Source organism: Arthrobacter sp. zg-Y40 (genome assembly GCF_020731535.1).
GTDB lineage: Bacteria > Actinomycetota > Actinomycetes > Actinomycetales > Micrococcaceae > Arthrobacter_B.
Genome location: NZ_JAJFZS010000014.1, coordinates 114,637 through 225,668, shown reverse-complemented (window position 1 = coordinate 225,668; position 111,032 = coordinate 114,637). Strand labels below are relative to the sequence as shown.

General features: G+C 66.4%; 112 protein-coding genes (2 of these 112 only partly in view). 45 read left to right on the top strand and 67 right to left on the bottom strand.

Going from position 1 to position 111,032, the window contains the following annotated elements; genetic code table 11:
* On the bottom strand, positions 1-1,210 hold the 5' portion of the coding sequence (locus LJ754_RS14990) for an AfsR/SARP family transcriptional regulator (RefSeq protein ID WP_227927184.1). Its footprint begins 680 nt before the window's first position; 1,210 of the gene's 1,890 nt are visible here — the first part of the coding sequence; its start codon is at positions 1,208-1,210; the stop codon falls past the left edge of the window.
* Between the two features lie 121 nt (positions 1,211-1,331).
* On the opposite strand from LJ754_RS14990, the gene LJ754_RS14985 reads away from it, so the two are divergent.
* Entirely contained in the window at positions 1,332-2,123 is a 792-nt protein-coding gene (locus LJ754_RS14985) for an SDR family NAD(P)-dependent oxidoreductase (protein ID WP_227927183.1), read from the top strand.
* A gap of 52 nt (positions 2,124-2,175) precedes the next feature.
* Here LJ754_RS14985 and LJ754_RS14980 read toward each other — a convergent pair whose 3' ends face one another.
* The 4 genes from LJ754_RS14980 to LJ754_RS14965 form a co-directional block, all read right to left on the bottom strand.
* Positions 2,176-2,634, bottom strand: a complete 459-nt coding sequence (locus LJ754_RS14980; RefSeq protein ID WP_227913026.1) for a MarR family winged helix-turn-helix transcriptional regulator — start codon at positions 2,632-2,634, stop codon at positions 2,176-2,178.
* Between the two features lie 138 nt (positions 2,635-2,772).
* Positions 2,773-3,846 (bottom strand): alkene reductase, encoded by a 1,074-nt coding sequence (locus LJ754_RS14975; protein ID WP_227927182.1) that lies wholly within the window; start codon positions 3,844-3,846, stop codon positions 2,773-2,775.
* A gap of 104 nt (positions 3,847-3,950) precedes the next feature.
* Positions 3,951-4,691: an SDR family NAD(P)-dependent oxidoreductase gene (locus tag LJ754_RS14970; RefSeq protein WP_227927181.1), complete on the bottom strand. Its 741-nt coding sequence runs from the start codon at positions 4,689-4,691 to the stop codon at positions 3,951-3,953.
* Positions 4,692-4,840: 149 nt separating this feature from the next.
* Positions 4,841-5,863, bottom strand: a complete 1,023-nt coding sequence (locus LJ754_RS14965) for a CE1758 family FMN-dependent luciferase-like monooxygenase (protein WP_227913029.1) — start codon at positions 5,861-5,863, stop codon at positions 4,841-4,843.
* A gap of 207 nt (positions 5,864-6,070) precedes the next feature.
* On the opposite strand from LJ754_RS14965, the gene LJ754_RS14960 reads away from it, so the two are divergent.
* Entirely contained in the window at positions 6,071-6,685 is a 615-nt protein-coding gene (locus LJ754_RS14960; protein WP_227927180.1) for an FMN reductase, read from the top strand.
* A gap of 78 nt (positions 6,686-6,763) precedes the next feature.
* Here the strand turns inward: LJ754_RS14960 and LJ754_RS17065 are convergent, their stop codons facing one another.
* From LJ754_RS17065 to LJ754_RS14945, 3 genes are read right to left on the bottom strand one after another with little or no spacing between them, the layout of a single operon-like run.
* On the bottom strand, positions 6,764-6,919 hold the full coding sequence (locus LJ754_RS17065; RefSeq protein WP_442860338.1) for a class I SAM-dependent methyltransferase: 156 nt from the start codon (positions 6,917-6,919) through the stop codon (positions 6,764-6,766).
* Entirely contained in the window at positions 6,876-7,520 is a 645-nt protein-coding gene (locus tag LJ754_RS14950) for a YdeI/OmpD-associated family protein (RefSeq protein ID WP_227927178.1), read from the bottom strand. Before LJ754_RS14950 ends, LJ754_RS17065 begins: the two co-directional genes overlap by 44 nt.
* Positions 7,513-8,484 carry a helix-turn-helix transcriptional regulator gene (locus LJ754_RS14945; RefSeq protein WP_227927177.1) on the bottom strand — a complete coding sequence of 324 codons (972 nt, stop codon included), beginning with the start codon at positions 8,482-8,484 and terminating at the stop codon, positions 7,513-7,515. Before LJ754_RS14945 ends, LJ754_RS14950 begins: the two co-directional genes overlap by 8 nt.
* A 108-nt stretch (positions 8,485-8,592) precedes the next feature.
* Between LJ754_RS14945 and LJ754_RS14940 the strand changes: the two genes are divergently transcribed.
* The 4 genes from LJ754_RS14940 to LJ754_RS14925 all read left to right on the top strand — a co-directional run bounded on the left by LJ754_RS14940 (position 8,593) and on the right by LJ754_RS14925 (position 10,853).
* A complete protein-coding gene (locus tag LJ754_RS14940; RefSeq protein WP_227927176.1) occupies positions 8,593-9,060 on the top strand; it encodes a VOC family protein in 468 nt (155 codons plus the stop codon).
* Between the two features lie 57 nt (positions 9,061-9,117).
* Positions 9,118-9,954, top strand: a complete 837-nt coding sequence (locus LJ754_RS14935; protein ID WP_227927175.1) for a PhzF family phenazine biosynthesis protein — start codon at positions 9,118-9,120, stop codon at positions 9,952-9,954.
* Positions 9,955-10,047: 93 nt separating this feature from the next.
* Positions 10,048-10,389 carry a PadR family transcriptional regulator gene (locus LJ754_RS14930; RefSeq protein WP_227927174.1) on the top strand — a complete coding sequence of 114 codons (342 nt, stop codon included), beginning with the start codon at positions 10,048-10,050 and terminating at the stop codon, positions 10,387-10,389.
* Positions 10,386-10,853 carry a hypothetical protein gene (locus LJ754_RS14925; RefSeq protein ID WP_227927173.1) on the top strand — a complete coding sequence of 156 codons (468 nt, stop codon included), beginning with the start codon at positions 10,386-10,388 and terminating at the stop codon, positions 10,851-10,853. Before LJ754_RS14930 ends, LJ754_RS14925 begins: the two co-directional genes overlap by 4 nt.
* Before the next feature lie 11 nt (positions 10,854-10,864).
* On the opposite strand, the gene LJ754_RS14920 is transcribed toward LJ754_RS14925, so the two are convergent.
* The 4 genes from LJ754_RS14920 to LJ754_RS14905 form a co-directional block, all read right to left on the bottom strand.
* Positions 10,865-11,653: a hypothetical protein gene (locus LJ754_RS14920; RefSeq protein ID WP_227927172.1), complete on the bottom strand. Its 789-nt coding sequence runs from the start codon at positions 11,651-11,653 to the stop codon at positions 10,865-10,867.
* A 181-nt stretch (positions 11,654-11,834) separates the two neighbouring features.
* A complete protein-coding gene (locus tag LJ754_RS14915) occupies positions 11,835-12,407 on the bottom strand; it encodes a Clp protease N-terminal domain-containing protein (RefSeq protein WP_227927171.1) in 573 nt (190 codons plus the stop codon).
* A 4-nt stretch (positions 12,408-12,411) separates the two neighbouring features.
* Positions 12,412-12,627, bottom strand: coding sequence for a helix-turn-helix domain-containing protein (locus tag LJ754_RS14910; protein ID WP_227913337.1), 216 nt, complete (start codon positions 12,625-12,627; stop codon positions 12,412-12,414).
* Positions 12,628-12,833: 206 nt separating this feature from the next.
* On the bottom strand, positions 12,834-13,046 hold the full coding sequence (locus LJ754_RS14905) for a hypothetical protein (RefSeq protein ID WP_227927170.1): 213 nt from the start codon (positions 13,044-13,046) through the stop codon (positions 12,834-12,836).
* A 10-nt stretch (positions 13,047-13,056) separates the two neighbouring features.
* Between LJ754_RS14905 and LJ754_RS14900 the strand changes: the two genes are divergently transcribed.
* Positions 13,057-14,139, top strand: coding sequence for a sensor histidine kinase (locus LJ754_RS14900; protein WP_227927169.1), 1,083 nt, complete (start codon positions 13,057-13,059; stop codon positions 14,137-14,139).
* 3 nt (positions 14,140-14,142) lie between these two features.
* Here the strand turns inward: LJ754_RS14900 and LJ754_RS14895 are convergent, their stop codons facing one another.
* From LJ754_RS14895 to LJ754_RS14880, 4 genes are all read right to left on the bottom strand, one after another.
* Positions 14,143-15,615 carry an amino acid permease gene (locus LJ754_RS14895; RefSeq protein WP_227927168.1) on the bottom strand — a complete coding sequence of 491 codons (1,473 nt, stop codon included), beginning with the start codon at positions 15,613-15,615 and terminating at the stop codon, positions 14,143-14,145.
* Between the two features lie 204 nt (positions 15,616-15,819).
* Positions 15,820-16,389 carry a TetR/AcrR family transcriptional regulator gene (locus tag LJ754_RS14890; protein ID WP_227927167.1) on the bottom strand — a complete coding sequence of 190 codons (570 nt, stop codon included), beginning with the start codon at positions 16,387-16,389 and terminating at the stop codon, positions 15,820-15,822.
* On the bottom strand, positions 16,382-17,227 hold the full coding sequence (locus tag LJ754_RS14885; protein ID WP_227927166.1) for an alpha/beta fold hydrolase: 846 nt from the start codon (positions 17,225-17,227) through the stop codon (positions 16,382-16,384). Before LJ754_RS14885 ends, LJ754_RS14890 begins: the two co-directional genes overlap by 8 nt.
* 105 nt (positions 17,228-17,332) lie before the next feature.
* Positions 17,333-18,391, bottom strand: coding sequence for a hypothetical protein (locus tag LJ754_RS14880; protein ID WP_227927165.1), 1,059 nt, complete (start codon positions 18,389-18,391; stop codon positions 17,333-17,335).
* A gap of 64 nt (positions 18,392-18,455) precedes the next feature.
* Here LJ754_RS14880 and LJ754_RS14875 point away from each other — a divergent pair, with 64 nt between their 5' ends.
* On the top strand, positions 18,456-19,040 hold the full coding sequence (locus LJ754_RS14875; RefSeq protein ID WP_227927164.1) for a TetR/AcrR family transcriptional regulator: 585 nt from the start codon (positions 18,456-18,458) through the stop codon (positions 19,038-19,040).
* 13 nt (positions 19,041-19,053) lie between these two features.
* On the opposite strand, the gene LJ754_RS14870 is transcribed toward LJ754_RS14875, so the two are convergent.
* Entirely contained in the window at positions 19,054-19,746 is a 693-nt protein-coding gene (locus LJ754_RS14870) for an SDR family NAD(P)-dependent oxidoreductase (RefSeq protein ID WP_227927163.1), read from the bottom strand.
* A gap of 101 nt (positions 19,747-19,847) precedes the next feature.
* Between LJ754_RS14870 and LJ754_RS14865 the strand changes: the two genes are divergently transcribed.
* On the top strand, positions 19,848-20,714 hold the full coding sequence (locus LJ754_RS14865) for a helix-turn-helix domain-containing protein (protein ID WP_227927162.1): 867 nt from the start codon (positions 19,848-19,850) through the stop codon (positions 20,712-20,714).
* A gap of 31 nt (positions 20,715-20,745) precedes the next feature.
* On the opposite strand, the gene LJ754_RS14860 is transcribed toward LJ754_RS14865, so the two are convergent.
* From LJ754_RS14860 to LJ754_RS14850, 4 genes are all read right to left on the bottom strand, one after another.
* Positions 20,746-21,819, bottom strand: coding sequence for a DNA polymerase IV (locus tag LJ754_RS14860; protein ID WP_442860337.1), 1,074 nt, complete (start codon positions 21,817-21,819; stop codon positions 20,746-20,748).
* A gap of 70 nt (positions 21,820-21,889) precedes the next feature.
* Complete coding sequence (locus LJ754_RS14855; protein WP_227927161.1) at positions 21,890-22,618, bottom strand: GAF and ANTAR domain-containing protein; 729 nt, start codon at positions 22,616-22,618, stop codon at positions 21,890-21,892.
* 77 nt (positions 22,619-22,695) lie between these two features.
* Positions 22,696-22,824 carry a hypothetical protein gene (locus LJ754_RS16875; protein ID WP_269439735.1) on the bottom strand — a complete coding sequence of 43 codons (129 nt, stop codon included), beginning with the start codon at positions 22,822-22,824 and terminating at the stop codon, positions 22,696-22,698.
* Between the two features lie 131 nt (positions 22,825-22,955).
* A complete protein-coding gene (locus LJ754_RS14850) occupies positions 22,956-23,972 on the bottom strand; it encodes an NADPH:quinone reductase (RefSeq protein WP_227927160.1) in 1,017 nt (338 codons plus the stop codon).
* A gap of 133 nt (positions 23,973-24,105) precedes the next feature.
* On the opposite strand from LJ754_RS14850, the gene LJ754_RS14845 reads away from it, so the two are divergent.
* Entirely contained in the window at positions 24,106-24,654 is a 549-nt protein-coding gene (locus LJ754_RS14845) for a hypothetical protein (RefSeq protein ID WP_227927159.1), read from the top strand.
* Positions 24,655-24,737: 83 nt separating this feature from the next.
* Positions 24,738-25,343, top strand: coding sequence for a class I SAM-dependent methyltransferase (locus LJ754_RS14840; protein ID WP_227927158.1), 606 nt, complete (start codon positions 24,738-24,740; stop codon positions 25,341-25,343).
* Positions 25,344-25,364: 21 nt separating this feature from the next.
* Here the strand turns inward: LJ754_RS14840 and LJ754_RS14835 are convergent, their stop codons facing one another.
* Together LJ754_RS14835 and LJ754_RS14830 are read right to left on the bottom strand one after the other, a co-directional pair.
* A complete protein-coding gene (locus LJ754_RS14835; protein ID WP_227913055.1) occupies positions 25,365-25,601 on the bottom strand; it encodes a YbjQ family protein in 237 nt (78 codons plus the stop codon).
* Between the two features lie 542 nt (positions 25,602-26,143).
* Entirely contained in the window at positions 26,144-27,073 is a 930-nt protein-coding gene (locus LJ754_RS14830; protein WP_227927157.1) for an RHS repeat-associated core domain-containing protein, read from the bottom strand.
* Positions 27,074-27,280: 207 nt separating this feature from the next.
* On the opposite strand from LJ754_RS14830, the gene LJ754_RS17060 reads away from it, so the two are divergent.
* Together LJ754_RS17060 and LJ754_RS14820 are read left to right on the top strand one after the other, a co-directional pair.
* Positions 27,281-27,508: an Lsr2 family DNA-binding protein gene (locus tag LJ754_RS17060; protein ID WP_442860336.1), complete on the top strand. Its 228-nt coding sequence runs from the start codon at positions 27,281-27,283 to the stop codon at positions 27,506-27,508.
* Between the two features lie 175 nt (positions 27,509-27,683).
* Positions 27,684-28,412 (top strand): DUF2511 domain-containing protein, encoded by a 729-nt coding sequence (locus tag LJ754_RS14820; protein WP_227913057.1) that lies wholly within the window; start codon positions 27,684-27,686, stop codon positions 28,410-28,412.
* A gap of 1,221 nt (positions 28,413-29,633) precedes the next feature.
* Here LJ754_RS14820 and LJ754_RS14815 read toward each other — a convergent pair.
* Positions 29,634-30,455, bottom strand: coding sequence for a DUF1883 domain-containing protein (locus LJ754_RS14815; protein ID WP_227913058.1), 822 nt, complete (start codon positions 30,453-30,455; stop codon positions 29,634-29,636).
* A 143-nt stretch (positions 30,456-30,598) separates the two neighbouring features.
* On the opposite strand from LJ754_RS14815, the gene LJ754_RS14810 reads away from it, so the two are divergent.
* Positions 30,599-31,309, top strand: a complete 711-nt coding sequence (locus LJ754_RS14810; protein ID WP_227913059.1) for a DUF3800 domain-containing protein — start codon at positions 30,599-30,601, stop codon at positions 31,307-31,309.
* A gap of 469 nt (positions 31,310-31,778) precedes the next feature.
* Here LJ754_RS14810 and LJ754_RS14805 read toward each other — a convergent pair whose 3' ends face one another.
* A complete protein-coding gene (locus LJ754_RS14805; RefSeq protein WP_227927156.1) occupies positions 31,779-32,120 on the bottom strand; it encodes a helix-turn-helix transcriptional regulator in 342 nt (113 codons plus the stop codon).
* Between the two features lie 427 nt (positions 32,121-32,547).
* Between LJ754_RS14805 and LJ754_RS14800 the strand changes: the two genes are divergently transcribed.
* A complete protein-coding gene (locus tag LJ754_RS14800) occupies positions 32,548-34,053 on the top strand; it encodes an MFS transporter (RefSeq protein ID WP_227927155.1) in 1,506 nt (501 codons plus the stop codon).
* A gap of 61 nt (positions 34,054-34,114) precedes the next feature.
* Here the strand turns inward: LJ754_RS14800 and hxlA are convergent, their stop codons facing one another.
* Genes hxlA through LJ754_RS14780 form a run of 4 tightly spaced genes read right to left on the bottom strand, consistent with a single transcriptional unit; the run spans position 34,115 to position 37,551 of the window.
* Entirely contained in the window at positions 34,115-34,738 is a 624-nt protein-coding gene (hxlA, locus tag LJ754_RS14795; RefSeq protein WP_227927154.1) for a 3-hexulose-6-phosphate synthase, read from the bottom strand.
* Positions 34,739-34,783: 45 nt separating this feature from the next.
* On the bottom strand, positions 34,784-35,359 hold the full coding sequence (gene hxlB / locus LJ754_RS14790) for a 6-phospho-3-hexuloisomerase (RefSeq protein WP_227927153.1): 576 nt from the start codon (positions 35,357-35,359) through the stop codon (positions 34,784-34,786).
* Between the two features lie 5 nt (positions 35,360-35,364).
* Positions 35,365-36,030, bottom strand: coding sequence for an SDR family NAD(P)-dependent oxidoreductase (locus LJ754_RS14785; protein ID WP_227913064.1), 666 nt, complete (start codon positions 36,028-36,030; stop codon positions 35,365-35,367).
* 36 nt (positions 36,031-36,066) lie between these two features.
* A complete protein-coding gene (locus tag LJ754_RS14780) occupies positions 36,067-37,551 on the bottom strand; it encodes an MFS transporter (protein ID WP_227927152.1) in 1,485 nt (494 codons plus the stop codon).
* Positions 37,552-37,606: 55 nt separating this feature from the next.
* Between LJ754_RS14780 and LJ754_RS14775 the strand changes: the two genes are divergently transcribed.
* Complete coding sequence (locus tag LJ754_RS14775; protein WP_227927151.1) at positions 37,607-38,191, top strand: TetR family transcriptional regulator; 585 nt, start codon at positions 37,607-37,609, stop codon at positions 38,189-38,191.
* 15 nt (positions 38,192-38,206) lie between these two features.
* Here LJ754_RS14775 and LJ754_RS14770 read toward each other — a convergent pair whose 3' ends face one another.
* The 11 genes from LJ754_RS14770 to LJ754_RS14720 all read right to left on the bottom strand — a co-directional run bounded on the left by LJ754_RS14770 (position 38,207) and on the right by LJ754_RS14720 (position 50,212).
* A complete protein-coding gene (locus tag LJ754_RS14770; RefSeq protein WP_227927150.1) occupies positions 38,207-38,482 on the bottom strand; it encodes a hypothetical protein in 276 nt (91 codons plus the stop codon).
* Positions 38,483-38,567: 85 nt separating this feature from the next.
* Positions 38,568-40,685 carry an NAD(P)/FAD-dependent oxidoreductase gene (locus LJ754_RS14765; RefSeq protein ID WP_227913068.1) on the bottom strand — a complete coding sequence of 706 codons (2,118 nt, stop codon included), beginning with the start codon at positions 40,683-40,685 and terminating at the stop codon, positions 38,568-38,570.
* Between the two features lie 65 nt (positions 40,686-40,750).
* Complete coding sequence (tatA, locus tag LJ754_RS14760; protein WP_227913069.1) at positions 40,751-40,969, bottom strand: Sec-independent protein translocase subunit TatA; 219 nt, start codon at positions 40,967-40,969, stop codon at positions 40,751-40,753.
* Complete coding sequence (locus tag LJ754_RS14755; RefSeq protein ID WP_227927149.1) at positions 40,966-41,955, bottom strand: alpha/beta hydrolase; 990 nt, start codon at positions 41,953-41,955, stop codon at positions 40,966-40,968. Before LJ754_RS14755 ends, tatA begins: the two co-directional genes overlap by 4 nt.
* Entirely contained in the window at positions 41,952-42,629 is a 678-nt protein-coding gene (locus tag LJ754_RS14750) for an N-acetylmannosamine-6-phosphate 2-epimerase (protein WP_227913071.1), read from the bottom strand. The genes LJ754_RS14755 and LJ754_RS14750 overlap by 4 nt, the downstream gene beginning before the upstream one ends.
* The gene (locus LJ754_RS14745) at positions 42,622-43,578 is read right to left on the bottom strand and encodes an ROK family protein (RefSeq protein WP_227927148.1); all 957 of its coding nucleotides are present in this window, start codon (positions 43,576-43,578) and stop codon (positions 42,622-42,624) included. Before LJ754_RS14745 ends, LJ754_RS14750 begins: the two co-directional genes overlap by 8 nt.
* Positions 43,579-43,583: 5 nt before the next feature.
* On the bottom strand, positions 43,584-44,516 hold the full coding sequence (locus tag LJ754_RS14740; protein ID WP_227927147.1) for a dihydrodipicolinate synthase family protein: 933 nt from the start codon (positions 44,514-44,516) through the stop codon (positions 43,584-43,586).
* A 55-nt stretch (positions 44,517-44,571) separates the two neighbouring features.
* The gene (locus LJ754_RS14735; RefSeq protein ID WP_227913074.1) at positions 44,572-45,390 is read right to left on the bottom strand and encodes an ATP-binding cassette domain-containing protein; all 819 of its coding nucleotides are present in this window, start codon (positions 45,388-45,390) and stop codon (positions 44,572-44,574) included.
* The gene (locus tag LJ754_RS14730) at positions 45,387-47,564 is read right to left on the bottom strand and encodes a dipeptide/oligopeptide/nickel ABC transporter permease/ATP-binding protein (RefSeq protein WP_227927146.1); all 2,178 of its coding nucleotides are present in this window, start codon (positions 47,562-47,564) and stop codon (positions 45,387-45,389) included. The genes LJ754_RS14735 and LJ754_RS14730 overlap by 4 nt, the downstream gene beginning before the upstream one ends.
* A gap of 3 nt (positions 47,565-47,567) precedes the next feature.
* Positions 47,568-48,527 carry an ABC transporter permease gene (locus tag LJ754_RS14725; RefSeq protein WP_227913076.1) on the bottom strand — a complete coding sequence of 320 codons (960 nt, stop codon included), beginning with the start codon at positions 48,525-48,527 and terminating at the stop codon, positions 47,568-47,570.
* A 71-nt stretch (positions 48,528-48,598) separates the two neighbouring features.
* Positions 48,599-50,212: an ABC transporter substrate-binding protein gene (locus tag LJ754_RS14720; protein WP_227927145.1), complete on the bottom strand. Its 1,614-nt coding sequence runs from the start codon at positions 50,210-50,212 to the stop codon at positions 48,599-48,601.
* Between the two features lie 211 nt (positions 50,213-50,423).
* Between LJ754_RS14720 and LJ754_RS14715 the strand changes: the two genes are divergently transcribed.
* Together LJ754_RS14715 and LJ754_RS14710 are read left to right on the top strand one after the other, a co-directional pair.
* Positions 50,424-51,161 carry a FadR/GntR family transcriptional regulator gene (locus tag LJ754_RS14715; protein WP_227927144.1) on the top strand — a complete coding sequence of 246 codons (738 nt, stop codon included), beginning with the start codon at positions 50,424-50,426 and terminating at the stop codon, positions 51,159-51,161.
* Positions 51,158-51,889 carry a glucosamine-6-phosphate deaminase gene (locus LJ754_RS14710; protein WP_227927143.1) on the top strand — a complete coding sequence of 244 codons (732 nt, stop codon included), beginning with the start codon at positions 51,158-51,160 and terminating at the stop codon, positions 51,887-51,889. Before LJ754_RS14715 ends, LJ754_RS14710 begins: the two co-directional genes overlap by 4 nt.
* A gap of 165 nt (positions 51,890-52,054) precedes the next feature.
* On the opposite strand, the gene LJ754_RS14705 is transcribed toward LJ754_RS14710, so the two are convergent.
* A complete protein-coding gene (locus LJ754_RS14705; protein ID WP_227927142.1) occupies positions 52,055-53,086 on the bottom strand; it encodes an isopenicillin N synthase family dioxygenase in 1,032 nt (343 codons plus the stop codon).
* A gap of 150 nt (positions 53,087-53,236) precedes the next feature.
* On the opposite strand from LJ754_RS14705, the gene LJ754_RS14700 reads away from it, so the two are divergent.
* Positions 53,237-53,737 carry a glutathione peroxidase gene (locus LJ754_RS14700; protein WP_283997817.1) on the top strand — a complete coding sequence of 167 codons (501 nt, stop codon included), beginning with the start codon at positions 53,237-53,239 and terminating at the stop codon, positions 53,735-53,737.
* Positions 53,738-53,762: 25 nt separating this feature from the next.
* Here LJ754_RS14700 and LJ754_RS14695 read toward each other — a convergent pair whose 3' ends face one another.
* Positions 53,763-54,662, bottom strand: a complete 900-nt coding sequence (locus tag LJ754_RS14695; protein ID WP_227927141.1) for a hypothetical protein — start codon at positions 54,660-54,662, stop codon at positions 53,763-53,765.
* 135 nt (positions 54,663-54,797) lie between these two features.
* Between LJ754_RS14695 and LJ754_RS14690 the strand changes: the two genes are divergently transcribed.
* The 3 genes from LJ754_RS14690 (at position 54,798) to LJ754_RS14680 (ending at position 56,586) form a co-directional block, all read left to right on the top strand.
* Positions 54,798-55,097 carry a type II toxin-antitoxin system VapB family antitoxin gene (locus LJ754_RS14690; protein WP_227904874.1) on the top strand — a complete coding sequence of 100 codons (300 nt, stop codon included), beginning with the start codon at positions 54,798-54,800 and terminating at the stop codon, positions 55,095-55,097.
* Positions 55,090-55,782, top strand: coding sequence for a LytR C-terminal domain-containing protein (locus tag LJ754_RS14685; protein ID WP_227927140.1), 693 nt, complete (start codon positions 55,090-55,092; stop codon positions 55,780-55,782). Before LJ754_RS14690 ends, LJ754_RS14685 begins: the two co-directional genes overlap by 8 nt.
* A gap of 87 nt (positions 55,783-55,869) precedes the next feature.
* A complete protein-coding gene (locus LJ754_RS14680; protein ID WP_227927139.1) occupies positions 55,870-56,586 on the top strand; it encodes a 4'-phosphopantetheinyl transferase superfamily protein in 717 nt (238 codons plus the stop codon).
* Here LJ754_RS14680 and LJ754_RS14675 read toward each other — a convergent pair.
* A complete protein-coding gene (locus tag LJ754_RS14675; protein ID WP_227927138.1) occupies positions 56,583-57,758 on the bottom strand; it encodes a heparan-alpha-glucosaminide N-acetyltransferase domain-containing protein in 1,176 nt (391 codons plus the stop codon). The two genes, LJ754_RS14680 and LJ754_RS14675, sit on opposite strands and share 4 nt — an antisense overlap.
* Positions 57,759-58,061: 303 nt before the next feature.
* Between LJ754_RS14675 and LJ754_RS14670 the strand changes: the two genes are divergently transcribed.
* From LJ754_RS14670 to LJ754_RS14645, 6 genes are all read left to right on the top strand, one after another.
* Positions 58,062-62,249 (top strand): Pls/PosA family non-ribosomal peptide synthetase, encoded by a 4,188-nt coding sequence (locus LJ754_RS14670; protein ID WP_227927245.1) that lies wholly within the window; start codon positions 58,062-58,064, stop codon positions 62,247-62,249.
* Positions 62,246-63,226 carry a 4-hydroxy-tetrahydrodipicolinate synthase gene (gene dapA, locus LJ754_RS14665; RefSeq protein ID WP_227927137.1) on the top strand — a complete coding sequence of 327 codons (981 nt, stop codon included), beginning with the start codon at positions 62,246-62,248 and terminating at the stop codon, positions 63,224-63,226. Before LJ754_RS14670 ends, dapA begins: the two co-directional genes overlap by 4 nt.
* 26 nt (positions 63,227-63,252) lie before the next feature.
* Positions 63,253-64,710 (top strand): heparan-alpha-glucosaminide N-acetyltransferase domain-containing protein, encoded by a 1,458-nt coding sequence (locus LJ754_RS14660; protein ID WP_227927136.1) that lies wholly within the window; start codon positions 63,253-63,255, stop codon positions 64,708-64,710.
* Entirely contained in the window at positions 64,710-65,780 is a 1,071-nt protein-coding gene (locus tag LJ754_RS14655; RefSeq protein WP_227927135.1) for a hypothetical protein, read from the top strand. Before LJ754_RS14660 ends, LJ754_RS14655 begins: the two co-directional genes overlap by 1 nt.
* A 76-nt stretch (positions 65,781-65,856) precedes the next feature.
* The gene (locus tag LJ754_RS14650) at positions 65,857-66,036 is read left to right on the top strand and encodes a hypothetical protein (protein WP_227913088.1); all 180 of its coding nucleotides are present in this window, start codon (positions 65,857-65,859) and stop codon (positions 66,034-66,036) included.
* A gap of 119 nt (positions 66,037-66,155) precedes the next feature.
* Positions 66,156-67,553: a M1 family metallopeptidase gene (locus tag LJ754_RS14645; RefSeq protein ID WP_227927134.1), complete on the top strand. Its 1,398-nt coding sequence runs from the start codon at positions 66,156-66,158 to the stop codon at positions 67,551-67,553.
* Here LJ754_RS14645 and LJ754_RS14640 read toward each other — a convergent pair.
* The 3 genes from LJ754_RS14640 to aceA all read right to left on the bottom strand — a co-directional run bounded on the left by LJ754_RS14640 (position 67,550) and on the right by aceA (position 71,358).
* Positions 67,550-68,203 carry a DsbA family oxidoreductase gene (locus LJ754_RS14640; RefSeq protein WP_227927133.1) on the bottom strand — a complete coding sequence of 218 codons (654 nt, stop codon included), beginning with the start codon at positions 68,201-68,203 and terminating at the stop codon, positions 67,550-67,552. The genes LJ754_RS14645 and LJ754_RS14640 overlap by 4 nt on opposite strands.
* 126 nt (positions 68,204-68,329) lie before the next feature.
* A complete protein-coding gene (gene aceB, locus LJ754_RS14635) occupies positions 68,330-69,961 on the bottom strand; it encodes a malate synthase A (protein ID WP_227913091.1) in 1,632 nt (543 codons plus the stop codon).
* A 98-nt stretch (positions 69,962-70,059) separates the two neighbouring features.
* On the bottom strand, positions 70,060-71,358 hold the full coding sequence (gene aceA / locus LJ754_RS14630; RefSeq protein ID WP_227927132.1) for an isocitrate lyase: 1,299 nt from the start codon (positions 71,356-71,358) through the stop codon (positions 70,060-70,062).
* A 147-nt stretch (positions 71,359-71,505) separates the two neighbouring features.
* Here aceA and LJ754_RS14625 point away from each other — a divergent pair, with 147 nt between their 5' ends.
* Together LJ754_RS14625 and LJ754_RS14620 are read left to right on the top strand one after the other, a co-directional pair.
* The gene (locus LJ754_RS14625; RefSeq protein ID WP_331461531.1) at positions 71,506-73,023 is read left to right on the top strand and encodes a helix-turn-helix domain-containing protein; all 1,518 of its coding nucleotides are present in this window, start codon (positions 71,506-71,508) and stop codon (positions 73,021-73,023) included.
* A gap of 31 nt (positions 73,024-73,054) precedes the next feature.
* The gene (locus tag LJ754_RS14620) at positions 73,055-73,939 is read left to right on the top strand and encodes an Fpg/Nei family DNA glycosylase (protein WP_227927130.1); all 885 of its coding nucleotides are present in this window, start codon (positions 73,055-73,057) and stop codon (positions 73,937-73,939) included.
* A gap of 230 nt (positions 73,940-74,169) precedes the next feature.
* Here the strand turns inward: LJ754_RS14620 and LJ754_RS14615 are convergent, their stop codons facing one another.
* Entirely contained in the window at positions 74,170-77,997 is a 3,828-nt protein-coding gene (locus LJ754_RS14615; protein ID WP_227927129.1) for a S8 family peptidase, read from the bottom strand.
* A gap of 332 nt (positions 77,998-78,329) precedes the next feature.
* A complete protein-coding gene (locus tag LJ754_RS14610) occupies positions 78,330-78,452 on the bottom strand; it encodes a ribosomal protein bL36 (RefSeq protein WP_227927128.1) in 123 nt (40 codons plus the stop codon).
* Between the two features lie 343 nt (positions 78,453-78,795).
* Between LJ754_RS14610 and LJ754_RS14605 the strand changes: the two genes are divergently transcribed.
* The gene (locus LJ754_RS14605; protein ID WP_331461530.1) at positions 78,796-79,233 is read left to right on the top strand and encodes a carboxymuconolactone decarboxylase family protein; all 438 of its coding nucleotides are present in this window, start codon (positions 78,796-78,798) and stop codon (positions 79,231-79,233) included.
* A gap of 125 nt (positions 79,234-79,358) precedes the next feature.
* On the opposite strand, the gene thiD is transcribed toward LJ754_RS14605, so the two are convergent.
* Both thiD and LJ754_RS14595 read right to left on the bottom strand, forming a co-directional pair.
* Positions 79,359-80,204: a bifunctional hydroxymethylpyrimidine kinase/phosphomethylpyrimidine kinase gene (gene thiD / locus LJ754_RS14600; RefSeq protein ID WP_227927126.1), complete on the bottom strand. Its 846-nt coding sequence runs from the start codon at positions 80,202-80,204 to the stop codon at positions 79,359-79,361.
* A 131-nt stretch (positions 80,205-80,335) separates the two neighbouring features.
* The gene (locus tag LJ754_RS14595; RefSeq protein WP_227927125.1) at positions 80,336-80,989 is read right to left on the bottom strand and encodes a TetR/AcrR family transcriptional regulator; all 654 of its coding nucleotides are present in this window, start codon (positions 80,987-80,989) and stop codon (positions 80,336-80,338) included.
* 270 nt (positions 80,990-81,259) lie between these two features.
* On the opposite strand from LJ754_RS14595, the gene LJ754_RS14590 reads away from it, so the two are divergent.
* Together LJ754_RS14590 and LJ754_RS14585 are read left to right on the top strand one after the other, a co-directional pair.
* Complete coding sequence (locus LJ754_RS14590) at positions 81,260-81,997, top strand: queuosine precursor transporter (RefSeq protein WP_227927124.1); 738 nt, start codon at positions 81,260-81,262, stop codon at positions 81,995-81,997.
* Positions 81,998-82,080: 83 nt separating this feature from the next.
* Positions 82,081-82,287, top strand: a complete 207-nt coding sequence (locus LJ754_RS14585) for a hypothetical protein (protein ID WP_227927123.1) — start codon at positions 82,081-82,083, stop codon at positions 82,285-82,287.
* 29 nt (positions 82,288-82,316) lie between these two features.
* Here the strand turns inward: LJ754_RS14585 and tgt are convergent, their stop codons facing one another.
* Complete coding sequence (tgt, locus tag LJ754_RS14580) at positions 82,317-83,588, bottom strand: tRNA guanosine(34) transglycosylase Tgt (protein ID WP_227927122.1); 1,272 nt, start codon at positions 83,586-83,588, stop codon at positions 82,317-82,319.
* Positions 83,589-83,822: 234 nt separating this feature from the next.
* Here tgt and LJ754_RS14575 point away from each other — a divergent pair, with 234 nt between their 5' ends.
* Positions 83,823-84,848: an FUSC family protein gene (locus LJ754_RS14575; RefSeq protein WP_227927121.1), complete on the top strand. Its 1,026-nt coding sequence runs from the start codon at positions 83,823-83,825 to the stop codon at positions 84,846-84,848.
* Here the strand turns inward: LJ754_RS14575 and LJ754_RS14570 are convergent.
* Together LJ754_RS14570 and LJ754_RS14565 are read right to left on the bottom strand one after the other, a co-directional pair.
* Positions 84,829-85,695, bottom strand: a complete 867-nt coding sequence (locus LJ754_RS14570) for a DUF6707 family protein (RefSeq protein ID WP_227913102.1) — start codon at positions 85,693-85,695, stop codon at positions 84,829-84,831. The two genes, LJ754_RS14575 and LJ754_RS14570, sit on opposite strands and share 20 nt — an antisense overlap.
* 84 nt (positions 85,696-85,779) lie before the next feature.
* The gene (locus tag LJ754_RS14565; RefSeq protein ID WP_227913103.1) at positions 85,780-86,319 is read right to left on the bottom strand and encodes an NUDIX hydrolase family protein; all 540 of its coding nucleotides are present in this window, start codon (positions 86,317-86,319) and stop codon (positions 85,780-85,782) included.
* A gap of 127 nt (positions 86,320-86,446) precedes the next feature.
* Here LJ754_RS14565 and LJ754_RS14560 point away from each other — a divergent pair, with 127 nt between their 5' ends.
* Entirely contained in the window at positions 86,447-87,073 is a 627-nt protein-coding gene (locus tag LJ754_RS14560) for a YdeI/OmpD-associated family protein (RefSeq protein WP_227927120.1), read from the top strand.
* Positions 87,074-87,140: 67 nt separating this feature from the next.
* Entirely contained in the window at positions 87,141-88,013 is an 873-nt protein-coding gene (locus tag LJ754_RS14555; RefSeq protein ID WP_227927119.1) for a class II glutamine amidotransferase, read from the top strand.
* Between the two features lie 34 nt (positions 88,014-88,047).
* Here LJ754_RS14555 and LJ754_RS14550 read toward each other — a convergent pair whose 3' ends face one another.
* Complete coding sequence (locus tag LJ754_RS14550; protein ID WP_227927118.1) at positions 88,048-89,175, bottom strand: glycoside hydrolase family 76 protein; 1,128 nt, start codon at positions 89,173-89,175, stop codon at positions 88,048-88,050.
* Positions 89,176-89,310: 135 nt separating this feature from the next.
* Between LJ754_RS14550 and LJ754_RS14545 the strand changes: the two genes are divergently transcribed.
* The 4 genes from LJ754_RS14545 to LJ754_RS14530 all read left to right on the top strand — a co-directional run bounded on the left by LJ754_RS14545 (position 89,311) and on the right by LJ754_RS14530 (position 92,369).
* Positions 89,311-90,084 (top strand): SDR family NAD(P)-dependent oxidoreductase, encoded by a 774-nt coding sequence (locus LJ754_RS14545; protein ID WP_227913107.1) that lies wholly within the window; start codon positions 89,311-89,313, stop codon positions 90,082-90,084.
* 5 nt (positions 90,085-90,089) lie between these two features.
* Positions 90,090-91,301, top strand: a complete 1,212-nt coding sequence (locus LJ754_RS14540; protein WP_227927117.1) for an acyl-CoA dehydrogenase family protein — start codon at positions 90,090-90,092, stop codon at positions 91,299-91,301.
* Positions 91,302-91,535: 234 nt separating this feature from the next.
* A complete protein-coding gene (locus tag LJ754_RS14535; protein WP_227913109.1) occupies positions 91,536-91,988 on the top strand; it encodes a hypothetical protein in 453 nt (150 codons plus the stop codon).
* Positions 91,989-92,063: 75 nt separating this feature from the next.
* The gene (locus LJ754_RS14530; RefSeq protein ID WP_227927116.1) at positions 92,064-92,369 is read left to right on the top strand and encodes a hypothetical protein; all 306 of its coding nucleotides are present in this window, start codon (positions 92,064-92,066) and stop codon (positions 92,367-92,369) included.
* A 44-nt stretch (positions 92,370-92,413) separates the two neighbouring features.
* Here the strand turns inward: LJ754_RS14530 and LJ754_RS14525 are convergent, their stop codons facing one another.
* Complete coding sequence (locus LJ754_RS14525; RefSeq protein WP_227927244.1) at positions 92,414-93,316, bottom strand: RluA family pseudouridine synthase; 903 nt, start codon at positions 93,314-93,316, stop codon at positions 92,414-92,416.
* A gap of 79 nt (positions 93,317-93,395) precedes the next feature.
* Here LJ754_RS14525 and LJ754_RS14520 point away from each other — a divergent pair, with 79 nt between their 5' ends.
* Positions 93,396-94,937, top strand: coding sequence for a SulP family inorganic anion transporter (locus LJ754_RS14520; RefSeq protein WP_227927115.1), 1,542 nt, complete (start codon positions 93,396-93,398; stop codon positions 94,935-94,937).
* A 41-nt stretch (positions 94,938-94,978) separates the two neighbouring features.
* On the opposite strand, the gene LJ754_RS14515 is transcribed toward LJ754_RS14520, so the two are convergent.
* From LJ754_RS14515 to LJ754_RS14500, 4 genes are all read right to left on the bottom strand, one after another.
* On the bottom strand, positions 94,979-95,896 hold the full coding sequence (locus LJ754_RS14515; protein ID WP_227927114.1) for a serine/threonine-protein kinase: 918 nt from the start codon (positions 95,894-95,896) through the stop codon (positions 94,979-94,981).
* 116 nt (positions 95,897-96,012) lie between these two features.
* On the bottom strand, positions 96,013-96,561 hold the full coding sequence (locus LJ754_RS14510; protein WP_227927113.1) for a MarR family winged helix-turn-helix transcriptional regulator: 549 nt from the start codon (positions 96,559-96,561) through the stop codon (positions 96,013-96,015).
* Positions 96,562-96,718: 157 nt separating this feature from the next.
* The gene (locus LJ754_RS14505; protein ID WP_227927112.1) at positions 96,719-97,111 is read right to left on the bottom strand and encodes a GNAT family N-acetyltransferase; all 393 of its coding nucleotides are present in this window, start codon (positions 97,109-97,111) and stop codon (positions 96,719-96,721) included.
* Positions 97,112-97,115: 4 nt separating this feature from the next.
* Positions 97,116-97,712, bottom strand: a complete 597-nt coding sequence (locus LJ754_RS14500; RefSeq protein ID WP_227913115.1) for a LysE/ArgO family amino acid transporter — start codon at positions 97,710-97,712, stop codon at positions 97,116-97,118.
* A 69-nt stretch (positions 97,713-97,781) separates the two neighbouring features.
* On the opposite strand from LJ754_RS14500, the gene LJ754_RS14495 reads away from it, so the two are divergent.
* Positions 97,782-98,648, top strand: coding sequence for a LysR family transcriptional regulator ArgP (locus LJ754_RS14495; RefSeq protein ID WP_227927111.1), 867 nt, complete (start codon positions 97,782-97,784; stop codon positions 98,646-98,648).
* A gap of 5 nt (positions 98,649-98,653) precedes the next feature.
* Here the strand turns inward: LJ754_RS14495 and LJ754_RS14490 are convergent, their stop codons facing one another.
* From LJ754_RS14490 to LJ754_RS16870, 4 genes are all read right to left on the bottom strand, one after another.
* Complete coding sequence (locus LJ754_RS14490) at positions 98,654-99,451, bottom strand: Fpg/Nei family DNA glycosylase (protein ID WP_227927110.1); 798 nt, start codon at positions 99,449-99,451, stop codon at positions 98,654-98,656.
* Between the two features lie 35 nt (positions 99,452-99,486).
* On the bottom strand, positions 99,487-104,391 hold the full coding sequence (locus LJ754_RS14485) for an ATP-dependent helicase (RefSeq protein ID WP_227927109.1): 4,905 nt from the start codon (positions 104,389-104,391) through the stop codon (positions 99,487-99,489).
* 68 nt (positions 104,392-104,459) lie between these two features.
* Entirely contained in the window at positions 104,460-105,125 is a 666-nt protein-coding gene (locus LJ754_RS14480) for a DUF4232 domain-containing protein (protein ID WP_227927108.1), read from the bottom strand.
* Between the two features lie 112 nt (positions 105,126-105,237).
* On the bottom strand, positions 105,238-105,810 hold the full coding sequence (locus LJ754_RS16870; protein ID WP_269439733.1) for a TetR family transcriptional regulator: 573 nt from the start codon (positions 105,808-105,810) through the stop codon (positions 105,238-105,240).
* A 46-nt stretch (positions 105,811-105,856) separates the two neighbouring features.
* Here LJ754_RS16870 and LJ754_RS14465 point away from each other — a divergent pair, with 46 nt between their 5' ends.
* Complete coding sequence (locus tag LJ754_RS14465; RefSeq protein ID WP_227927107.1) at positions 105,857-106,918, top strand: NAD(P)-dependent alcohol dehydrogenase; 1,062 nt, start codon at positions 105,857-105,859, stop codon at positions 106,916-106,918.
* Between the two features lie 63 nt (positions 106,919-106,981).
* Here the strand turns inward: LJ754_RS14465 and LJ754_RS14460 are convergent, their stop codons facing one another.
* From LJ754_RS14460 to LJ754_RS14450, 3 genes are all read right to left on the bottom strand, one after another.
* Entirely contained in the window at positions 106,982-107,725 is a 744-nt protein-coding gene (locus tag LJ754_RS14460; protein ID WP_227927106.1) for a YcnI family copper-binding membrane protein, read from the bottom strand.
* Positions 107,726-107,791: 66 nt separating this feature from the next.
* The gene (locus LJ754_RS14455) at positions 107,792-108,418 is read right to left on the bottom strand and encodes a hypothetical protein (protein WP_227927105.1); all 627 of its coding nucleotides are present in this window, start codon (positions 108,416-108,418) and stop codon (positions 107,792-107,794) included.
* A 122-nt stretch (positions 108,419-108,540) separates the two neighbouring features.
* Positions 108,541-108,996 (bottom strand): 23S rRNA (pseudouridine(1915)-N(3))-methyltransferase RlmH, encoded by a 456-nt coding sequence (locus LJ754_RS14450; protein WP_227913123.1) that lies wholly within the window; start codon positions 108,994-108,996, stop codon positions 108,541-108,543.
* A gap of 156 nt (positions 108,997-109,152) precedes the next feature.
* Here LJ754_RS14450 and LJ754_RS14445 point away from each other — a divergent pair, with 156 nt between their 5' ends.
* On the top strand, positions 109,153-110,019 hold the full coding sequence (locus tag LJ754_RS14445) for a patatin-like phospholipase family protein (protein ID WP_227927104.1): 867 nt from the start codon (positions 109,153-109,155) through the stop codon (positions 110,017-110,019).
* Between the two features lie 27 nt (positions 110,020-110,046).
* On the opposite strand, the gene LJ754_RS14440 is transcribed toward LJ754_RS14445, so the two are convergent.
* On the bottom strand, positions 110,047-110,361 hold the full coding sequence (locus LJ754_RS14440) for a hypothetical protein (RefSeq protein ID WP_227927103.1): 315 nt from the start codon (positions 110,359-110,361) through the stop codon (positions 110,047-110,049).
* Between the two features lie 211 nt (positions 110,362-110,572).
* On the opposite strand from LJ754_RS14440, the gene LJ754_RS14435 reads away from it, so the two are divergent.
* Positions 110,573-111,032 carry the 5' portion of a manganese catalase family protein gene (locus LJ754_RS14435; protein WP_227927102.1) on the top strand. The gene runs 422 nt beyond the window's last position, so the window shows 460 of its 882 coding nt (coding positions 1-460); its start codon is at positions 110,573-110,575; its stop codon lies beyond the right edge, outside the window.

Here is a 111,032-nt window from a genome sequence, read left to right as displayed (position 1 = left end):
GATCGTTCAGCTGCCGGGCGATCTGTTCCGCTTCAACGGCCTCCGCCAGCCGGTCCGCCGTGCCGCGGGATTCCATCGCAATGGTGGCCAGCAGCCGCGCCCGCACCCGGGCAGAGGCCCCGGAGGGCAGGATCCGCAGCGTCCGCAACGCGGCGTCGACGACGGCGGCCGACTGTGCGGGATCGTCAGAACGGGTCCAGCTCCCGGGCACCTCAAAGCCGCCGATCACGCGCGCCGCCAGCTCCGGATCGCCGAACTGCTCGGCGGCGGCAATGGCCGCCAGCCGCTGCTCCGCCGCCAACCGGACAGATCCGGACACCGCCAGCACCGGCAATAGGCCGGCCACACTCTCCAGCTGTGCACGTGTGCCGGTTCCCGAAGCGGCGGCGGCGGTCCGCGCCAGGAGCGAGCCGCCGTCGTCGTGCCCCGCGTCCGATACCGCGCCGGATGCCGGATCCAGTGCCGGATCCTGGCGCAGGATGCGCTGCTCCAGCTCGGCCAGCCGGTGCCCGGGGTCCAGGCCCAAATCCTGCCGCAGCGTCGCGCGGGCCCGGGCCAGCAGGGCGAGGGCGTCGCCCTGCCGTGCCGTGCGGTAGAGCGCCAGCGCGAGCAGCCGCCAGCCCTCTTCGCGCCACGGATGCTCGCCGATATGCGCATCCAGCAGGGCAAGGACCTCCTGCGGCCGGTCGAGCTGCAGCCGGGCGTCCGCCAGCTGCTCCACCGTAGTTGCCCGCAATTCCGCGATCCGCGCCCGCTCGGCCATTGCCCACGGACGGGTGCCGAACTCTTCGAAGGCGGTGCCGCGCCACTGCCCCAGCGCCGCGGCCAACACTCGTTCGCGTGCTGCCGGCTCCAGTCCTGCCGCGGCCTCCGCATCCTGTTCAACCCGCCAGAGGTCGACGTCGTCCGCCCCCAGCCGCAGCGAATACCCGCCGCCAACGGTCAGCAGGACCGTCGGGGGAGTGCGGGGCAGGCGGTCCGGCTCCAGGATCCGGCGCAGCTCGCCGATGAAGGTGCGGACGGCCCCCACGGCGCCGGACGGGGCGTCCTCCCACAACTCATCGACCAGCCGCTGGGTGGAAACGGTGCGGCCGCGGGCGGCGGCCAGGATGCCGAGCAGTTCGCGGTGCCGTGACTTGGACAGGCGCAACGGGGTGCCCGCGAGCTCGGCGCCGATGGGGCCAAGAACGCGGATCCACAGCTTACTCACCAGCTGATTCTAGTCGGCAGGGCCGCGCTGATTGGGCGCTGATCGGGGCGGGGGAGTGTGGTTGCAACGCCCGCGCTACGCCACGCACCGACACCACGCACCACACAAAGGAGCACCACCCATGGACCTGCAGCTCACCGGAAAAACCGCGTTCATCAGCGGTTCCACCGAAGGGATCGGCTACGCCGCCGCCAGGACGCTGGCCCGCGAAGGTGTGGCTGTGACGCTCAACGGCCGCAACGCCGACCGGCTGACCGCCGCGGTTCAAACCCTGCGCCGCGAGGTGCCGGGAGCCGCGGTGGACGGTGTGGCCGCAGACTTCGCCGTGCGCGACGACGTCGAGCGGCTCTGCACGGAACTGTCCGACGTCGACATCCTCATCAACAATGTCGGCCTCTTCGAACTGAAATCGTTTACGGAGATCACGGCCGACGAATGGCGCCGGTATTTCGAGGTCAACACCCTGAGCGGGGCGCAGCTCGCCCGCCGGCTCATGCCGGCCATGCTGGCCCGCGGCTGGGGCCGGGTGGTCTTCATCAGCAGCGAATCCGGCGTCAACGTGCCGGCCGACATGATCCACTACGGCGCGTCCAAAGCCGCCATGCTCGCCCTGGGCAACGGGCTGGCGAAACTCACCAAAGGCACCGGCGTGACTGTGAACTCGGTCCTGGGCGGGCCCACGTATTCCGACGGCGTGGCCCGCACCGTTCAGGCCCTGGCCGCCTCGACCGGGCAGTCCGAGGAGGCCATGAAGCAGGCGATCATCGGGACGAACTCGACCTCGCTGCTGGAGCGCTTTATCGAGCCCGAAGAGATTGCCGCGATGGTGGCGTTCCTGGCCAGCCCGGTCGCCTCCGCAACAAACGGCGCCGCGGTGCGCGTGGACGGGGGACTGCTGACCACGGTGGTCTAGTGCGTGCGGCGCGGGTTTCTCCGCTACTCACGAATTAGTGGCAGCCGGATGCCTACTCAAGATTGGGGAGGATCTTGGCAACGAGTGACACAAGCTGGTTCTTCTCGTCTGCCGACAATCCCTCCACCGTCCGGCGCTCCAACTCGGCCCAGATCTCCAGGACGGGTTCCTTAAGAGCCCGTCCGGCGTCAGTGAGGAAAACCAATGTCACCCTGCCGTCCGCGTGGGATTTCTCCCGCCGCACCAGCCCGGCATTCTCCAGGCGCCGGACCGACTTGGCGATCGTGGAATGGTCGAACCGCTGGGTCTGGCCAAGGGCCTTCTGCGATTGACCGTCCTCATCCCACAACTGCATGAGAATTAGCTCCTGGCTGGGGAAGAGCCCGACTGCAGCCAACTTGGAAGCGGCCAGCGCGCGGTGGGACCGCGCGACGCTGAAGATGGCCCAGCTCGCGGGGAAATCGATCGCCGTCGAGAGCTCCGTCTCCGCAGTTCGTTGTGAAGCTTTCATGTCTCACTCTCTGGTGGGTGGTCTCGAGAGAAACAGCTTCACGCCGCATCTCGTGCGCGGCCCGAGCGCATCCACTGTACCAGTGGCACGCTTGGAGATCCCGGACCGGGCCGACCCGGTCCGGGACCTCCATAGTCGTTACCGGACAGTGGCAGTGTCCAAGGTTGGGTAGTCCGTGTATCCCGCTGCGCCTCCGCCGTAGAAGGTCGTCCGGTCTCCTTCGTTGAAGTCCGCTCCGGTTCGGAGACGTTCCACAACGTCCGGGTTCGCCAGCGCCCATGATCCAATCGGGGCAATGTCGGCCAAACCAGCTTCAACGTCCTTGGCCAGGTCGGCACGTGCTCGTCCGGGCCGCAGCACTAGGAGTGCGTTGGGCCAGATCCTCCGGATGTCCCGGAGCAGCTCTTCGTCTCCGGAGTGCATCAGGTGAACATAGGCGAGGTTGAGCGGAGCAAGCTCCCTGACGAGGTGCCGGTAAAGATCCGCGCTTCCCGGCCCTTCATTCAGCCCTCCGATCTTTGCAGCGGGAGAGATGCGGATGCCGGTTCGTTCCGCCCCGATTTCCTCCACCACTGCTGTGGCCACTTCAAGGGCGAACCGGGCCCGGTTCTCGACAGAGCCCCCGTACTCATCGGTCCGCTCGTTGGCGTTGGGCGCGAAGAACTGGTGGAGCAGGTAACCATTTGCGGCATGGATTTCGACGCCGTCGGCTCCCGCGCGGATTGCCGCTGCAGCGGCGGTTCGGAAGTCCTGCACCGTTGACTGGATCTCGGCAACGGTGAGTGCCCGAGGGGTGGGGGCGTCCTGCATTCCCTTGGCAGTGAACATCGCAAGGCCGGGTGCGATCGCTGAGGGAGCCACGGGGGTGCGGTGGTGCGGAGTGTTGTCCGGGTGGGACATGCGGCCCACATGCATCAGCTGCATGAAGACCGCCCCTCCTGCGCTGTGAACTGCGTCGGTCACGGGCTGCCAGCCCGCTACATGCGCGTCGGTGTAGATGCCGGGGGTATTGATGTACCCCTGCCCGTCATCCGAGGGCTGCACACCTTCGGTGATAATCAGGCCGAGCGAGGCACGCTGGGCGTAGTACTCGGCCGTCAGCTCCCCGGGGGTTCCATCGGCCTGAGCACGGCTCCGGGTCATTGGAGCCATGGCGAGACGGTGGTTGAGGTGGACGTTACCTACGGTGATGGGGTCCCAAAGAGTGGTCATGATTTTTCCTGTTCTTGTTTTGGGTGTTGCATTTTTCTGCTGGTCGCCGCGGTGGCCACGGGGGTTGCCCAGGGGGCCGCCGGGATGGCGAGGGGGACTGGAGGTCAGTACATGTATGCACCGCCGTCCACGTTGAGGGTCTGCCCGGTAATGAAGGCCGAGTCCTCCGAGGCGAGGAAGAAAGTTGGCCCGACGAGATCCTCGGGGGTCTCGTCGCGCTTGAGCGCACGGGCATCGCGCTGTGCCTGGAGGATCGATTCGGGGAAGCTGTCGCGGACGGCCTTCGTGACGGTCAGCCCCGGGGTAATGACGTTGACGGTGATGCCGTAACCGCCGATTTCCCGAGCCAGGGACCGGGAAAACCCGACAACCCCCGCCTTGGCAGCGACATAGTGGGCTTGTCCCGCTGTGCCGTCAAACACCGATCCGGAGCCGTAATTGATAATCCGCCCCGAACCCTGCTCTTTCATCAGGGGAAGGAGCGCCTGAGTGACCAGGAAGGTTCCGGTGAGGTTGACGTCGATGATTCTTCGCCATTGAGCGGCGCTCATGTCCTCCACCCGAGCGAAAGGGAAGAATCCGGCGGCATTGATCAGTACATCGACGCGTCCCGTGCTCGTGCGGGTGAACTCGGCCAGACGGGCAACGTCCTCGTCGGTGGAAATGTCGCCCGCAATAGTGAACAGTCTTGCGTCGGCATCCCACCGCTCACGCCAAGCCGCCAGGACGTCCTCACTGGCGTCAGCGGCGATGACGGCATCGCCGTTGGCGAGGAACCGTTCAACGAGGACGGATCCGACTCCACCGGCAGCGCCGGTGATAACTACTACTCGATTAGAGTTCATGATTTCTCCTATAAGTTGCCGACCACATTTTGAGTGGTCGATTTGGGTTGGTTACTCCGAATGCATGCCCTGCCGCCGGGGTGCCGGCTCAGCGCCGGCGTCGGCCGCCTCCGATTACTCAGCGCAGCCGTTCGTTCAGAGGGGAATAGTCAGGCCGACGCGACGGCCAGCTCTTTCCGGAGGACAGGAACGACGTATTCCCCCAGCATGTCGATCTGCTCCAGGGTCGTCTTCAAGGGAACCCCTCCGACTTCGAGGGCGAACAGGATGCGCTGCACGTCACCTGTGTAGCTCCGGAAAGACAGGGTCTTCTCAATGACTTGCTGCGGGCTTCCAACGATAGTGGGGGTCTGCGACATGTAGTCGGACAGTGCCGAGCCGCCCGGGAACATCGGCGCATTGTCAAAGTACGGCTGGAACTCACGGACTGCGTCCTGGGAGTTCTTGCGGATAAACGCGTGCGCACCGATGCCGACTATCGCCTGGTCTGCCGTGCCGTGTCCGTAGTGTTCAAACCGGCCGCGGTACAGGTCAATCATGCGTGCCGTGTGCTGGGGAGGGCCGAAAATATGGTTCGCGAAGTACCCATCACCGTAGTAGGCGGCCTGCTCGGCGATTTCCGGGCTGCGCACCGAGCCGTGCCAAACAAAGGGGGCTTTGCCGTCCAGGGGCCGAGGTGTGGATTGGAAGTTCTGCAGCGGTGTGCGGAACTTTCCCGCCCATGTGACACGCTCCTCGTCCCACAGGCGGCGCAGCAGTGCATAGTTCTCAACCGCTAGATCGATGCCGTGGCGGGGTTCCTTCCCGAACCAGCCGTAGACGGGGGCGCTGTTGCCGCGCCCGAGCATCAGGTCAAGACGGCCGTCGGACAGGTGCTGGAGCATCGCATAGTCTTCGGCAATTCTTACGGGGTCGTTCGTTGTGATCAGGGTCGTCGACGTCGACAGACGTAGGGTGCTTGTCCTGGCCGCGATGAAACCGAGGAGGGTCGTGGGTGAGGATGCGATGTATGGAGGGATGTGGTGCTCGCCGGTGGCAAACACGTCAAGCCCTGCCTGTTCGGCCCGAAGCGCCAGTTCAACGGTTCCTTTGATCCGTTCCTGTTCAGTAGGTGCCCGGCCCGTTGCCGGGTCAGCACTGCGGTCGCCGACGCTGAAAATGCCTATCTGCATGATCTCTCCCCTCGAAGTAGCTTCATCCCTTTCGCGGCCATGGTCACGGTGGGTGGAGCAGTATGAATTTATGTTGCCAACCACGTAACTGGGTGGAAATGAAATGTATTCCCACCACCTGGATGCTTCGGGCTGGGAATGAACGGACCGGAGGTACCGTTCAACTATGTGCCCGGCAACATAAAATGGCAAGTAGAAGGATTAGCAATGACACAACTAATGGTCGTAACCGCTGGCCTGGGAGATCCCTCCTCGAGCAGGATGCTGGCAGATCAACTGTCGGAGACCGTGGTCCGGATAAGCCCACCGGGCACTTCACTCGAAGTGGACACCGTGGAACTGCGTGATCACGCCCTGGACGTCGCGGGCAATTTCATCACCGGATACCCCGCACCCAAGCTCGCAGCGATCATCGATCGGATCAGCCGGGCTGACGCCCTCATCGTCGTCAGTCCTGTGTTCTCCGGATCCTACAGTGGGCTCTTCAAGTCCTTTTTTGACCTTCTGGATACCGCAGCCCTTGCCCGCAAGCCCGTCCTCCTCGCAGCAACAGGAGGCAGCCCGCGCCACGCACTCATGTTGGAGCATGCCATGCGGCCCCTGTTCATCTACCTGCGCGCCACCGTCATGCCCACGGCGGTCTACGCGTCGCCTGAAGACTGGGGTGCCGGCTCGGCTACGGAACAATCCCTTGAAACCCGTGTTCAACGAGCCTCCGCCGAACTAATCGCAGCACTTCAAAGCATCCCGGAGGGGCCTGCCGCACCAGCCAACACCGCCCCGGACTTCGATACGCTCCTTCACCCGCCAACCCACCACTAGACCTATATCTTCCAGGGGCGGAGCCGCGTTGATCCCGGCCCATAGGTGGCGGGCTGCTGCAGCCCGCGCGCGACAGCATCAAAATGCGGCATTGTGATTGCGGGCTTCAAGACTCATCACCTCGAAGCGGACGTGGTCGCTCTCCTCGGCCGACTTTTGCCGGGCTCGGGCGATCATGGCCGGCGTGCTGTCAACGCCGATGATCTCGAGGTCTGATCGGGAGCGCCCCAACACCAGCGTCGGGTGTCCAGTTCCGCAGGCCAGATCGATCACCTGCCAGCCTGCCCACCTCGCGGGCGATGCGCGCTGCACGCACGGCATCGTTCGGTGCCGTGAGGACCTGGAGCAGGATCGGATAGCGGGCGGCCCGGCTGAGGCCGGCGAACGCAGCGGCAGCCGCTGGTACGGCGTCGAGCGCTGCGGCCAAATCGGCCGGGACCTCGACGGTTCCGGCCCCGGCGTAGGCCCGGTCCCACCGCCCGTCCGCCTGCGCGCGGCTGATTTCGGCGAAGCCGCGCTCGCGCATCCGCCCGGCGTCGATGAGCCGGCCGACGTGACCGATGTTGCGCTGCGACCACAGCGACCGTGCCCGCCGGGGCGTGAAGTGCTGGCGGTACGTGGTGGCGTCCACGCTTTGCTTGCGGCCGTCAATCCAGCCGCTGCACAGCGCTTCATCCAGGGCCTGGGCGTACGTCAGCGAGGTCGGCACCAGCACGCCCTTCTTGGCGAGGATCAGCCACACCCCGTTGCTGGTGGATTCGTGCTCATCCAGCCAGGCCCGCCAGGCGGCGGCGTCGGCAACCAGGAGCTCGAGCGGTCCGGGTGTGTCAGGCATCGGCGGTGCTCCTCGGGTCGGCGTGGGCGGCGGCGGTGATCCGGGCGGCGAAGCCGGCGAGCGAGTTCCGAAACGCGTCCGGGCCAAGGACGGTGAACGGAGTGTCGAAGCGCAGTGCCCAGGAGATCAGCCCCGCCCATGACCACGAACCTACCCGCACGCGGCAGGCAGTGTCGGAGACCTGCTCTAATTCGCCGTCACCCAGCCACGGCGCAATCCCGGTGGCAGGAAGTTCGATGAGCAGCTCCCCGTAGCAAGGCCAGGCGTCGCCGTCGTCGGAGCCCTTCATCCGGGCGGCGAGGAACGTGGCCGCACTGCCGGTGGGGATGGGCCGCGGCGCAAACACCGCCCCTCCCGGGAACTTGGGCGTTATGCGATCCAGCCGGAAGATCCGCCAGTCGGCCTTCTCCGGGTCCCAGCCGATCAGGTACCAGCGGCCCTGCCGGGCGACGACGGCGTGCGGCTCCACGCGCCGCGGCGGCCCGGACTCGTCCCCGCCGTAGTCGAAGCGGAGGATCCGCCGGTCCCGGGCGGCGGTGCTGACCGCTTCGAGGACCTTCGGGTCCACCCGCGCGGAAGAGCCGGTGTCGGTGAACCGGATTCCCTCAATGCGGTGCCGCAGCCGGGAGGGCATCACCTGCTTCACCGTGGTCAGCGCCCTGGCCGCGGCGTCGTCGAGCTCCACTCCGCTGGAGGGTGCGCTCTGCAGTGCAACGGCAATGGCCACCGCCTGCTCGTCATCAAAGAGCAGCGGCGGCAGTTCCGAGCCGGCCGCCAGCCGGTAGCCGCCGTCGGGCCCCTTGATGGCGGCGATGGAATAGCCGAGCTCGCGCAGCCGGCCAACGTCGCGGCGGACGGTCCGGGCGGTTACGTCCAGGCGCTCGGCCAGGGCCTGCCCCGGCCAGTCCCGGCGGGACTGCAGCAGCGAGAGCAGGGCGAGCATTCGGGACGAGGTTCCGGGCATGGTCCGAGTATGCCCGAAGTAGAGGACACAACCTGTCCGCTACCGGGTCCAGTGTGTTCCCAGAGCCGCAAACAGCGGCTCTCGCCGTCACTGAAAAGGACAGATCCCATGAGCATCACCACCACAACCCACCTGAACTTCCGCGGCACCGCCGCTCCTGCGCTTGAGTTCTACCAGTCGGTCTTCGGCGGCAACGTCACTGCCGCCACGTACGGCGACTTCGGGATGCCGAAAGACGTGCCGGGGGCGGACAAGATTGTGTTCGGCCAGCTTGAAACCGCGGACGGCTTCCGTCTGATGGCCTACGACATCCCCGGCCAGGACACTACAGATCCCGCCGGGACCGCCGGAACTACCCGCCGGGAAAACGGCACCACCGTCACCGACCGCACCTTCTTCCAGTCACTGCGCGGGCAGAGCATGGAGGAAGTGGAGAAACTCTGGGGCGCACTGGCCGACGGCGCGCAGATCATTGAGCCGCTCGCTGCTTCGGCGTGGAGCCCGGGGTTCGGAATGCTCACGGACCGTTTCGGCGTGACCTGGGTGATCGACGTCGAAGCCCCCTACAACGGCTGAGCTGTAAGCACGGTCCCCGGGCGCCGCGGTGTCCGGGGACCTTGTTACAGTGGCGGGGTGAGAACGCGCCCCTGCAGCGAAGTCGATGTCTTCTCGGATGAGCCCTACCGGGGCAACGCACTGGCGGTGGTCCACGATGCCGACGGTCTCAGTGCCGAGCAGATGCAGCGCTTCGCGGCGTGGACCAACCTGTCAGAGACTACGTTCCTCCTACCCCCGAGCAGCCCCGAGGCTGACTACCGGGTGCGGATCTTCACCGGCAAGGAAGAACTGCCGTTCGCTGGCCATCCCACTCTGGGAACGGCCCGGGCCTGGCTCGACGCCGGCGGGCGCCCCGGGGTGGACGGAACGGTTTGGCAGGAATGCGCCGCGGGGCTGATCCCGGTCCGGGCCGACGGGGATTCACTGGCTTTCCAGGCGCCGCCGCTGACCCGCTACGGTCCGGTTGACGAGCCGCTGATCCACCGGCTGGCGGACATCCTGGGGATCCAGCGGGAGAAAATCCTTGCGGCGTCGTGGCTGGTGAACGGTCCGCAGTGGATTGGGGTCCGGCTTGCCTCGGCCCGGGAGGTCCTGGACCTGCAGCCCGATCCGGGGAAAGCGGGCGAGCTGGAGATCGGTGTTGTGGGACCCTACGACGCCGCGGGTGAGGCTGCCTTTGAGGTGCGTGCCTTTGTGGGCGGAGACCCCGTATGGGAAGACCCGGTAACGGGCAGCCTCAACGCGGGCCTGGGGCAGTGGCTCACCGACGCGGCTAACGCGGCACCGCCCTACACGGCGTCGCAGGGAACCGTCCTCGGCCGCCGGGGCCGGGTGCATATAAGCCAGCGCGACGGGAAAATCTGGGTAGGCGGCCACGTCACGAGCTGCATCAAGGGAACCGTCCGGCTGTAAATCCGGCAGGTCGAGGCACGTCCGGCCGTTCGCCGCAGAAGACTGGTTGCACACCGGTTGCATGCACTGCAAGATACCGGTACCGTGCAGTGCATGACACCTACCGCTGAGTCCATTCTGACTCAACTTCGCAAAGGCACAGTGGACTACTGCGTCCTCGCCTGCCTGCGCTCCGGGCCCGCGTACGGGCTGGAGATCGCGGAGCGTCTCGGGGAGGGCGAAGTGCTGTTCGCCAGCGGGGGCACCCTCTATCCGTTGCTTTCGCGTCTGCGGCAGCAAGGCTGGGTAATCACAACGCTGGAGCCGTCACCGGTTGGGCCGCCCCGCCGCTACTACCACCTCACCGATGCGGGCGAGAGCGCACTGAAGGTCTTTACCCGGACCTGGCACCAGTTCGCCGCAGACGTTACGACCATGATTAAGGAAACCTCATGACCACCACTGAACCGATGCCGGCACTGCTGGAGGCCTACTTCGCCGATCTGGACCGGGCGCTGATCGGCACTGACCCGCGTGAGCACGCAGAGACGGTCCAGGCAATGCGCGAGGATGCAGCGGAGATGCTCAACCGGTACGGAGCATCGGAGGAGACCGCCCAACGCGTCATCGCGGATTTCGGTCCTGTCGAGCAGATTGCCGCGGCCGCCACGCCCGCACCGGCCGCCCCGTCTGCTCCCGCAAGTTCCTGGCCCGACATCTGGCTCCTCGTGGGCTCCATTATCGGCTTGGTGTACTTCCTCTTCCCGTTGATCTCGGTCGCGATGCTCATCTGGGCAATCGTTCGGCTGAGGCGCCATGTTGGGAGCCGGGCCCTCCAGAAGGGTGCCCTGTGGGTATCTGGCCTAGCGGTCTTTTGCGCGGCGTTTTTCTTCATCGTCCGCTTTTCCAGCTTCTGGTGATCCCGCGGCGGTTATTTGATGCCGAAGTCGTAGCCGCCCTGACGGTATCCAAACCGGTCCCGCAGGAAGTTGCCGCTGGTGGTCAGGTCCGCCGAAGAGCGGCGGTGCCGGCTGGCGTGCAGCGTGCTGGCCTGCCCGGACAGGAGCTCAAGCTGCTCAACGAGTTCCTGGTTGGGGGTCCGCCCGCTCGCCTGCTTGCTGTCCAGCATGTTGGCCGGGATGGCCAGATAGCTCCGCAGGACACTGGGCAGGTAGTCGCGCACGGTGGCCGAAAGTTCGTACTCGAACTGCGGATCGCCCGAAGGCTGCCGCGTTTCGGCGTCGATCACCGAGTCCAGCGTCCGGCATATTTCCAGGATGCTGGCATACGCCTCGGCCGGAAGCCGGTTCCTGTTCTGTTTGGCTACTGAGGATGTCCATTTCAGGGCCGGTGACAGTCCCAGTGTTGAAGAGGCTGCCCCAGCCGGGGTGTCGGCGGGCTGCTCGGCCGCGGGGAACGGGGCCATGCCGTCGCGCTGCCAAGTGCGGGCCCGCCGATGCAGCCAGAGGTCGCGAAGGTTGTAGGACCGGGTGCCCGACACGGCAATCATCCCAAGGACCACAAAGGTGGTGAGAAGGAAGGACATGGTGTCCGCGGCGGCGACGGCGGCCAGGACCAGGCCGACATAAAGGGCACCCTCGAGAATCACTTTGATGTTCCTCCTGCGCACGCCGATCATCAGCACCAGCAGCGGCAGGAACGGGAAGAAGAAGAGCGCGACGGCGACCTTGAAGATGTTCCCCAGAGTAAGACGAGACATCATGATCCTCTCGTGAGATGAGTGCCGGCGGTGCTGCCGGCACTCGCCCGGATTCTGCGGGCGGTGGGGCGGCTGCACTGTTGCCAAGCTCCATTTCAGTCTAGCGGCGAACATGCCGGCGTGGGCGGGCGCGGGCCTTGTGTTCGCTCCCAGCACCCGCCCCGCCCCGCCGGCCGTTTGCTCAGGCCGCCGCGTCCATCGCATCCAGGATCCGCGCCCTGAGTTCGTCCGGCCCCACATGCCGGCGGACCAGGGCCAGGGCCGACGGGTCGGCGCCGCGCAGCAGCCCCAGAAGCAGGTGCTCCACGCCGATGTAGCCGTCCCGGCGCGCCGTCGATTCACGCAGGCTGGACGTCAGGACCGCTTTTGCCGCGGCAGTAAACGGAATATGCCCGCCGCCCAAGCCGAAACGGCGGCGCCGCGGAGCATTGGCGGGTCCGGCAGCGTCCAGGGTGCCCTCGCCAAACTGTGCGTCGACGGCGCGGCGCACCTCCTCCAGGTCGATGCCCAGTGACCCGAGCGCTGCGGCGTCGTTGTGCTCCTCACCCTGCCCCTGCAGTTCCGAGCGCAGCTGGGTAGAAGCGAGCCCGTACCCGCCCAGCAGGGCAGCCATGGGCGGTGCGGACTTCTCCGCCGCCGCAACTATGCCCACCAGCAGATGCGCCGGAAGGATCTGGGTTGCGTCCAGGGAGCGGGCTTCCTCCTGGGCGTTGATGACGCCCTGCCGGGCCTGTTCAGTAAACCGTTCAAACATGGCGCTACTTCGCTTTCCGGTTGTATTTCTGGTGGACGGCCTGCTTGCTGATGCCCAGCTGGTCCGCGATTGCCTGCCAGGACCAGCCCTGTGCGCGGGCGTTGGCCACCTGAACGGCCTCGAGCCGGTCACGCAGCCTGCCGAGGGCGACGACGGCGCGCAGGCCGGTTGCCGGATCGGGACTGGCCGCCGCGGCGGCCGTTTGTGAATGGTCTTCCATGCCGTCAACTGTGATTGACGGTTCGGGCAGTGTCAAGAGGGATTGACAAACTTTCCCGCGAGCGACGACGGCGCGGGCGGCTGGGGGTCGCGAAACGAGAAGGCAAAAATTACCGTTGTCGCGCTCGAAAAGGCACGATTTACCGTTTTTCGGCCGGAAAACGGTAAATATTGCTTTTTCGTGGGGGTATCCGGCAGCCCGCAGCCCTACAGGTAGACGCTTTCGCCCAGACCCAAGCGCCGGATCTCGATCCCTGCGCGCCGGGCCTCGGCATCCAGGACGGCATCCAGCACCTGAAGGCCCGCCTCGTTCAGCAGCCCGTCATGAAGCGGATAAATTTGCTCACTCTCCGCACCCCGGAGGTAGGCAATCAGGTCCGGCACCGTCAGCCACGGTGCCTGTCCGGGAGCGAGGAGCACCGGCGCCGCCGTGGGCCTGCTCCTGGCAGTGGTGTGGGTTTTCCTGCTGCGCTACGTACCCGAAGAGGCGCAGTTCATTACGGACTGGGAAAACATGGGTCCGGCCACCTTTATGCCGGGCCGCTCCGACCTGTGGCGTGCCTTCGCCCCCAAGGCTGCCATGGCGCTGGGGTTCCTGCTGGTGTTTGGCCTGGGCGGCGGGTGGGTGCTGGCAGGGCGGATGCTCGCCCCGCTGACGCACCTGACGAAGGCCACCGACACTGCGAGGAACGGCTCGCTTTCGCACCGGATCCGGCTGGAGGGACCCAAAGACGAGTTCCGCGAACTCGCCGACAGCTTTGACGCCATGCTCGAACAGCTTGAGCAGCATGTTGCCGACCAGCAGCGTTTCGCCGCCAACGCCTCGCACGAACTGCGCACGCCGCTGGCAATTTCCCAGACACTGCTCGAAGTGGCCCGGAATGATCCGGACCACAACCATGAGCGGCTCTTGGAGCGGCTTTATGCGGTCAATACGCGCGCCATTGACCTCACGGAGGCGCTCCTCCTGCTCAGCCGAGCAGAACGCAAGACCAACACCGGCGAATCCGTCGACCTGTCTCTCCTCCTGGAGGAAGCAGCCGAAACGCTCCTTCCGCTTGCCGAAAAACGCGGCATCGCCCTCTCCAGCTCGGGTGATGTTGCCCTGGCCGGCGGCTCCCGCGCACTCCTGCTGCAACTGACCATAAACCTGCTGCACAACGCCATCGTGCACAATCTGCCCGAACAGGGCACCGTGTGGATCAGGACGGAGACCCGGGCCTGGACGGTGGTGCTCAGTGTCGAGAACAGCGGGGAGGAACTCTCCAGCGAGCTGGTCTCGACACTGACCGAGCCCTTCCAGCGCGGTACCGAACGCCTTCACACCGATCTCGCCGGCGTCGGCCTGGGCCTGGCAATTGTCAAAACCATCACGCACGCACACGACGGAACCCTGACTATTACCCCTCGCGCCGCAGGGGGCCTCCGCGTGGAGGTGCAACTGCCCGCCCTGCGGCCGGCTCCTCAGCGGGCACCGGATGATGCCGGGGTGTCCGGCCGGCCGCAGGGCTAGCGCTTACTCGCCGTCGCCCCCGCGGGAGGCGGCGATTTCCAGGACGCGGTCGCGGCAGAGCCGCCAGCCGAGCATCAGCGCAGGGATGATGACCACCAGGGAGGCTATGGTCCAGGTGCCCACAGGTGAATCGAAGGCCATCAGGATCAGCACTGCGAGCAGGAACGCCAGCGTGATCCATCCGGTGACGGGGGCGCCGGGCATCCGGAATGCCGGGCGCTCCAGGTCACCCTTCTTAGCCCGCTTGGTGAGCTCCATCTGGCACAGGACGATCATGGCCCAGGTGCTGATGATGCCCAGCGACGCCACGTTCAGCACAATTTCGAAGGCATCGGCCGGGACCACGGCGTTGAGGATGACGCCGAGCAGGGCCACCACGGCGGTCATGGCGATGCCGCCGTAGGGGACGCCTGCCTTGTTCATCCGCGCCGCGAACTTCGGGGCGGAACCGGCCACGGACATGGAGCGCATGATGCGGCCGGTGGAGTACAGGCCGGCGTTGAGCGAGGACAGCGCCGCGGTCAGGACCACCAGGTTCATGATCGCGTCTACGCCGCCGACGCCGATGGAGCCGAAGAAGGTGACGAACGGGCTTTCCCCGGCGTGGTAGGAGCTGTAAGGCAGCAGCAGCGAGAGCAGGACCAGCGTTCCGACGTAGAACACGGCGATACGGATAACCACCGTGTTGATGGCGCGGGGCATGATTTTTTCCGGGTGTTCCGTCTCGCCGGCGGCGGTGCCGATGAGTTCGATCGAGGCGTAGGCAAACACCACACCCTGCATAACGACGACGGCGGGCAGCAGGCCGTTGGGGAACAGGCCGCCGTTGTCGGAGATGAGGCTGAAGCCAACCTGCTGGCCGTCCACCGGAGTACCGAAGATCACGAAGCAGATGCCCACGATCAGGAAGGCAACCAGGGCCACCACCTTGATCAGGGCGAACCAGAACTCCAGTTCACCGAACACCTTGACGCTGATCAGGTTCAGGCCGAGTACCAGCAGCAGGGCGGCCAGCGCCCAGCTCCACTGCGGCACCTCGGCGATGGGCGCCCAGTATTTCTTGAAGAAGTTCATGTACAGCGCGACGGCGGTGATGTCCACGATCGCGGTCATTGCCCAGTTCAACCAGTACAGCCAGCCCGACACGAAGGCGGCCTTTTCGCCGAAGAACTCGCGGGCGTAGGAGACGAAGGAGCCGGTGGTGGGCCGGTGCATGACCAGTTCGCCCAGGGCCCGCAGGATCATGAAGGCGAAGAAACCGCAGACGGCGTAGCTGATGACCAGTGACGGCCCTGCCGTGGCCAGGCGCCCGCCGGCACCCATGAACAGGCCGGTGCCGATGGCGCCGCCAATGGCGATCATCTGCACCTGGCGGGGTTTGAGGCCCTTCTGGTACCCCGCATCCTCGTGCTCGATGCTGGTTTCGGCCGTGCGGTCGGGAGCCTTTTGCTCCGGGCTGGCCGCTTGCTGTGTCATCGGTCGTTGTCCTTTTGTCTATGTGATCCGGCCGGGTTGCCGCCGGAGTTAAAAGCCGCAGCGGCAGGCGTTGAAGGGCGTTGGCATGCGCTTACTTGTGCCCTCTGGTTGTTCGGGGCACTAACAAATGCACCCGTAGACTATGGCACCGGTCACAGCCCAGCGTCAAAACGGAAGCATGGTGACTATTTGCCGCAGCGGCGTTTACGGGCGCCCCCAGCTGTCCAGGGCGGTGGTGATGCTCTCCACCAGGCGGTTGAAGCTGCGTTCGAGGCTGTTGGGCAGCTCAAAACTGCCCATGGTTTCGAGGGAAACGAAACCGTGGAGCGCCGCCCGCAGGAACCGGATTCCGTCAACGGCATCCTCCCCAGTCAGCTGGTAGCCCGCCAGGACACTGTTCATGACCTCCAGGAAAGCGGCTGCGACCTCAGCTTCCTCCGGGTCCTCGCCGGCCACGGGCAGCATTGTCAGGGGGTACTGGCCGCGGTGCTGCAGCGCCCATCCGCGGTACGCGACCGCAATGCCGATGATCGCCTCGTCCCTTGACCGGCCGATGGCTGCCTGGGTGATGGCGCGTGTCAGTGAACGCTTCGCCAGGAGGATAACGCCGCGCTGGAGGCCGGCCACGCCGTCGACGTGTTTGTACAGCGAGGGCACCCGGACGCCGAAGCTTTCCGCAACCGCTGCGAGGTTCAGGCCCTCGCTGTGCGGCTCGTCCAGCATCTGTGCCGCGCGTTCGACGACGGCGGCCGTACTGAGCCCGGCCCTAGGCATGATCGGGTTCCCCGAAGATGCCGGCAAGGAACGGCAGCATCAGGTCCAGAACCTCATTGGGCGTTTGCGCATGGGGGTAGTGGCCCGCTCCCTCGATGACCTCGAGCCGGCCGAGGCCGGCGGGGAGGTCGGCGATGATGCGTTCGCCCTCGGCGCGGGGGTCCGCCCAGTCCGGGTCGGCGGAGCCCTGGATGATGAGGACGGGGGAGGCAACATCGGCGAGGCGGGCACCGGCGTCGACGGGCGTGGTCTTCATCATGGCCTGCAGGACCTTCATATGCCCCGGGTCCTGCATGGTTGCGGCGATCCGTGACCGTTCGGAAGCCCAGTCGGCGGGCTTCACAGGGATTGCGGTGTCGAGGTACTTCAGCCAATTCGCCACGTTCCCGCGGAGCATGGTGAGCATCAGCTGGACCGAGGCGGCGCGGTAGGGCTGGACGCTGAGCATGCCGGCCAGGTCCATGGACTGTTTCCGAGTGAACGGGGCAAGCTCAACGACGCCGGCAATCAGGTCCGGGGCATCAGCGGCCGCGATGGTGCCGGCGCCGCCGCTGATGGACTGTCCCACGAGAACCGCCGGCCCGCCGAGGTGTTTCACCAGCGCCACGAGGTCCCCGGCGATGTCCGTTCGGCTGTAGCCGGGCCAGTCGGTGCTGGACTCGCCGCAGCCGCGGATATCCAGGTTGGCAACCCGGTAGCCGGCGGCGACCAGCGCCGGCATAACGAAGCGGTAGGAGCGGCGGCTGTCGCCCATGCCGTGGGCGAGGACCACAAGCGGGCCGTCCCCCTGCAGGTCGTAAGCGAGGCGGTGTGATCCAATGCTCATGTACTCGGTCATGATGTGCCCTCCGGCTAGGTGTGTACGGCAAAGCTAACATCCTTAGCTACAAAGCACAACGGGTTAACCATTCAGCAAACGGCAGCTGTTGCTGCCGGGCCGTGGTCAGGCCGGTGACGCAGTGGCTGCCCCCAGATGCAGGGTGTCGGCCCGTTCCGCCGTCGACGCGGCACCGGACTTGCGCCGGCCGCGTGCCGCATGCAGGCCCAGGGCGCTGCCCGCTGCAAGAACCCAGCACAGGAGAATGAGGACCGGCGCCAGAGTGCCGCGCCCGCCGAAGTAGCTCGTGTCGGTGATGGCACGGAATGCGGCACCCGGCGGTAGGCCGGCGCCGATGCGGGCGATCGCGGCCGGCATCAGGAAGGCGCTGACGGTGGCGCCGCCGGCGGCGTTGCCCAGCGTGGTGAACAGGAGGGTGGAGATGATGTTGCCGAAGGGGCCCAGCAGGCTGGCGAAAGCCAGGGAGGAGAATGAGACCCCGATGCCCAGCAGCGTCAGTATCGGGATCACCGCCACCGCAGGGGAGGGGACGGCCCCGTATACCGGCCCGGCGAGGATGGCGGCTGCTGCGGCAATCGCCACCGCGCCGGCCACGAGGGTTAGGACCCGCCAGCGGAGCCGGACGAGGGCGGCAACCGAGTACATGATCTGCGCCAGGATGAATGAGGCGAGGGTGACACCGAAGACGAGATAGAAGCCGGACAGTCCCTGCAGGTCCTGCCGGGCGAGCGGTACGGCGTCCGTGGTGGACACGATCGGCAAATGTGCCGCTTCAGCCACCCCTGCGGCCATGGCGCTTGCCGCCCCCACCGCACTGCGCCCGTTAGCCCCGGCCGTGATCAGATCCAAACCCGCCGCATCGGAACGGGGTATCAGCGCCGCCACGGCCTGATGCTCTTGGAGCAGCCGCCGGGCCGCCGCCTCGTCAGCGGCCGGAACCACGGCCGCGCTCGCGCCCAAGGCACGGGAGGCGCCGTCGGCCAGATCCGTGCCCACCACCACCAGGGGCAGATGATGCGGCTGCGGGTCCCGTTGAAGCCCCACATATAGGCCGACAAAGGCGGCGGCAACTAGGGCCGTGACGATGATCTGGCTCCCCAGCATGGCCACCAGGCGGCCTCCGGTTGGTCCCGGCGATGGCGTGGCGGGCTTGGATAAGCTCATGATGTCCCCTTTAGGTTGTAATCAACTGATTACTTAACAAGTAATCGAATGATAACCTCAATGCATGGATAAGCAAGCCCCCCGCCAGACTGTTCCCCGTTTGTCCGCGGCAGAGCGGCGCCAGGAGACCCTGGGTGCGGCAGCCGAGGTCTTCGCGCAACACGGCTACCACGGTGCGACGACGGACCGGATCGCCCGTGAAGCGGGCATCAGCCAGGCCTACGTGGTGCGGATGTTCGGGACCAAGGAACAGCTTTTCCTCGCGGTTATTGGCCAGTCCCTGGATTTCATCCTGGACGAATTCCGCAAGGCCCTGCCCGGGGATGAGTCGTCAAGGTCGGAGCGCCTGGGTGCCGCGTACATCCGGCTGGCTGAGCAGCGCGGCGTCCATCTTCCCCTGATGCATGCCTTTGCGATGGGCTCGGATCCCGTGATCGGGGCCGCAGCACGTGCGGGTTTTGTTCGGTTGCTGAAATTCCTGCTGGAGGAAGCGGAGCTGGCCCCCGATGAGGCCGACGGCTTCATTGCCCGTGGCATGCTCGTCAGTACCCTGATGGGCCTGCGGATGGAGATGGACCCGGACCCCGCAGGCAATCAGCTGGCCGAGCGGGTGTTAAGGAAACCCCGCCCGGCCACGCATGCACGATGATGCGCCGGTAATACTAGAAGGGGGCGGCACCGGACCTGTCGATGAACGTGCCGGTGGGGCCGGAGCCGCCGCGGGTGGCCAGCTCCACGGTGGCGTCCGTTCCCTGGCGTACCGTCTGGGTGCCCTGCTGCCGGTTGAAATCAGTGGCGGTGTAGCCCGGGTCCGCCGCATTAATGCGCAGCTCCGGGAACGCCTTGGCATACTGCACGGTCAGCATGGTCACCGCGGACTTGGAGGAGGTGTACAGCGGCATCACCACGGTGGACTCGACACGCTCCGGGTCGTGCGCAAAGCCGAAGGAACCCACTCCGCTGGTGACGTTCACAACCGTTCCCGCGGCGGACTTCCGCAGGAGCGGCAGGAAAGCGTGCATCATGCGGACAATGCCCACCACATTGGTGCCGTACACCGCCTCTGCATCGGCTGCCGTCAGTTCCTCCGCCTTGGCGTAGGGTCCGGGAATGCCCGCGTTGTTGACCAGGATGTCCAAGCCGCCGGCAGCTGCCACCGTCTTGGCGGCGGCCTCCACGGAGGAATCACTGGTGACGTCGAGCTGGACGAACATGCCGCCGAGTGCCTCGGCCGCTTCCCGCCCGCGGACTTCATCGCGCGCCCCCATCCAGACGGTATGCCCCGCTTCGAGGAGACGGCGTGCTGTTTCATAACCCAGGCCCTTGTTGGCGCCGGTAATCAGTGTTGTTGTCATGGCCTTAGTCTTGATCCGCTGCGGACTGATGTCGTGGCACGGGCCAGCATAGGGACTGCCAATGCCACCCAGAACCGGTTTGCGGCTGTCACACTCTAGCCATGCAGGATTCTGACTTGGGTGCCCTTCTCCGTTCCTGGCGGAACCGGCTGCAGCCGGCGGACGCGGGCCTGCCCGTTTACGGGTTCCGGCGGGCGCCGGGGCTGAAGCGGGAGGAGCTGGCCCAGCTGGCAGGTGTCAGTGTTGATTACCTGGTGCGCCTTGAGCAGGGCCGTGCCCGCCGGCCCTCCGCCCAGGTGGCGGCGGCACTGGCACGTGCGCTGCAGCTGAGCGACACCGAACGCTCGCATCTCTTCGAGATTTCCGGGCTGCTTCCGCCCGGGCCCGGAGAAGTTCCGACGCATATCCCGCCCGGCGTGCAGCGGCTGGTGGCGAGGCTTGGTGAAGTACCGGTGGCCGTGTTCACCGCCGCCTGGGACCTGCTGTCCTTCAGTCCGCTGTGGGCGGCCCTTCTCGGGGAGCCCATCCCGCCCGACAAGGGGCGTCCCAATCTCCTGCGCTCGCACTTTGCCGGGCGAACGCTGGGCAGCAGCGGAATTCGGATCATCTGTCCGAAGGACAGCTTGGAGCTTTTTGAAGCATCCCTGGTGTCGGACCTGCGCCGCGCTTACGGACGGTACCCGCATGACCGCAGGGTGCAGGAGCTGGTTACTGATCTGGCTGCGTCCAGTGAACGGTTCCGTACACTGTGGGACAGCGGAACCGTCAGCGAGCACCAGTCCGAAATGAAAGTGGTGCAGAACGCCGTCGTCGGGGATGTGGAGCTGGACTGCGACATTTTCACCGTGGCCGGCACGGACCTGCACATTGTCGCCTACACGGCTGCCGCCGGATCCGAGGCGGCAGGAAAACTCGATTTCCTGCGCGTCTCGGCTGTCACGGCGACGGCACTTCAGCTGGACGGTTGAGCGGAGGCCCCCGCGCCGGCCGCGGCCGCGCTCACCAACCGCCGCGGGTGGGCGTGTGTCCCTTCCGCGCGTCATCGGGCATCGGCATTTCCGCACGCAGGCCCAGCAGCCGGATGGGACGACCGGGCTCAATGGCGCCGGCCAGGTCCAGCGATCGGGCCAGGACCTCGTCCCGGTCAAAGGTTTCCGGGATTTTCCGCGCGTGCGTTTTGGTGGTGAACGGTGCGTACCGGACTTTCAGGGTCAAGCCGATCACCGGACGGCCCTCGGCCGCGACGTCCTTCAGGACATTCGCGGCCAGCTCCCGGACGGCGGCTTCCACCTGTGCCGGCTCGGTAAGGTCCTGCTGGAAGGTGGTTTCCCGGCTGTGCCCGCGCGCCACCCAGGGCGTGTCATCCACCGTGCTGGACCCGTCGCCGCGGCCCAGCTCCGCGTACCACGGCCCCATCTTCGGGCCGAACTCCGGCACCAGGGCCTGCGGATCGGCAGCGGCCAGCTCCGCAACGGTGCTGATGCCGAGTTTGGCCAGCCGGCCGGAAATCTTGGCGCCGACACCCCACAGCTCCCGGGTGGGGCGGGCACCCATCACCTCCAGCCAGTTCTCCCGGGTGAGCCGGAAGACGCCGGCGGGTTTGCCCAGGTCGGTGGCGTTTTTGGCCCGGACCAGGGTGTCGCCGATGCCCACGCTGCAGTGCAGCTGCGTCTGCTCCAGCACGGCGGACTGGAGGTGCCGGGCGTAGGCTTCCGGATCTTCCGTCTGCGTGCCGACAAAGGCTTCGTCCCACCCCAGCACCTGTACGACGGCGCCGGGTTGGGCACGCAGGGTGGCCATCACGACGTCGGACGCGGCCAGGTAGGCTTCGGTGTCCACGGGGAGGATGACGGCGTCGGGCACCTTGCGGGCGGCGACCCGCAGCGGCATCCCGGAGCCCACGCCGAACGCCCGCGCTTCGTAGGACGCGGTGGAGACCACGGCGCGTTCGGTCGGGTCGCCCCGGCCGCCCACAATCACCGGTTTGCCCGCCAGTTCCGGGCGCCGCAGCACTTCAACGGCCGCAATGAACTGGTCGAGGTCAACGTGCAGCACCCAATGGTTTCCGCTCACGCGACCAGTGTGCCGCAGGCGCGGCTGCCGCGACCAGCAGAATCACCGGATGCTGCACTCCGAAAGACGCCTAGGCGAAGTGGGTTGCCACCTTGGAGGCGGTGACAGATTCCACCAAACGCTCGGCCAGTTCGCGCAGCTTGATGTTCTGGTTGCTGGAGGCGCGGCCGAGGATGGCGAAGGCCTCCTCCTGGCTGCAGCGGTTCTGGCCGGCGACAATGCCAACCGCAACGTCAATGGCGGTGCGGGATTCCATGGCCTTGCGCAGGTTCTCACCCATGTCCTGGTGGTTGGCGATCTGCACGGCAACCTGAAGGGTGATGGCAGCTTCCTCCGCATACTCCTGAACGCGGCCGGTCAGCTCTTCCGAGAAGATCCCCTTGGCCCGGGCATAGAGATTCAGGGCGGCGCCGCCGTCGTTCCCAATGAGCAAGGGCACAGCAAGCATCGAGTGATAGCCCCGGCTGCGGATCTCTTCGAAATACTCCCGCCAGCGGGGGTCCGTGCCGGTGTCGTCCACCAGGCTTCGTTCATCAGTCTCCGCCGCGTGCAGGCAGGGCCCGTCGCCGTACCCGTACTGCAGCTCGTCCAGTTCGATCGCCTCCGGCCCGCTGGTGGCCACGGTCTGGGCGTGTTTGTCCCGCTTGAGGGTAATGCTGCAGAGAATCTTGGTCGGGTCACTGAACAGGTCAGCCGCATGGACGGCAAAGGCCTCCAGGAACGGACTCACTACCGGGTGGTCGAGAATAAGCTTCTGCAGTTGCGCGGCGACTGAGGTTCCCGGGGTATGGACTGACATGTTCTAAGCCTATCCAACACGCCGAAAGCGAGGAGGCCGGGCCATCCCTTGGGGATGGCCCGGCCTCCTGCCTGCAGCTACTTCTGCTCGTCGTCCTTGTTGCCGCTCATCTTGTCCTTGACCTTGTCTTTGGCCTGATCAACCTGCTCGGGATGATCCTTGGCCGCGTCCTTGGCCTTGTCTGCCATGCCGCCCAAATCTGCCATGGGATTCTGCCTTTCCTCACTGGGGGTTGAGGCTCAGGTCCAGCTGCCTCGGTGGGTATCACCCATCCTGCACCCGGCCGCGGCCGGGCGTAACCCCCGCACGGTCCGGCACCGGACCTTACTTCCCTTGACTAAGCGTTTTCCACGCGGATGAGGATCTTTCCGGTGGTGCCGTTCTCGACAGCGTCGTGCGCGGCAGCGGTTTCCTCCAGCGGGAACCAGGTGAGCGGGAGCCCGGCGGATTCACCCACCGGCAGGACGCCGTCGCGCAGAGCTGCGGTGATGTCCTCTGCCGCGGCGTGCTGGGCCGCTTCACCGACGGTGTAGATGAGCACACCCTGCCAGCGGACGTTCTTGGCGAAGCTGGCGACGATCGGAGCGGTGAATTCCTCGCCGTTGTTGTTCGCGTAGTAGGCGATGCTGCCGTGGTTGGCGATTACGTCCACGTCGAGTGCCGCGTTCTGCGCGGGGGAGACCTCCACGATCTGGTGGACGCCGTCCGGGGCGATCTCGCGGATCCGGTCCGCCTCGGCGTCGTCCGGGTAGCGGACAATGTGCTGGGCGCCGGCAGCGCGCGCCAGCTCGGCCTTCGCATCGCTGCTGACCGTGGCAATCACGGTGGCACCGGCCCACACGGCAAGCTGGATGGCGGCGTGCCCGACAGCGCCGGCCCCGCCCTGGACGAGGACGGTCCGTCCGGCGAGGGCGCCCGGGGCGAGCCGGGTGGGACCGTCTTCATGCACGGTCAGCGCGCGGTGCGCAGTCATGGCCGGGACGCCGAGGCTGGCCGCGACGTCGAATCCGATGCCCTCGGGCAGCTTCACCGCACGGTCGGCCGGCAGGATCGTGAATTCCTGCGCGGTGCCGGTGGGGCGGCCGTGCGCCGCGAGGTAGATCCACACCCGGTCACCGGGCTGCAGGTCAGTAACCCCTTCGCCGACGGCGTCAACGGTGCCGGCGCCGTCCTGGTTCGGCACCACCTCGGGGAAGGCAAGGTTTCCCGCGGCGCGGGCCTTCCAATCGGTGGGGTTTACGCCGGAGACCGCGACGCGGACCCGCACCTCCCCCGGACCGGGCGAGGCGACGTCGCGCTCCTCGAGCGTGAGGACGGATGAGGGGCCTGTGGTGGAGTACACGATTGCTTTCATTGGCGGTACAAGGCACGGCGTCCTTCTTCTATTCCCGCCCGGAATGAAAAAGTCAGCACACTGTCCGTTATGCTACCTACCGATGCGGCGGATCCGCCGTTGAATACGTCAGTTCTATGGGGGGAAAGAGAACGTGTCTCAAGAGACCAGTTACAGCAATTCCGGAGGATTCCAGCCCGCAACTCCGGCACCAGCCAAGGCCATGGCTCCGGCACGGGCGAAGACGGTGGAAACCGCCTTCTGGCTCCTGCTGGCTGCAGCGGCTACGGTGCTGATCCGCATTCCGGTGGCGATCGTGACCGCTAACCAGGACCGGTACAAGTCCCAGATGGAGCGCTCCCTCGGGCCGGAAAACGCTGAGATCTGGGCCAATAACCAGATCGAAGGTTTTACCACGGCGGGCATCATCACCGCCCTCATCCTCATCGCGTTGGCACTGCTGTCCCGGATGGGCCACGGCTGGCCGAGGATTGTGCTCATTGTGGTTGTGGTCCTGACCGCGCTGAACACCCGGGTGCAGTTCTCCGGGAGCCTCGTGGATGTTTACGAGGTTGCCTGGGTGACGCTGGTATCCGTTGTCCTGACCCTGGCGGCAACCGTGCTGTTGTTCCTGAAGCCGTCCAGTGACTACTTCAAGGCCAGGAAGCAGCACCGCAAGAGCAAGGCAGCGGCGCAGGCCTAGGCCGAGCGTGGACTGCGGCCGTCCGGTCAGCCTGCGCGGCTGCCCGGACGGCCGCGTCCGTTCTGCGGACGTAGGCTGGAAGCATGCGACACGAAACCCTGTGGGAAGCCAAGAAGCGACAGAATCCGGGACACTCGGCCTGGTACATCTCCCGGTTTGAGCAGATGCGCCGCGATGGCGCTGATCTGCACGGCGAGGCCCGGCTGGTGGATGCAATGCTGCAGCGGGGTGCCCGGATCCTCGACGCCGGAGCAGGTCCCGGACGGGTGGGCGGGGAACTGGCCCGGCGCGGCCACACGGTCGTGGGCGTGGATGTGGACCCGGAACTGATCGACGCCGCCCGGCAGGACTTCCCCGACGTGCAGTGGTTCGTAGGCGACCTGGCCGAGCTGGACCTGCCCGCCGCGGGCGTGGCCGAACCCTTTGACCTGATTGTCTGCGCCGGAAACGTCATGACATTCCTGGCGCCGGGCACCGCCGTCGACGTGCTCACGCGGATGCGGAACCATCTGGCCCGCGACGGCCGGATTGTGGTGGGCTTCGGCGGCAACCGCGGCTACGCGTTCGACACGTTCTTCGACGACGCCGCCGCGGCCGGACTGCGGGTGGAGCAGCGCTTCGGCACGTGGGACCTGCGGCCGTTTACGCCGGAGTCTGATTTCCTGGTGGCGGTGCTGGGCCGGGCCTAACCGCCGGCTTTGCCCGGACTGCTAGTTCTTTTCGAGCACCACGGCGGTGCCGTTTGCGGTAACCGCAAAGAGGAAGGGGAGATACAGGGTGCCGCCGGAACTGGTTGCGGTCTCGGGATCCATGGTCAGGTAATCGAAATCCACGCCGATCACGGCGTTGCATCCGAGTGCGTAGGCCTCCTCCTTCAACTTGGCGAGGGCGGTTTGCCGGATATCGGACAGGCCGGCCAGCAGGTCCGCACCGACACTCTTGTTCACGCCGCTAAACCAGCCGTGCCCGAAGCCGGGTAGATAGAAAGGCCGGGGGGAGAGGGGCCGGATCGCAGATCAAGGGATTCCGGGCCCTTCCGTCGTGTGCCCCGAAATTCCCTGGGTGCGCGTGCGGCGGCCTCCGCCGCGCGCTCCCCGGCCGCCGCAAGGACACGCTGCGCGTCCACCACACCCAAGCCAAGGTCACCGGGCCGCCGACAACGCGCCCCCGTCAGAAGATCGTTGGCCAACACGGTAATGCGGCCTTTACCAGCCAGAAGGACACCGCCGGTATTTTGGGAACTTATGAGGACGCGAGAAAGGGGCCGAGTCCTTCCGCGGAAGACTCGGCCCCTCACCGGTAATGCTAGTGAAGAAGCGTCACCAGTTTACCGTCGCTAGGAGGAGGGCGGCTCCTATGAGAGTGCAAACCACGGAAGCGGCATAATATTTTCGTCGTTGCGATGGTGTCCCTCCCATATGGGAGGGAAGAACCGCGAGCGATAGTGCTGTGAGGCACAAAAGGGCAGCGGGTATTAGATACCACCAGATCACGGCTGTGCCGCTCCCGTCACCTTGCCAATACCTGCCCCCACGAGTCCTCCAGCAACGAATGCCCCTGTTCCTACAGCACAGGCGGCACCTACGTCTCCTAGAGACGTTGACTCCCCATCGATGGCATTGCCGATTCCTTCACCTAGGGCACCGGCTAAACAACTGCCGGCAGCGCCGGCGACCCAGCCACCTATAGAAGTTTTCAAACCTACACCTATAGCAGTGCCTACAGCGCCCACTACGGCGTCGGCTAGTCCTCCAACAGCGTCTCCCAATGAGAAGAGACCGAGTGGGTCAGAGTTGTTGACGGGATCGTTAGCTGCGTACGCATGGCGGTTGGCATTAGCCGGGTTAAGGGGGGTGTCCAGGGTGTCCATTTGAGTCCACCGTCCGATGCCGGGGTTGTACCAGCGTTGGCCGTATTTCACCCACCCCGTGGCCCGGTCTTGGAGCCCGATCTTGAAGGTGTACGGGTTCTGCGGCACGCCCAGGCCCCCAGAGTCTTCGGTGAGGGCGGGCCTGCCGTAGGGATCGTAGGCATAGGCGAAGGCCACATACTTGCCGCTGGTGATCAGGGCGGCAGGGTTACCGGTGCCGTCGTAAACATACAGGGACTGCATGCCGGAACTGGTACGCAGCATCAGCGGCTCACCGGTGACCGGATCATGTTCCACATAGGCGGTGAGGTTGTCCTTCTTCAACTGCTCAATCACCGGTAGTCCCTGCGCGTCCGTGCGGCCGTAGGTGAGCTGATAGGTGCCCTGAGGCGTGGTCTGGGACAGCAGCTCGTTCTGGGCTGGGCCTGCGTACTTGTAGGTGTAGGCCTCCCCGCCAACAGTGGCCGTCGTCATCTGTTCGGCCCCGTTGTACCTGTACGTCCCGGAGGGGTCGGCGGTGAGGTTCCCGGCGCCGTCCTTTTTGGGCACGGCGGGATAACGCTATGGACATGATGACCCCCGAAGAAATCGAGACTGACGCGGAGGCTGATTGCTCCGGTGAGTGCACGCTAAACCCGGCGTTATGCGCTTGTCTGCGGCGAGACAGTACCTGTCTTTGCGAATAGAAACAGGTGTTTTCCCCATGGTGGTCTTCCGCCCCTCTCAAGAGGCACTAACACGGAAACACGGAAATCTGTGTTCCTGTGGGATGGCGATCAGGTGTTCTGGTGCGACGAGTTGAGCGTTTACTTGGAAAAGGGTCGTAAAGTTCGTGGCAGGGCGGGGCCCCAGCAGCGCTCAAAGATTTCTTCTCGGGATGAAACCCACCGTATCCGTGAGGCGGAGAAGAACGGTTACAGCCCCAGCAGTCGGGGCCGGATCAGCAAAGTCATCGTCGAGGCCTATCAAGCAGCCAGCTCCTAAACAGGCCGGCCCGCTTCCGCCCTTACGGATAAGCTCGGAAAGCTTTCCCCGGAGAGGACTGACATATGCGCTGTTATCGGCTTTTAATCACATCTCCGGAAAATTCATCCAGATACCCCAAACCGTACGAATGGTTCAGAGCGGGTGATCCCAATGGTCTCGGTACAGTGAGCGCATGATTACTTCTGGGTTTAAGGCCCTTTCCGGTGTCGCTCTTTCCGCTCTGCTTCTCGCCGGCTGCGCCGCGCCGGCTCCCTCAACCGCAGAGGAGACTTCCGCCCCAGCGGTTCCGACACCGTCGGCACCAGCGACTCCGGCCGTGAAGATGACTGATACGGAACGTGTGGCCGCGGCAGAGGCCGCAGTTCAGGCTGAACTCCCCGATGCTCCCATTTGGAAAGGTATGAGCTTTGAGGGGGTCATCGTCAATGAATCCGAGGTCTGCGTTGACCGCACCTACGAGCCAGGAGGGGGCCTGGATGGTCTTGGTGGGAGTGCTGGCTATGTTGTCGTCAGGTTCCCAATGGTCACCCTGGGAGAGCCTCAGGACGGACTTTGCGCAAGCTATCTACCAACAGACGAAAAAGTACAGGCCCCTGTCGACGTGCCCTCTGAGGTGGCTAAAGATCCCGGTCTGATGGTCAGCACCACATTCGGAGATGAGTGGCCGCTGACCGTTCCTTATGTAGTTGCACACTGTGAGGACATCACAGTGTCAGGACGATCCCTCCAAGTGGCGACCGTAGATGATTCAAATGGCAAGACCTACGCAGTAAACGGAACAGCCAAGGATCACGGCAACTTTCTCGACATTGATCCGATTTGGGCGTCGAATCCAGATGTTTCCGGGCTAAAAAAAGACATCAGCCCGGTCATTGATGCCGCTCTTGCGCTCTGTGATTAATCTTCCCAAGAGCAGGACTCGTGTGGGCCGTATCGGAGGTTGAAGCGTCGTGCGTCGGCGAACGGTCGTTTTCCAACATCGGGAAATGGCATAGTCCGACCGTGCCCGGAAGCCCCTGCAGTATGTTTTGCTAAGCGGTCCAGTCGCGAAGCAGGTAGTAGGAGTCAGGTTGGATCCGCCTCTCTCGACGAGAGGCAGCTCCAACCGGTACGGATCAGCCCATCCCCACGGTGGATCCTGCCTTTGACTTGGTTGCTTTGCTCGTCGAGTTTGAAGGGAGCTTCGCTCCCAGCTCTATTGCTGAAGCTCGACGCGTCATAGAACCTTTTCACAACCTCTGCCTCCTGGTGGGAATTGTGATCATTGTTGCTCATTGAGCTAGGCCGGTGCGTCACATACGCCATAGAGGGATCCCTGTACGGTCGGCCTGGGAGTCCTCGGCTTGCGAGAGCTTTGCTCAAGCGTCAGCCGTCGTCCCCGGCAAAGTAATGTTCGACGATTGGCCACCAGTGTCGGTCGGCTAGCTCTAATCGGGCACGGTCAACTCCAATCCACTCTCCAACAGCAATCGGTTGTTCGGAGCTGGCAACTAGAAATACGGGCACGTGAGCCCAGGGCACAGGGTAGATGTAGTTGGAGTTGGGAGTCGAGACCACATTTCGAACAAAGCCAATGCAGTGGACCATGACGTCAGCTTTCTCGAAAATCTCCCATATCAGTCGCGAAGTACCTAAAGATAGGGACTCGCGGCTAGATCGGTCGTACAAATAACGGGTCGGGAGATTTAGTCCTCTGGTAGTTGGAACACAGAAGAATTCCGGCTCCTGGCCTAGGATCCGTCGGATGATGAGCAGCCGCGTGACCACTGCTGGCTCTGCGGCAGGACAGTTGCTTCCCACCCATGTTTCTGCTGAGCAGCCAGGCGGCAACCAATCGGTCCCGACAGTAACGCCAATCTTCTGCAGCTCTGTCATGAATTCATGCTACGGGTGGCTGCGCCTGCATTCGAGGCGACATGACGTCCCTCCCGCCGAAGTGTCCGCAAGCCGGTCTAAAGGTCAAGTGAGAGTCCGTTGAAAAGTGTGCTGTCAAGGATCCCTAAGCGGGACAACTGGCCAGTTTCGCCACCTTCCCCGGCTCTTGTCAGGTAGATCGGCGGGGCACAATAAGGCCGTTGTTTCGTCACATGCTCTGATCGGGTTTGGACTCAATGTCACACGCCTACAGGTCCTCTTTGAGGAGCTGCTCAGAGTCATCAAACAGGTCCGGCCGTACCCGACGCGCAATCTCTTCAGCTATTGCGGCCACAGTGTACTGACTAGTGGACCTGGCGACCTTGTCAGCTAGCGAGGGGCTTTCCGCCATGACCTCGTCTCTTGTTACTTTGTGCCAGATCGGAAGAAGATTCTGCTCGCCTGAAACCGAGCGAGTTACCATCCCGTCCAGCTCGTATTGAGGCCATCCTTTTGAGAAGAAGTGCTCAGATAAAATGACTACTCCGAAAGCGCTCCGAGCTAGACCTTGGTCAATTTTCCTTCGCAGGCTGTCACCGATTCCCATCTGAAACTCGTCGAACCAAACTCGTACGCCGAATCCTTCAAGCGCCTCTCGTAGGGGACGGGCTACGGCGACTTTATCCTCACTGGCGTGGGAGATGAAAACATCCCACACCTCGAGAGAGGCGTTGGATGTTACAGCCGGCGGAAGCTCCGCCCGTACCTGAGAAAGCGTAGATGGCTTCGCGCTACGTGCGACAGGCAATGGTGGCGGATCTACAGACACTGATGACTTCACCCGAGCGTTCGCGGCCATGCCGATGAGGTCAACTGTCACGTACCAATGTCCATCACGAGGCACCGTCATCCGGTGGGGGGACCTTTTGACGAGCCCTCCGCCGTGTAGACGGTGCCGCCTTCCTGCTTTATAAGCGGAGAAATTGGACGAATTAAGTAGGCGCACGTTAGCGGCGCTGCCCTTTAGGGTGACCACAACCGTGGATCCGCGCTTAACCTGCTTCAGATCGTAGCTTTGAAAGTTTGCCATACTGGTCCCCCTGATTGCGTTGAACCCAGTGTATGAGCAAAAACTGACACAACTGGAGATGGCGACGCCGGACCTGATGAGTAAATGGTTCTTGGAGTTTGCATGAGAACGCCCGTAAGCCGGTGGCCAAATGCGAATAGAGTATGACGGTGCCTTCGCTTCTCAACCGGCTCATCTATGTTGATGACTCCGGCAACCCTCGGTCAGGACTAGTCGTATATGGATGGGTGGAGTTCACTCCCGACCATTGGCCCTCCGCCCTAGGTAACTGGCTGCAGATGCGTAAACGCCTTTGGCGAGAGCACAGGATCCCTCTCACTCAGGAGCTGCACACCACTGAGTATGTAAACGGGCGCGGCCGTATTTCCACGCAAATCCCGGATCGGCATATCCACAACGGAGTCGAGTATTGGAAAGACTTCGGACGGGAGGTTGCTTTGGAGTGTCTGGAAACGCTACGAAACACCGAGGGACTGAGTCTTGGAGCGGTGTACCGAAAAGGGAAACCCGAGGACATCGCGCACACGCGCCAGCAGGCCTATGCGGCACTAGTTGATCGTCTGGAAGCGGAACTGGCACGATCCGATTCATTGGCGCTTGTTTTCATGGACGGTGACGGAAGCGACACCTCATACCGCAGCACCCACCGGAACCTGCGGCTCAGTCAGCGGCGCGTGATCGAAGACGCGATCCACCTGGACTCCCGAAGCTCACAGCTCGTGCAGATGGCGGACCTCGTGGCTTGGTGCGCCAACTCTTCGATAGACCGGCATCCGAGGAACGAGTTTGCCTGGGAGTGGTTTGAGAAGTACCTCAGCGAACGGGATCCCAGACGCAGCCCGCAAGAAATATGAGTCGGTTAAACAGCTAGACCCCCTGATCCACGTGTGTGGGGGGGTCTGCGCTTATGACTATAGCTGTATAGAAAACTTGTTACAAGCCAAAATATAAACCTAGAGTTCGCTGAAAAGTTAGATACGGATTCCTGGAGGTCCCCAGCACTAGAATTCATGAGACGTGTTCTACGTGCCCCTTTAGCGTAGGGATTGCCCGTGCCGCGGTGTGAATCGCCCCCGGTTCCGTTTCAGGGTCGGCAATGCCGGCTCTGTTCCCCCGGAGCGCACGCCAGCTGCAGACTACCTTCAGGATCTAAGTCACCAGCCGTCGCCCCAACCTATGTGTAGCAGCGGGGCAGCGGTAAAGTTCCGCCGGTGCGGGGCTGTCCTCGTACGAGCCGCAGGCGAGAATGTCTCCGACATCCTCGAGGGCCTGCCCGATGGCTTTCCAGTTCTGGTCGTATGACTCCCAGCGGGGCACGCGGGCTCACACATCCGGATCCGCCACTCGCGGAGCCAATTGATCCAATTGATCCGGTGTTGCCCGCCACCAGGTGAGCGGGCGGTGTATGTCGATACTTAACCACGGCATGGTGCTGTCCTCCAGGCCTTTATTTGTGTTGGCGAATGCCACTGCGGGGAAATCATGCCAGCGTGCGTTGGCGGGATCGCGGAACCATTGGTCGACGTTTTCGGGCAGGTAGCGGATGACCCGCTTACCCAGCAGATAGTAGTCCGGGCCGATGTTTCGGCCTCGCCATTCGGCCAGCTCCTGGACACTGACACCGTATTTACGGGATACCTGTTCCGGGGTGATGAGTTGCTTCACGGACTTGCTCCTTTTCTCTTTGCCACCGTTCCTTTCGGCAACGCCGTCAAGACTTGCCCGCGAAGTGAATTGGCCAGCCGGAGCCGGGGGACTGTGGAATACCGGAGGGCGCGAAGCGAGTGAGGATATGCCGCGAAAGCTCCCGGCGCCGGCTTGCCAAGAGAAGGGCGGGCAGTACCATCCAAAGCCGAAACGGAACGGCGCAGCCGGTTAAAGTCTCAGGAGCGAAGCTCCCCGCATACAGTAATGGCCGTGTGCTCCGCGCCGCTTGCTCCGCGACCGCCCGCCGGGTAGTTTTTGGAGCCGTTGCGCCCCAACGCTGCACGGCAGTACGCTCCTCTCACCGGAAGTAAAAATACGGACCTGTTGCCCGTACGCATACGCCGCCCGCCGGGCAGCCACTTCTCCCTAATCAGAGGAGTGCGCTATGGATAACCGCCCACCTGCTTCCGGACCCGGCCAGGCACCTGCCCCCGGGACCGCACCCGGACCCGCCGGACCGCCCGGGAAATCCCCGCAGTCGCTGCGCGCGGCGTGGCTCGCCCTGACCGGGCTGTCCGCGGTGTTCCTCTTCGAGATGCTGGATAACTCGGTCCTGAACGTCGCGCTGCCCACGATCGGCCGCGACCTGGGTGCGTCGACGGCGGCCCTGCAGTGGGTGACCAGCTCGTATTCCGTGGTCTTCGGCGGGCTGATGATCGCGCTCAGTGCGCTCGCCGACCGGGCCGGCCGCCGCAAGGTCATGCTGGCCGGGCTGGTGCTCCTGGCCGCAGCGAGCTTGGCCACCGTGGCCGTAACCTCCGTAGGGCAGCTGATTGCGGTCCGCGCCGTGATGGGCGTTGCTGCCGCCATGACCACCCCGGGTTCGATGGCCCTGGCCTTCCGCCTCTTTGACGATGAGAGGCTGCGCGTGCGGGCCCTGACGCTCATCTCGACCGTGGGGCTGGTTGGCCTGGCAATCGGCCCCGCAGCCGGAGGGTTCCTGCTGGCCGCCGCCCCGTGGCAGGCGCTGCTGCTGGTCAACGTGCCAATCGCCGTCGTCGCCGTCATCTGCATCCGCGCCGCAATCCCCGCGGACCGCGCCGACGAACTCCACGCCCAGCCCCTTGACCTGATCGGTGCCCTCACCGGCACCATCACCATCGTGTCCGTGCTGGCCGTGCCCGCGCTGCTGGTCGGAGACGGCGCAGCTTCCGGGCGCCCGGAAGCCGTGGCCGCGCTGGCCGTCCTGGCGGGGGCGGGCTTCGCGTTCCGCCAGCGGCATGCGGCCAACCCGCTGCTGGACTTCGCCCTGGTGGCCCGACCGCTGGTGTCCAGCGGCCTGGCCTTCAAAGCCGCGGCGGCACTGGCCGTTGCCGGCCTGGGCTACATGGTGACCCTGCAGCTGCAGCTCGAGTGGGGATGGACCCCGGCCCAGGCAGCTCTGGGGCTGCTTCCGCAGGTTGCGGTCCTTATTGCCGGGGGTGCGCTGATTGGCCCGCTTATCAAGCGGATCGGTCTTGAGCACGCCGCCCGGCTGAGCGCTGCCGCCGTGGTGGCCGGGCTTGCCGTCTACACCGTGTTCGGCCAGCGCAGCTATCCCTGGACTGCCGTGGCCATGGTACTCGTCGCGGCGGGAATGCGCGTGGTGGGCGTGGTCTCCGGCAACAACGTGATGCGCGGCTTGCCGGCGGACCGCACCACCGTGGGCGCGGCCCTCGTTGACACGGCCGGGGAGTTGGCCACCGGCGTCGGCATCACCCTTGCCGGCACGTTCATCGCTGCCGCCTTCACCGGCAGCATTGCCGCGGGGGAGTGGACAGCCGCCCAGGCCGGGCAGTTCCGGGAAGGAACCACGCTCGCCGCCTGCACGCTCACCGCGCTGGCGGCCCTGCTGGTGGGGTTCGGCATCTTCCGCGCCCGCGCGAAGAACGGCGGGCCGGAGAACGGATAGCGGCTCCGGACACGGAAAGAGGCCCGGTTTCCCGGGCCTCTTTCCTGCGGTGCTTGTCCTGCTAGCTGATGGCGGCGCGCAATTCCTTGGCGGCCATAGCGGGGTCATCGGCGCTGTAGATGCCGCCGCCGACGACGGCCACGTTCGCACCCGAGGCCTGGACATCAGCGAGGGTAGCCAGCTTGACGCCGCCGGCGATGGAGAACGCGACACCGGATTCCTTGCCGGCGGTCAGCAGGGTGTTGAGGTCATAGCCGTCCTGGGCCTGCTCGTCGAGACCGGCGTGGAACTCTACGAACTCGGCACCAAGATCGGTGACCTCCTTGGCGCGGGCCGCCTTGTCATCGACGCCGATGAGGTCCACCACAACGCCCTTGCCGTGGGCCTTGCCGGCCTTGATGGCTCCGGTGATGGTGGAATCGTCGGCGACGCCGAGGACAGTCACCAGGTCTGCGCCAGCCTTGAAAGCGATGTCGGCTTCGAGTTCGCCGGCGTCCATGGTCTTGAGGTCCGCGAAGACAATCTTGTCCGGGTGGGCTTCCTTGATGGCCGTGACGGCGGACAGTCCGGCGTTCTTGACCAGCGGTGTGCCGAGTTCAATGATGTCGACGTACTCGGCGACCTTCCCGGAGAGCTCGAGGGCATCTTCGACGGTCAGTACGTCCATGGCGAGTTGAAGCTTCATGGTATTTCCTTTGCTAACTGGGGATGAAGGTAGAGGGGGCACGCGTTATTCGAGGTTCGCGTGCCGGGGCCAGAGGTCCTCGGCGGGGGTGCCGTCGATTTTCCAGAGGGTGTGGAAGACGGCGTCGAGCACCAAGAGCAGTGCCTGCTCGAAGAGGCTGCCGGAGTACTGGCGCGAGGCTGTGCCGCGGTGATCGGTCTTTTGGGCTGCGGGGATGAGGACCACATGGTGCGCTATCCCGGCCAGCTTCGACTCGCCGTCGGTGGTCAGCGCGGCCACACGGGCGTCCACGGAGGCGGCTGTTTCCGCAGCGGCAACTGCGCCGGCAGTGGTCCCGGATCCCGAGGCGACAATCAGCAGGTCACCGGGGCCGATGGCCGGCGTCGTTGTTTCGCCTACGACGTGCACGGTAAGTCCGAGGTGCATGAGGCGCATGGCGTGCATGCGCAGCGCAAGGCCGCTGCGTCCGCCGCCGGTGACGAAGACCCGCCGGGCCTGCCGGATCTCGTTCACCAGACCGGCAAGCTGGTCTTCCTGCAGGCCATCCGCCGCCGCAGCAAGCTCGTCCTGGAGCAGGCTCAGGCTGGCGGGAACGGAGGGCTGCCCTGAAATCTCAGTCACCCGGATCAGTCCGTGCTGATCTGGTGGCGGAACGTGTCCCGGCGGGTGTGGAGGTCCCACAGGACGCCTGCGAGGACGTCGGGATCCTTTTCCGGATCGCCCTCGATGATGCGTCCGCCGATGATGAGCTGGGACACGTGAATGCCCTCCTCGCCGAGGACCTCATTGAGGAGCTGCGCGTAGGCCGCCTGGCCCGCGAACGCCACCGAGGTTCCGGTGACGCCGCGTCCGGGCTTAACGGCCGATCCGCCGTTGACGAAGAGGATGGTGCCGCGGTTCCCGCCCAGGAACCGCATGCCGGGCAGCACCTGGTGGACTGCAGCCACCGGTCCGTAGATGGAGAACTCAACGGGACCCACCAGGTCCGCCGGGGTGGTCTCGAGGACGGGCCGCATGAAGTCCTTCTGCGGCAGCGGACTGTACTGCAGCACCTCTACCGGGCCGAGGGTTTCGGCCGCAGCCTCAAGGGCCGCAGCGATCGATTCCGGGTTGCGGACGTCGGCAGCGAAGCCGCGGGCCTGGACACCGGCCTTGCCGAGGTCTTCGGCTAGCGCATCCAGCTTGGCCTGGTTCCGGGAAATCAGCGCAACGGAGAATCCCTCCGCGCCGAACCGTCGAGCGACGGCAGCTCCGAGGCCGCGTCCTGCACCAATGATCGCGATTGTAGTCATGGTGCTTACAACTGGTTAGGGTGCCGAATAATTCCGTTAGCCCACGTGCGCCACGTCGGGAACCTTCAGCAGGTCCTCCTTGGCCGGGCGGATCATAAAGAACCCGATGGGCGCGGCCAGGAACAGTGCGACGCCGGCCCAGATGAACGCGGTGGAGTAGCCGCTGACCAGCGCCTCCAGGTGCGCTGCTGGCTGCGCCGCGTCGGCGCCGCTCAGGTAGGCGGTGATGGCAGCGGTGTAGACGGCGGTGAACAGGGCGGTGCCGATGGACCCGCCGATCTGCTGCGTGGCAGAGACAGCGGCACTGGCCACACCGGCGTCGTGCTCATCAATCCCGGCCAGCGCCACGTTCTGCAGCGGCACAAAGATCATCGCCAGGCCCAGGCCCAGCAGGATCAGTCCGGGCAGGACCTCCAGGGCGTAGTTGCCCTCCACCGAGATGAAGGACAGCCACACCAGCCCTGCCGCACCCACCACCGGGCCCACGGTCATGGGCAGGCGGACACCGGTGCGGGGCAGCAGGTTGGACAGCACACCGGCGCCCACCATGATGGCCAGGGTCATCGGCAGCGAGGCCAGACCCGACTTCAGCGGCGAGTAGCCCAGCACAATCTGGAAGTAGAAGATGAGGAACAGGATGCCGCCCAGCAGTGCGGCACCGGTCAGCGCAGAGGTCAGGAACGCGCCGCCGCGGACCCGATTGGCCAGCACCCGCAGGGGCAGCAGCGGATTCGAGACGCGGCTCTCCACCCATACAAACAGCGCCAGGATTATGGCGCCGGCAGCCAGGAAGGCAATGGTTTCCACGCGGGCCCAGCCGTTTTCGGCCTGCGAGAAGCCGTACACCAGGGACGCCAGGCCGGCCACCACCAGGACGGCGCCGGGCAGGTCGTACCGCGTGTTGCCGTGCGCCTTGCTCTCGCGGATCAGCGGCAGGCCGGCAGCCATGGCGACGACGGCAATGGGCACGTTCACCAGCAGGCACCAGGTCCAGCTGGCGTACTGGGTCAGCACGCCGCCGAGCAGCAGGCCGATGGCCGCGCCGCCGCCGCCGATGGCGCCGTACACGGCGAAGGCCTTGATCCGGTCCTTGCCGGTGGGGAATGTGATGGTCAGGATGGCCAGCGACGCCGGGGCGAGCAGGGCGGCGAAGGCGCCCTGCAGTCCGCGGGCGGCCAGCAGCATTTCGGTGCTTTCCGCAAAGCCGCCCATGGCGGAGGCGACGGCGAAACCGGCCATGCCCACCATGAAGGTGCGCTTGCGCCCCCAGTAGTCGGCAATCCGGCCGCCGAGCAGCAGCAGCGAACCGAAGGCCAGCGCGTAGATGGTCACCACCCAGGTGCGGTCGCCGTCGGACATCCCGAGCTCACGCTGCGCGTCGGGCAGGGCAATGTTCACGATGGTGCCGTCCAGGACCACCATCAGCTGGGCCAGGGCCAGCACGGCCAGCAACAGCCAGCGGTGCGGATGCGCGGAGTGGTCGTGCGCTTCAGGGGCGCCGGCAGGGGTGGTGCGGTCCATAAAGGGGAATTCCTCATCAAACGAACTGGTTGGTTGGCTTAGCTAGACTACAGGGATGAGAAGCGACGGCGAAGCTACCCGCGCCAGGGTCATGGCAGCGGCACGTAAGGAATTTGCGCAGTACGGGCTGGCCGGTGCCCGGGTGGACCGCATCGCGGCAGAAGCCCGGGCCAGCAAGGAGCGGATCTACGCCTATTTCGGCAGCAAAAGCGGCCTTTTCACCGCGGTGCTGGAAATGAACCTGCAGGAAACCACGGACGGAATTCCCCGGGATGCCCTGGACCTGCCCGGTTTTGTCGGGGCCATGTTTGACCACGCGACGGATTATCCAGAGCACCTGCGCATGCTGGACTGGGCGCGGCTGGAAGGAGCGCAGGACCTGCTGCCGCAGCGACCGTGCGGCCGCCCGGGGCCCGCGGTTGAGGACGTGGCCCGCGCCCAGGCAGACGGAATCATCGATCCGTCCTGGGATCCGCATGACCTGGTCACGCTGCTGTTTTCCCTCGCGTCGGCCTGGGCGCAGTCTCCGGAAGTCCTCTTTACCGGCGAAACGGCAGCAAGCCACAGTTCCCGGGAACGACGCCGGGAGGCCGCCGTCAACGCCGCCTGCAGGCTGCTGGCTCCGGCAACCGGGTCCTGAATCAGCCAGGGGCGGTTACGCGGCGGGCCCGTCGGTGACGCTTCCGGCCTCGTTTATCCAGGGTCCGGTTCCCGCCCGGGGGCAATGCCTGTGCAGGTTTTCCCGGATGGTCCCGGCGTCTGTGGTGTGCCGTCCGCGCAGCAGGGCGAAGAGATCCACGTCGAACTCCACTCGTCCGTCGCTCCACCAGGCGTCGTAGCGGAGTCGGCGCCTGGGCCGGTGCAGCCACCGCGACGGGACAATAAAGGCCGTGGCGCGGAGGGCAACGGGAACGTCTTCAGCCGGTGTCATGGGTCGATAGTGCCACGGCTAAAGGCTCCGCTGCCGAAAAGGCAGAGCGGCTGCACCCACGCGGGGCGCAGCCGCTCCTTCGGTGCTAGAGCTCCGTGGTGACCTTCCACGAGGAGTGGATGGCGCCGTGGATGTAGTTGACCGCGCCGGCGTCACCGACCACGTCGACGTCGATGCCCAGGTTCGCGGCCCGCAGTTCATCCGCCAGCGGCGAGGCCGACGTCGTGCCGTCTGCGTAGACCACCATGTCCGCAGGAGCCGAGAAGCTTTCGCCGTCCTCAGTCCACTCCACGCTCTTGGGGGTGATCCGCGTGACTGAGACGTTGCGGTGGATCTTCACACCGTGCTTTTCGGCGTCCTTGACCGCGGTCCAGCGCCGCGGCATGGCCAGCGGCAGGCCGAGCTGCTGCTTTTCGTGCAGCAGCGTGACATTGCGGCCGCGTTCGGCCACGAATTCGGACAGTTCCAGGCCCACGAGGGACCCGCCGATCACCACTATGTTCTTGCCCATGGGCAGCCAGAACTTGGTGAACTGGCGGACGAACTCCGGGCTCTTCGTGACGCCGGAGAGCCGGCCGAGCTTGCCGAGGGTGCTCAGCAGGGCGCCGGCCTCTTCAGCGGTGGCGGTGCCGAGCATCATGGCCCGCAGGGTGTCGCCGGTCTGCACGTTGGGCAGGTCGCCGCCGGGGAAATCCGGCTTCGGGCGCACGGCGCCGGTGGCGATGATGACGTGGTCCGGGTGCAGGGCCTTGATGGATTCCACCGTGGCCTTGGTATTCAGCTTCACCGCGATGTTCAGCCGCTTAATTTCGGACTTGAACCACTTCAGCAGGCGCTCGTTGTCCGGGGTGGTCATGGTCGAGAACCACATGGTGCCGCCGAGGCGGTCGGACTTGTCGACAACGGTGACCCGGTGGCCGCGCTCGGTGAGCACGCGCGCGCTTTCCAGCCCGGCCGGACCGGCGCCCACAACTACCACGTGCTTGGTGGCGGAGGCCGGCTTCAGCGGCAGCAGCGCTTCATTGCCCAGCGCCGGGTTGACCGCGCAGAACGGGGTGTCGTCGAAGAAGTTCTCAGCAACGCAGAGGTAGCAGTTGATGCAGGGGCGGACCTGGTCGAACTTGCCGTCGCGGAGCTTGTTCGGCAGTTCCGGGTCGGCCAGCAGCTGGCGTCCCATGGCCGCGAAGTCGATCTGTCCGGCGGCCAGCGCCTTTTCGGAAACCTCCGGCAGCATCCGGCCGACGGCAATGACGGGAACGCTGACGTGCTTCTTGATTTCGGCAGCGTTCTCGAGGTAGGCGCCCACCTTGTTGGGCAGGGGGCCGTCGGTGAAGTTGTCGAACGGGTTCCGTCCCCAGCCGGTGACGTGGATGGCGTCTGCGCCGGCCTGTTCGAACAGCTTGGAGGCCTCCACGGCTTCTTCGAGGGAGAGGCCGCCTTCCTGGCCGTATTCCTCACCGGCAACACGGACCAGCACGGCCAGGCGGTCGCCCACCCGCGCCTTGACTGCGCTGATGACCTCGCAGGCCAGCCGGGCGCGGTTTTCCAGCGATCCGCCGTATTCGTCGGTGCGCTTGTTGTCGCGCTGGTTCAGGAACACGCCGAGGATGTAGCCGTGAGCGACGTGGATCTCGATGGCGTCGGCGTCGGCCTTGGCGATGCGCTCGGCGGCGTCGGCCCAGGTGGAGACGAGCCAGGCGATGTCCTCGCCGGTCATGTCGCGGTATTCGGTCTTCTTGCCGGCCGTGGCCGCGCCCATCTTGCCGAGCTCTTCGCGGGTGCTGTCGGCCAGGGCGGACATGTCATAGGTGTAGTCCGGCTGGTTGGGGGCGAGCACCGGGCGGTCATTGGCCACATCCACGCGGGCGACTTTGCCGTGGTGGGTGGACTGGATGCACAGCTTGCTCCCGGCGGCGTGGACCGCGTCTGCGAGGGCCTTCAGTCCGGGGATGTACTTGTCATCCGAGAGTCCGGGCTCCTTCATGGAAGCGGCGCCGTGCGGGAAGGCGATGGCACAGGCACCGGTGATGATCAGACCGGCGCCGCCGGCGGCGCGGGAGACGTAGTGGTCGATCTCCGTCTGTTCAATTTCACCGTGCTCGGAAACGTTCATGTCCATGGCGGGCAGGACAATCCGGTTGTGCGTGTCCATGGGGCCGATGCGGCCCGGGGACATCAAATGGGGGAAGGTTTTTGTACTCACAGTGGTACTTTACAGCTGATGTTTACACTGTAAACATCTGCGGAAAGAAGGCTGGGTTTTCTGCCTTATTTCGGCAGCGCAGGGCCGTCCGCGTCACGGGCGCCAGGCAGGGGATCCGCTCCGGTTGCGGGCTCGTTGTTTTCATCCTTGAGCTGCTTCACCTCGGACTTGAAGATGCGCATGGACTGGCCCAGGCTGCGGGCCAGGCCGGGGAGTTTGGGTGCGCCGAACAGCACAATCGCCAGAACAACAACAACTAGGATTTGCCAGCCTTCGAGCCTCATAACAGGGAACCTTCCGCGGGGGTGGATATGGATGAAACGGGAGATGTAACGGGATCCGCCGGCTGGCCATGCAGCTCCCGGATCAGGGAGCGGTCACGGTCCCGCAGGCTCTGGCGCCCGACGGCGGACTCCGGACAGTTCAGTTCGAAGCCGTGATACGCGCCGGGATACACGTGCAGCTCGGTGGGCACGCCTGCCTGCAGCAGCCGGGACGCGTAGGTAATGTCCTCGTCCCGGAACAGGTCCAGTTCGCCGGTCTGGATCAGGGTGGGCGGGAGGCCGGACAGATCCTTGGCCAGTGCGGGGACGGCATACGGAGAAAGTTCTGCAGCAGCGCCCAGATAGCACTTCCACGCGAACTCGCTGTGGGCCCGGTTCCAGGTGGGAATGGCAGGAAACTCCCGGGCGGAGGGGGAGGTGTGCGTGGCATCAAGCATCGGGTACATCAGGTAGGCGAAGGCAAGAGCCGGTCCGCCGGCGTCGCGGTTCTGCAGAGTGAGGGCCGCGGCCAGGCCGCCGCCGGCGCTGGAGCCGGCCACGGCCACCCGCGACGGATCCACGGATAGTTCCGCAGCCGAGGCGAAGAGCCACGCGAGCCCCGCGGCCGCATCATCCAACGGGGCAGGGTAGGGATGTTCCGGTGCCAGCCGGTAGTCCACGGCCACCACCACGGCAGCTGTCCGCAAGCACAGGGCAGCGCAGTACGGGGTGTCCAGATCCACGGTGCCGGCAATCAGGCCGCCGCCGTGGAGCCAGTAGATAACCGGATGCGGACCCGCGCCCGGCGGCGTGAACACCCGCAGGGCCAGCCCGTCCACGGTGCAGTCGCGGACAGTGACACCCTCCGGCAGGGCGGTACCGGCCGGAGCTGCGGCGTTCGCCCGGAAGGCTGCCAGTCCCGGCAGTGTGGTGGGCGGGGGGTGCATTAGCGAGTACTCCAAGCCGGGGAGCAGCTCCGGATCCACCCGTGCCAGGAAGGGTTTCATGAGGCCAGCGCGTCCGCGAACCAGCCGGTGATGGTGGCCGGATGGGTGATGGCCGTACCAACCACCACCGCGAAGGCTCCGGCGTCCAGGGCGGCACGGCCCTGTCCCGGGCTGTGGATCCGTCCTTCGGCAATGACCGGACGGCCGCCCAGGTCCAGCCCGGCCAGCTCGTGCAGCAACTCCAGGTCGGGTCCGTCTGTTTTGGGCCGTTCCCCGGTGTAGCCGGCCAGCGTGGTGCCGATGATGTCCGCCCCGGCCTCGGCGGCAGCAACGGCGTCGGCCGCCGAACCGCAGTCGGCCATCACCAGTGCCGGGGACTGCCGGTGCACCCCGGCGACGGTCTCGGCCAGCGTCAACCCGTCCGGCCGTTCCCGGCGGGTGCCGTCCAGCGCCACTATGTGCGCGCCGGCGCTCGCGCAGGCCAACGCATGGTGCAGCGTTGGAGTGATGAAGACGCCGTCGTGCCCGTCCTTCCACAAACCGATCACCGGCACCTCCACGGCCGAACGCACCGCCTGGATGTCGCCGATGCCCTGCACCCGGACGGCCGCTGCCCCGCCGATCACTGCCGACTGCGCCACCTGCGCGGTGGTGCGCGGATCACGCATGGGCTCGCCGGGGTAGGCCTGGCAGGAGACGATCAGACGGGAGCGGAGGGAGTCAAGGTCAAACATGGGAACCTTCGGGAACGGTAGTGAGGGACAGTGCCCGGCGGGCTGCACCGCGGATGGCCGCGGTTTCGCCCAGCTGCGCAGGGACTATGGGCAGCTCGGTGAGCGGGCGGAGCAGTTCGTGCCGCGCGGTGCGCTCCATGGTTTCCCACCAGAGCGGGCCGGCGAACGCCAGTCCGCCGCCCACCACAACGACGGCGGGGTCCAGGATGTTGGCCAGCCCGCCGATGGCGGACCCGGCGGCCGACGCACCGCGGTGCAGGGCCTCGGCAGCAACCGGATCGCCGGCGGCGGCCAGCCGGTAGACCTCGCGGGTGTCCCCGGCCGCGCTGCCGCCCAGCCGGGCAAACAGCGCAAAGATGCCGGGCCCGGAGGCAATCGCTTCCACATGTCCGGCGCCGCCGCAGCTGCAGGCCAGCGGAACACCGGCCTCGTAGGCGAACGGGGAGGCGAAGTGCCCCACATGCCCGGCGGTGAAAGTGGCACCCTCGACCGGCTCGCCGTTCAGCACGTAACTGCCGCCCACACCCGTGCCCAGCCCGATGAACAGGACGCTGTCCACACCGGCCCCGGCGCCCAGCCAGCTCTCGCCGAGGGCATGGGCGTGGACATCATTCAGGGCAGTGGCGGGCAGCCCCGTCCGGGCAGTGAGTCCGGCGCTCAGCGGCGTGCCGGTCCAGCCGAGGATCGCGTCGGTCGCGGACACCACGGTGCCTTGGCCGGAGTCGATCACGCCGGCGGAGCCGATGCCCAACGCGTCCACGGCCAGGCCGCGCCGGGCCGCTTCGTCCTGCAGGGACCGGACCAGCCGTGCTGCGGTCTCCACGACCTCCTCCGCACCGGACTGCGACGGGGTGGCTACGGAGAAGGAGAAGACCACGTTTCCTTCAGCGTCGACAATCCCGCCCGCGGTCTTGGTGCCGCCCAGATCGATCCCGATGACGTGCCGCATGGCGATCAGAGCAGGCCGTTGTGCTCGAGGACCACGCGGATGGCCGCGGTTTCGGCCTCGTTCAGTGCGGTCATGGGCGCGGACATCACGTTGGTGTCAATGACGCCCAGCAGCATCAGCGCGGTCTTGAAGGCACCCAAGCCGGCGGCGCCGGGCGAAACGCGGCCCGGGGTGGGCGCGTACACAATGTTGAACAGGTTGGCCAGACGGTCCTGGATCCGGGCGGCTTCGGCGAAGTTGCCGGCCTGCGCCGCGGCGTACAGTGCCGCGTAACCGGCCGGGTCAACGTTGCCCAGCCCGGGAACCACGCCGTGCGCTCCGCCCAGCAGGGCGCCGTCGACCACTACCTCGTGCCCGGTGAAGACGGCGAAGTCCGGCAGGTCCCGGGTGGCCAGCAGAAGCTGGCGGAAGGAGACGTCGTCGCCGGAGGAGTCCTTCACGCCGGCCAGGACGCCGTCCTGCGCCAGGGTCACCAGCATGGGCAGCGGCAGCTTGAAGTGGGTGCGGACCGGCACATCGTAGGCGAACAGCGGCACGTCGAAGGCGGCGTGCAGGGCACGGAAGTGGGTTTCGGTCTCGGCCATGTCGGAGATGGCGTAGAACTGCGAGGTGGCCACGATGGCGTCGGCGCCCAGGCCGATCAGCCGCAGGCCCTCCTCGATGACGCGGGGCGTGGTCTGCTCGCTGGCCCCGGCGATCAGCGGCACTTCGCCGGCATTGACCCCGGCGATGGTGCGCATCACCGTGTCGCGCTCGCTGTTGGTCAGGTAGGGGACCTCGCCGGAGGAGCCCAGCACGAACAGGCCGGAAACGCCGCCGTCGAGCAGGTACTTGGTCAGCTTCTCCAGCGAGGCGGTGTCAATGGCGCCGTCCGCGGTGCGGGGCGTGACAACCGGCGGGATAACGCCGTGGAAGCGGGGCTGTGGTGCGTGTGACAAAAACTTCTCCAGTGCTTGGTGTTGGTGCGGGGGATAGATAAAACGGTCTGGACGCTCAGGTGTGCAGCAGGCTGGGCGCGGCGCCGAGCAGGCTCTTGGTGTAGTCATTGGCGGGTGAGTCGAAGACCTGCCGGGCGGGACCTTCCTCGACGATGCGGCCGAAGTACATGACGCAGATCCGGTCCGAGACGTAGCGGACGGTCTGGATGTCATGCGAGATGAAGACCATGCCCAGGTTCAGGTCCTTCTTCAGGTCCGAGAGCAGGTTCAGCACCTGCGCCCGCACCGACACGTCCAGGGCCGACGTCGGCTCGTCGGCCACGATCACCGACGGGTCCAGGCACAGAGCCCGGGCAATCGCCACGCGCTGGCGCTGGCCGCCGGAGACCTGGTGCGGGGTGACCTCGGCGGCGGACTGCGGCAGGCCGACCAGGCTGAGCAGCTCCTTCACCTTCGCGTCGCGGGTCTGCTGGTTGCCGATGCCGTGCACCTGCAGCGGGTCGGTGAGGATGTCATGGATGGTCATCCGCGGGTTCAGGGCGGTGGCCGGGTCCTGGAACACCACGCCGACGTCGCGGCCGAAGGTTTTCTTCGAGACGGAGGCCCGGGTGCTCACCTTCTGGCCATGGAACAGGACAGAGCCAGACGTCGGCTCCTGCAGCCCCACGAGCACGGAGGCGAGGGTGGACTTGCCGCAGCCGGATTCGCCCACGATGCCCACGGTTTCGCCGCGGCGGACGGTGAAGTCCACGCCGTCCACCGCTTTGACGATGTTCGGGCGGAACAGGGAACCGGAGCGGGCCCGGTGGTGGACCTTAACGTCCTTCAGTTCCAGCACCGGGCTGGTGTCGGCGTGGATCGCGTTGCTGCTCATGAGTCCTGCCTTGCTGTAGTGCCGGAGTTCGCCAGGGCGGCCGGAGCCGGTGCTTCCGTGCCGGTTTCGTGGCTGGCCCAGAAGTGGTCCTTGGTGCCCACGCGGACAAACTGCAGCACCTGGTTCGGATCGGCATCCGGGCGCAGCGAGCGTTCGGCAAACCGGTCCCCGGGAGCGAAGTCCTTGGGGGAGGGGACGGTGCCCCGGATCTGGTGCAGCCGGTCCGCGCCGGCCTCGATGGAGAGCACCGCGCCCAGCAGGCCGCGGGTGTATTCGTGCCGCGGGTTGCCCAGCAGTTCGGGGACATCGGCGGATTCCACCACCTGCCCGGCGTACATCACGGTGACCCGGTGGGCCAGGGAGGCGACCAGGGCCAGGTCATGGCTGACAAAGACCATGGCGAAGCCAAGCTGTTCGCGCAGCTCGTTGAGCAGGTCCACCACCTGCTTCTGCACGGTGACGTCCAGGGCAGTGGTGGGCTCGTCCGCCACCACGATCTTCGGGGACCGGGAGAGGGCCATGGCAATCAGCACGCGCTGGCGCTGTCCGCCGGAAAGCTCGTGCGGGTAGCTCTTGAGCGTACGGTCCGGGTCCAGCTTCACCATCTCCAACAGCTCGCGCGGGCTCTTCCGCCCACCGCGCCGGGTCAGCTGGAGCATCTGGTCCTTGATCAGCATGGATGGGTTCAGCGAGCTGAGCGCGTCCTGGTACACCATGGCAATCTGCTCGCCGCGCAGGCCCCGGTAGAGCTTGTCGCGGTCCTTGGGGTTGTTGGTGAGCAGTTCCTTGCCGCGGTACTTAATGGAGCCGGTCAGCCGGGCGGTGGCCGGAAGCAGGCCCATGATCGCCAGGGAAGTGATGGACTTGCCGCAGCCGGATTCACCCACTAAGCCCATGGTTTCGCCCTCGCGGACGGTGAAGCTGACCCGGTCCACAATGGCGGTGTCGCTGTAGCGTTCCGGGAACCGGATGGAGAGGTCCATCACTTCCAGGATCACCGGAGCGTCGTCGCTGACCGGAGGCAGCCGGTCGGACCGGCGGGCCTCAGCGGCTGCCAGCAGTTCCAGTTCCGCTGCCAGCGCCTCAAGGGAACCGGCTTTGGTGACGTTGGCTCCGGCGTCGGACCGCGCCTGCCCCGCCGCGGCACCGGCCGCCGCGATACCGGCAGCAAAGTCGGCGTCGGTTCCGGTGGCGGCAGACGCGGTGAGCGGGGAGTCGGCCAGCGAGGTGCCGGCAGGATCCAGCACGGAGGGCTGGGCGGTGGTCGCCACGGCTTCTGCGGCCCGCTTCTTGGAGCGCCGGGTGCCGGGGTTGACCATGGCGTCGGTGAGCCCCTCGGCGAGGACGTTCAGCGCCAGGACCGTGAGCAGGATGGTGATGCCGCCGAAGGTGGTGGGCCACCAGGCGCCGCTGAACACCACGTTCCGGCCGTCGGCCATCACGTTGCCCCAGGACGCGGCGGGCTGCTGCACGCCGGCACCGAGGAAGGACAGGGACGCTTCGAGGATGATTGCGTCCGCCACCATCACGGTGGCGAAGACCAGCACCGGGGCAGCACAGTTGCGGGCAATGTGCTTGAGCAGGATGTAGGTGCGGCCGGCACCGATGACGCGTTCGGCGCGCACATAGTCCTCGCCGTATTGGGCCAGGACGTTGGCACGGACCACGCGGGCCAGCTGCGGGGTGTAGACAATGGCGATCGCGAGGATCAGCACCGGAACGGTGGACCCGAAGAGGTTCAGGGAGTGCTCCCGGAGGGCGAACAGCAGGGCTGCTGCCAGGGCGATGCCGGGGAAAGCCATCATGATGTCCAGGATCCGCATCACGGTCTCGCTGACGGCCTTGCGTGAGGTGGCGGCAATGGCGCCGAGGATGGCACCCAGGATGAGGGCCAGTGCGACGGCGCCCAGGCCGATGGAAATGGACACCCGTGCCCCGTAGAGCATCCGGGAGAATACGTCATAGCTGGAACCGTCCGTGCCGAAGAAATGCTCTCCGGTGGGGGAGAGGACGGGAACGCTGGATTCGTTTTCGCCGAAGGGGGCGAGGAAGGGCCCGAAGACGGCCACAAGCACAATGAAGGCCAGGAATCCGAGGGCGAGCTTGGAGCTGATGCTCAGCGCGGTGAAGCGGGCCCCGGTGTTGCTGAGCCGTTCGGTAAGTCCGTTGCGCATGGGTTACACCGTCCGGATTCGAGGGTTGATGAGCAGGTACAGCAGGTCAACCACAATGTTGACCAGCACAAACGCGACGGCGATGGTGAGTACGGCACCCTGCACGAGGTTGGTGTCCGACGTCGTCAGGCCCACCACAATGAGGTCGCCCATGCCGTTGAGGCTGAAGATTTTCTCTATGACGACGGCGCCGCCCAGCAAGTAGCCCACGCGCAGGCCCAGCACGGTCACCGGGGTGACCAGCGCGTTGCGCAGCACGTTGCGGGCCACCACGGTGCGGTAGGGAACGCCGTTGCCGATGGCAGTGCGCACGTAGTCGCGGTCCAGTTCCTCAACCATGGAGGTGCGGACCACGCGGATTAGGGAGGCCGAGACGGGGATGCCCAGGGCCAGGGCCGGCAGCGCCATGGAGTAGAGCCAGCCGACAAACCCGTATTGGTCCGCCCAGGCCAGGCCGCCGGTGGGGAATATGGAGCCTTCCGGCAGGGCAAACCACTGGATCAGCAGGATCGCCAGCCAGAAGGAGGGGGTGGCAATAGCGGCGATCGAGAAGATGCGGATGGCCTGGTCCGGCCAGCGGTCCCGGTAGAGGGCAGCGGCCACACCGAGGGTGAGTGAGAGGACAACAGCCAGCAGGATGCCCAGGAAGGTCAGTTGCAGGGTGACCGGGAAAGCCGCGGCAATCTTGGCGGCGACGGACTCTTCCGGCGGGTTGGTGGTGCCGAAGTCCAGCCGGATAACCCCGCCGAGGTAGCGGAAGAACTGGATCACGAGGGAGTCGTTGAGTCCCCGTTCCTCACGCCAGGCGTCTTTGGCGTCCTCGCTGGCGTTCTCACCCAGGACGGCCGTGGCGCGGTCCGCGGGGACCACGGAGAGCACCACAAAGACCATGATGGTTACGCCCAGCAGCATGATCGGCAGGGCGGCCAGCCGGCGGCCCAGCAGGCGGAAAAACGTTGTCACTCAATAGCTCCAATGCAGGGGGAGGTGCTGGCGGGACGCCCAGGGGCAGGCATCCCGCCAAGTGTGCGGTGCTACTTGCGTCCTACCCCGATGAAGGACACGCCGGTGGTGGGCAGCGGCTGGAAGCCGTCCAGCGCATTGCTGTCCCAGGCGGTGGGCAGCTTGCGGTGGAACAGCGGGTACAACGGGGCTTCCTCGGAGACAATGTCGACCACTTCGGCGTGGATCTTCTTTGCCTCGTCCTTATCCACCTGCACGGCCTGGTCCAGCTTCTGCTGCACGGTGGCGTATTCGGGGGTGGTGTTCCAGCCGGCGCGGCCTTCCATCCAGGTGGCGCCACGGTAGAACCAGCTGAGCAGGATGTCGCCGTCGTTGCCGAAGACCGAGGGGTCGCCGGGAGCGCAGAGGACGTCAAAGTTCTTGCCGCCCACCTTTTCCGGGGCGTACACGGCAGCGGACTGCAGGATTTCCAGGGTGGTGGTCACGCCGATGGCGTCCCAGTATTCCTTGATCAGCGGCACCACGCGGGTGACCCAGCCGGTGTCGGTGGAGGTCAGCGTGATGGTCATGTCTTGCATGCCTGCCTCGGCCAGCAGCGACTTGGCCTTGGCGGCGTCGAAGCCGTAGATGGTGGAGGCCTTGGTGTAGGACGGGTGCCCCTCCTGGAAGTACGACGACGCCGCCGTGGCGTTGCCCAGCAGGGCCTTGGAGATCACGGCGTCGGTATCGATGGCGTAGTGCAGCGCCTGGCGGACGCGCTTGTCTGCGAACTTTTCAGACGCACAGTTGAACATCAGGAACAGCAGGCCGAAGGACTGGACGGATTCCACGTCCACCTTGGCCGCAAGCTGGTCCATGTCCAGGTACGGGACGTCCTCGATGGCCTGCGTGCGGGAGGGGACCGCCGCCACGCGGGCGGCCGGGTCGGCCAGCAGCAGCCAGGTCATATCCGCCACGCGGGCCGGGTACTTGCCGTTGTAGTCGTCGAACTTCTTGAACACAATGCGGTCTTCCTTGACCGCCGAGACCAGGCTGTAGGGGCCGGAGCCGATGGGCTTGAGGTCGAAACCGGCCGGGTCGGCCTTGACCGCGGCTTCGGGCACTACCTTGATGACCGAGATGCGGGAGCTGAAGCCCGGGAACGGGTACTTGAGCTTGAACTGCACGGTCGAGTCGTCCTTGGCGGAGACCGAGTCAATGAAGGGGATAAATCCCGCGAACAGTGATTTGTTGGCCGGATCCATGACGCGCTGGAAGGAGAAGACAACGTCGGCGGTGGTGACGGGTTCGCCGTTGTGGAACTTCGCGCCGTCGCGGAGCTGCACTTCGTACGTGGTGTCATCCACCTTGACCGGGTCCGCCTTGGCCAGGGCCAGGTAGGACTCCCGGGTGGCCGGGTGCAGCTCGGTGAGGCCTTCGAAGATGTGCAGGTTGGCGGCCTGCGGAGTGGCGCCGGTGGAGAGCATCGGGTCAAAGCCCGTGGACAGCTGATAGGAAATGCCGGCTTCGATGGAACCGGTGCCCTCTGCGGCGGCACTGCCGGCGGGAGCAGGGTTACCGCCGGGGCTGCAGGCGGAAAGGGAGCCGGCAAATGCTGCCGCCGTGCCCAATACGCCGGCCAGCTTGAGGAAATTCCGCCGGCTGGAATCTTTCAAAAGCCCGCTGGATTCAAACGAAGTGCTCATCTACTGCCTCACATCCGGAAGTCACTTATCGGACGTAGGATGTCCGATGGCTGTCCCGGAAACTGTAAGCTTCGTCACATTGCTCCGTCAACCCTTCACTTTGGAAAAACCAGGTCCCCTTCCGGATAGGTAGGACATCCTATATCGTTGGCGGCAACCCCACCGGGTTCCGCTTGTGCACCACCTGCAACTCTGTCCCAGGAGGATCTCAATGAGTCTGCCCGACGCATCACTGCCGCCGGCGCGGTTCAGTGCCCAAAACCGTTCCCGTGCCCTGCAGGCGGAGATCATGGAGCTCATCCTCAACCGCGACTTAAAAGCCGGCGACGCCCTGCCCACGGAAGCGGAACTGGCCGGGGCGCTCGGCATCGGCCGGAACACGCTGCGGGAGGCGCTGAAGGTGCTGCAGGCGCTGGGTGTGGTGGAAATCCGCCACGGATTCGGTATGTTCGTGGCTCCGGCCAATTTTGACGCGCTGGCGGACGGACTGACCTTCCGGGGGCGGCTTTCGCTCCGCCACGAAGGCAAGGAAGCCCTGCAGCTGGTGGACGTGCGGCAGGCGCTGGAAGCAGGTTTGGTGGGCGAGGCGATGGACCTCTTCACACCCGAACACCTGGCCGACATCGAAGCCACCGTCCGGCAGATGGAGGCGCTGGCCGAACGCGGGGAAATCTTCACCGAGGTGGACGAAACCTTCCACTACCAGCTGTTCGAACCCCTGGGCAACGAACTGCTATCCAACCTGATGTCCGTGTTCTGGAAGGTCTACGGGAAGATCCATTCCGAACTTGGGGTGGATCCGCTGATCAACCTGCGGGAAACAGCGGCCGTCCACCGAGACATTTTCGAAGCGGTGAAAGACGGGGACAAAGAGCTCGCCTCCGAACGGCTCCGCCGGCACTTTGACGGCATCCGCGCCGAACTCGCCAAGCTGCACGAGGCCTCATGAGCTCCCGCACCTTGAACCTAATCCGCTGCTCCGATCCTGCCGCGCTCGGGCAGGCCGCGGCCGACGTCGTCCTGGCCGCCCTGGCCGCCGCACCGGAGCCGGTGATCGGCGTTGCCACCGGTTCCTCGCCGTCGCCCCTGTACAAGGCGCTGGCCGCCAGCGGGGCGGACTTCAGCTCCGCCGCCTGGTTCGCCCTGGATGAGTATGTGGGCCTGCCGCCGGGACATCCGGAAAGCTATGCCGAAGTGCTTCGCCGGGAAATCGTGGAACCGCTGGGACTCGACCCGCAGCGTGTCCACCTGCCGGACCCGCACCGGGTGGACCTGAAGGACGCCGCCCGCCGCTATGAACGGCAGATTGCCGCCGCGGGCGGAATTGACCTGCAGATCCTGGGCCTCGGCCGCAACGGTCACCTGGCCTTCAACGAGCCGGGGGCGCCGCTGGACTCCCGCACCCGGCTGGAAACCCTGACCGAGGACACCCGCCGGGCCAACCAGCGGTTCTTTGCCTCCCTCGACGACGTGCCCACGCACTGCCTCACCCAGGGGCTCGGCACCATCCTGGAGGCCCGGCACCTGCTGCTGATTGTCCGCGGCGCAGGGAAGGCCGAGGCGCTGGCCCGGGCACTGACCGGACCGGTGGGCACGGACTGCCCCGCCTCGGTCCTCCAGACCCACGGGCACGTCACCGTCCTGGCCGACGACGCCGCCGCCTCCTTGCTGAGCTGACCGCCCCGACCGCACTCCGCTGCGGCGGACCCGTGCCGCCGGGGCTGGACCGGCGGGCCGGAGGACTGGTGCAGGATGCTGCCGGGGACCGGGCGGGTTCCCGCAGTTTGTGCCGGTTCCCGCGCCGCGCGGCGCGGGAATTACCCAAACCGCGGGAATTCCCGCTTAGGCCCCGGGAAGCAGCTCCGGGTGGTGCAGCTTGGCCACCTGCGGGTGCGCCCGCAGCCAACCCTTCAGCACGTTGGCACCGTAGGAGGCGAGCATGGGGTTCTCCGGATCATCGGAGATCCCGCGCGACTGCGCGGCCAGGGCCGGCGGCAGCTGCACCGGGTCAATCACGGTGTCCAGGCGCGGGGACCAGAAGAACGGGATGGCGTAGCGGTCCACGCCCGGAGCCGGTGCGGATACACGGTGGATGGTGGCCGAAAGGTATCCCTGCGTGGCCACCTCCAGCATCTCGCCCAGGTTGACGACCAGTGCGCCGGGGATCGGTTCCACCGGCAGCCAGGTGTCGGATTCATGCGGTTTTACTTCCAGGCCGCCCACTGAATCCTGCAGCAGCAGGGTGATGAAACCGTAGTCGGCATGCGCGCCGACGCCCTGGGTGCCGGCTTCCTGCACGACGCCGCCCACATAGTGGATGAGCTTGGCCATCCACGCCGGGGTGCCAACAAACGGTTCCGTGAAGTGGTCTTCCGGCAGCTCCAGGGACACGGCGATGGCGGAAAGCAGTTCCGCGCCCACCGGTTCCATCTGCGCGGCCCAGGCCATGGAGGTGCTGCGCAGTTCCGGCAGTACGTTGTCCGGAAACAGGTTGGGCCCCTGCACCAGCCAGTACGGCTGGTCTGCGGGGTAGCCGGCAGCAGGTGCGCGTTCGGGGCCGAAGTCGATCTGTTCACGCGAATCCGGGCGCCCCCGGGTGATTTCGGTGCCCAGCCGGGTGTAGCCGCGGAAGTGCGGGGACTTGCGGTTATCCAGTGCCAGCCGGTCCTCCAGCGGCAGGTCGAAGAACTGCTTGGTGACGTCGAACAGCTTCTCCACCATCGCCTCACCGGCGCCGTAGCCCACCAGCTGGAAGAAACCGATCCGATGCGTCGCGTCACGCAGCCGGTCAATAAATTCGGGGCTGAAGGAGCCGTCCGGATTGCGGGCGGTACTCAGGTCCAGGACGGGAATTGCCTCGGGAATCTCGCTCATTCCGGCAAGCTACCACCGGGCCTTGTCAACTATGAACCAATTGTTACGAAGTGCGGTGGAACAGGTCCCCTTAAAAAACGGCGGCCGCCGGATTGGGCGTTCCGGACGCCCATGGGATGCAATGGAGATACGCCAAGCGAAAGGTTCACCGTGGAAACCGCCAACCTGTACGACATCCCGCTCACCCTGCTGGACGGCACCGAAACCACCTTCGGAGAGCTGTTCCGCGGCAAGGCCGTGCTGGTAGTCAATGTCGCCTCCCGCTGCGGGTTCACTAAGCAGTACGAAGGCCTGCAGTCGCTCTACGAGACATACCAGGAACGGAACTTCACCGTCCTGGGCGTGCCCAGCAACCAGTTCAACGGACAGGAGCCGGGCAGCGCCGAGGAGATTGCCGAGTTCTGCAGCACCAACTTCGGCGTCACCTTCCCGCTCGCGGCCAAGACCGACGTCAACGGACCGGACCGCCACCCGCTCTACGCCGCCCTGACCCAGTTCCGCGACGGCGAACTGGGCGAAGACATTGGCTGGAACTTCGAGAAATTCCTGGTCACCGACAGCGGCGAGGTGGTTGGCCGCTTCGCCTCCGACGTCGCACCGGGCTCGCCGGAAATCCAGGAGTCCGTCGAGGCGGTCCTGCGCCTGGAGTAGCGGCCGCAGCAGGGAGCCGGCCGCGCTAGAGGACGACGGCGTCGTCCGCGGCCCGCCCCGCAACCATGGCCTCCCAGCGCTCAAAGTAGGCCGCGCCGGCGTCGTCGTGGGTCAGTGCGCCGGCCGGAAGCACCGGATACGGCGTGGCGGGCACGCCGTCCGCCGGCCGCACGTCCACGTGCGCCACGTCGAAACCGAGCCGGAACAGCTCATCGGCCATGGCGTAGTCGGTGCGCGAATCACCCATGGTCCGCCACCCGCGCGGAACCGGCGTGCCGTCGGCCTCCAGCATGGCCAGGGCGCGGCGGGCGCCGAGGTCCTTGCCGACCCCGACAGCTTCAATGTCGGTGGAAATGATCGTGGGATCGATCCGGTACGCCACCGTGCCGGCAGCGTCCGGAATGGCATGGTCCAGCCGCTGCCCGCCCAGGCCGGCGAGGGACAGCTGCTCCAGGGCGTCGGCGTCGAACCTGCGCTGCTCGGTGAGGTACTCAGCGTTGTCCGCGGCCACGTGCTGCTCCACGGAGAGCATGGCGAGCTTGGTTTCGTCGAAGAACATGGTCCGCGAGTATTTGGCGTCCACCAGGCCGCGGATGGTCTCGGCATAGTCGCCCGGGACCTTCAGCTCCGGATCCACCTGCGGCTGCCCTGGCCCCGTGCCGTCGAAGGAGAACCACACGGCGCCTTTTTCGCACACGGCGTGCACCCGGACGCCGGCGGGAAGCCCTGCTGCCATCATTGGCTGCATCACCTGCTCCCGGATGAAGGCATCGGAGCGCCCCGTGTTGAAGACAACGGGCCAGCCGGCGGCCGCCAGTGCCACCAGGCTGCGGATGATGGCCGGACGAACGGTCCGGGAAACGGGGCTGGCAACGGGTCCGTCGACGTCGAGCAGCAGGCCAAAGCGCGGGGCAGGGGTATTCACCCCTCCAGTATTCCAGTGCCCGCGGACCGCCCGGACGGCCCTGCGGGCGCCGGAAGGACCGATTCAGCCGTTTAACCCCGCCCCGCACCGAGCGGCGTTGTTTCTTTGGCCCCAGATGTTCTTTACTCTGTACTAGTGATCTTCAAAGCTGTTGGCGACGTACGCCCCTACCCCGACCATGGATATGTCACACCTAAGGACTGGGCAGCGGTACCTCCCCGGCAGGTTCGCCTGGATGAACTGGTGACCACGAAGGCCACGCTGGACCTCGGTGCGCTGCTGGCCGAGGACTCCACCTTTTTCGGAGACCTGTTCCCGCACGTCGTCCAATGGAAGGGCACCATGTATCTCGAAGACGGACTGCACCGGGCTGTGAGGACGGCATTGCACCAGCGGACCATTTTGCACGCACGCGTGCTGGTCCTCGATGACTAAGGAACCTCCCGACGGAGCTCCGGGCGGCCTGGCCGCCATGGACGATCGGGACGATTCGAGGCAGTGGCACGGGCACCGGATTGTTACCGGCGGCGAGCTGGGCGCGGTTTTCGCGCCCACCGACGAACCGGAGATGGTCCGGCGGGCACGACGACGGCGGCGGCTGCACAACTCGGTGATCGGCGTCTTGGCGCTGCTGTTGCTTTCAGCGGTGATCCTCGCGCAGGGACTGGTGTCCGGCTGGGTGAAGCTGCCCGCCGCAACAGAGATCAAAGCACCTGCAGGTCCGGCGGACGAATGTCCGGCCGGGCCTTTTCCGTATCTGGATCCGGCCACGGTGACCATAAATATCTACAACTCGACGGCGTCTGCCGGGCTGGCCAATACGGTGGGGGCCGAGCTGGGCACCCGGGGATTCCAGATAGCGCAGGTGGGCAACAGCAGCGTCAACCGCGTCGGCATGACCGCGCTGATCCTGTCCGGGCCCTCGGGATTCGCCTCCGCCTACACGCTGCAGCAGCACATTCCGGACACCGAGTACGTCCGCGATGACCGCACCGACGCTTCCGTGGATATGGTCATCGGGGCTGGCTTCACGGAACTGCAGCCGCCGGAGCAGGCGGCAGCAGCCGGCCCCGGAGCACTGAGCTGTCCCGGGAACGCCACGCCCGCGGACGGGCAGTAGCCGGCAGTGGGGGCAGTGGGGGACGATGCCACGGCAACCGGGACAGGGGAAACCGGGGCCGGGGATGAAAGGGCCGGGGCCGGGAGCATGGCGGTCCGGATTGCCACGCGGTGGCTGGATGCGGCGGATATCAGCGCTGCCGGCAGCCTTGCCGAGCCGGTGCGCGCCCGTGCATCCGCCATGTACCGCGAGGCAGACCGGCACCGCTTCCTGGCCGGACGGCTGGCAGCCCGCGCCTTGGTGGCCGGACTGCTGGGGGTACCCGAAACAGCTGTCACCGCCACCGCGCACTGCCCGGACTGCACGCACGGCAACGACGGATCACACGGCCGGCCGCTCTATTTCGTGGACGGGCAGCCGGCGCCCCTGCAGTTCAGTTTCAGCCGCAGCGGCGGGTGGCTGGCCGCGGCGGCGGCGCCGGCCGGCGTCGGGGTGGACCTGGAGGACGCGGGCGCGGAGGCTTTCCAGGGGGCCGGTCTGGAAGATGTAATGGCCACTGCGGCGGAAAAGGCGGCCATCGCCGAGCTCGCCGAACCGGACCGCCCGCGGCTGCGCGCCCAGCTGTGGGTGCGCAAGGAAGCGCTGCTCAAGGCGGCCGGCCACGGGCTGCGGGTGGACCCGCGCACGGTGGAGACGGCCGCATCCGCCGTTCCGGGTGAGTCTTTGCGGGCGTCCATGCGGGCGTACGACGTCGGGCCGGAACAGTTGGGTCTTCCGGCCGGATTTGTGCTGTCCTACGCCGTCGGGGTGCTCCGGCACACGGTGGAAGTCCTGGCCCCGGCGGCGGGCGCCCAGCCGGCCTAGTGTTCGGGCTGGGGATCCGGATAGCGTCGGAGCGCCGCCTGCCGGGCCGCTCCGGAGCCGCGCGAGATCCACTTCTCCAGCGGCCCCTGTTTCCCGGCCCGCTGCCAGAGCACGGCAAAAACGATGAACACCGCAATCTGCAGCCAGAGTGAGAGATACGGAAGGACGGCCAGGGCGCCCGTGCCCAGGAACAGCAGGTGGGCGCAGTACAGGGTGAGCGTCATCCGGCCGGGCGCGGAGAGCACCAGCAGGGCCTTGCCCGCGTGGCGGGCCAGGAACAACAAGGCGCCCAGCACTGCCACGGCAACACCGGTGGTGTGCAGCAGGTCCAGGGGAGTGGTGGTGTGCGGGGATACAAGCGCCAGCCACCACCAGGACGACGTCGGCAGGTAACCCTCGGGACCCCAGACGGCGGCGTCGCGGATCTGCTCGGCCACCAGGTCCGGATCCATCTCCACCAACCGGTCAAAACCCTGTCCCGGGCCGTCCAACAGCAGGACCGAGGCGAGCCAGGCACCGATAGCCAGCGCCGTGCCCCCGGCCAGCAGCTTCAACTGCACCGCGGATTCATTCAGCCGGAGCCGGCCCACGGCCAGCCCGGTGCAGATGTACGCCATCCAAGGGATGGCCGGGTACGTGCCGGTGAGCAGCAGCTGGCTCAGGAAAACGCCGGGCTCGGTCAGCACCGTGCTGAAAGTCGGGTCGTAACCGGGTTCCGGCAGTGAATCACGCAGGGCCTGCATAAGGACCGGACCGAGCAGGGCAAACACGCCGGCCGCCGCCAGCAGCGTTCGAGTGGAAACACCCAGGAACGGTATAGCCAAAGCAAACATGGCCCCGTAGTACGCGAGGATGATGAACGCTGGCATGTCCACGTAGGCAATGGTCAGGCCCAGGGCGCAGATCATTCCGGCGCGGGCCGCCACTGCCCACCGGACCGCCGTGAGGGCGCCGCCCCGCTCAACCCGTGCCGTCCTGGTGATGAAGGACAGGGAGACCCCGGCAAGCACCGCGAAAAGAGCTGCGGCCTTTCCCGCGAACAACAGCCAGGGCAGGGTCGGCTCCAAATCACTGCCTGCTTCGGGCAGGACATGGACGGCCATCATCCCGAAAAGAGCGAGCCCTCGGGCTGCGTCCACCCCGGCGAACCGCGGCGATGCTGCAGGTGACATGTGGAACATCCCATCCGGCGAAGTTTCCGGTCCCGGGCCCGTCAGACGCGGGGCACCGGGAAGACACACGCAATCAATGCCACCTGTTCGTAACCTGTTTGAAATCTGAGTCCAGCCTGTGAGCTTTCTGGGCGGCGAAATACCTGCGGCCTCCCGGCCCAGCCGCTCACGGCACCTACCCATCCGGCCGCTATGAGGTCAGGTAGCCATACGAGTAATCCCGGCCCCCACGGGAGTGATTAACGCCGGTCCCGAGTGCTTCCCGCGGCTGCGGTACTCGTGTAAGGCGGCCGCTGGTTGCCTATGTTTCTGCTCGGTCCCAGCCTTCTGCAGGGACGGATGCGCGGCCCGAACGGCCGCGGTTTTGAGCAGCACCAGCAGGGAGAACCGCTCTACATGAATATGCCCGAAATCCCCCAGGGCTCGGCGGCCGAATTCGAAACCGTCCGGACCCCAGCAGGACCCGGCAATGACCCTTCCCTCCACGCCACGGCGCAGGAAGCGGCGAATGCCGGCAGCAGGAAAGGCGGAGCCGCCACCCAGGTGATCACCAATCCGCCTCCCGCACGCGACGGCTTGGCGGTGTTCCACGGAGACCGCACTCCGGAACAGCGCACGCTCATGGACATCCTTACCGAAACCGTTTCCGCCTATCCGGGCGCACCCGCCATCGACGACGGCGCCGTATCGCTGAGCTACGCGGAGCTGGAGTTCCAGGTGCAGGCACTGGCCCGCAGGTTGTGGGCCGGCGGCATCGGGGCCGGAGACCGGGTGGGAATCTATGTGCCGTCCGGCTCCGTGGACCTCTACGTGGCCATACTCGGTGTGCTTTATGCCGGGGCCGCCTATGTCCCGGTCGATTCAGACGAACCGGCCGGCCGAGCAGACCTGGTCTGGGCCGAGGGCGGGGTATGCGCCGTCGTCGAGGCAGGACTGGAACTGAACCTGCTGCAGGGCGTGCCCGTGGGCGGACACAGCCCCCACCCGCACCCCGAAGACGATGCGTGGATCATTTTCACCTCGGGTTCCACCGGGAAACCCAAGGGCGTGGCCGTCACGCACCGTTCCGCCGCAGCCCTGGTGGATGCTGAGTCTTCGCTCTACTGCGTGGATGCGCCGCTCAGCCCCGGGGACCGAGTGCTGGCCGGCCTGTCGGTCAGCTTTGATGCCTCCTGCGAGGAGATGTGGCTGGCTTGGGCGCACGGCGCCTGCTTGGTCCCGGCACCGCGGTCGGTGGTCCGTTCCGGCGCGGACCTGGGGCCGTGGCTGGTGGAACGCCGGATCACCGCCGTCTCCACGGTGCCCAGCCTCGCCGCGCACTGGTCCACGGAGACCCTCCAGCGGGTGCGGCTGCTGATCTTCGGCGGCGAGGCCTGCCCCGAGGATCTGGTCCGGCGCCTGCTCGGGCCCGGGCGGGAAGTGTGGAACACGTACGGTCCGACCGAAACCACGGTCATCGCCTGCGGCGCGCGCCTGGACGGGAAACCTCCGGTCCGCATCGGGTTGCCCTTGGCCGGCTGGGATCTGGCCGTGGTCGGGGAAGACCGGCAGCCGGTGAAGTGGGGCGAGGTAGGCGAACTGGTGATCTCCGGAGTAGGAGTATCCCGCTACCTCGACCCGCAGAAGGATGCAGAGAAGTTCACGCCCCTTCCCGCGCTGGGCTGGGAACGGGCCTATTTCAGCGGCGACCATGTCCGGGCTGAACCCGAAGGCCTGGTTTTCGTGGGGCGAGTGGACGAGCAAATCAAGGTTGGCGGCCGCCGGATCGAACTGGGGGAGCTCGACGACGCGCTGAGCCGGCTGCCGGGGGTGGCGGCCGCGTCCGCTGCGGTCCATGCGACGAAATCCGGCAACAAGGTCTTGGCGGGATATCTGGTTCCGGCTGCCGGAGCGGCACTGGACCTGGCCGCGGCTCGCGCGCAGCTGGCCAAGCAGCTGCCCGCTGCCCTGGTTCCGTCCCTCGGTATTGTGGACGAGCTGCCGTTGAAGGCCTCCGGCAAGGTGGACCGCAAATCGCTGCCCTGGCCGTTGCCCATGGTCGATACACCCGCCGACGTCCGGGTGGAGCTCAACGCCGACCTCCGGTGGCTGGGACAGCGCTGGACGGACCTCCTCGGCCCGCTGCCGCTCACCGAGGAGAGCGATTTCTTTGCCCTCGGCGGTGCGAGCCTCGCCGCGGCCCAACTGGTTTCAGCCCTGCGCGAGCGGTATCCGAAGGTTTCCGTGGCTGACATCTACGAGCATCCAACCCTCAGCGCCATGTCCGAGCATCTGGCGTCCCTGCGCGATTCAGAGCTGGATGTCCGTCCCACGCCGCAGTCACCGTGGTGGCTGGGCCTGGCCCAGACCCCGCTGATTATTGCGCTCTACGGGATCACCGGCCTTCGGTACGTCACCGGCATCGCCGTGGTGTGCATGGTCATGACCCACACGGTGGGCAGCCCGTGGACACCGGATCCGCCGCTGATTCCGACCCTGGCCGCCTGGCTAGCCCTGTACAGCCTGCCGGCCCGGATGCTGGGCGCGGTGGTCTCCTGCCGGCTCCTGCTGGTAGGCGTGGGTCCCGGGATCTACCGCCGCGGCGGCAGCACGCACCTGCGGCTATGGGCTGCTGAACGGATTGTGACGTACTGCAAGCTGGAACCCATCATGGGTACACCCCTGGGCACTTGGTATGCCCGCGCGCTGGGCTGCCGGGTGGGTGAGGACGTGCACCTGGACGCCATGCCGCCGGTTACCGGCTTCGCCTCCTTCGGCGACCGGTCCTCCATCGAGTATGAGGTGGACCTGGCCGGGCACTGGGTGGAGGGCGGACAGCTGCACATTGGTGCGGTGCACGTGGCCGACGACGCCCGGATCGGCACCCGCTCCACGCTGATGGGCGGCGCGAAGGTCGGCCGGGGAGCCGAAACCGAGCCGGGAACCCTGGTCTCCGGGGAAGTCCCCGCCGGCGAGCTTTGGGCGGGATCCCAGATGCAGAAGGTGGGCACGGCCGGCGGCGGCTGGCCCGCGGACCCGGCAACCGCACCGCAGACACGCGGTGTGCGGTTGCTCTACTCTGCGGCGCTGGGCGGACTGACCCTGCTTAACCTGGCCTCCCTGGTCCCCGGCTCTGCCCTGATGCTGTGGCTCCTGAACGGGGTTGGTTCCTTGACGGAAGCCCTGTGGATCCTTGCCCTCTGGTCACCGGTTTTTGTGGTCAGCGCCATGGTGACCTATCTGATGCTGATAGCCGCCGTCGTCCGCTCCACGGCCCGGCTGATGCCTCCGGGCATGCACCCGGCTAACGGCGTGTCCGGGTGGGCCTCCTGGCTGAGCACCCTGCTGCTGAGCCGCTCCCTGATCACCATGTACCCGCTGTACGCCAGTGTGCTTACCCCCGCATGGCTGCGCCTGCTGGGAGCCAAAGTGGGCCGGCACGTGGAAATCTCCACCATGGAAACCGTTCCGCACCTCACGGACCTGGGCGACCGGTCTTTCCTGGCGGACCACTCCATGGTCTCCATGCGGCGGGTGCGGAAAGGCTGGCTCCACCTGGGGCCGGCGGGTGTGGGGGAAAAATCCTTTGTGGGTAACTCCGCCATAGTGGGGCCGGACACCTGGGTGCCGGAGAATTCCCTCATCGCTGTCCTGTCCTCGGCGCCTGCGCAGATGCCTGCGGGTACCTCGTGGTTCGGCCGCCCGGCCGTGGAACTGCCCCGTCCGGTGCAGGTGGGGGACACCTCACGTACCTACGAACCTCCCCGCCGCTTACTGGTTGCCCGCAGCGCCGTGGAAGCCTGCCGAATCCTGCCGGCGGTGATCACCGCCTGGTTGGCGCTGGTCACCGTGTGGGTGCTGTCCGCCCTGTGGGACACCTTCGGTTTCCTGGCCGCCGTTATATGGTCCGGGCCGGTGCTGCTGGTCAGCGGCATCGCCGCGGCGTTGCTTGCCGTGGCGGCGAAATGGCTCCTGGTGGGCCGCTTCGAGGCCACCGAACATCCGCTGTGGAGCTCATTTGTGTGGCGCAATGAACTGGCCGATGTGTTCTCCGAATCGCTGGCCGTACCGGGGCTGGTCCGGATGAGCCTGGGCACCCCCATGCTCAACGCCTGGCTGCGCTGGATGGGCGCACGGATCGGCCGCAGCGTGTGGTGCGAAACGTGGTGGCTTCCGGAGTTCGACCTGATAGAGGTGGGCGACGGTGCCAGCATCAACCGCGGAACCGTCCTGCAGACCCACCTCTTCCACGACCGCATCATGCGGCTGGACGAGGTGCGGCTGGAAGACGGCGCCACCCTTGGCCCGAACAGCATCGTCCTGCCGGGCAGCGCCATTGAAGAAGGCGGCACCGTGGGTGGCTGCTCGCTGCTGATGCGGGGCGAGAGCGTCCCGGTCAACAGCGCCTGGTGCGGAAACCCGCTGGCGCACTGGGACCAAAGCCGTCCTGCCCAGCGGCGGGCACGGCATCGCAAAATGAACCAGTACAAATCCGCAGGAGCAAGGGTATGAACACTTATACGGGCAGCACCGGGGAAACCGCAGCGGACATGGTCTGCCGCCGGTTCGGGCGGATCCTCACCGCCATGGTTACGCCGCTGGACGAGCACGGCCAGCTGGACCAGAACGGCGCCGAGGAACTCACCCGCTGGCTCCTGCGGGACGGCTGGAACGATGCCGTGGTGGTCAATGGAACCACCGGCGAGTCCTTTGCAACCTCGGACTGGGAAAAGGCGTCCATGGTCCATTCGGCCAAACGCGTCACGCAGGGAACCGGGCGGCGGGTCATCGCCGGCGTGGGATCCACCGACACCCGGCACAGCATTGCGCTGGCGCGCGCCGCCGCCGAGCAGCAGGCGGACGGGCTGCTGGTAGTGGCCCCGTACTACTCACGCCCGTCGCAAAAGGGCCTGCTGCGCCACTTCGAGGCCATAGCCGACAGCACCGACCTCCCGGTCATGCTCTATGACATCCCTGTCCGCACCGGCGTCGCCATTGCACCGGAAACCCTGGTGGCTGCCGGGAAACACCCGAACATCGTGGCGGTCAAGGACGCCAAGGGAGACCTGGCCTCCTCCTCATGGGTCATGCAGCACAGCTCCCTGGTGTACTACTCGGGAGACGACGTCCTGAACCTGCCCCTGCTCTCCATCGGCGCCGTCGGCATGGTCTCCGTGGTGGGGCACGTCGCCGCTGACCGGCTGCGGGCGCTCGCCGCAGCCTTCGCCGGGGGCCGGGTGGACGAGGCGCTTCGGATCCACCGCGAACTGCTGCCGATCTACACCGGAATGTTCCGCTGCCCGGGGGCTGCGTCCGCCAAGGCCGCACTGCGGAAACTGGGTCTTCCGGCCGGTCCTGTGCGCGGTCCGCTTGCAGACCTCGATGCGGATGAAACCGCGCTGCTGCTCGCAGACCTCTCCGCGGCTGGGTTGCCCACTACGCTTGCGCGCGGCACGGCGGTCCCTGATGCTCTAGCTCCGACGCATTGACTGTGGCGGAGGAAGGGGGGGTGGCGGTGAGTGAACCGACCCGGACAGGCGCGGCCAAACGCCGCATAGGGGGCGTCGACGCAGCCAGGGGGGCGGCGTTGGTGGCAATGATGGCCATCCACGTCCTTCCCGGCTGGAACGAAGACTTTGAACCTACCTTCACCTGGCTGGTATTCGCAGGACGGGGCGCTGCACTGTTTGCCCTCCTGGCCGGGGTATCCCTGGCCTTTATGTCCGGAGGGCAGTATCCGCCGCGCGGCGAGCGCATGACGGCGGCGCGGCTGGGGCTGGCCGTGCGCGCGGTCCTGATCACCGTCATCGGGCTTTTGCTGGGATTCCTGGTGATCTACGCACAGGTCATCCTGGTCTATTACGGGGTGATGTTCCTGCTGGCGCTGCCGTTGCTTCGGCTGCGTGCGCGGACACTCCTGATCCTTTCGGCGCTGATCGCCCTCACCGCCCCGGTGCTGATGCAGGCAACCAGGGACTCACTGGCCGACATGGGCGGGGTGGAACCGAATTTTTCCACGCTGGTGCAGGCGCCGGGGGATGTCTTGGGCCAGGTGCTGCTCAGCGGCACTTATCCGGCCCTGCCCTGGATGGCCTATGTATGCGCGGGACTGGCCATTGGGCGGCTGGACCTCGCCGAGCGCAAGGTCCAGCTCCGGCTGGTCGTGGCCGGAGTGGGCCTCGCCGTAGCCACAGCGGCCCTGTCGGCATTTCTGCTGGGACCGCTGGGCGGCCGGGACCAGCTGGTGGACGCTGCCTCTGTATGGTCCTCCACCCCCGAGGAGACCGTGTACGACACCCTGATGTGGGGCCCGGATCCCACGCTGCCAACGGACACGTGGTGGTGGTTGGCTTCCTTGACGCCCTACTCCAGCACGCCGCTGGTCCTGCTCAATACAATCGGCACGGCGGTGGCGTTCCTCGGAATCCTCCTCCTGCTGGGCAAGGCAGCCTCCGCAGTGCTTGCCCCACTGGCCGTCCTGGGGAAAATGACCCTGACCCTGTACTCACTGCATCTGTTGCTCCTGGCCACCGGCCTGCTCGAGGACCGGCCGCCCCTGTCCCTGATTGTGCAGCTCATGATCGTGACCGGCTTCGCCTACGCCTGGCAACGGTTCAACGCGCAGGGCCCGCTCGAACGGGTTGTATCCGAAGCGTCTAAACGGGTCCGCAGCACATATCTGGAACGGGCGGGCAGAAAAGCGGCCGCTCAACGGACTGCCGAATACGGAGCGGAACGGAAGCCCGGCGAGGCCCGCCTCCCCTCCGGGACGCCGGCCGGGACGGAAGTGCAGCCGTTTTCGATCCGCAGCGCGGCACCACCGCCGCCATCCACTCCGCCGTCCATCCAGCCGGACAGAGTTTCCCCTTCCGCCGCTTCCGCCTCGACTGCACCACCGCCGCCGCCCATGGGGAGGCGGCAGGCACTGGAAGCAGAGGCCCGGGGCAGGCACCGTAACCGGCAGCGCAGCTGATGCCTTTAACCTCCCGGCAGCGGATGCTGAGGGCTGTGCTGGGCGCTGTGTTCGGCTCGGCGCTGCTCGCGGCGCCAGCTGCTGCCTCTCCGCAGGACGCGGACCCGTGCGCCCGCCTCACCGCGGGGGAGGTGCGGTACGACGTGGCCGATGCCGAGCGCGTCACCTTCGCTACGGCGGAAACGTACGGCGCCACGGAGACCCGCCTGATCGGCTGTGTACGCCAAGGGGACAGCTACGTGCAGGAGTGGAAGTCGTGGGGGTTCAGCGGCCGCAACGGGTTCGCCCCGCCGGGAAGCATGTGGGAGAACACGCTGTATTCGCCGACCGGGTCCTTCACGATTACGGAGGCCCTGGGACGTTCCAATCCCGGAACGCAGCTGGCCTATTACACGCTGAACCCCGCCTCGCGGTGGGGCGGGGAACACGGTCCCAGCTACAACCAGTACTTCGAGGGCACGGGCGGGCCGGCGGATGAAAACCTTTGGGGGTACATGCAGCAGGGACTATACGAGCAGGCGGCCGTCATCAATTGGAACCGCCCGCCGGACATGCCCACCCGCCAGGGTGCCTCTTTTGCCATCTTCTTCCACGCCGGGTACGCGCCCACCTGGGGGTGCATATCCACGGATTTGTCCACGGTGGTGCGGTTGCTGAAAACCGCGGTCCCCGGGGATCGCATCGTGATGGGCACGGTGGATGACGTTTTCACTACCTCCACGGCAGCTGCCGACGGCGTGGCCTCCGTGGCGGCCCGCGCGGAAGAAAAAGCAGAAGCCGCGCAGGACCGGGCCGAGACCATGACCACCGGTGCAGCCACCCTGGCGGTGGTTGCCGCGATGGCGTTTGTGATCCGGCTGGCCTTCCGGAGCGCCGGCCGCAAACACGGGCCCGACGGCGGCGCGGGCGGCACCCGGCCGGAGCCATCAACGGAGTCATCAACGGAGAAACCAACCGAGAAACCAACCGAGAAACCAACGGAACGACCGCTGCCGGAGGGACCGCCGGCGGAAGGGTCTGCTGCGGAAGAATCCCGGACGGGCTCTTCCGTTCGCGGCACCAGCCGGTGAGCCGGGCCTGCATTGGGCTGCTGGATTGAATAAACTGCTGGGGTGAACCGAATTTCCGCCGCCCCGGGCTACCTGAATGGACGCTGACGCAGCGGAAGCAGGCCGGCGGCTGTATGAGGAACGCATGGCGTTCCTGCCCGGGCTATGGATGCCCGAAGCCCCGGCATGGGAGAGCCTGCCGGAAGAAGACCGGTTGCGCTGGATCCGATACGCCTCAGAACTCCCGGCAGAGGGCCTTTCCGGCTCCGACGACTAGTTTGCCCCCGGGACGGGAAAACTTCGGACGGGTAAACTCCGGACGGGTAAACCAGTCGGGGCAGCCCTGACCCCGACTACGCGTACCTGCCGCCCCGCCGCCGTGGCATGCTCTCCGGCATGCAGCAGGCCGGAGAGCAGCGGAGCGCCCCTGATCCTTACACCCCCACCCACGGCAGCGATGAGGTGAACATTCACCACTATGACCTGCGGCTGGACTACAGCGTCAGGTCCAACCGGCTGGCGGCCGTGGCCCACCTGGCCGGAACCGTCCGAAATCATCCGGACCGCACGGACCGCACCGACCGGATTGTCCTGGATCTGGACCGGCGGTTGCGGGTGGAAGAAGTGCGGCTGGTGTGCCGGCAAGGCGCCGATGCCGGCTTCGCCCCGGCGGACCCCACGGCCGGGGATCCGGTGGCCGTCCGCAGTTTCCGGCAGCGCCGGGCAAAGCTGGAGGTACTGTCGGAACGTCCGCTGGCGGGCGGCGAAAACTTCGTGCTGTCCATCCGCTACCGCGGAAAACCGCGGCCAGACGCCGGGCAGTGGGGGGACATCGGCTGGGAGGAACTGACCGACGGGGTGCTGGTGGCAGGGCAGCCAACCGGGGCGCCGTCGTGGTTTCCCTGCAATGACCTGCCTTCTGAAAAGGCGCGGTACCGCCTCAGTGTGACCGTTGAGGAAGGCTACCGGGTGGCCGGCAACGGCGCTCTGGTGTCGCGGACCGCCGGGAAGGGGCGGGAAACCTGGGTATTTGAGCAGACCGAGCCGATGGCAACGTATCTGGCCACCGTGCAGATCGGCCGGTATCGGAACATGGATCTGCCGGGGCGGGTGCCGCAGTCCGTTCTCGTACCGCCCTCGCTGGCAGGCGCAGCCCGGACCGCGCTAGGCCGGCAGGAAGCCATGATGGATCTGTTCACGGCCCGGTTCGGACCGTATCCATTCGAAACCTACACCGTGGTGGTCGCCGATGACCGGCTGGAGATCCCACTGGAAGCCCAGTCGGTGTCCGTTTTCGGCCGCAACCATTTGGACACCGCGGGGGAGCCGCTGGTAGCCCATGAACTGGCCCACCAGTGGTTCGGGAATTCAGTGACTGCACGCAGCTGGAAAGACATCTGGCTGCACGAGGGTTTTGCCACCTACGCGGAATGGGTGTGGGCCGAAGCCGCCGACGGCGAGGATACCGACGAGCGGGCCCACCGCGAGCTGGCGTGGCTGCGGGGCCAGCGGCAGGACCTAAAGCTGGCCGATCCCGGCCCGGCAGCCATGTTCGACGAACGGGTGTACCGCCGTGGTGCCCTGGCCCTGCATCTGCTGCGCCGTGCCGCCGGGGACGGGGCCTTCTTTTATCTCCTGCAGGAGTGGACGTCCCGGTACCGGCACAGTTGTGCCGATACCGGGAACTTCCTGGACCTGGCCGAGCGCATTTGCGGTTCAGCCGGCGTTTCGGCCGCCGGGCTGCTCACTCCGTGGCTGTACGAACCGGCGCTGCCGGCCGCCCGCCCCGCCTAGGCCGGATGGGATTCCTGCCAGGCCTGGTCCAGTGCCGACGCGAAGAGGTCAGTGGGCTGGGCACCGGAAATGCCGTACTTGTCATCCAGCACAAAGAACGGCACGCCGCTGATGCCGAGTGACCGGGCCTGGGCAATGTCGGTGTTGACGTCCTCGGCGAACTCCTCGGCGGCCAGCATGGACCGCACCCGCTCCGGATCCAGGCCTACCCGGCTGCCGATCTCGGCAAGGGTGTCCACCGCTCCGATGTCCTGCCCCTTCTCGAAGTGGGCGGAGAGCAGCGCCTCCTTGGCGGCGTCGGCGGCGCTGTTGCCGCCCTCGGCGCGGGCCAGATGGATCAGCCGGTGCGCGGAGAAGCTGTTGGCAACCACCAGCGAGTCATAGTCATAGGACAGGCCCTCACCGGCGGCCTGGACAGTGACCTGCTCCAGCATTCCGGCCAGCTGCCCGGGATCGATGCCCTTGCGCTCGCTCAGGTACTGGGCCTCGGTGCCGTCGTAGTGTTCGGGCAGGGAGGGGTCGAGCTGGAAGCTGCGCCACTGCACTTCCACCTCGTCCCGGTGCGGGAAGGCGGCCAGTGCGGCCTCGAAGCGGCGCTTGCCGATGTAGCACCACGGGCAGGCAATGTCGGACCAGATATCAATCTTCATACCGGCTCCAACGCAGAAAGGACCGGGAGGCATTCCCGCACTGTCGAAACAGTGCAGAACACGCTCCCGGTCCCTGCCTGCGCGGATACTGAAGCGGTATCCGCACTAACCCCTACCCCCAAGGGGTTAGGCCGGCGCCAGCTCCTGCGATTCGTGCAGGAAGCGGGCGTAGGCAGGCACGGTGAGGAAGGTCGGGAAATGCTCCCCGCACGCCACTTCCTCAAAGAGTTCACGGGCGTCCTTGAACCGGTCACCGTCGAAACGCTGCAGGTTGCCGAACTCCTCGTCGAGCAGTTCCTCCACCCACTGGTGCGTCACGATCTCGCCGTCGTCAGTCACGGCCGATGTGTGGATCCACTGCCAGATCTGCGAGCGGGAGATTTCCGCTGTGGCGGCGTCCTCCATCAGGTTGTTGATGGCCGCTGCACCGTTGCCGCGCAGCCAGGACTCGATGTAGCGGATGCCCACCTCAATGTTGCTGCGGATACCGGCCTCGGTGATAACACCCGGGGTGGAAGCAATGTCCAGCAGCGCCTTGTCATCGGGCACCACGTCCTCGCGGGTCCGCTCCAGCTGGTTCGGGCGCTCGCCGAGTACGCCGTCGAACACCTCCATGGCCACCGGCACCAGGTCCGGATGCGCCACCCAGGAGCCGTCGAAACCGTCCCCGGCCTCGCGGGTCTTGTCGGCGCGCACCTTCTCCATGGCGACGTCGTTGGCCGCGGCGTCCTTGCGGTTCGGGATGAAGGCGGCCATGCCGCCGATGGCGTGTGCCCCGCGCCGGTGGCAGGCACGCACCAGCTGCTCGGTGTAGGTGCGCATGAACGGCGCCGTCATGGTCACCATGTTGCGGTCCGGCAGGACAAACCGGGGGCCGCGGGTGCGGAAGTTCTTGATCACCGAGAAGATGTAGTCCCAGCGCCCGGCGTTCAGGCCGGCGGCGTGGTCTTTCAGTTCGTAGAGGATTTCCTCCATCTCGAAGGCCGCGGTGATGGTTTCGATCAGCACGGTGGCCCGGATGGTGCCCTGCGGGATGCCCATGAGGTCCTGTGCCAGCACAAAGATGTCATTCCACAGGCGGGCTTCGAGGTGGTTTTCAATCTTCGGCAGGTAGAAGTAGGGGCCGCGGCCCTGCGAGATCAGACGCTGCGCGTTGTGGAAGAAGTACAGGCCGAAGTCCACGATGCCGCCGGCAATGGGGGTGTTGTCGATCAGCATGTGCTTTTCGGGCAGGTGCCAGCCGCGGGGACGGACCACAATGGTGGGCAGGTCCGTCAAAGAGGAACCGCTGAGCTTGTATTCCTTGCCTTCCGGGGAGGTGAAGTCGATCTTCCGGTCCAGGGCGTCGCGCAGGTTCAGCTGTCCGTTGACCACGTTGGACCACGACGGCGTGGAGGAGTCCTCCATGTCAGCCAGCCAGACCTTGGCACCGGAGTTCAGTGCATTGATGGTCATCTTGCGGTCCACCGGACCGGTGATTTCCACCCGGCGGTCCTCCAGCCCGGGGGCCGTGGGAGCGACCCGCCAGGTCCCGTCTTCGCGGATGCTGCGGGTTTCGGCCAGGAACGTCGGGTCCGCGCCGTTGGAGATCTGCGTCCGGCGGGCCTGGCGCTGCTGCAGGAGTTCCTGCCGGCGGCTGGCCGTGGCCTTGTGCAGCGCCTTGACGAAGTCCAACGCCTGCGGGGTGAGGATCTCTTCCTGACGCCGCACGGCGGGGGCGGTCAGGGAAATTCCGTTCAGGGTGATCGGGTCATTCATGGCGTTCTCCTTGGGGTAATTCAAAGCAGTGGGGTGATTCTGCGGGGGCGGGGCCGGTGCGGCCGGCGCCCCCGCAGAATCCGGCTGAAGAGCCGGGGTTAGTGGAACTGGCTGGATTCCGTGGAACCGGCCAGGGCCAGGGTGCTGCCCTCGGGGTTCAGCGCGGTGGCGATGGCGTCGAAGTAACCGGTGCCAACCTCACGCTGGTGCTTGGTGGCGGTGTAGCCGCGGGACTCGGAGCCGAACTCCTTTTCCTGCAGTTCCACGTAGGCACTCATACCGTTGCGGGCGTAGCCGTGGGCCAGATCGAACATCGAGTAGTTCAGGGCGTGGAAGCCGGCCAGGGTGATGAACTGGAACTTGAAGCCCATGGCGCCGAGTTCGCGCTGGAACTTGGCGATGGTGTCATCATCCAGGTGCTTCTTCCAGTTGAAGGACGGCGAGCAGTTGTACGCCAGCATCTGGTCCGGGAATTCGGAGCGGACAGCCTCGGCGAACTTGCGGGCCAGCTCCAGATCCGGGGTGCCGGTCTCCATCCAGATCAGGTCCGAGTAGGGCGCGTAGGCCTTGGCGCGGGCGATGCAGGGCTCAATGCCGTTGCGGACCTTGTAGAAGCCCTCGGCTGTGCGCTCGCCCGTGATGAACTCGGCGTCCCGCTCGTCGACGTCGGACGTGATCAGGGTGGCTGCCTCGGCATCGGTGCGGGCAATAACCACGGTGGGGGTGCCGGCGACGTCGGCCGCGAGGCGGGCTGCGTTCAGGGTGCGGATGTGCTGGCCGGTGGGGATCAGGACCTTGCCGCCGAGGTGGCCGCACTTCTTCTCCGAGGCGAGCTGGTCTTCCCAGTGCACGCCGGAGGCGCCGGAGGAGATCATGGACTTCATCAGCTCGTAGGCGTTCAGCGGGCCGCCGAAACCTGCCTCGGCGTCGGCCACAATCGGCACCATGTAGTCATCCACGCTCTGGATGCCTTCGGCGAACTCGATCTGGTCGGCGCGCAGCAGGGCGTTGTTGATGCGGCGGACAACGGTGGGCACCGAGTTGGCCGGGTACAGGGACTGGTCCGGGTAAGTGTGGCCGGAGTTGTTGGCATCGGCCGCGACCTGCCAGCCGGAAAGGTAGATGGCCTTCAGGCCGGCCTTGACCTGCTGCACGGCCTGGTTGCCGGTGAGGGCGCCCAAGGCATTGGTGTAGCCCTCGTCGCCGGCGTTGCGCAGTTGGTCCCAGAGCTTCTCGGCGCCGCGGCGTGCCAGCGTGTGCTCTTCCTGGACGCGGCCGCGCAGCTTCACAACGTCTTCGGCGGTGTAGTCGCGCTCGATGCCTTCCCAGCGGGGGTCGCTGGCCCATTCCTGGGTGAGCTGCTCGGCCGTGGGGGCTGTGTTCTGGTCCTGGCTCATTGCTAAGTCTCCTCGAATTCATTTCCTTCGAACCGGTCCGCTGCAAACCGGAATTTCCTGCTGTGAACCCAGCCTGTGCCAACAACAACCCCTCTTCTAGGGTTTTTCTATGGAAAGAAATGCAGTTCTTCGCGTATCGTGAAAAACGTGACGAGTACAACATGGAACCGGCCCAATCCCACGCCCCGGAAGCCGGGCGCCGCCACCGGTAAGCAGTCCGCAAGCGACACCGATAGCACCCTGGACGTCATCAGCCTGGGGCGCCGTGTACGGCATCTGCGTAAGGCCAAGGGCATGACCCTCGATGACCTGGGCGCCGCCGTCGGAACCGTGGCATCGCAGTTGTCCCTGATTGAAAACGGCAAGCGCGAACCCAAGCTCGGCATGATGCAGGCGCTGGCGGCTGCGCTGGATGTCAGCATCGATTCGCTGCTGGGCTCGGAGCCGCCAAGCCGCCGGGCAGCGCTGGAAATCGAACTGGAACGTGCGCAGCGCGGGCCCCTCTACGCCTCTTTGGGTTTGCCGAAGGTGCGCATCGGCTCGCGGTTGCCGCTGGACGTGCTCGAATCCCTCGTGGGGCTGCAGGCCGAACTGGAGCGCCGGCTGGACGAGCAGGTGGCCACACCCGAGGAGGCACGCCGGGCCAACGGTGAACTGCGGGCCATGATGCGGGAGCGGAACAACTACTTCCCGGAGTACGAGGCCGAGGCGCAGAAGGTGCTGAAGTCCGTGGGGCACACCTCCGGGCCGCTGTCCCAGCACGTCATCGCTGACATTGCCGCCCACTTGGGTTTCAGCCTGCACCACGTGAACGACCTGCCGCACTCCACCCGCTCCGTGACCGACCTGAAGAACCGCCGCATCTACCTGACCCAGTCGCAGCGTTCGGAGCACGATCCGCGGTCCGTGCTGCTGCAGGCGCTGGGACACTTTGTCCTGCAGCATCAGACGCCCAGCAGCTATGGGGAGTTCCTCGGCCAGCGGGTGGCTACCAATTACTTCGCCGCGGCGCTGCTGTTGCCGGAGAAGGCCACAGTCGATTTCCTGCAGCGGGCCAAGGCAGCCAAGGAAATTGCGGTGGAAGATATCCGCGACGCGTTTGCGGTGTCCTATGAAACGGCGGCGCACCGGTTCACCAACCTTGCCACCGAGCACCTGGGCATCCCCACGCACTTCCAGAAGGTGCACGAGAGCGGGATTGTGTACAAGGCCTATGAGAACGACGGCGTGACGTTCCCTGCGGACCACACCGGCGCCATTGAAGGCCAGCCGATTTGCCGGTACTGGACGTCGCGGGAAGTGTTTTCGGTGCCGGACCAGTTCAGCGCGTTCAACCAGTACACGGACACGCCGGCCGGGACCTACTGGTGCACCGCCCGGGTGGAGCGGGGCTCGGCGGGCAAGTTCTCCGTGAGCATCGGGCTGCCGTATCAGCATGTGAAGTGGTTCCGCGGTCGGGACACCTCGGAGCGGTCCAAATCCCGCTGCCCGGATCCGGACTGCTGCCGCACGCCTCCGGGCGAGCTCTCTTCGGAGTGGTCCGGCTTCGCGTGGCCCAGCGCCCGGGCACATTCGCATCTGCTGGCCGCACTGCCGCCGGGTGCGTTCCCCGGTGTGGACGAGACCGAGGTGTACTCCTTCCTGCAGTCCCATTCGGAGCAGTGACGCGTCCGTGACCACCGCATAGGGTAGGGCCATGCCTGAGATGCCCGAAGTGCAGGGACTTGCCGATTTCCTGCGGACCAAGCTCCTCCCGGCCGAGGCGCCGCCCGCCGTCGTTTCCGACGTGGAAGTGCTTTCGTTCGCTGTGCTGAAGACCGCCGGGGTGCCGCTGGACGCGCTCCACGGCCAGGCGGTGGAGGCGGTGGAGCGGCGGGGCAAATTCCTGGTGGTCACGGCGGGCGGCGTGCATTTGGTGATGCATCTGGCCAAGGCCGGCTGGCTGCGCTGGTCCGACGCGCTGAAGGCGGGGCGGCTGCGGCCAGGGAAAGGCGCCATGGCGCTGCGGGTGCGGTTCGCGGCCGGCGACGACGGCAAAGAGCCCGGCTTCGACCTCACCGAAGCTGGAACCAAGAAGTCACTGGCCGTGTACCTGGTGCGGAACCTGGAGGAAGTGCCGGGGTTGGAGCGGCTGGGGCCGGAAGCGCTCGACGTCGGCTTTGATGCCTTTGCTGCGCTGCTTTCCGCCCACCGCGGCCAGATCAAGGGCTTGCTCCGGGACCAGTCGGCCATTGCCGGGATAGGCAATGCCTACAGCGACGAAATCCTGCATGCAGCCCGCCTCTCACCGTTCGCCAACGCCTCCAAGCTGGACGCAGACGAGGCAGGCCGGCTGTTCGTTGCCATGCGGACCACGCTGGAGGCGGCCATTGCCGCAGCCTCCGGCCGCCCGGCGTCGGAGCTCAAGGACTCCAAGCGGCAGGCCATGCAGGTCCATGCCCGCACTGGCCAGCCGTGCCCGGTGTGCGGGGACACCGTCCGGGAAGTCTCCTTCGCCGATTCCTCGCTGCAGTACTGTCCCACCTGCCAGACCGGCGGCAAGATCCTCGCGGACCGGCGGATGTCCAAACTGGACAAGTAGGGCCCGTAGGGATGGCCCCTACGGGGGCTGGATCGGCGGCAACGAAATTCCTCGCTCGCAGAGCTCGCGGGAATATTAAAGCCGCCTTCCTCCAGGCCCCTACGGCGCCACGTACGGCGCTTAGGGCCTCGCGAAAGACAGCAGCGGACCCCGGCGTGTGCCGGAGTCCGCTGCTGTCTAACCAGGGGTTGTATCCCGGTGCGGAGTTACCTCCGCACCGGGATTACGGGTTAGCTGCGGCCGTGGCCGTGGCCACCACCGTGTCCGCCCTTGCACTTCTGGCCTTCGAACTTGGCCTTGTAGCTTGCCTTCTCGGTCTTGCCCTTGCCGTTGAAGGTGTAGTTGGCCGTGACTTCGCCGCCCTTGATGGAGGACTGCTTGGTCTTGATGGTCACGGACTTGCTCTTGCCGGCCCCCAGGTTCTTGACCGTCACGGTGCCGTAGCTCGACTTCACCGTGATGTCAGCCTGCTTGGTGCCGGTGTTCTTGACCGTCACTGCAATCTCCGCGCCGGAGCCGGAGCACTTGCTGACCGCGCTGACCGCGCTGACCGGGTTGGCCGGCGTGGGCTTGGGCGTGGCCGTCGGCTTGGGTGTAGCCGTCGGCTTTGGCGTGGCAGTGGGCTTAGGCGTGGACGTCGGAGTCGGCTTGGGTGTAGCCGTCGGCTTCGGCGTGGCCGTCTGGGTAGGCGTCGGCGTGGGCGTAGGCGTTGCCTTGGCCGGAACCTTGATGGGCAGGATTTCCGCACGGCCGCCGTCGCCGTTGGTGCCGCTGAGGTCACCGGTAGCGTTGTGCAGGTGCAGGAACAGCGCCTTGGCATCGGTGGTTCCCGCACGGCGGGTTACATCGATTTTGCCGCCGTTCACGTCCGCAAACAGGGCGCTCGGCGTGGCACCGTTGAAGGTCAACGCCGGGTTGGCGGCGTCGAACGCCACGTATCCGGTGCTGTCCACGGCCACACTCTGACCTGCGTCATTCACGTTGTACGGGCTCCATGTGGTGACCCGGTACTGGAGCGGCGCCGATGCGGCGTTGACGTCCAGGCCCAGGGCTGCAGCCCGCACCGGCAGGGTCACTGCGTTGGTGTCGAACGTGTTGGTGTCCGTGTTGCCCTGGACCCCGTTGGCTGCGGTCTGGTCCACCTGCACCGCAGTTCCGTCGGCGTTCAGGCGGTAGGTCGAGATGAGGACAATGTCCACGTCGTCGGCGCGGCTCGTGAACGTCACGAAGTCGGGAACCGAGTCACCGTTGGTGTCAATCTCCACATCAATCTCGGTGGCGCCGCCCAGGATGGGCCAGTTATCCCATGTGCTTACGCCGAAGTTGACCAGGGACTGCTGCAGGTCACCGCCGGCGGCCTTTACGGTCGGGACAGTGGACGAAGCGCCCACTGCCTGCACGTCGAGGGCGTACATGGAATCCATCTTTACAGATGCCAACCGCGGGCTCTCGGCACCCAGGACCAGGGGCGAGACCAGGGACAGGTAGCGTGAAGCACCCGTGCCCTGGTTGAGGTCGCGTCCCTGCAGGGTGACCGTGCTCTTCAGCGCCTCGGAATCTGCGAAGGCAATTTCCTTGCCCGCGCTCATGTCCGAGGTCGGCTTCGGGGCAGAGTAGACCGGGACACGCAGGGTAGGCGTGCCGTTGGCGGTCAGCTGCACCCGCCCGGACACATCGGCCAGGAACTGCCGGGTGATGCCCAGCTGTGTGGCGTCAGCGGCCGGGTCCATGGTCTTGGCCAGGGCTGCCGGATCCGAAATGCTCAGCGTGACATCCACGGAGGCCTTGCCGTTGGCCGGCACGTTCACCGAGGGGGTGGTGCTGATAACGACGCCGGGCATGGCCGAGGCCTGCAGGTAGCTGACGTTGTAGGACATAGGCCGGTCGGACCTGTTTTCCACCGTGATCTGCTTGGTGAGGACAAGTGCTTCCTTGCCGAGTTCCAACACACCGAAGTTCACGCTGGTCAGGGCGGGATCCTCAGTGGCGTAGGCCAGCACCTTGGTGCTGACGGCATCCAAGGCATCCACACGGCCTGAACCGACGCGGTTCGGAGCGTGGACGGCTCCGTTGGCGGCGATCACGTCATGGGTTGCGGTGTTCATGATGGCCGTCTTCACCTGATACGGGTTCAGGTCCGTGGCGGCGTAGACCAGGGCGGCAATGCCGGCCACATGGGGAGTGGCCATGGACGTGCCGCTGTTGACGGCGGCGCCGTCGCCCGAGCCCACGGCTACGGAGCCGATGGCAGAGCCGGGAGCAGCGACGTCGGGCTTCACCACGCCGTTGGAGCCGTGCACGCCGCGGGACGAGAAGGAGCTGACAGTGTCACCGACGCCGGAGGGACCGGATGTGGTGGCCTTGTACGCGGGGGACAAACGCAGGGTCAGGGTGCCCGCCACCGCGGCCGGACGCAGCCGGTCGGAGGAGGCAGCGTTCAGCTGGATACCGGGGATGGTGGCGTTGCCGCCGATTCCGGCGTCAAAGACCGCCCGCGGGGAATCCAAGACGACACCGGTGGCACCGGCAGCCTGGGCGTTGTTGAAACGGACGCCGGAGCCGCAGGGGAACGCACCGTCCGCTTCCCACTGGAGCCAAACCCATTTGCCGGTCAGTGAGCCGGCCGGGAACGGGTTGCAGCCAAAGGCGTTGTCCGCCGGGGCGGCGACCACGGTTCCGGTGAGCTGGGCTTCCGTGACGTCCGGGTTGGAATAGTTGAAGTTCGACGAGTACTGGCCGGAAGCCGTCCCTGCGAGTTCGGCGGGGGCGAGGACATCGGCGCGGTCCAGGGTGACCTGGGAACCGATGGTGCTGGCCACTGTCAGCGCGGATTTGGCATTGCCCGGGGAACCGCCGACGTCGTATACATCTCCGGCGTTGCCCGATGCGACAACAGAGAGGATGCCCTGCTCGGTGAGCTTGTTGACAATGTCATTTTCGGGATCGTCCACGGGGGAGTAGTCAGAGCCCAGAGACATGTTCACAACCTGCGCGCGGTCGGAGAAGTCACCGTCACCGTTGGGATCGAGTACATAGTCCAGGGCCTGGCCCACCACGTCGGAGGAGCCCTCACAGCCGAAGACGCGGATGCCCACCAGGGACGCTTCGGGGGCGGAACCGGGTCCGATCCGCATCGAATTGACCTGTTCCGCCGTCAGCTTGGAGTAGTCGCCGCGGAAGGTGGTGCCGTCATTGTTGGTGCCGTAGCCTGCTGCGGTGCCGGAGACGTGGCTGCCGTGACCGCCGCAGTCCAGCGGGTTCAGGTCAGGCTTGGGGACAGGCTGGTACGTGGGGGATCTTGGATCAGCGTTGTAGTCGTCGCCCACCAGGTCATAGCCGCCGATGAACTTGGCCGCATCCAGCAGGCCGCTGTCCGCGGTGGGAATGATGGGCGATGCCTGCGCTGCTGCGTAGGCCTCCAGCGTGCCGGGACCGCCGAAATCGCTGTGGGTGTAGTCAATGCCGGTGTCCAGGACGGCGATGGTGATGCCCTTGCCCGTCTGCTGGCGCTCCACCCAGGTGTTCAGTGCACGGGTGTCGATGTCCGTTCCCTTGTTGTCCACAGACTTCGACACAATCTTGGTGATGCGCTGGACATCGTCACGCCCTGCCAGCGCGCGGATAGCCTCAGCGTCACCCACGATGGCCGTGCCGGGAAGGGTGTTAGTGGTGGTGTAGAGGGTGCTGGCCTCGGCTTCCTGAGCCACGGATTCAGCCTGGGAAGCGATGTTGCTGCGGATTTCTTCGACCAGCGGCTTGTTCACCACCGGCTCCGCTTTGCCTTCCTTGACCTCTTGGGGCTGCGTCTGTTCAAAGGCGCCTTCACCGGTGAACTGGACGTAGACGGAGACCTGGCCTGAGGCGTCGCGCAGGCTCGGGGATACCTTCTGCGCCTGGAACTGCTCAAGCGATATGCCCTGGGCGAGTCCGTCGTTGTTGGTAGGTGCCTCTGGTACCGCGGTGGCCTGGGCCGGCAGGCCCAGGGACGCTGTGAGTGCGATCCCGGCGAATGCGGCAGTGAGAACCGCGCCGGGTTTGTGGTGGATGGACAATCTCATTGTGCTCCTTGAACATTCCGCCGAGCGCTACCGGGCATGTCCAAGAGACTTTGCACCGGCTGCTGACACACTGCGGCAGGTTTCCGTTGTGCCTCCAACCCCCGTCAGGAGTGTCAGCGTGCACGTAACGGCCCCCAAACCAAGCAGCCGTAGGCACACAATAGACGAGCAATCCCGCCCTGCAAAGGTTGGTGTCCCACAATGCGAATTACCTGCCGGCCTATTGTTTTATGCCGGTTGAGCAGTTATCTTTCGCGCTATTCTCCGGAAGATTAATGCCGGTGCTGCGGCGGACCCCGAGGGGCGCCGCAGCGCCGGATCATCCCCTGTGATTAGCCTTGGCGGGCCTTGATCCGCGGGTTCTTCTTGTTAATGACAAAGAGCCTCCGCCGACGGCGCACCACCTGGCTGCCGGGAAGGGCCTTGAGCGAGCGGAGCGAATTACGGGATTTCATGATTCCTCGTTTCCAATAGGCGGATGGAAGCAGGTAAGCGGGCTCTATCCGGCCCCTTGCCCGGTGATTGAACAGCACACCGTGTGGCGTTATTCCGTGCCCCTGTCCGAAGCCGGTTCGGCGGGTATGCGGTGCAGGCAGAGATTCAAAAACCCAGGACGCCCCCGGCCATGGTTTGTCATGGATGCAACCGATAACCGGACATACGCCAGACTTAGGGGCAACAGCAATGAGACCCTGAATGTGCCGGAACCGGCCGCCGGGTTTACTGACGCCAAGGAGCACGATGCCAGGGTTTTTTCTTGATAAGTCGGACCCGGCCAGTTGGCGTGCCTTAAACGGATTGGCCCTGAAGGTCGCGGAGGCGGCGGAGCACGCGGGGCTGCCCCGGTCAGTGATGGAGCTGCTGAATGTCCGTACCTCCCAGCTCAACGGATGTGCCTACTGCCTGGACCTGCACGTCCGGCTGGCCCGCGAAGCCGGCGTCAGCGGGCAGCAGCTGGCGGTGCTTCCGGCCTGGCGGGACGCTGCGGTGTTCAGCGAGGTGGAGTGCGCTGCCCTCGCCATTGCCGAAGCGTCCACCCTGCAGTCAGGAACCGCGGCGCTGCACCAGGAACTGGAGACGGCGCGGAAAGCGCTGACCGATGACCAGTACTCCTGCCTGCAGTGGGCCGCCGTGGCCATCAATGCCTTCAACCGGGTTTCCATCCTCAGCGGCTATCCGGTGCGCCCGCGGGCTGAAAAGGCCGCACGGGAACCGGAGAAATCCAGCCGTGAGTAATCTCGATCCGTCTCCCGGCAAAACGAAAGGGCACGATTTACCGTTTTCGCAGCAGAAAACGGTAAATCGTGCCCTTTCGACGCTCCCAACGGTAACTTTTGCCCGTTCGGAGGGCCGGGGTGGCGCTAGAGGGCCGGGCCCTGGCCCGCGTTGCCCTGCCACAGCGCGTCAAACGGCGCGTTCGAGGAGACGCGGTTGCGGATGCCTTCGGTGACGAATGCCTTGGCGGTCTTGGCCGCTTCCAGCGGGGTGGCACCCTTGCCCAGTTCGGCAGTGATGGCGGCGGCCAGCGTGCAGCCGGCACCGCTGACGGCGACGTCGCCCACCTTGGGAGCGCGGAGCACCTCCATGGTCTCGCCGTCGTAGAAAACGTCCACCGCGTCCTCGCCTTCCAACCGGACACCGCCCTTGGCCAGGACCACCGCGCCGCTGGCCTCGTGGATGCGGCGGGCTGCTTCCTTCAGGTCCTCGACCGTTTCGATGGAGTCCATGCCGGAAAGGGACATGGATTCAAAGTGGTTGGGGGTGACGAACGTGGCCAGGGGGAGGATCTGTGCCTTCAGCGCCTGGTCGGTGTCCAGCGCAGCGCCGGGTTCCTGGCCCTTGCAGATAAGCACCGGATCCAGGACCAGGTTCTTCCAGTCCTGGGCCTGCAGGGCCTTGGCGACGACGTCGATAGTGGCCGGGGTGCCGAGCATCCCGATCTTCACCGTGTCCAGGTCATAGGCGGTGGTGATGGCTTCGAGCTGGTCGGCGATCACCTGCGGGTCCACCGGCACGAAGCGGTGGTTCCAGGAGTCCTTGGGATCGAAGGACACAATGCAGGTCAGGGCGGTGATGCCGTAGACGCCCAGTTCCTGGAAGGTCTTCAGATCAGCTTGTGCGCCGGCGCCGCCGGTGGCTTCGGAACCGGCGATGGTGAGCGTGACGGCCGGAGCTGCGGCCGCGGCAGAGTGTGTGTTTGCAGACATGGCTCTATCTTCCACCTAAACCGGCGGAACCGGCCACCCTGATAAATCGCGCCGTAACCGGGCGCCTTGGAGCTGCCCGCCGCCACCCGCCGTCGTGCTGGTTGTCCGTCCCGGGGTTAGCCGTCCCGGGGTTAGCCGTCCCGGCGGACGCCGCGCAGCAGGTGCACCACGTCTTCGACGATGTTCCGGACCACGGGCAGGCGGGAGAGGATCACCAGCTTCGCCACCAGTGGGGCAAGGCCCGCTGCCAGGCTGTGGGACCTGCGCTGGTCAGGGGAACGGTCGTAAACCCAAAAGAGGGTGATGGCCATGTACATCAGCCACAGCAGTTCCGGCAGGTCGTCGCGGATGGCCAGCGGCGGCTGCGGCCGGGCGCTCGTGACGGCCTGGCGGAACAAGGCGATGGACTTCCCGCGGCCGACGGCGGCGTCGGCGCGGCGGTTCGAGGCCATGGCATCGCGCAGGAAGTGGCTGCCGAATGCATGGTAGGGGGCCATGGTGGCCAAACCCGAGGAAAGGATCACCTTCAAATTCTCACCGAGGTTTTGCCCCTCGCGGATCAGCGGCAGCGCCAGGGACCGGTGCTCGTCCTGCAGCGATGAATAGAGCTCGTGGATGAGGTCATCCTTGGAGCGGAAATAGTAGTACGCGTTGCCCACTGAGACCCCGGCATCCTGCGCAATGGCACGCATGGTGGTCTGCTCGTAGCCCTGGACGGAGAACAGTTGAAGTGCCGTTTCGATGAGGAGCCGGCGCGTCTGTTCGCTCTTGACGGTGACGGCCAATGATGCTCCCTTTTGCAGTAATTTCAGCGTTTAGTAGACCACAGAATTGAACGCGTTCGAAAAGGCGCGCCGCAGGGTGAAAGCCGCAGGGGGAAAGAGGGATTCAGCGGGCCGGGATGCCGGGGAATCAGCGGGAAGCGGGGCCGGCCCGCACCGGCCTCCGGGGCATGGCAGAATGGATGCGGTCCTGAAGGGCCGCCCGGGGCAGCGGGCACAGTGCTAATACAGCCGGCGGAAGCCAGGCGAACCACTACCGAAACGGAAAATGCCATGACTGCACAGCCACGGGCAGCTGCGAAAACCGCGGCAACCTACGCCTCCCGCGGGAGCTCCCAGTACGACTTGATCCTGACGCTCATGTGCGTGGTCATCGTTATCTCCAACATCGGCGCCACCAAAGGCGTGCAGTTTGCCCTCCCGGGCGGCTGGGAGATTGTGACCGACGGCGGGTTCTTCCTTTTCCCGCTGGCCTACATCCTGGGCGACGTGGTCAGCGAGGTGTACGGCTTCAAGGCCGCCCGACGCGCGATCTTCACCGGGTTCGCCATGGCGCTGCTCGCCGTCGTCAGTTTTGCCATCATCATTGCGCTGCCCGGGTTCACTGACGCGTACGGGCTCCAGAAGCAGGCGGCGCTGGAGGTGGCCCTCGGCCCGGTCTGGCAGATTGTGGCCGCCAGCCTGCTCGGGTTCCTGGCCGGGCAGCTGCTGAATTCCATGGTGCTGGTGCGGATGAAGGAACGGTTCCGCGAAAAAGCCCTGGTGGGCCGGCTGATGGCCTCCACCGGGGTGGGTGAATTCGCCGACACACTCATCTTCTGCGCCATCGCCGCACCGGTGATCGGGATTACCGACGCCGGCGGGTTCCTCAACTATGTGGTGTTCGGGTTCCTGTACAAGACACTGGTCGAGTTCCTGTTTGTGCCGGTGACCGCCATGGTCATCCGGGTGATTAAGAGGCGCGAACCGACGTATGCCGGACCGGAGCTGGAACCGGCGCCGGCCGGATAACCGCGGGGCGAAATCTGCACCGGTTTGTGCAAGGGTGGACAGACGCACGCGTTTCACTTCCCCACTACGGCAGGAGAATAAACATGAGCAGTTCCGAACAGGTCCCCAACCCCGGAGCCCGGGCAGTAGACGAGAACCTTGCGGGAACCCGCGACGAGTTCAACGACGAAGTCACCAAGGTGCTGCTCGAGGATGCGCAGGAGGACAAGAGCCCCGCCGACGAGGAACGTGATTCCCAGCCCGCCCTGGAAGAGGATGAGCAGACCGTGGCCAAGCCGGACAATTCCTAACCGAACGAACCGCTGCCGCGCACCTGGAACTAGGCGCTGTAGTACTTCCCCAGCACCTCGGCCTTGAAGTCGAAGAAGGACCCGTCTTCGATGGCCAGCCGGGCGTCATCCACCAGCTTTACCGTGAACCGTTCGTTGTGGATGGAGATCAGCGTATGGCTGACCATCTCGTTGGACTTGAACAGGTGCTGGATGTACGCCCGGGTGTAGTTGGTGCAGGTGTAGCAGTCGCAGCCGTCCACCAGCGGACCGAAGTCCTTCTTGAACTTGGAGTTTGAGAGGTTCTTGCGCCCGTACGGCGTGTAGAACGCTGAGTTGCGGGCCACCCGGGTGGGGGAGACGCAGTCGAAGGTGTCGGCACCGTTCTCGATGGCGGTGAAAATGTCATCGGGTTCGGAAATGCCCAGCAGGTGCCGCGGCTTATTCTCCGGCAGTTCCTCGGTGCACCAGCGGACAATCGTACCCAAGTTCTCCTTTTCGAAGGCGCCGCCCAGGCCGAAGCCGTCAAAGTCCATGGCGCCCAGGTCCCGGGCAGCCTTGCGGCGCAGGTCCTCGTACTGGGCGCCCTGCAGCACCCCGAACAGCGCCTGGTACGGTTTTCCAGCCCGCTCCTTGGTAAGCCGCTCGTGTTCGGCCAGGCAGCGCAGCGCCCACAGGCGGGTGCGTTCCAGCGACATTTCCTGGTAGCCGCGCGAATTCATCAGGGTGGTCAGCTCGTCGAAGGCGAACATGATGTCCGCGCCGATCTTGTGCTGGACCTGCATCGAAATTTCCGGGCTGAACCGGTGCTTGTCCCCGTTCAGGTGCGACTTGAACCAGACGCCGTCGTCGTCAATGTGGGCCAGGCGCTCCTTGCCGGGCGCGACGTCGTCGTCCGCTCCCGTGGCATGGGTGGTGCCGTCGGCATTCATGTTGATGACCTTCTTGAACCCGGCACCCAGGCTCATGACCTGGAAACCGCCGGAATCGGTGAAGGTGGGGCCGGACCAGTTCATGAACTTTCCCAGCCCGCCGGCCTCGTCCAGGATGTCCGGGCCGGGCTGCAGGTACAGGTGGTACGCGTTGGCCAGCACTGCCTGCGCGCCCAGCTCCGCAACCGACTCGGGCAGCACGGCCTTGACCGTGGCCTTGGTCCCCACCGCGATAAACGCCGGGGTCTTGATCTCGCCGTGCGGAGTGGAGATGGTGCCCGTCCGGCCTTGGAAGCCGCCTCCGTTCGCCTCTACGCGGGCTTCGGCCGCTGCGGGGGCGGTTTCGCGCAGGCGCTTACCGAGGGTGAAGGAGAAGGCTGAAGAAGACACCCTTCCATTTTGCCCTACCCCGGGCGGCTCGGTTTCCGGGGACGACGCCGGGCCGCTGGGGGCACCGCGGGTGCTGCAGGCGGCGGAGGGGACCAGTGTGGGACGTTCCCCACATTTATTTAAGCCCGAACTTCTCCGGGGATACGTTGGAAGGTGCGGGTTCGGAAGGCACATCCGGGTCCCCGGCCCACTCCTTCTGCGATGTCCACGGCAAGAAAGGCTGTGTCTGCCCCCTTGACGCACCTGAAAGAAATGTTCCGGATTGCTCCGGCCAACAATGACCACCACGTGGCCATCCGCTGTGCCATCGGTATTGGCCTGCCGCTTCTGCTGGTGTTGTTCCTGGGACGCATCGACCTGGCGATCTTTGCCTCCTTCGGTGCCTTCACCGGTATCTACGGGCGCAACGAACCGCACCGCCAGCGCCTTGGCCACCAGGTCCGCGCCGGAGCGCTGATGCTGGCCGTCATCCTGGCCGCAGCCCTGTGCGCACGGCTGGACCTGGATGAGTGGGGAACCGTCATAGGCACCACCCTTGTGGCGGGGCTGGGCACCGTCGTTACCGGATTCTGGCGGCTGCGCCCGGCCGGCTCGCTGTTCCACATCTTTGCGTTTGCGGCTATCTCCTCGGTGCCGAACCAGCCGCCGGTCTGGCAGGGCATGCTCGTTGCCGTCCTGACGGTGGCGTTCTCCATCCTGGTTGGCCAGTCCGGAATGCTTGCCCGGCACTACCGCACGGACTGGAGCCGTCCGGTCCGTCCCCGGTTCTCCCCGGCGCAGCGCCGCCTCATCTATATAGACGGGCTGCAGTACGCGGTGGCCGCGCTTCTGGCCGGATCCATTGCCACGATGCTGGGCATCGGCCACAATTACTGGGCGATGGTGGCCGCCACGGTTCCGCTGGTGGGCCAAACCGCCCGCCACGGGGTCTACCGCGGTCTGCAGCGGATCCTGGGCACGTTCGCGGGCCTGGTCCTAACGGCCCTGATCCTGTTTCCCAACCTGGAACCGTGGCAGATGGTGCTGGTCATCGCTGCCTGCCAGTTCGGCGCGGAAATGCTGATTGCCCGCCAGTACGCGCTGGCCCAGGCGGTGGTCACGCCCCTGGCGCTGGTCAGCACGGAACTGGCGCATCCCAGCAATCCCGTGGAACTGCTGCGGGACCGGGGGATTGAGACCCTAATTGGTGCCGCCGTCGGCATGGCCGTGGTGGTTGTTGTGCACCTGCGCCGGAAGCGCCTTAGCCCCGGACCGCGATAAGTTCGGTCTGGATCCGGCGGTCGATTTCCGCGTCGGTGAGGGTCTGCGATCCGCCGTGGGCCCGCAAGTACAGCAGGGCGTTCAGGCGCAGGACCCGCCATTCCTTTTCGCTGTCCTCGTTGCCGGCCTCAGCGGCACGGTGGATTTCCCGGTCATACAAGTTGGGTTCGTTCAGCTGGCGCTGCAGCAGTTCGGCTGCGACTTTCGCCCTCAAGGGGTCCGTCTCGGTTGCGTCCGCCGCGCGCACCGCTTGGCTGTACGCGGCAGCGCTCTCGTCGTCGCCGGCCTCGTGGGTGATGTGTGCGGCCAGGCTCAGCGCGCCCTGGATCCAGTTCCACCGCCCGAAGTTCCCGTCGAAGGGCAGCCCGGTGATGACGTTGCAGACCTTGAGGGCGTTCCCGGAATCGCCCAGGTCCACGAACAGCAGATAGGCCAGGTCGCGGACATCCTGGAGATTGCTGCCGGACTTCACGTTCAGGCCGCGTTCCAGCCGGCCGGCGATCTCCTGCACGGCGGCATGGCCGGGATGCGCTGCGGCGGCTTCGGCGATGATTTCGGCAGCGTTGTCCTCTTCGGAGGGCACCTGGCGCACGGCGTCCGACGGCGCGCCCTCCGGTGCCGGGGCTTGTACCCGGACGGATGATCCGTGCGCCAGCCGCAGCGAGCTGCCGTCCTCAAGCTTCACGATCACCAGCGCGGGAGTGCCGAAGTCGTCTTCCTCCACGCTGGTGCCGGCGACCGGAGCCAGCGGTGCCGCGGGCCCGTCACCGGGAACCAGTTTCTGGCCGGGGGCTAGCAGTTCCGCATTGACCCGGAACGTATACGTTTCCGGCGCACTCTCAGACATGGCGATTCCTTCGTGGTTGGACCTCGGCTCCCCAGACCTCCCATTATATAAAGCTCCGGTAACGCCGGTTTGTCAGCGTCCCGGTCAGCGGCCCCAGCCGGCCGAGGCCAGCGCCTGGCGGAGCAGGTCGCCCCGCCCGCCGGAGAACTCGGCGTAGATGGCCGGGCTGAGTGCCTCTTCCGGCGTCAGCCAGGACAGCTCCAGGGCATCCTGGCGCGGATCGCATTCACCGGTCACGGGAATCAGGTAGGCCAGCGCGACGGCGTGCTGGCGCTCGTCAGTGAGCCCGCTCTGGGAGGGGGAGGGGAAGTACTCGGCGACGGCGAACGGCACCAGAGTGGGCGGCAGCTGCGGCAGCGCCATGGGGCCAAGGTCCTTTTCCAGGTGGCGCAGCAGCGCGCCGCGGATGGTTTCGCGGTACATCACCCGCCCGGAGACGAAGGAACGCACCATCCGGCCCTCGGGTGTGGCCTGCAGCAGCAGCCCCACCTCCGTGACGTAGCCCAGCGGGTCGCACCGGACCGGGACGGCTTCAACGTAAACCATGGGCAGGCGCTGCCGGGCTTCGTAGAGGTCTTCCTCGGAAAGCCAGCCTGGATAAGGGTCAGGAGTACGAACGTTCATAGCAGTGTTCTACCCCAAACAGGCCCTGCCAGTCATTCGGCACGCTGCGCTTCGGCCATCGGCTGAACGGCTCCAATACAGTCCCGGGGCCTTTCCGGCCGCGCCGCGGCCGCCCTACGCTTGATCCATGACACGGGAGCTCCCGGAGCTCCTCCTGCCGGATGCCGGGGCTTGGCGGGAGTGGCTGGAGCACAACTATGCCCGATCTTCCGGCGTACGGCTGGTGCTGGGCCGCAAGGGCGGCACCGTAACGGGGCTGACCTACAAACTGGCTTTGGACGAGGCCCTCTGCTTCGGCTGGATTGACGCCCAGGCGGACAAACGCGACGAGCAGAGCTATTTTCAACGGTTCCAGCCGCGGGGAGCGCGCAGCGTCTGGTCGCTGCGGAACGTGGGGCACATCAACCGGCTGGAGGCAGAGGGCAGGATGCACCCGGCCGGCCGCGACGCGGTCCTCAGCGCGAAGGTCGACGGACGCTGGGACGCCGCCTACGCCGGACCTGCGGCGGCGGAGCTCCCGGCGGACCTGCAGGCAGCCATTGCCGCCGATCCCGAAGCCCAGCGGATGTTCGACGTGCTGACCGCGCAGAACCGCTATGCCATGTATTTCCGGCTCAAGAACCTCAAAACGCAGCAGGGCAGGGAACGCCGCATTGAGGCCTTTGTCCAGATGCTCCGGGAACACCGCAGTCCCTATCCGCAGAAACGCACACCCCCGCCCCCGTCCCCGGCGGACACGCCGTCGGACGCATAGGGGCATCCCACCGGGCCGGGACAGAAGCAGCAGCCGGCCGTCCAACCGGTTCCACCAGGAGGTCCAGATGTGCCGGCTCTTCGGTATGCACGCAGGAAAAACCCCGGTCGCGGCCACCTTCTGGCTCCTCACGGCACCGGACAGCCTGGCCCGGCAAAGCCGGAAGGAAGCGGACGGTTTCGGCATCGGCACCTTCGGCCCCGACGGGAAGCCGCACACGGACAAGGCACCCATTGCGGCCTACGAGGACGTTCAGTACGCCCAGGCCGCACGGGACCTGGAGAGCACCACGTTCATTGCCCACGTGCGTTACGCCAGCACAGGCGCTGACACCGCCGTCAACACCCACCCCTTTGAGCAGGACGGACGGCTGCTGGCCCACAACGGGGTGGTGGAGGACCTGGACAAGCTCGATGACCGGCTGCGGCAACTGGATGTGTATGGCCTGGTGAAGGGGGACACGGACAGCGAACGTGTCTTCGCGCTCATCACCGCCGAAGCAAGGGCCAACGGCGGCAACGTCACCGAAGCCATCGGCACGGCCGTGGCCTGGGTGGCGGAAAACCTCCGGCTGTACGCCGTCAACCTCGTCCTCACCACCGCCACCGATCTGTGGGCGGTCCGCTACCCGGACACCCATCCGCTGTATGTGCTGCAGGTGGCCTCCGGAAACCAGCACGGTGAGAAACGCACTGACCGCATCAGCGTCCACAGCGACCAGATGCGGCAGGAAAACCGTCCGGCCGTGATGGTGGCCACCGAAAAAATGGACGAGGACCCCAACTGGCGGCTGCTGGATTCCGGCGAAGTGCTGCACGTGGACAGCAGCCTCACCATGGACCGCCTGTTCCCGCTTCCGCAGCACCCGGAACACCTGATCACCCTGGCGGACCTGGATGGCAAGGCCGCGGCGTCGCAGCATCCGCTGAAAGTCAGCTGACCCCGGCGTACCACCGGTACGGTGCCGGGCCGGGTTACCCGTCCAGGTCGGCCCGCCGCACCCGGGCCGACGCTTCCAGCACCATCCACGCCTGCAGCTGGGTGGAGAGCTCCACTGTGGAGCCGCCCGGATAGGTGTTGGCGGCCGGTTGCAGGGGATGGGTGGAGAACAGCTCCCATTCCCCGCGTTTGGCCCGCCCCTCCCACAGGGCCTGCGCGGTGGCGTCCACCAGTTCCGACGCTGTGCGGCGGGATGGTTCGGGCAGGGCGGGTGACACTGCGGCCTGGGCAAGGTACCGGGCCAGGATTCCCGTGAACAACCCGCCGTCCCCGGTACCGTGGGTTCGCAGCACCGGCGAGGGGCCGCCGTCGTCGGTCAAATGCTGCCGAACGGCAGCCACCAGCTCCTGTGCCCGGGCGAGGTTGGCGCTGCCGCCCAGTTCCAGCAGGGCAGCCAGCACCGGTCCCTGGTTGTAGGTGAAGATCCGGGATTCGAGCTGCGGGCGGCCGCGGACCACCTTCACGCCGTCCATGTACAGGCCGGTTTCCGGATCCAGCAAGGTGGCGTTAAGCCAGTCCACCAGCGCCTGAGCCCGGTCCCGGGACCCGGTCCGAACAAAATGCAGGGCAGCCGGGGCGGTTGCCGGCGTGTTCTTGAAGTTCCGGTCACGGTTCCAATAGATGCCGCCGCCCAGATCATTCGTGTGGGCCGATACCAGGGCCGCGTCCAGTGACTGCAGGACCTTGCGGTAGGGACGCTGCCGGTCGCGGGACCCGGACAGGGAGTTCAGGCGTCCCACGGACAGTGCCAGCCAGGCCATGTCGTCGTAGAACCGGTTGGTGTACCGCATCCGGTTGCGCAGCCCGATGGTCCGCACCAGCGCGGGGGCCAGTTCGGCGGCGGCCGGATGCTCCGGCCCGCGGAACGGGGTGCCGGTACGGCGTTCCCGCAGAGCCGCATCCACCAATGAGTCCAGATAGTGTGCCTGCCACCAGTAATGCCAGGGCTGCCGCAGCTCCGCCAGCCGGGACAACGGGTGCCGGGTGGCGGCCAGATGGGTGCCGGGCAATCCGGCCAGCTGCCGGCCGAAAGCCGCACTAACCGTGCGTGCGGCTGCCTCGGCGCGGTCGTCGGCGTCCAGGGCAGGGTCCTCGAAGAGCATGCGCCAACCCTAGACCAGCCGCGGAGGATGCGGCACCAGCCGACGCACAGTAGGCTCGGATCCTGCCGTGTGAGCTGCACTACAGTTGCTGCGGCAGACGGATCCGCACGGGGAATTGGCAAGCAGGAGGAACGCATGGACATCGCAGGCGCATCAGCAATAGTCACTGGAGGAGCGTCCGGACTCGGGCGCGCAACGGCGCGGAAACTGTACGACGCCGGTGCCTCCGTGGTGCTGGTTGACCTGCCGCAGTCCAACGGCCTGGCCTATGCCGGGGAACTGGGCGACAACGCCCGCTTCGTGCCCGGCGACGTGACCGACCCCGAGCAGATGCAGGCCGCCGTCGAAGCCGCCATGGCCGCCGGACCACTGCGGGTGGCCGTGAACTGCGCCGGCATCGCGACCCCCGGCAAGGTGCTGGGCCGTGACGGCGTGCTGCCGCTGGAGGACTTCGCCCGCGTGATCAGCGTGAACCTGATCGGCACCTTCAACGTGACCCGGCTGGCCGCGGCCGCCATGGCGGAAACCGAACCCGTAACGGCCAACGGCACCGAGGAGCGCGGCATCATCATCAACACCGCGTCCGTGGCGGCCTTCGACGGGCAGATCGGCCAGCCGGCCTACGCCGCGTCCAAGGGCGGGGTGGCTGCCATGACCCTGCCGCTGGCCCGCGAGCTGGCCCGCCACCTGATCCGGGTGGTCACCATTGCCCCGGGCATCTTCGAGACACCCATGATGGCCAGCCTGCCGCAGGCTGCCCAGGACTCCCTAGCCGCGCAGGTGCCGCACCCCTCCCGTCTGGGCCGCGCCACCGAATACGCCTCATTGGCCGCGCACATCATTGAAAACCAGATGCTGAACGGGGAAACCATCCGCCTGGACGGCGCCATCCGGATGGGACCTCGCTGAGCCTGATGACGGAAACGAACCCGTTCCCGGCCGAGGCCCTGCCCGATCTGCCGGACGCCGACTTTTACGCCTTTGAAGACCTGCTCTCCGATCCCGAAAAGGACAAGCTGGCGCAGCTGCGGCGCTTCCTTGCCGCGGAAGTGCTTCCGCACGCGGACACCTGGTGGAATGAGGCCCGGTTCCCCGCCGAGCTGCTGCCCAAGCTGGCTGAACTGGACCTGTCCACCCCCGTGCAGCAGGGCCACTCACCGCTGTTTGCGGGTCTCGTCATTGCGGAAATGACCCGTGCGGACACGTCCCTGGCCACCTTCTTTATGGTCCACCATGACCTGTTTGTGGAGGCCCTGCACGCCTTTGGGTCCGAGGAGCAGAAGGCCCGGCTGCTGGAGGACGCCCGCGCCCTGCGCATAACAGGCGCGTTTGCCCTCACCGAGCCGGAGCACGGCTCGGACGTGGCTGGCGGCATGGCCACCACGGCAGTGAGCGACGGCGACACCTGGGTCCTCAACGGTGCCAAACGCTGGATCGGCAACGGTACGTTCTGCGACTACATGGTGCTGTGGGCACTGGAACCGGAAACGGGCCGCACCCGCGGTTTCCTGCTCAACGCCAACCTGCCCGGGGTGACCCGGACCCGGATTGAAAACAAGACCGCGCTGCGCACCGTGCAGAACGCCGACATCTTCCTCGACAACGTGCGGGTGCCCGCGGCGGATCTGCTGGCCGGAGTGGAAAGCTTCGACGACACCAAGCAGCTGCTGCGCGGGTCCCGGATCATGGTCGGCTGGCAGGCCGTGGGCGCACAGCTGGCGGCGTTCGACGTCGCCCGGGCCTACGCCGTCGAACGCCTCCAGTTCGGCCGCCCGCTGGCTTCCTTCCAGCTCATCCAGCAGCAGCTGGTGCAGATCCTGGGTAACGCCGTGGCCAGCACCGGGATGCTGGCCCGGGTTACGGAGCTTGAGCACGGGGGATACGCGGGCGGCGAAGTAAGCGGAGGCATGGCCCGGGCAGCGCTGGCCAAGTCCTACGCCAGTGCCCGGATGCGGGAAAGCGTGGCGTTGGGCCGGAGCATCCTGGGTGGGAACGGGATTGTCACCGACTACCGGATGGCCAAGATCTTCGCCGACGCCGAAGCCATCTACACCTACGAGGGAACGTACGAGATCAACACGCTGATTGTCGGGCGGGACGTTACCGGGGTTTCCGCGCTGCGTTAGGCCTCTGCGGTTGTGCTGGCCGGCTCGGGTATGGGGGATTCCCCTCCGGTCCGGGAAAAATCGACCGGTTTGGGAAATCCCTGCCACTGCAAACCGGCGGGATTTCCCAAACTGGCAGCAGATTGTCCGGCAGCCCGGAAGAGGTCAGGTGGCAGAGTGCGTAAAGGATCAGTAGGCTTACTAAATGGGTCGCAGCAACGGCGGCCCGGTTTACCGGACCGAAAGGCATGGTTTATGAGCGAGCAGAGCATTCCTGACCCCGAGCTGGGCGACGATCCGGTCCTGGCCGACGACGTAGCCGCGGTTGCCACCCCCGACGAACTTTCGGTGGTCTCCGAAGACGAACTGCTGGAGCAGGACGAACTGGTGGACGCCGAAGACCTGACGTACCCCGGCGCCGCAGAGGACAACCCGGACAACTGGCAGGAAGATCCCCTGATCCGCGGAGAGGAGCCCCTGAACGAACCGGGCGAGCTCTCCGATCAGACCCTGCGGGACGAGACCGCCGAGGAACGCTTCCTCACCGGTGCCGACCAGGTTCCGCCGGAGGAGCCCACCATCGGTGAGGCAGCCAACGACGTCGACTTCGGTGACCCGACTGTAGGTGATGAGGAAGACGCAAGCGATGATCCCTCCCACCGCGGCGGCGATCCCCTTGCTGACTTCAATCCCGAAGAGCAGGTCTAGCCAGCATCAACCTGCCGGGTCCGGCAGCCTTGGTCCACGGACCGGCACCGGGCCCCGCGGCACTAGGCTGGAGCTATGCCTTCCTTCCGCGTCCAGCTGAACATCCTGGGACTAAAGCCGGGCAACCAGCCCGAGGCCGTCATGGAAACCGCGATTGCGGCGCTGGGCACAGCACACCACGTGGAAGCGAATCAGCTCGACATTGTGTCCGGGGTTCCGCGGATCACGCTGCGGTTTACGGTGCCGGATGACGAGTTCTCCGTGGAGAATTCACGGGCGCGCCGGGCAGCCATCAACATGCGTGCCGCCGTGGAGGAAGTCGCCAACGGGCAGGACCTGCGGGTGCTGCGGCGGATGCGCGGGCGCTGGACGGTGTTGTAACCGGCTCTTCGGCGGGAAATGCCAGCGACAGCCCGACAGCGTCCTCAGCCCGGGAACGCATCCAGGGTGAGGCGGCTGCGGTATTCCACCGGCTCCCGGGTCAGCGGATCGGTAAACCGCACGGATCGCGCCAGCAGCTGCAGCGGCTTCGAATAGTCGTCCGCCGCCTGCGGAAGCAGCTCCGGATAAAACGAATCGTTCAGGATCCCGATCCCCTGCGACGCCATGTGCACCCGAAGCTGGTGGGTCTTGCCGGTGTGCGGCAACAGCCGGTAGCGGCCCAGCCCGCCGGCACGTTCCATCAGCTCAATCCGGGTCTCGGCGTTCGGCTCGCCGTCGATTTCCTGCGCCAGAAGATACGTCCGCGACTTGATCATCCTGCTGCGCACAATCCGCGGCAGCTCAAGGTCCTCCCGCACCGGGGCCACGGCTTCGTACTCCTTCTCGATGCGCCGCTTCTCGAACAGCACCTGGTATTTGCCCCGGCTGGCGGGGTTGGTGGAGAAAAGCAGCACGCCGGCTGTCATCCGGTCCAGGCGGTGCATGGGAATAAGGTCCGGAATGCCGAGCTGGACCCGCAGCCGCACCAGTGCCGACTCGGCCACGTACATACCGCCCGGCGTCGTCGGCAGGAAATGCGGCTTGTCCACCACCAGCAGGTCCTCGTCCTGGTGCAGGATGCCGATCTCCACCGGAATCCGCTCCTCGGGCGGCAGTTCCCGGTAGTACCAAATGAACGTGTGCGCGTTCAGGGGCGTGGCCCGGGTCAGCGGAATCCCGCCCAGGCCCACCACCTCGCCCCGCTCAAAGCGGTCCACAATCCCGTCCGGATCCACATGGCCGAAGCGCTCCAGGACATAGTCCATGGCAGTTTCCCAGGGACCCTCGTCGGGCAGGCGCAGGCGGGTGGCATTAACTCCGTTGCGCACGGGTAGCGGGGATTGCATCACCATTTCAGGATATCCGGTGCCCGGACGTAAATTGGGTTGGGCGATTCCGCCCGCAGACCCCTTGGAACGGAGCCCGGTGGCCGCTAAACCAGTTCGTGCAGCACAGAACCCGCAAACCTCTTCCGAACCGGCACTCACACCGGAGGAACGCCAGTCGGTGCGGCGGACGCTGCGAACACCCAAGCTGCTCAAGACCGAGGTGCTGGCCGGATTGGTGGTGGCCCTCGCGCTCATTCCCGAGGCGCTGGCCTTCTCCGTCATCGCCGGCGTGGACCCGAGGATAGGGCTGTTTTCAGCCTTCACCATGGCTGTCACCATTTCCTTCCTGGGCGGCCGCCCGGCCATGATTTCCGCTGCGACCGGCGCCGTCGCCCTGGTTATCGCCCCGCTCGTGGCGTCCCACGGTGTGCAGTACATGATTGCCGCAGTGCTGCTGGCAGGGGTTTTCCAAGTGTTGCTCGCGCTGCTCGGTGTGGCTAAGTTGATGCGTTTCATCCCGCGCCAGGTCATGGTGGGTTTCGTCAACGCGCTGTCCATCCTCATCTTCATCGCCCAGGTGCCCGAGCTGCTGGGGGTGCCGTGGCTGGTGTATCCGCTCACGGCCCTTGGAGTGCTCATCGTCTTCGGGCTGCCGCGGCTGACGACGGCGGTGCCCGCGTCGCTGGTGGCGATTGTCGTCATCACGGCGATCACGGTGGCCGCTTCCATCGCTGTCCCCACCGTGGGTGACAAAGGCGACCTGCCGGACAGCCTCCCGTCGCTGCTGCTGCCGGATGTTCCCCTCAGCCTGGATACGTTGCAAGTGGTTTTTCCGTACGCGCTGGCCGTGGCCTTCGTGGGACTCCTGGAGTCGCTGATGACGGCGAAACTGGTGGATGACGTCACAGATACCCGGTCCAACAAGACACGGGAAGCGTGGGGTCAGGGGGTTGCCAACATCGTGACGGGCTTCTTTGGCGGCATGGGCGGCTGCGCGATGATCGGCCAGACCATGATCAATGTGAAGGGCTCCGGCGCCCGGACCCGGATTTCCACCTTCCTCGCCGGCGTTTTCCTGCTGCTGCTCGTGGTGGTCCTCGGGGACGTTGTGGCGCTCATTCCGATGGCCGCCCTGGTGGCCGTCATGATCTTCGTCGCCGTGACCAGCTTCGACTGGCACAGCGTCCGTCCGTCCACCCTCAAGATGATGCCCAAGAGCGAAACAGCCGTCATGCTGTCCACCGTGGTGGTGACCGTCTGGACCCACAACCTGGCCGCTGGCGTCGGCGTCGGTGTGCTGGTGGCGATGGTGCTCTTCGCTCGGCGGGTGGCGCACTTCGTGACGGTGGAGCGCAGCGTGGCGGAGGACGACGCCGGCAACGCGGCCGCCACCTATACGGTCAACGGCGAGTTGTTCTTCGCTTCTTCGAATGACCTCTACTCGCAGTTCGAGTACGCCCAGGATCCGGCGCGCGTGGTCATTGACCTCAGCAGCTCCCATGTATGGGATGCCTCCACGGTGGCGGCACTGGATGCGGTGGCGGAAAAGTATCGGCGGCGCGGCACTGAAGTGGAAGTAGTGGGGCTGAACGCGGCCTCGGGCAAAATGCGCGACCGGATGGCAGGCCGCCTGGGCTGATCTGGTAGCCGCATGACCGGTTCGCAGCCGGCGACCGCGGTTCAGGCGGCGTTGAGGTCCATGTCCCGGAATCCTGCCGGGGCGTCCTCAAACAGAGCCGACAGGGCGCGCCGGCACTGCTCCGCCGTCGGGCGTTCCTGCGGGGACAGTGCGGTCATAGCGGTGAGGAGTGACCGCCACCCGGCGGGCAGCGTTGACGGAATCTCCGGTGCCCGGACGGTCCGGGCCACCATGGATTCAACCTGCGGCAGGTCAAATGCCCGCCGCCCGGCCAGCGCTTCCAGCAGTACCAGGCCCAGCGAGTAGATGTCCGTGGCGGGGGTTAGCCGGGAACCGGTGACCTGCTCCGGGCTCATGTACGGCAAGCTGCCGTAGGACGAAGCGCTGCGGGCAGGCAGGAGCGTGCTGACGGCGGTGCCGAGGTCGGCGACTTTCGCGCCGGTTCCGGGGGCCAGCAGGATGTTCGAGGGTTTGATGTCGCGGTGGAGATAATCCGCGGCGTGGATAGCGGCCAGGCCCTCCGTAAGGTCGGCGCCAAGCTGTGCGGCGGCTGCGGGCGGCAGGGCGCCGCTCCCGGCGAGGTGCTGGCGGAGGTTGGGGCCCGGCACCAGTTCGAGGACCAGGAACGGCGTCTGCACTCCGGTCACGGGATGCCCGACGGTTCCGGTGGCAATCACCTGGACCACCCGCGGACTGCGCACCGCTGTGAGGGCTTCGGCCTCGCGTGCGGCTTCACGGCCCGACGGCGAGTGGCCCAGCGGAGCGGAAAAGATCTTCACGGCAACTTTGTCCAGGGTTGCCAGATCGGTGGCCCGCCATACATAGGCGGCCGTACCGCGGCCGATCGGCTCATCCAGGCAGAAGCGGCCCTCAATGAGTATGTGGGGGCTGAAACCGGAGCTGTCGGTCCGCGGCAGGGACGGTGCCTGGGACAGGTGTCCGGGCGCGCTTCTCGCCATGCTTCCCCCGATACATTAGTTAGCCTGTCTAGCTAGTAGCTCAACTAACCATAAATAGGCATACGCGGGCTGTCCAGCTGTATCGCGGCATGAGGTGGTGCGGACTACCTGGGCAGTTACTTGGTGGTACCGGCGGTTCCGGCGGAACCGTCCGGAGCGGGTTCGCCGGGTGTCCCGCCCAGAGCCTGCCGGAGCCGGGTCATAAACCGGATCACGGTATCGGCCTCCTCCGGGGATAGTTCTGCAGCTGCCTGCAGCATCCGCCCGTGCATGTCGCCTACGGTCTGCCGGACTTCTGTGTCGGAGACCTCGGTGGGGACAATCTCCCAGGCCCGGCGGTCATTGGGGCGGGCGCGCCGGCGCACATAGCCGCCCTTCTCGAGCCGGTCGATCAGTGCCGTGGTGGAGGCGGTGGAAATGCCCAGCAGCCGGCTCAGGTCCTTCGGGCCAAGACTCCCGCCGGCCTGCCGGGCCTGCATGAGGTAGCGCATGGCCAGCAGGTCATTCTCGTTCATCCCCATGGAATCCTGGGTGTGCCGGCGGACCCGGGTTTCCGCTGCCCGGTAGCTGCGCACTGCATCCAAAACGTCCCGGGCCCGGGGGTGTTCCGGGTCCGGGGAGTACCAGTACCCATTGCGTTCGGGGTCCTGCTGCGGGGTGTCCATTCAAATAATCCTAGCCCTGCTGGAAGGTAGCCCGCCTAGGGATCGCTGCGACACATTTCGGTTGTCCTGCCGCTTTGCGTTTCTGCTGCCGGTTTGAACCGGCAGCAGAAACGTGAATGGGCAGCAGAAACGAGAGCCGGCAGCAGGTTCGCCGCAGCTACAGGGTCAGGGCCATGCCCAGTGAATCCGGGGCGACTTCGCGGAATCCGTGCCGGGCGTAGAGGCGGCGCCCCGGAGGATCGGCCATGAGCGTGACCCATGCCCCGGCGGGTGCCTCGGCGCGGATGGTTTCCAGCAATGCCGTGAGTACGCGGTCGCCCAGGCCCTGCCGCTGGTGCCCGGGCAGGACGGCCATGTCTGCGATAAGGAAATACCAGCCGCCGTCACCGACCACCCGTCCCATGGCCACCGGCTGTCCCGTTCCGGCTTCCACGATGTGAGCCGCGGCCCAGCTGCCGGCAAGGGCCGCTGCTGCCTGGTCCGGCCGCTTAGGTGTCAAACCGGACTCGGTGCGCAGCCGCAGATAAGCGTCCACCGGTGGCGTCGACATAATGTCAGCGCAGGAGCAGGAGCACGGCCAGCGCCAGCATCACAATGCCGATCAACACGTCAAGGATCTGCCAGGTGCGGGGGCTGCTGAGGAACTTCGCCAGCGACCGGGCGCCGTAGCCCAGGGCCGAAAACCACAGGACGCTGCCGGCCACTGCCCCGGCCGCGAAGATCCAGCGGCCGCTGGTGCCGTATTGGTTGCCAAGGCTGCCCAGAAACACCACCGTGTCCAGATAAACGTGCGGATTCAGGTAGGTCAGGGCCAGCGCGGTGCTGACCACCGATCCGCGGGAACGGGGTTCCTGTGCGCCGAGCGAGGACGGCTTCAGTGCCGAGCGGATGGACCGGATGCCGAACCAGGCCAGATAGGCGGCGCCGGCCCAGCGCAGCAAATCCAGTGCCTGCGGGAACCTGGAGACCAGTGCACCGATACCGGCTGTGCCGCCCAGGATCAGGATGGCATCACTGAGCGCGCACAGCAGCACCACCGTGCCAATGTGTTCCCGCCGGATGCCCTGCCGCAGCACAAAGGCGTTCTGCGCGCCGATAGCCACGATGAGTCCAAGGCCGGTGACCATGCCGGTTGCCGCGATGCTCCACATATGTTCACCGTAACCAGCACGCTGAATTCAGGCCAACGAATTATTCTTCGGATACATTAGCTTTGCTTCATGAACCTCGAGCAACTACGGGCCCTGACCGCCGTCGTGGACGAAGGAACCTTCGAAGCGGCTGCCGAGCGCCTCCATGTCAGTCCGTCAGCGGTCAGCCAACGGATCAAGGCCCTGGAGAATGCGGAGGGGCAAATCATGGTCCGGCGCGGCATTCCGTGTAGTCCGACCGAGGCGGGGGCGGTCCTGCTGCGGATGGCGCGGCAGATACAGCTGCTGGAATCCGAGGCCCGGACGGCACTGTCCACAGGCACCGGAGCCGGAACGTCGACGCCGGTGGCCGTTAACGCTGATTCACTTGCCACCTGGTTCCGGCCGGTCCTCTCCGAAGCTGCCGCGTGGACGGACGGCACGCTGGAACTGCAGGTAGAGGACCAGGACCACAGTGCCCGGCTCCTGCGCAGCGGCGACGTCATTGGTGCCGTCACTGCCGATCCCGTGCCGGTCAACGGATGCAGGGCCGAGCTGCTGGGCGCCATGCGGTATCTCCCGGTGGCCACGCCGGCCCTGCGGCAGCAATACACCGGGGCGGACGGGGTCAGCTGGGACACCATGCCCGTGGTTCGCTTTAACTCCAAGGATGACCTGCAGGGGCGGTTCCTGGCGGCCCGCGGCGTCACCGGCCTTCCGCCGCGGCACACCATCCCGTCTTCGGAGGCGTTCCTGGCCGCGGTCCGCGCGGGGCTGGGCTGGGGCATGCTGCCGGAACTGCAACTGGGCACGGAGCTCGACGACGGAACCCTGGTGCTGCTGGACGGGAGCGCCTACGAGGATGTGCAGCTGTACTGGCAGGCCTGGAAGCTCGATTCGGAACGCCTGCGCCGCATCAGTGCCGCCATCCGGCAGGCCGCCGCCCGGCTCCGGTAGAAGACCTAACCCCGCATCGGCTGGCAGTGCGGGCAGTAGTACAGGTCCCGCAGCTCCAGCTCGTTATCGCCCAGCAGCTCATGGGCCACCTTGGTGCCGCAGCGCAGGCAGCCGCGTTTCTCCCGGTTATACACCCAAAGCTGGTCCCGCCCCATGGCGCCGGTGGTGATCCGGCGGGCGCGGGCTTTATTGACCTCTAGAAGCCGCTTGGACAGGTCCACCAGCCGCGGCAGGTCCGGCACGTCGGAGACCGGGGTCAGCGGGTGGACGCCGGCCAGGAAACACAGTTCGCACCGGTAAATGTTGCCGATCCCGGCCATGATCCGCTGGTCCAGCAGCGCCAGGCCGATGGGCCGATCCGGCTCGGCCCGCAGCCGGCGCAGCGCCTCCTGAGCGTCCCAGTCCGGACCCAGCAGATCGGGACCGAGGTAGCCGACGGCGTCCTCCTCATCCTTGCGGGCCAGCACCCGCAGGAAACCGAGGTCGAACCCCACCACCTGGTGCGTGGCGGTTTCCAGGACGGCGCGCGCCTTGAAGGCCGGACGCCGCCACTTCTCGCCGCGGGCGTAGACGTGCCAGAGCCCCTCCATTTTCAGGTGCGAATGCAGGATCCAGCCATCCACCGGATCACCGCCGCGGATCAGCAGGTGCTTACCGCGGGACACCACGTCCTGCACCGTGTCGCCGGTGAAGTCCGTGGTGGCGAATTTCGGCACGCGGATATCGCAACGGGTCAGCTCCTGGCCGGCCAAAACGGCGTTGAGGTCCCGGGCTGCCCGCCAGATGGTATCGCCCTCAGGCACGTCCCCTCCGTTCGCCGCGGACTGTTCCGCACATCTCAGACACGGTACCGCAGGCCTTTGGGGGTGGTGTAAAAACCGGCGGCGGTCAGCGCCCGGGCGGCCTCGGTGTCCAGGATGTCGGCGCCGTTGACCTTCTCAATGGCCATTTTCTCCGCCGCGCCGCGCCGGATAATCCGAACCAGGGCGGCGGCGGACAGTTCCAGCGCCGCCGGATCCTCCGTGAAGGTCAGCAGGGTCTTGCCGCCGCGCTCGGCGTACAGCGCCAGGTCCCCGTCGACCAGGACCACCAGCGCGCCGGCCTTCCGGCCGGGCCGGTGCCCGCCGTCCAGGGCCGGCCAGGGCAGGGCCGCGCCGTAGGGGTTGGCGGGGTCGGTGGCGGCCAGGGCGACGGCGGTGGGCTCCGGCTGCTTCAGTTGCGCGTCTTCGGAGAAGGAGCGCAGCCGGTCCACCGTGGCCGGGACCGCGAACTGCGCGGCCCCGAGCTGTTCAATGAAGTAGCCGCGCCGGCACCGGCCCATCTCCTCCAGCCGGGCCAGCACCCGGTAGAGCAGGGCGAAGCCGCCGGCCGTACCCTCGCTGGCAACGGAGCCGCGGGTGACCACACCGTAGCGGTCCAGCATCAGCTCCGCCGTGGCATGGGCGTGCAGGGTAGTGTCGGTTTCCACCGCCGGCAGCATGCTCCACCGGCCCGCCACCATGGGCGGGGCGTTGCGCAGCGTGGCGGCTGCGGTGCCGCCGCCGGCCAGCCGCAGGGAGTTGCCGGTCAATGAAGCGCCCGGCGCCCGGCCCAGCCGCCCCATCCGGGCGGTGCGGGCGCGTGGGGTGGCGGCCCGCTGCTTGTGCGCTGTTTTCCCTCCGGAGAGCAGGGAGCGCACCGGGGTGAAGGTGTCGTTGCTAATCCGTCCGGCCCAGACCAGTTCCCACAGCGCGGACACCACATTGGCATCGGTTTCCGCGGGACCGTTTCCGGCCAGGCCGTCGCTGAGCTGGCGGAAGAAATACGCGCCGCCGTTGCCCAGGACCTCCAGCAGCCGCAGGTGCAGGGCGCCCGGCTCGAAGTCCGGGGACGGAGCAAGAGTCAGGGGAGCGTTTTCGGCCAAGTGCAGGGAAATCCAGCCGTCGTTGCCGGGCAGGGAGCCGCTGCCGGACCAGATCACTTCGCCGGTGGCGGTCAGTTCATCCAGCATGGCCGGCGCATAGTCCCGCACCCGGGAGCCCAGGATCAGCGGTTCCCACGCCGACGCCGGGATGGGCACCCCGGAGAGCTGGTCAATAACGGTGGCCACGCCGTCGAGCCCGCGCAGCCCGGAACCCACGTTCTGCCAGGCCGGCAGGAACCGTCCGTAGGTGGCCGGGTCCACCGGTTCCACTTCGGAGCGCAGCGCCGCCAGCGAGCTGCGCCGCAGCCGCCGCAGCACCTCCACGTCGCACCATTCGGTGCCGCCGGGCGCGCCGGGCACTGTGACGGTGACCGGGGGAGTGGAGTCCACGCCGTCGTTCGCGTCCAGCAGCAGGGTTTCCGCGGGGCGGAACTCGCCCTCGGCCACCCGGCCTTCACCGGCCAGGCGCTGCAGGGTGCCGGTGACGACGGCGACGCCCAGTCCCAGCCGGGCCGCCGCCTCCGCCGCGGTGAAGGGCCCGTGCGTGCGGGCGTAGCGGCCCACCAGGTCACCGAGCGGATCGGCCACCGGCTCGATGAAGGCCAGCGGCACACCCATGGGCAGCGGGACGCCCAGGGCGTCGCGGAGCCGGGCGGCGTCTTCGATGGCGGCGTAGCGGGCAGTGCCGGCCATACCGATCCGCAGCGCGCGGTTGGCGCGGACCAGCTGGTCCAGCAGCTCTTCCGCGTAGCCCTGGGATGCCGGTTCCGGTGCGGTGCCCTCCGGTGCGGGTTCGGCCGGCTGCAGCCTTGCGGCGACCTCGGGGACGGAGAGCGGGCCGAGCAGGCGCAGCAGATCGGCCACGCCTTCGAGCCCGCGCACCTTCCGGTCCGGTGCCAGGCGCTGCAGCTCCTGCTCGATCCGGCTGATGATCCGTGCATCCAGCAGCTCGCGCAGTTCGGCCCGGCCCAGCAGCTCATTGAGCAGCGTGGGGTCCAGCGACAGGGCCGCGGCCCGCCGTTCGGCCAGCGGGGAATCACCCTCGTAGAGGAAGGCCCCTACGTAGCCGAACAGCAGCGAGCGGGCGAACGGCGACGGCGAGGGCGTGGTGGTTTCCACCAGGCGGATCTCGCGGCGTTCAATGCCGGACGCAATGTCCTTCAAAGCCGGCAGATCGTAGACATCCTGCAGACATTCGCGCACCGTTTCGAGCACGATGGGGAACGTAGGGTACTTTTTGGCGACATCCAGCAGCTGCGCCGAGCGCTGCCGCTGCTGCCACAGCGGGGTGCGCTTGGAGGGGTTCTGCCGCGGCAGCAGCAGGGCGCGGGCCGCGCATTCGCGGAAGCGGGAGGCGAACAGGGCGGAGCCGCCCACCTCGGCGGTAACGATGGAGTCCAGTTCCTCTGGGTCGAACAGGAACAGTTCGGCGCCGGGCGGTTCGTCTTCCATCAGCGGCACCCGCAGCACAATGCCGTCGTCGGAGGCCATCGCGGAGCCGTCCAGTCCGTAGCGGGCGTGCAGCCGCGCGCCCACGGCCAGCGCCCAGGGCGCGTGGACCGGCATGCCGTAGGGGCTGTGGAGGACGACCCGCCAGTCGCCGAGTTCATCGTGGAAGCGTTCCACCACCAGGGACTTGTCATTGGGGACCACATCGGTGGCCTGCTGCTGCTCGCGCAGATAGGTGATCAGGTTCCCGGCGGCCCACTCGTCCAGTCCGACGGCGGCCAGCCGTTCGCGGGCGGCGTCGTCGTCGGAGCCGGCCATCTCGCGCACAAACGCGCCCAGCGCCCGGCCCAGTTCCACCGGCCGGCCCAGGGAGTCCCCGCGCCAGAACGGCAGTTTGCCCGGCTGGCCGAAGGCGGGGGAGACCAGGACCCGGTCATGGGTGATGTCTTCGATCCGCCAGCTGGTGGCGCCCAGGGCGAAGATGTCCCCCACCCGGGATTCGTAGACCATTTCCTCGTCGAGTTCGCCGACCCGGCGGCTGTTCTTGCCCTCGGAATCGCCCACCAGGTAGACGCCGAAGAGTCCGCGGTCCGGGATGGTGCCGCCGGAGGTCACGGCCAGGCGCTGGGCTCCGGGCCGGCCGGTGATGGTCCCCTCGGTGCGGTCCCAGACGATCCGCGGGCGCAGTTCGGCGAATTCGTCCGACGGGTAGCGGCCGGAGAGCAGGTCCAGGGTGGCATCGAACGCAGAGCGCGGCAGGCCGGCAAACGGTGCCGAATTGCGGACGACGTCGAACCATTCCTCCACGTCGATGGAGCCCAGGGCGGCGGCGGCCACGGTCTGCTGGGCGAGGATGTCCAGCGGATTGGCCGGAATGGACAGCGGTTCGATCTGCCCGGCCAGCATCCGCTCGGCGGTCACGGCGGAATTGAGCAGGTCACCGCGGTGCTTGGGGAACATCACGCCCTGGGAAATTTCCCCGACCTGGTGCCCGGCGCGGCCCACCCGCTGCAACCCGCTGGCCACCGAGGGCGGGGACTCAACCTGCACCACCAGGTCCACCGCACCCATGTCAATGCCCAGTTCCAGCGAACTGGTGGCCACCACGCAGCGCAGCCGGCCGGATTTCAGGTCATCTTCAATCAGGGCGCGCTGGTCCTTGGACACCGAGCCGTGGTGGGCGCGGGCGAGCAGGGGAGTGTCGTCCTCCACCGCCAGGTCTGCGCGGCGCAGCACGGACACTCCGGCCTGCGCCATGATCTGGGCCGGCGGGCGGGATGTCCCGGGTTCGGCAGAGACGGCCGGCACCGGCGCGGCGTCGTCGGTCCCGGTGGCCGCGGATGCCGCTTCGAGCCGGAAGGCATGGATCTCATTAAGCCGGGCGGTCAGCCGTTCGGCGAGGCGCCGGGAGTTGGCGAAGACGATGGTGGAGCGGTTGGCCTCGATGAGGTCGACAATCTTCTCCTCCACATGCGGCCAGATGCTCGCCTGCGGGGCGTAGCCGCCCTCCGCGGTGTCTTCGGCGGCCGGAGCCCCGCCGAGGTCCGTCATGTCCTCCACCGGGACGGTGACGGTGAGGTTCCAGTTCTTTTTCGATTCGGGCGCCACAATCCGCACCGGCGCGTTGCCGCCCAGGAAGCGGGCCACGGTCTCATGCGGTTCCACGGTGGCGGAGAGCCCGATCCGCTGCACCGGCTTCTGAAGCATGGCGTCCAGCCGGGCCAGGGTCACGGCCAGGTGTGCGCCGCGCTTGGTGCCGGCCACGGCGTGGACCTCGTCCACAATGACGGTTTCCACCTCGGCCAGGGTTTCCCGGGCCTGGGAGGTGAGCATCAGGAAGAGGGATTCAGGGGTGGTGATGAGGATGTCCGGCGGCCGGGTCAGCAGTGCGCGGCGCTCATTCTGCGGGGTGTCGCCGGAGCGGACGCCCACAGTGATGGACGGAGCGGCCAGGCCCAGCCGCTTGGCGGTCTGCGTGATGCCGATCAGCGGGGAACGCAGGTTCCGTTCCACGTCCACGCCCAGGGCCTTCAACGGGGAAATGTACAGGACCTTTGTCTTGCGTTTTGGTTCCTTGGCGCGCCGGGAGCCGGACGCCTTTCCGGCCGCCGGCAGGGGAATGTCCAGGGTGGGATCCGCCGGCGTGGTCCGCGCGGCAGCGGCAATGAAGCTGTCCAGCGCCCACAGGAAAGCGGCCAGCGTCTTTCCGGAGCCGGTGGGGGCTACTACCAGGGCATTGGCGCCTTCGCTGACCGCATCCCAGGCGCCCAGCTGGGCGGGGGTGGGCGCAGCGAAGGCACCCTCAAACCATTCCCGGGTGGCGGGGGTGAATTTGCCGAGCACGGACCGGGCCTGCCGGGAAAGGGCTTGCACCGAGGACGCCGATGTCATGCCACTATTCTTCCCCACACCGCTGACAGTTTTCCCGCAGCCGGCCAGGTTTGGCTGCAGGCCGAATATCAGCGGGCCTGCAGTGCGCCTACCTGCAGCAGTTCAATGTCACCGTTCAGGCACCCCGTGGAGGGGTAGGCGACGGTCAGGGACGTGGTGTCCTCCGGCGGGTAGACCAGCAGGGAGGCTGTGTCCTGTACCTGGCATTCACCGTATTTCTGTGCCACGGTTTCGCGCAGTTCCGCAGCGGCGGACTGGCCGGGCTCCAGCGTTACGGGGGTTGCGGCAACATCGTCGAGCCTTCCGGCGGCAGCCCCGACCTGCTGGCCCGCAGCATCCAGGTAGGAGACGCCGGGGTAACCCATCATGGTGCAGGCGCCCCCGCCGGACGCATTGGTCAGCACCAGGGCACGGGCCACTCCGCCGGCAGACGCGCCGCCGGGGATGTCTTCCACCGTTCCGCTGAGCATGTCAGCGGTGCACAGCGCCGGTCCCGTCGCAGCCGCCCCGCCGGTGCCGGCGGGAGAGGTTGCCGGAGCGGGCGTGGCGCCAACGGTCGGCGTCGCGCTTGCAGAGGGTGAGGCCGACGACGACGCCGCCGCGTCGCCGCCGCCGTCGTCATCCCGGGATCCGCAGCCGGCCAGTGCGGAGCCGGAAAGGGCCAGCAGGGCCAGAAGGGACAGTGCCCGGCGGGAGGCGGAGGCGGGACGGGAAGCGGCGTTTCGGTTGTTCATGCTCTCACCCTGTCCCTGCGGCCGGGGCGCGTCAATCCGCCCCGCTGGGCGGGGCGGAAAGACGCATAACCGTTACGGATATACGTGGCCGTCGGGCGGCCCGCGCTGACGATTACGGAAGGCACAGGCCGGATTTCACCGCGGCGGCCAGCGCTGCCCGGCGCCTCTGATGGACGTGGGCGGGATCCCCTCCGCCGGCGACAGCGGTGATTGAAGCCTGGGCCCACGTGGAGGCCATTGAAATCAGGAGCGACCAGACATCCTCCACCTCGATATCCGAACGGATTCCCCCCGTTCGTTGCTCTTGCTCGATGTCGCGCAGGTGTGCCGCGTCATTCTCCTGCAGTCCGGGGTATAGATAGCCCGCGGATTCACGTTCGAGGCGCTTCCAGGCAATCAGCCGGACAAGCGCCGGATCTGCGACATAGTCGTCATACAAGCGCACGGCATAGCCGGCAAGGTCATGCGCAGTGAACGGAACCCGGTTTTTGTTGGCTAGCACGTGCGAGGTGAATACTGCCTCGAACAGTTGCTCCTTGGAGCCGAAATAGGCGTACAGCATGGGCTTGCTGGCCCCGGATGCGGCGGCGATCCGGTCTACCCTGGCTCCGGCGATGCCCCGGTCCGCAAATTCCTCGGTGGCTGCATGGAGGATGCGGCGGCGGGTTTCCTCAGCGTTTGGCATGGGAAAAGTATATCTTTACTACCAACTAGTAGGTAGTGTAGCTGGGATGGAAACCATAGCCCTTCAGGCATTAACTCCCGGCGGTCCTTTGCAGATGGCTGTTATCCGGCGCCGTCCCTTGCGCGACGACGATGTAGATATCCGGATTACCTTCTGCGGGGTCTGCCATTCAGACCTTCACGCCCTGCACGGGGGTGCCGGGAGCACCTTTCCGCTGGTGCCGGGACACGAGTTCATCGGGGAAGTAGCAGCGGTCGGTTCCGCCGTGACGCGGTTCGCACCGGGAGACACGGTGGCAGTAGGCAATATCGTTGACTCCTGCGGGGCCTGCAGGATGTGCCGGGCCGGGCAGGAGAACTTCTGCGAGGAATTTCCGACTTTGACGTACGGCGGGCAGGACCGCGTGGACGGGAGCATAACCGCGGGCGCGTACGCCGGGCGGTACGTGGCCCGGGAAAACTTCGTTTACGCGCTGCCCGACGGACTTGATCCAGCCGGTGCCGCACCGCTGATGTGCGCCGGGGTGACCGTGTGGGAGCCGCTCCGGGCAGCCGGTGTTGGGCCCGGTACCAGACTCGGTGTCGTCGGACTGGGCGGTCTCGGGCACCTCGCCGTGCGGCTGGGCCGGGCGCTTGGAGCAGAGGTCACGGTCTTTACCACCACCCCGGCCAAGGCGGCAGATGCCCGGGCCCTGGGTGCCGGGCAGGTAATAGTTTCAACCGATGCGCGGGCCATGCAGGAGAGCCGGGGCACCCTCGACGTTGTCCTGGATACGGTAGCTGTTGAGCATGACCTGGCCCCGTACCTGAGGGCGCTGGACCTCGACGGCATCCTGTACTCCCTCGGCTATCTCGGCCCATTCACTCTCGCCACTACAGATCTACTGGTTGGGCGGAAGCGGTTGGCTTCGGCGGGGAGCGGGGGACACCGGCGCACACGTGAGTTATTGGACTTCTGTGCCCGGCACGGCATTGTTGCCGACGTTGAGACTCTTCCGTGGAAGGAGGCGGACCTCGCCTTGGAGAGGCTGGCGCGGAACGATGTCCGCTACCGTTTCGTGCTGGACCTCCGCGGCATAGATGAAGGTCTGGAGCACAAAGCCGAATAACAGCGATGCCCGTCCCTGCTCAGGGCTGGGACAGGCATCGCTCAAACCCCGGAACGCAGTGCGCTAGGCCTTGCTGCGGCCCCGGGTCCGGACCAGTGCGGTGACGCCGGCGGCCAGGCCGAGCAGGCCGGCACCCAGGCCTGTGTACCCGGCAATCGCGGCGGCGTCGGTGTCATCGTCATCATCGTCCCGTTCCGTCGACGACGCCGGTGTGCCCGGGTTGTGCCCGTCGCCGTGGTCGCCGTGGTCGTCGCCGTCGCCGTCGCCGTCGTCATCGGCCTCGGTGACGGTGAGGGCCGGGGCGGGGGAGTCCAGGTCGTGGGCGGTCTGGCCCTCTGCCGGCACCTGCGCCCAGTCGGTTTGGCCGTCTGCGCAGGTCTGCAGCACGGGGAACGCCAGTGTGGCGCCCTCTTCCTCGGGCAGGGTGACGCTGAGCGTGAAGGTGTCCCGGACGCCGTCGGCGAGCGGCTGCTGGGCGGTGTAGACAATGGCGCTGGTGCGGGAACTGACCTGCGAGCCGTTGGGCAGGGTGCGCGGTTCGGACAGTTCCTCGGTGACCTTCTTGACGTCCCAGCCTGCGTGGGCGGTGGGGGTGGCGTCGGTCAGCTCATCGGGCAGCGTGAAGGTCAGTGCGGTGGTGGGGGAGCCCTCGCAGCCGTGCGAGAGGTCGAAGGTCAGCAGCGCGGTCTCGCCGGCACCGGTGGTGTCCGGGGTGATGTGGACGTGGGCGGCGGCCGGGCCCAGGCCAAGGGCCATCAGGGCGGCGGTGCCGCCGGCAGCGAGGAGGGCAGAGGTGGAGGTACGCATGGGAAAACCTTTCAGTGGCGCGAAGGCGCCGGCAGCCGCGGAGCGGCACGGATGAAGAAAAAGGGATTAGGCCAACGCGTACGACGGCGGTCCGCGCACCGGCCGTGAAGGGCAGTGCCGGGACCGGACCCGGCCGGGAGCCGGAGAAGAAATGGCGGCGGGCCGGGCGGTCGGGAAGGAAACGGGTGACGGCGCCGTGAACAGGGGGCGCAGCCAGGCCGCCGCGGCGTGCAGTGCGTCCTCGCCGCGGGCCAGCGCCAGCGTGCTGAGGACCACGGCGGCGAGGTGCGCCAGGAGCAGTGCGGGGCCGGCGTCGTGCAGGCCGTGTTCAGCAGCGGCCGGAAGGGCGGCCGGCAGGCACTCCAGCGCCGTTGCGTGGTGGCTGGCCATGCCGCTGTGGCCAGCGGCGGCGCCGGGCGCGCAGGACACCGGGGCGGCCGGTGCCAGGACGGCAAGGGCGTGGTGCAGGCCGAGTTGGGCGGAACCGAGCACCAGGAACAGGCGGCCCGGACGGAACCGCCGCCCCGTGGTGACGGTGACGCCGGCCAGGGTGAAGGCGCCGAGGGCCAGTAGGAGGACCGGCGCCGGGAGGCTCCCTCCGCCGGCCGTGTGCGCGCCGACGGCCAGGGCCAGGATTGCCGCGGTGGCAGCGGCGGCACGCAGCATGCGAAAGGGGTCAGCGCGCTGGGGCATGGCTCCCTTTCCGGTCCCGCCGGCCGCGGCGCAGGGCCTGCCGGACTGCTGAAAAACTGCTCCCACTTTACCGTGCGCGGTTGACCGGCCCGGTTGGGCCATCCGGTGCAGGGAGGGAGAGCCTACTCGTGGTGATAGGGGCGGCCGCCGGCAATCTCCTGGGCCCGGTACACCTGTTCGGCCAGGATCAGCCGGACCAGCTGGTGCGGGAAGACCAGTGGGGAGAGGGACCACACAAAGTCGGCCCGGTCATGCACGCTCTGGTCCACGCCGTACGCCCCGCCGATGATCAGGGTGACGTTGCGGGAGGAATCCAGCGGTTTCTGCAGGGTCTTTGCCAAGGCAGGGGACGTGATGGCCTTGCCGCGTTCATCCAGCAGGACCACGTAGTCCGAACCAACCTTGCCCAGCAGCCGCTCGGACTCTTCCTTGCGGGCGGCGTCCCCTTCCCGGGCGGAATGCGGAATGGGCACCCAGGTCAGGTCAAAGGGCTTCTTCAGCCGCTTTTCATACCGGCGGATCCCGTCAACCACCCAGTCCTCGTGCTTGCGGCCCACCATCAAAACTCTCAATGCCATGGAACCATTCAAGCCCGGAACCCTGCCCCGGAGCGAACCGGTACAACCTACCGCCGGTATGTCCCGGCGACGGAAGATCGGGCTTACACTGCCCAACAAGGAGAGGCCGGACCTCTCCGGCTTGTCTTTAACGGCGGAAGCCAAGGAGGAACAACCATGCGTTCAACGCGTGCTGTGGTGCTGGGCGGCGGCGGAGTGGCCGGTATTGCCTGGGAAATCGGATTGCTGGCGGAGCTGCTGGACCTGGGGGTGGATCTGGATGAGGCGGACCTGGTGGTGGGAACCTCCGCCGGTTCCGTGGTGGGCACCGCGCTGCGGTTCGGTCAGGTGCCGGCCGCCGTGGCAGCGCAGGAAACCGCGGAGGACGGGGCCAGTGCGCCGGACTACCAGGAGCCGGACTCGTTCGACGGCGAACGGTTCATGAACATCATGGGCGCGGCCGGGCAGGGCGGCGGCGGGGAAAAAGCGGCCCGAACCCGGCTGGGGCAACTGGCGCTGAAGGCCGATACCCAGCTGACCGAGGAAGCCTGGGTGAGCAGCATCCGGATGCTGGTTCCGTATCCGGTGTGGCCGGAAAAGGCCCTGGGCGTCACCGCCGTGGATGCCGAGGACGGCCGGTTCAAGGTCTTTGACGGCAGCTCGGGCGTGGATCTGGGCCTGGCGGTGACGGCCAGCTGCACGGTGCCTACTGTGTGGCCGCCGGTGCACATCAACGGCCACGTGTACATGGACGGCGGGATGCGTTCGGGGACCAACGCCGACGTCGCGGCCGGGCATGGGAAGGTCCTGGTGATTTCCTGCGGGCTCGAGGCGCCGCAGAGTCCGTTCGGACCGACGCTGCCGCAGGCATTGAAAACCATTAATAAGGAAGGTGCGTCGTTCCTGATCGAAGCGGATGCGCAGGCCCTGCAGGCCTTCGGCACCAACATGCTTCTTGATTCGACACGCAAGCCCTCCCTTGCCGCCGGCCGGCGGCAGGCAAAGGAGATCGCCGACGACGTCCGGCGGTTCTGGGAGGGGTAGCGGCCGGCGTACCGGACGGCGAGCCGCTTAGCGGTTGTCGCGGTCGACGTCGTCCGCCAGATTCGAACCGGGCTCGATCACGACGCCGTCTTCCCGCTGTCCGACGCCTGCGCCCTGCGCTTCTGCTGCGCGCTCTTCGGCAGGAGCGGCCTGCTGGGGTGCTGTGGCGGTCCCGGCGGCTTCGGCCTCCTCGCGTTCCTGGATGTGCTTAACCAGGAACTCGAGTTCATCGCTGTACTGCTGCAGCCGGTCGGACCGGGTTTCGTTGGCCAGGGCCAGCACCAGCTCGGTCTGGCGGTTGCGGAGCTGGGTGAGTGTGGGCTGTGATCCGTTGTTGTCCATGCTTCATCCTACAAAGGTGAGCGCGCCTTGCCGTTCCCGGCGCAAGGATCGGCGGATCGCTGTGACACCGTTTGCGCCTGATTCCGGGGTGCCGGATTAGGTAAACTAAGTTTGCTTACTACCTCGTGTTTGGGTTAGGTTTCTTTCACCGGCCCGCGGTGTCGGCAAAGCGGCGACCATTCGATGCGGGCCAGATATGCGGAGGTGAATAGTGTTCTTTCACAAACAGGAACTTCAGTTCAAGGCAACACCGGATAAGCCGGATGCCGTCTACGCACGCAAGCTCCAGGAAGTGCTCGGTGGCCAGTACGGTGAAATTACCGTAGCCATGCAGTATGGGTTCCAGTCATGGAACTCGCACCTTCCCGGCAAATACCGGGATCTTCTTTACGGCATTGCCGCCGAAGAAATGGGCCACGTCGAGATGCTGGCCATCATGATTGCCCAGCTGCTGGAAAAGGCTCCGCTGGGAATTACCGACGACGCAGTCCAGTCGGACCCCACCATTGCAGCCGTTGTTGGCGGCATGGATGTCCAGCACGCCATTGTGGCCGGTGCCGGCGCCCGTCCCGTGGACAGCAACGGCAACCCGTGGACAGCCGGTTACGTAACTGCTTCCGGCAACCTGCTGGCCGACTTCACCTCCAACGCCAATGCGGAGATGCAGGGAC

Bases quoted from the DNA above. Each gene is read 5' to 3' on its own strand.
- LJ754_RS14985 (WP_227927183.1), top strand. From the start codon at position 1,332: ATGGACCTGCAGCTCACCGGAAAAACCGCGTTCATCAGCGGTTCCACC.
- LJ754_RS14980 (WP_227913026.1), bottom strand. From the start codon at position 2,634: ATGAAAGCTTCACAACGAACTGCGGAGACGGAGCTCTCGACGGCGATC.
- LJ754_RS14975 (WP_227927182.1), bottom strand. From the start codon at position 3,846: ATGACCACTCTTTGGGACCCCATCACCGTAGGTAACGTCCACCTCAAC.
- LJ754_RS14970 (WP_227927181.1), bottom strand. From the start codon at position 4,691: ATGAACTCTAATCGAGTAGTAGTTATCACCGGCGCTGCCGGTGGAGTC.
- LJ754_RS14965 (WP_227913029.1), bottom strand. From the start codon at position 5,863: ATGCAGATAGGCATTTTCAGCGTCGGCGACCGCAGTGCTGACCCGGCA.
- LJ754_RS14960 (WP_227927180.1), top strand. From the start codon at position 6,071: ATGACACAACTAATGGTCGTAACCGCTGGCCTGGGAGATCCCTCCTCG.
- LJ754_RS14950 (WP_227927178.1), bottom strand. From the start codon at position 7,520: ATGCCTGACACACCCGGACCGCTCGAGCTCCTGGTTGCCGACGCCGCC.
- LJ754_RS14945 (WP_227927177.1), bottom strand. From the start codon at position 8,484: ATGCCCGGAACCTCGTCCCGAATGCTCGCCCTGCTCTCGCTGCTGCAG.
- LJ754_RS14940 (WP_227927176.1), top strand. From the start codon at position 8,593: ATGAGCATCACCACCACAACCCACCTGAACTTCCGCGGCACCGCCGCT.
- LJ754_RS14930 (WP_227927174.1), top strand. From the start codon at position 10,048: ATGACACCTACCGCTGAGTCCATTCTGACTCAACTTCGCAAAGGCACA.
- LJ754_RS14925 (WP_227927173.1), top strand. From the start codon at position 10,386: ATGACCACCACTGAACCGATGCCGGCACTGCTGGAGGCCTACTTCGCC.
- LJ754_RS14920 (WP_227927172.1), bottom strand. From the start codon at position 11,653: ATGTCTCGTCTTACTCTGGGGAACATCTTCAAGGTCGCCGTCGCGCTC.
- LJ754_RS14915 (WP_227927171.1), bottom strand. From the start codon at position 12,407: ATGTTTGAACGGTTTACTGAACAGGCCCGGCAGGGCGTCATCAACGCC.
- LJ754_RS14910 (WP_227913337.1), bottom strand. From the start codon at position 12,627: ATGGAAGACCATTCACAAACGGCCGCCGCGGCGGCCAGTCCCGATCCG.
- LJ754_RS14895 (WP_227927168.1), bottom strand. From the start codon at position 15,615: ATGACACAGCAAGCGGCCAGCCCGGAGCAAAAGGCTCCCGACCGCACG.
- LJ754_RS14890 (WP_227927167.1), bottom strand. From the start codon at position 16,389: ATGCCTAGGGCCGGGCTCAGTACGGCCGCCGTCGTCGAACGCGCGGCA.
- LJ754_RS14885 (WP_227927166.1), bottom strand. From the start codon at position 17,227: ATGACCGAGTACATGAGCATTGGATCACACCGCCTCGCTTACGACCTG.
- LJ754_RS14880 (WP_227927165.1), bottom strand. From the start codon at position 18,391: ATGAGCTTATCCAAGCCCGCCACGCCATCGCCGGGACCAACCGGAGGC.
- LJ754_RS14875 (WP_227927164.1), top strand. From the start codon at position 18,456: ATGGATAAGCAAGCCCCCCGCCAGACTGTTCCCCGTTTGTCCGCGGCA.
- LJ754_RS14870 (WP_227927163.1), bottom strand. From the start codon at position 19,746: ATGACAACAACACTGATTACCGGCGCCAACAAGGGCCTGGGTTATGAA.
- LJ754_RS14865 (WP_227927162.1), top strand. From the start codon at position 19,848: ATGCAGGATTCTGACTTGGGTGCCCTTCTCCGTTCCTGGCGGAACCGG.
- LJ754_RS14855 (WP_227927161.1), bottom strand. From the start codon at position 22,618: ATGTCAGTCCATACCCCGGGAACCTCAGTCGCCGCGCAACTGCAGAAG.
- LJ754_RS16875 (WP_269439735.1), bottom strand. From the start codon at position 22,824: ATGGCAGATTTGGGCGGCATGGCAGACAAGGCCAAGGACGCGGCCAAG.
- LJ754_RS14850 (WP_227927160.1), bottom strand. From the start codon at position 23,972: ATGAAAGCAATCGTGTACTCCACCACAGGCCCCTCATCCGTCCTCACG.
- LJ754_RS14840 (WP_227927158.1), top strand. From the start codon at position 24,738: ATGCGACACGAAACCCTGTGGGAAGCCAAGAAGCGACAGAATCCGGGA.
- LJ754_RS14820 (WP_227913057.1), top strand. From the start codon at position 27,684: ATGATTACTTCTGGGTTTAAGGCCCTTTCCGGTGTCGCTCTTTCCGCT.
- LJ754_RS14815 (WP_227913058.1), bottom strand. From the start codon at position 30,455: ATGGCAAACTTTCAAAGCTACGATCTGAAGCAGGTTAAGCGCGGATCC.
- LJ754_RS14810 (WP_227913059.1), top strand. From the start codon at position 30,599: ATGACGGTGCCTTCGCTTCTCAACCGGCTCATCTATGTTGATGACTCC.
- LJ754_RS14800 (WP_227927155.1), top strand. From the start codon at position 32,548: ATGGATAACCGCCCACCTGCTTCCGGACCCGGCCAGGCACCTGCCCCC.
- hxlA (WP_227927154.1), bottom strand. From the start codon at position 34,738: ATGAAGCTTCAACTCGCCATGGACGTACTGACCGTCGAAGATGCCCTC.
- LJ754_RS14785 (WP_227913064.1), bottom strand. From the start codon at position 36,030: ATGACTACAATCGCGATCATTGGTGCAGGACGCGGCCTCGGAGCTGCC.
- LJ754_RS14780 (WP_227927152.1), bottom strand. From the start codon at position 37,551: ATGGACCGCACCACCCCTGCCGGCGCCCCTGAAGCGCACGACCACTCC.
- LJ754_RS14775 (WP_227927151.1), top strand. From the start codon at position 37,607: ATGAGAAGCGACGGCGAAGCTACCCGCGCCAGGGTCATGGCAGCGGCA.
- LJ754_RS14770 (WP_227927150.1), bottom strand. From the start codon at position 38,482: ATGACACCGGCTGAAGACGTTCCCGTTGCCCTCCGCGCCACGGCCTTT.
- tatA (WP_227913069.1), bottom strand. From the start codon at position 40,969: ATGAGGCTCGAAGGCTGGCAAATCCTAGTTGTTGTTGTTCTGGCGATT.
- LJ754_RS14755 (WP_227927149.1), bottom strand. From the start codon at position 41,955: ATGAAACCCTTCCTGGCACGGGTGGATCCGGAGCTGCTCCCCGGCTTG.
- LJ754_RS14750 (WP_227913071.1), bottom strand. From the start codon at position 42,629: ATGTTTGACCTTGACTCCCTCCGCTCCCGTCTGATCGTCTCCTGCCAG.
- LJ754_RS14745 (WP_227927148.1), bottom strand. From the start codon at position 43,578: ATGCGGCACGTCATCGGGATCGATCTGGGCGGCACCAAGACCGCGGGC.
- LJ754_RS14735 (WP_227913074.1), bottom strand. From the start codon at position 45,390: ATGAGCAGCAACGCGATCCACGCCGACACCAGCCCGGTGCTGGAACTG.
- LJ754_RS14730 (WP_227927146.1), bottom strand. From the start codon at position 47,564: ATGCGCAACGGACTTACCGAACGGCTCAGCAACACCGGGGCCCGCTTC.
- LJ754_RS14720 (WP_227927145.1), bottom strand. From the start codon at position 50,212: ATGAGCACTTCGTTTGAATCCAGCGGGCTTTTGAAAGATTCCAGCCGG.
- LJ754_RS14715 (WP_227927144.1), top strand. From the start codon at position 50,424: ATGAGTCTGCCCGACGCATCACTGCCGCCGGCGCGGTTCAGTGCCCAA.
- LJ754_RS14710 (WP_227927143.1), top strand. From the start codon at position 51,158: ATGAGCTCCCGCACCTTGAACCTAATCCGCTGCTCCGATCCTGCCGCG.
- LJ754_RS14705 (WP_227927142.1), bottom strand. From the start codon at position 53,086: ATGAGCGAGATTCCCGAGGCAATTCCCGTCCTGGACCTGAGTACCGCC.
- LJ754_RS14685 (WP_227927140.1), top strand. From the start codon at position 55,090: ATGACTAAGGAACCTCCCGACGGAGCTCCGGGCGGCCTGGCCGCCATG.
- LJ754_RS14680 (WP_227927139.1), top strand. From the start codon at position 55,870: ATGGCGGTCCGGATTGCCACGCGGTGGCTGGATGCGGCGGATATCAGC.
- LJ754_RS14675 (WP_227927138.1), bottom strand. From the start codon at position 57,758: ATGTCACCTGCAGCATCGCCGCGGTTCGCCGGGGTGGACGCAGCCCGA.
- LJ754_RS14670 (WP_227927245.1), top strand. From the start codon at position 58,062: ATGTTTCTGCTCGGTCCCAGCCTTCTGCAGGGACGGATGCGCGGCCCG.
- dapA (WP_227927137.1), top strand. From the start codon at position 62,246: ATGAACACTTATACGGGCAGCACCGGGGAAACCGCAGCGGACATGGTC.
- LJ754_RS14655 (WP_227927135.1), top strand. From the start codon at position 64,710: ATGCCTTTAACCTCCCGGCAGCGGATGCTGAGGGCTGTGCTGGGCGCT.
- LJ754_RS14650 (WP_227913088.1), top strand. From the start codon at position 65,857: ATGGACGCTGACGCAGCGGAAGCAGGCCGGCGGCTGTATGAGGAACGC.
- LJ754_RS14645 (WP_227927134.1), top strand. From the start codon at position 66,156: ATGCAGCAGGCCGGAGAGCAGCGGAGCGCCCCTGATCCTTACACCCCC.
- LJ754_RS14640 (WP_227927133.1), bottom strand. From the start codon at position 68,203: ATGAAGATTGATATCTGGTCCGACATTGCCTGCCCGTGGTGCTACATC.
- aceB (WP_227913091.1), bottom strand. From the start codon at position 69,961: ATGAATGACCCGATCACCCTGAACGGAATTTCCCTGACCGCCCCCGCC.
- aceA (WP_227927132.1), bottom strand. From the start codon at position 71,358: ATGAGCCAGGACCAGAACACAGCCCCCACGGCCGAGCAGCTCACCCAG.
- LJ754_RS14620 (WP_227927130.1), top strand. From the start codon at position 73,055: ATGCCTGAGATGCCCGAAGTGCAGGGACTTGCCGATTTCCTGCGGACC.
- LJ754_RS14615 (WP_227927129.1), bottom strand. From the start codon at position 77,997: ATGAGATTGTCCATCCACCACAAACCCGGCGCGGTTCTCACTGCCGCA.
- LJ754_RS14610 (WP_227927128.1), bottom strand. From the start codon at position 78,452: ATGAAATCCCGTAATTCGCTCCGCTCGCTCAAGGCCCTTCCCGGCAGC.
- thiD (WP_227927126.1), bottom strand. From the start codon at position 80,204: ATGTCTGCAAACACACACTCTGCCGCGGCCGCAGCTCCGGCCGTCACG.
- LJ754_RS14590 (WP_227927124.1), top strand. From the start codon at position 81,260: ATGACTGCACAGCCACGGGCAGCTGCGAAAACCGCGGCAACCTACGCC.
- LJ754_RS14585 (WP_227927123.1), top strand. From the start codon at position 82,081: ATGAGCAGTTCCGAACAGGTCCCCAACCCCGGAGCCCGGGCAGTAGAC.
- LJ754_RS14570 (WP_227913102.1), bottom strand. From the start codon at position 85,695: ATGTCTGAGAGTGCGCCGGAAACGTATACGTTCCGGGTCAATGCGGAA.
- LJ754_RS14565 (WP_227913103.1), bottom strand. From the start codon at position 86,319: ATGAACGTTCGTACTCCTGACCCTTATCCAGGCTGGCTTTCCGAGGAA.
- LJ754_RS14560 (WP_227927120.1), top strand. From the start codon at position 86,447: ATGACACGGGAGCTCCCGGAGCTCCTCCTGCCGGATGCCGGGGCTTGG.
- LJ754_RS14555 (WP_227927119.1), top strand. From the start codon at position 87,141: ATGTGCCGGCTCTTCGGTATGCACGCAGGAAAAACCCCGGTCGCGGCC.
- LJ754_RS14550 (WP_227927118.1), bottom strand. From the start codon at position 89,175: ATGCTCTTCGAGGACCCTGCCCTGGACGCCGACGACCGCGCCGAGGCA.
- LJ754_RS14545 (WP_227913107.1), top strand. From the start codon at position 89,311: ATGGACATCGCAGGCGCATCAGCAATAGTCACTGGAGGAGCGTCCGGA.
- LJ754_RS14540 (WP_227927117.1), top strand. From the start codon at position 90,090: ATGACGGAAACGAACCCGTTCCCGGCCGAGGCCCTGCCCGATCTGCCG.
- LJ754_RS14535 (WP_227913109.1), top strand. From the start codon at position 91,536: ATGAGCGAGCAGAGCATTCCTGACCCCGAGCTGGGCGACGATCCGGTC.
- LJ754_RS14530 (WP_227927116.1), top strand. From the start codon at position 92,064: ATGCCTTCCTTCCGCGTCCAGCTGAACATCCTGGGACTAAAGCCGGGC.
- LJ754_RS14525 (WP_227927244.1), bottom strand. From the start codon at position 93,316: ATGCAATCCCCGCTACCCGTGCGCAACGGAGTTAATGCCACCCGCCTG.
- LJ754_RS14515 (WP_227927114.1), bottom strand. From the start codon at position 95,896: ATGGCGAGAAGCGCGCCCGGACACCTGTCCCAGGCACCGTCCCTGCCG.
- LJ754_RS14510 (WP_227927113.1), bottom strand. From the start codon at position 96,561: ATGGACACCCCGCAGCAGGACCCCGAACGCAATGGGTACTGGTACTCC.
- LJ754_RS14505 (WP_227927112.1), bottom strand. From the start codon at position 97,111: ATGTCGACGCCACCGGTGGACGCTTATCTGCGGCTGCGCACCGAGTCC.
- LJ754_RS14500 (WP_227913115.1), bottom strand. From the start codon at position 97,712: ATGTGGAGCATCGCGGCAACCGGCATGGTCACCGGCCTTGGACTCATC.
- LJ754_RS14495 (WP_227927111.1), top strand. From the start codon at position 97,782: ATGAACCTCGAGCAACTACGGGCCCTGACCGCCGTCGTGGACGAAGGA.
- LJ754_RS14485 (WP_227927109.1), bottom strand. From the start codon at position 104,391: ATGACATCGGCGTCCTCGGTGCAAGCCCTTTCCCGGCAGGCCCGGTCC.
- LJ754_RS14480 (WP_227927108.1), bottom strand. From the start codon at position 105,125: ATGAACAACCGAAACGCCGCTTCCCGTCCCGCCTCCGCCTCCCGCCGG.
- LJ754_RS16870 (WP_269439733.1), bottom strand. From the start codon at position 105,810: ATGCCAAACGCTGAGGAAACCCGCCGCCGCATCCTCCATGCAGCCACC.
- LJ754_RS14465 (WP_227927107.1), top strand. From the start codon at position 105,857: ATGGAAACCATAGCCCTTCAGGCATTAACTCCCGGCGGTCCTTTGCAG.
- LJ754_RS14460 (WP_227927106.1), bottom strand. From the start codon at position 107,725: ATGCGTACCTCCACCTCTGCCCTCCTCGCTGCCGGCGGCACCGCCGCC.
- LJ754_RS14455 (WP_227927105.1), bottom strand. From the start codon at position 108,418: ATGCCCCAGCGCGCTGACCCCTTTCGCATGCTGCGTGCCGCCGCTGCC.
- LJ754_RS14450 (WP_227913123.1), bottom strand. From the start codon at position 108,996: ATGGCATTGAGAGTTTTGATGGTGGGCCGCAAGCACGAGGACTGGGTG.
- LJ754_RS14445 (WP_227927104.1), top strand. From the start codon at position 109,153: ATGCGTTCAACGCGTGCTGTGGTGCTGGGCGGCGGCGGAGTGGCCGGT.
- LJ754_RS14440 (WP_227927103.1), bottom strand. From the start codon at position 110,361: ATGGACAACAACGGATCACAGCCCACACTCACCCAGCTCCGCAACCGC.